The organism is Floricoccus tropicus, assembly GCF_001832905.1.
Lineage (GTDB): Bacteria > Bacillota > Bacilli > Lactobacillales > Streptococcaceae > Floricoccus > Floricoccus tropicus.
The window spans coordinates 1-115,148 of the sequence record NZ_MKIR01000023.1 but is presented as its reverse complement, the minus strand read 5'-3'; the positions used below and the strand labels follow the sequence as shown (position 1 = coordinate 115,148).

Below are 115,148 nucleotides of genomic sequence, written 5' to 3'. Positions count from 1 at the left end.
ATAGGTAGATAGAAAACAGCTTGTATAATTATTTTTATCAGTGATGGACCAGCGTCAGCAAATACAAGAACAAGTGAAACAACAGCGCCAACAAGTTCAAGTACAAGTGAACCAACAGCGCCAACAAGTTCAAGTACAAGTGAACCAACAGCGCCAACAAGTTCAAGTACAAGTGAACCAACAACGCCAACAAGTTCAAGTACAAAACCAAGTACAAAACCAAGTACAAAACCAAGTACAAAACCAAATACAAAACCAAGTACAAAACCAAGTACAAAATCAAGTACAAAACCAAATACATCTACAAAAGCAAGTAGTAAAAAAATTGTAACTAACAGTAAAAAATCTAATAATAAAAAGTTATTACCAAAAACAGGTGAGTCAACTAACTTATTACTTATTACTTTTGGTCTATTATTGACTGCGATGAGTATATTCTCATTCGGTTTAATCAAGAAAAATAAATAGTTGTTAAAAACTGCAAATATTCCTTGCAGTTTTTTTATGTAAATCATGTTAAAAAATATAACATCAATTTTAGTTTTTAATTGGTATTTACCGATTTTTAGTGTATAATTAAAAAAATACAAATTTTCTGTAAATTCTAAAGGAGCTCTTATGAAAGATATTGATGTAATTAAAACTAATTCAGCTTTTGCAGGTAAGGAAGTAACAAGAATTCCAGTAATTGTAGGGGATGGAATCGGTCCTGAAATTTGGGTAGGTTCAAGACCTATTTTAGACAAAGCAATAAAAAAAACTTATGCACATCGTCGTATTGATTGGATAGAAGTTTTGGCTGGGAAAAATGCATATGAAAAAACTGGAAAGTGGTTACCAAAAGAAACATTGGACGCAATTCGAGAAGACAAAGTTGCAATTAAAGGGCCGCTTGAAACGCCAATTGGTATTGGTCGTCGTTCCCTAACAGTTACAATGCGACAAAAATTTGACTTATATGCTTGCGTTCGACCTGTAAGGTATTTTGAAGGAGTTCCATCTCCTTTGAAAGAACCAGAAAAAACAAATATGACAATTTTCCGTGAAAACACTGAAGATGTATATGCTGGTATTGAGTTTGCTCAAGGTGAAGAAGATACAAAAAAACTCATTGATTACCTTCAATCGTTCTATGACGATGATAAATTTAGGTTCCGTAATACAACGGCTATTGGTATTAAACCAATTTCAAAAGAAGGTAGCTTGAGATTAATTACTGCTGCGATTGATTATGCAATTGAAAATAATAAGGAATCCGTGACTTTAGTTCATAAAGGAAACATTATGAAGTTTACTGAAGGTGGGTTTGAAAAGTGGGGATATGAACTTGCTGAAAGAAAATATGGCGATAAGATCTTCTCAATGAGAACTTATAGAAGGTTACTTAAAGATGGCGGAAGAGATGTAGCTGATCAAGCATTAAAAACTGCTAAAAAAGAAGGATTAGTAATTATTAAAGATATTATTGCTGATAATTTCCTCCAACAAATACTTTTGCATCCTGAAAAATTTGATGTAATTGCAACGACAAATCTTAACGGAGATTATATGTCAGATGCACTTGCTGCACAAGTTGGTGGTATTGGAATTTCACCAGGAGCAAATATTAATTATGATACTGGATATGCAATATTTGAGGCAACTCATGGTACAGCTCCAGATATAGCAGGACTCGGCAAAGCTAACCCATGTTCATTCATCCTATCTGCATGTATGCTCTTAGATTATATTGGGATGCCAGAAGCATCAGATTTAATAACAACTGCAATAGAAGAGGCGTTTAAGGAGAAGAAAGTTACCTCAGATTTTGCATCTCTCATGGATGATGCTCAGGAAGTTTCAACAAGCGAATTTTGTAATATCATTTTGGAAAAAATTTAAATTAAAATTATTCAGTAGTGGGCAGGGTGTATTTAAACTCTGTCTTTTTAAAAACCAAAAAAGTAAACCTGTATTGTTTACAAATTTACTTTTTCTTATATATTATTTTTTATTCTTTTTATTTTGTTTCTTTGCTTCTTTTATGTCATTTAATCTTTTTCCTAGAGCAGCTTCATATCTACCTTGATCTTCAGAATGAAAGTAATCTGCATTTTTAATTTTTTCAGGAAGATATTCTTGATCAACCCAGTGATTTGGAAAATTATGAGGATATTTATATCCTTCAGCACGACCTAGTTTCTTTGCACCTGAATAATGACCATCTTGAAGATGTGAAGGTATAGGTAGGTTTCCATGACTATGTAAATCGTTAAGAGCTTCTGAAATTGATGCATAGGCAGAGTTTGATTTTGGTGACAGAGCTAGATCAACTACAATATTTGCAAGAGGAATTCTTGCTTCTGGGAAACCTAATCTTTCTGCGGCAGTGACAGCAGTAACAGTATGGACAGCAGCATCTGGATTTGCAAGTCCAATATCTTCATAGGCAATTACAGTCAACCTACGAGCTAGACTCTGTAAATCTCCACCTTCAATTAATCTTGCAGTATAATGAAGAGCAGCGTTAACATCACTTCCGCGAATTGATTTTTGGAGAGCGCTTAACAAATCATAGTGAGCATCACCATCCTTATCAAATGTGAAAGCTTTTCTTTGTAAACTGTTCTCCATGTCAGTCAAAGTAACATGGTGATTGTCAGAAGATAATACTGCAAGTTCAAGAGAATTATATGCTGAACGAACATCTCCATTTGTAGATGATGCTAAAAAGTTTAAAGCATCATCATCTAATTGTACTTCAAAATCAAAACCATTCTCTTTGTCATTAAGAGCACGCTTGATTGCTTTTTTCATATCATCAGTAGTTAATGGTTTTAATTCGAATATTTGTACCCGACTTCTAACGGCTGGTACTACTGAAAAATAAGGATTTTCGGTTGTTGCACCAATAAGAATTATTTCTCCATTTTCAAGAAGTGGAAGTAGGAAATCTTGTTTAGGTTTATCTAATCGATGTATTTCATCTAATAGAAGAACAAGTTGACCTGAGAATTTTGCTTCCTCAGCGATTTCTTGTAGTCTTTTTTTGCTATCAGTAGTAGCATTAAATGTTCTAAATGCCATATTAGCAGTACCTGCAATTGCACTGGCAATACTAGTTTTTCCAATTCCTGGTGGTCCATATAAAATCATTGATGATAATAGTCCGGTTTCGACCATACGGCGTATTATTTTACCATCACCGACCAAATGCTCCTGACCGATAATTTCATCTATATTTCGAGGACGCATCCTCCTAGCTAAATTTTGCATATATATATTCCTCGTAAAAAACTTTGTATTTGTTAACTTAATGGTAACATTTTAAGGAGGTCTTTTCTACTTCTGAGACTATGAAATAAATAGTTAGAAAAATACTAGATGTACACAAACAATACATGAACTTTTCCTCTTTTTTTGATACAATTATATTGTAAAATTGTAAGCGCTTAAAACTTAACTGAATTAATTGCTAAGCTTAAAACGACTAAAATCTTATAAAGAAAAGAAGAAAAAATTATTTATTTAAAAATGGAGGAATGGATAATGGATCTTATTGTTCAAGAAGCAAAAGACTTTGCGTATAAAGCTCATAACGGGCAAGTAAGAAAGGGTGGAGATAGACCTTTTACTGATCATCTTGAGTCTGTATATTCTATATTGAGTTCAGAAATTCAACATCCCAATATTTTAGCATCAGCTTGGTTACATGACACTGTTGAAGATACTGATACTGAAATAGAAGATATCTATAAGAATTTCGGAAATAGAGTAGGTTTTTATGTTAAGTTAGAAACGGAAAATAAAGCCCTTCCTTGGAGAGAGCGTAAAGAAGAACAAATCAAACATTTTAGAATGCTTGATTCAATATACAATAACTTTAGATGGCTTCCTATGGCTGACAAACTTGCTAATCTGCGTGAAATTAAAAAAGAATATGATGTAATTGGCGATGAAGTATGGGATATATTTAATAATAATAACAAAGAAGATCAATATTGGTATTATTCTTCTTTTAGAGACCTAGTTTGTAAAAATGTTTTTATTGCTAAAAGCAAATCAATAGAAGAGTATAATGAAATTTTAGATTATATTTGGGATAAACATTAAAAAACTAAAGAATCATCAGATTATATATTTGATGATTTTTATGTTTAAGTACTTGATATGTTGAAAAATATAAAATTAATTATCAAATTGTTAAATATCAGTTGTTTCAGTATATGAAATAGCTAGTCGCATTTACCAATTAAATTTTAGAAAAATCAAAAGTCACAAATTGAGAAACTAGCAAGTAAAGTATAAAATTCTTCTTTGAAAATATTTTATATTTTTGTGTTTTTTTACTGATTTTTCAAAGACTTTTAGTCATAAGTGTTATATAATTAACTTACAAATGTAAGCCTTTACTTTTTAAAGAGAGATGGAGAAGAAAATATGTCTACAGTTGAAACTTTCAAGAGAGATCAAGTTAACAGTGAAAATAAATTATTATCAAGTTTTAAGGCAATAATTGAGACTGCTTTTTATGGTAATAATGTTGAAAAAGTTGAAAACTTATCTCAAGCCTATGAAATTGCAAAAAATGTTCCGGGAACTATTGTTACAGACATGCCAATTAGTCATAACGAGGACTTGGGGTTACCTGAAGATGCAAGCATCTTAGTATTCAATGACGGAAAAGTTGTTGGACGTACTGCAGCAGCACGTGTAATAATTGGTCAACCTGGTGTTGATGAAGACTACTATCAAGGAATCTTACGTGAAGCAATCTTTACTGGAAATGATCAAGAATTTTTAGAAGGAAATGTAGTTGTTGGATTGGATCGTGATTTCATGGCGCATGCGCATTTGATGGTTCCTAAACAATATGCAAACAATTTGTATTCATATTTAGTTAATTTCCAAATCGTAACTGAAAAAGAAGAAGAACTATATAAAACTTCACGTGATTATGATGAAGATGATATATATGTTTATGCAAATCCTGAATGGTCACATCCAGATTTTCCATATGGACTAGCTTTATTTGATCCTGCTCACAATGTAGCAGCAATTCTTGGGCTTCGTTATTTTGGAGAACTTAAAAAAGCAACTTTAACTCTTGCTTGGGCAACTGCACACCGCAACGGATTTGTAGCTTGTCACGGTGGTATGAAACAATATCAACTACCTGATAAGAAATATACAATGGCAGCATTTGGATTATCAGGATCAGGTAAGTCTACAATTACTTTATCAAAACCAAAAGGTGATGGGAAAGTGGTAGTTCTACATGATGATGCTTTTGTTATCAATCATGATAATGGCTCAACTACAGCATTAGAACCTGCATATTTTGATAAAGTTCAAGATTATGATTTGACCAAAGATGCAGTAGATTACTTTTTAACTTGTCAAAATGTAGGTATTACACTTGATGATGAAGGCAAAAAAGTGATTATCATGCAAGACGTTCGTAATGGTAATGGACGTACTGTTAAGTCACGTTATGTGACTCCAAATAGAGTTGATCATCTGGATGAAAGTATTGATGCTGTGTATTGGATTATGAAAGATGATAGTCTTCCACCAGTTGTAAAAATTGATGATCCAGTACTTGCTGCAGTATTTGGTCTTACACTTGCTACAAAACGTTCAACTGCAGAAAATGTAGTAGGAAATGTTAACAGAGATGATCTTGTAATAGAACCTTATGCTAACCCATTCCGTTCTTATGCCCTAGGGGAAGACTATAAAGATTTCCGCAATTTGCTTGCAAAAGATGGAGTAGATTGTTATATCTTAAATACAGGATTCTATGGCGATAAGAAAGTGACACCACAAGTTACTCTTGGATCTATTGAAAATATCATTAACGGAACAACTAATTTCATTGATTATGGACCATTGGAAGGTGTATCTTATCTTGAAGTAGATGGATATGATGTTGACTTTTCAGATCCAGCATATAGAGATAAAGTTCGTGGTCGCATGCAAACTCGTCTTGACTTTATCAATAAGCAAGAAGATATCTTAGAAGGATACCATGCATTACCGGTTGAGGCGCGTGAAACAATGGAGAAAGTAGTTAACGTACTTTAATATTCGATTATTTAAGACTCATCAATCATATATTGATGGGTCTTTTGAATTATTATTTGCTATAATAAAAATATCAAAACAAAAGGAAGAAAAAATGAATTTAGAGAAATTACAAAATGGTTCAGATATTCGTGGAATTGCCATTTCTACAGAAGAATATAAAGCAAATTTGACAACTAAAGAAGTTAAAGAAATTGCTAAAGGTGCAGTTTCTTGGTTTCGTTCAAAAAACGAAAATAATAATTCTAAATACTTAGCAGGTGATTTATTAGTTGGAATAGGTCGTGATAGTAGAATCACGGGTCCAGAATTAAAAGATGCCTTAGTTGAAAGTTTCATTCAACAAGGAGTTAACGTAATAGATTTCGGTCTTGCTACAACGCCAGCCATGTTTATGGCGACTCAATTTGAAGAGTTCGACTGTGATTTCACCATTATGCTTACAGCCAGCCATCTTCCATATTATTTCAATGGACTCAAATTCTTCGACAAAACTGGAGGTGCAGAAAAATCAGATATTAAAGAAATTCTTTCAAGCTCTTATGCTGAAAATTCAAATGGGAAAACAGGCGTAGTTGAAGAAGCGGACCTTCTAACTCCATATGCAAAAGATATGGTTGCAAAAATAATTGCAGGAGCTGGAGGAAATGAAAAACCTCTTGCTAGACTTAAAGTAATAGTGGATGCAGGTAATGGTGCGGGTGGATTCTTTGCTGAAAAAGTTGTCAAGGAACTTGGTGGAGATATTACTGGTTCTCAATTCTTAGAGCCGGACGGAACTTTCCCAAATCATATTCCAAATCCTGATAACAAGGAAGCTATGGAAGCTATTAAGTCTGCTGTTCTTAATAATAAGGCTGACCTAGGAATTATATTTGATACTGATGTTGACCGTTCAGCTTTGGTTACCGCAACAGGTGACTTATTAAACAGAAATAACCTAATTGCTGTTCTTAGCCATATTGTGCTTGACGAATATCCCCATACAAGTATCGTTACAAATTCTCCAACATCGAGTCATCTTAAGACATTTATTGAAAGTCTTGGAGGTAAACAAGTTCGTTACATTTCAGGATATAGAAATGTAATTAATAAGGCAATTGACCTTAACAATGAAGGTGTTGAGACACATCTAGCTATAGAAACTAGTGGTCACGCTGCTTTCAAAGAAAATTATTTCCTAGATGATGGAGCTTATGTTGTCGCTAAAATATTTATGCTTTTACCTAAACTTACAGAAGAAGGTCGTAGTCTATCTGATTTGATTGAAAATCTTAATCAACCATCAGAAGTTCAAGAAGTACGTTTTAAGCTTGAAGACGATGATTATCGTAAACTTGGAGAAAGAGTTATTTTAGATATTGATAATGCTGATGTAGCTGGATTTAAAATTGATACAGCAAATCATGAGGGTGTTAGATTTAATACTAGTGGTAAATATGGTTCAGGTTGGTTTTTACTTCGCATGAGTTTGCACGAACCACTTTTAGTTTTACAGGTAGAAATTGATGAACCTGGGAAAGTAAAACTGGTTTTAGAAGATTTAAAACCTTTCTTTGATAATTACCCGAATGTTAATAAAGAAAAATTAAATGAGGTTTTATTGGAATTAAATGGAAATTAGGGAATATTGTGTCGAAGATGAGAAGGATTGGGTTGAATGTAGGCTACTTTCCTTCTTAGATTCTACCTACTATAAGGATGTTAAAAAAGAAAAAGAAAAGTATCCAAATCATTCATTAGAATATCTAGCAATTGAAGATGGAAAAGTTGTTGGTTTCATTGATGTCGAATTAAATTCAGATGATTTGACACAAAATAAAGAAAACGGAGCCATTATCTGGAATCTTGGCGTACTCCCATCTTATCGTGGTAAGGGTATTGCAAATTCCTTGTGGGAAAAAGTTAAGGAAGAACTTAAAAGAAAATCTTTTTCCTATTGTGAACTTTGGACACAGGATGATAAGCCAGCAAATGATTTTTACAGAAAAGTTGGTTTTGTACAAAAAAGTGAATTTACTTATCTTAGATGTAGACCGAAAGAAGTTAGACAGACAATAAGACTTTCTGATGCTGACGTAAATGCTTATTTTGCTGAAGATATGCTTTTTCAGGCATCGTATTCGGAAAAAGAAAAACTAGAAAAGATTTGTAAAGATGTAGTTGAAGTAAGACTTTATGCTATATATTTATAAAAAAAGCGAAACCATAAGGCTTCGCATTGATAATTGGACTTTCATAGTCCTTTTATTTTTTGTTTTTTACTTGGTTCATTCCGTTAAAGAAAATTGCAAGTACACAGATTGTAAGTGATATTAGGAATGTGACGTGCATTGCACTTACAAAGTATGAACTATTTTCTGTAATGCTTTGCATGTGGTGACCTGCAAACTTATCAACTGAGAAATTTAGAACGAGAGTTGATATTGCAACACCAAGGACCATTCCAAGGTTTCGAGATAAAGCGTTTAAAGCACCTGCTATTCCAAGGTCTTTTGGTTCAACTGAACTCATAATAATTGTGTTGTTTGGAGCTTGGAAGAGTGTATTCCCAAATGCTGAAACGGCAATACCCATGATTACCACAATAATTGATGTATCAATGCCCCAGAAGCTATATAAAAGTTGACCAATGGCTAGTAACACAAGACCGAAAAATGTAAGTCTTTGTTTGTTGTATTTATCTGCTAATGCACCCGCAATAGGAGAAAAGACGATTTGTATTAGTGGAAAGACCATCATGATAAGTCCAGCCTTACTTGGATTATAACCACGAACTTCTTGAAGATAGAAAGGCATAATCATTGTATAGAAGAATGCTGAAATGAATACTAGAAATGCACTTATTAAACTACCTGTAAATAGTTTATTTTTAAATAAACTTAAGTTAATCAAAGGATAATCAATACTATTTTCGACCTTAATGAAAAGATAGAAAGTAAGAATACAAATAACTAAACATGCAAGTGTTAGGATATTTGTAATCCCCTTATCTTGAATAAGGGTAATAAATCCATAGAAAGATAGAATAACTGCTGAAAGTGTAATTGCTCCATTGTAATCAAGTTGAGTATTTTTAGCAGGATGATTTTTAGGAAGTACAAGGAAGCTTGCGATGATTGCAATGATTCCGATTGGGATGTTTATTAAAAATATATAGTGCCATGTGAAGCTATTTAGAATCAAACCTCCGAGACCGGGCCCTGCAATAGCACCGATTGATACGAAAGCACCAACAGTCCCCAGAGCTTTACCACGCTGATTTGCTGGGAATGCTTCAGTGATTATTCCGTTGTTAGTACTCATAGTCATCCCTGAACCGATAGCTTGTACAACCCTAGCACCTATAAGCATTGGAAGACTAGTACTGATACCACATAATAGTGAACCTAGAACGAAAATGATTCCTCCAATTTTAAAAACCTTTGATTTTCCATATAAATCTCCTAGTTTTCCGAAGGGAAGTAGACTACAGCAGATTACCAAAAGGTAACTAGATACAATCAGACTACCTTGACTCTGTGTAATATTCAGTTCCTTACAGATTGTTGGAAGAGCGATATTTACGATACTTGAGTCTAAAGTTGACATAAGTACGAATATGCAGACTGTAATTAGAATAATAATTTCTTTCGATGTTGAATTTTTTTGCACAATAACTCCTTTTCTTTTAATTAATTGATTTTGTAACCATAAATAAATAAGTGATAAAAAGGATTTTAACACTTATTACTTTTAATTACAACTTTTTAGTTGACAACTATCTGAATAAAATATATTCTTTAAACATAAATACTTGTAGTTACAAGTGTTTATAAAAAAACAGTGATTTAAAAGTAATGTATAGAATTCATGTAGATAGATAACTAAAAACAGCACAAAATTCCATTAAATATTATAACATATATGCTAATGGCTAAGTCAAACTTTGTTTGTTAATAGAAGAATTGTTAATATTTATTACATATGAGCTTTTGAACTTTAAAGCTTTTAAATAATCTTTGCTCATTATTCAAAAAATTTATTGCTTAAATGTTCTTTGTTTTATCTAACTTTAGGTCACGATTAATAAATAATAATAATCAAGGAGATTAACTATGGCAAATCTATTAGCAGTAAAAAGTCACCCGTTGAATGGTGAAAATTCAAAATCAATGAAAATTTTTGAAGAATTTTTAAAAGCGTATCAAGAAAGTCATCCAAATGATAGCATTGAGATTGTTGATTTATATAGGTAAGACTTTCCAGAAATTGACTTAGATATCATGACAGCATGGAATCATTTACAATCTGGTAAGGAAGTCAATGATTTATCGAATTCACAAAAAATAAAAGTTTCTCGATTTAATCAATCAACTGAACAGTTTTTAAATGCAGATAAAGTGGTAGTAGCAAATGGATTGTGGAATCTGAATATTCCTACTCGACTAAAAGCATGGTTTGATTCAATAAATGTTGCAGGGAAAACTTTTAAGTATACAGCTCAAGGTCCAGTTGGACTAGTAGAAGGAAAAAAGGTTCTTCATATACAAGCAAATGGTGGAGTATATAATGGTCAAGATTTATCATCTCAATATGTTAAAAACAATCTTTAGTTTTATTGGGGTTAGTGATCTTGAGCAAGTGTTTATTGAAGGCGCAGATTATGATCCAAGTAAGTCAGAAAATATTGTAAATAGTGCGATTAAAAAAGCAGTTTTGATTGCTGAAAAATTCTAGTTGAAGAAAATTTAAAGAAGGAGAAGTTATAATGTCAAATATTTTTTTCTCACCCCAAGTAATTATTCTTATGATGATTATTGTTCTCACTATCTTAATGTTAGTATTTACAAAAAATAATCTTCAAAAAAATTATTGGGTATTATTTTTAAACCCTTTAGCAATAATTGGGCAATTTGTAGGACCAAAAACAAATAAAGCAGTAGTAATCATTCTTGTAGGATTATATATATTTAATCTATATGTCATCTATAAAAATAGATTAAAAGTGAAGAGTCTATAAAAACTTGTAATAATAAAAGTCAGGACTAAATTTTAGTTTTGCCTTTTATTTTTATATAGAAATAAACATTTTATATGATATAATTTTAGGCAAAAGCTTTAAATGAGCATTAAAATAAATGGTATTAAAGTAGTTATCGAATTATAATAAAATTGAGGTAAAGATGGAAAAAAACAATCTAAGTATTTCTGAAAAAATATATCATATAAGCAATTTGCAGCAAGAGTATATCAGTGAGAGGTTTAAAAAACTACATTTAAACAGTCAACAATCTAGATGTATTAATTTTATCCATGAACATCCTGGAGCTATTCAAAAAGATATTGCAAAGTATATAGGTAAATCAGATGCTACCGTAACTAATATACTCAAACCACTTGAAAAAAAAGAATTGATTATTAGAGAGACTAAGAAAGATAATGAAAGACAAAAAAATTTATATCTTACTGAATCTGGAAATAAATTAGCCGTAGAAATTGGAGAAATTTTTGAAGGAATGATTACGTTAATTGAAAAAGATTTCAGTAAAAATGAATTAAAAGCACTATCTTCTTTTTTAGATAGAATTGAAAAGTCTTTTTAATTTAATTTGATATGTATTTTACTGTTTTTCGTATATTTTTATATAGCTCTTTCTTGAAAGAGTTATGAAAATTAGCTATAATTAGGTAAGTTATACAATCTAGGGAGGATAGTATTAATTGGAAAATAAAAAAATTAGAAAGTCACTGTCAAGTGCAAGTTTGATGCTGTTACTTTTTTCGCAATCATCACCAATTTTAGCAGCAGCAACAACTGTTGATGAAACACAATCAACAGTTGCTAATTCGACAACTGAAAATAAAGATAATATAGATCAAATAGTAACACAAGAAAATACTACTTCTGAGCAACCAATCAGTTCACCAGTTGAAGTAAATTCTGAAGATATAGTAACAACACCTTCTGTACAAACTACAACTGAAGAACCTGTAAAACCATCAGAAGGTATTTCCGATTCAGAAGATAATAATATTACTGAGCCATCTTCTGAAACAACAACAACTGTTGAGACTACAGAAACTTCACCAAGTTCACAACAGACATCGGAATCAAATTCTGCAAGTTCTACTAGTTCATCTAGTTCCGTAACTTCAGGTTCTAGTAATAATAGTTCAAAACCGAGTACATCAAATTCAAGTAGTGCGACTTCAAGTTCAAAAACTTCTGCTACTTCAAGTACAACTTCACCATCAGACAATAAAAAACCGAATTCAAATAATGGTCAGCCATCTACTGGATCTGACAAGAATCAACAAAAACCAAATGAAAGCACTCAACAATATTCTCAGACTCAAAATGTAAATCCATATATTACAGGTACAATTACTGCTGATAACGTCTCTAAAGATTTACTTGTTGATAGCATTACTAAGTCAAACTTAAATGGTTTTGTATTGCCATTACTTTCGTCACTTGATGATAAAGCTCAGGCTGCAATTATTGTAGAGGCTTTAAAACAACTTGGAAAACCTTACAATGCAGATGCAGATAAAGTTCAAGATGGAAATGAAAAAGATAAATCATTCAATAATCAGTATTTTCCAAATTATGTCTATAATAAAGTTTTTGGAGTTGCGCTAGGTAATAATCTTGATGAAATTAATAAATCTGGTGAAAATGTAGATATTAAAAAAGCAAAAATTGGTGATATATTAGTATGGAAAGACTCAAATAAAGTTGGTATCTATTTAGGTAATAATAAGGTTATTTTATCTGATGATTTCCCTGAAGAACCAAAGAAGGCGGAATCTTCAATTGAAAAAAATCAAAATAAATCTGATGAAAAATTAGAAGAAAGACCTATTGAAAAATCGGGAGTTAAGATTCTTACTATCAGCACAAAAAAAGCTTCAAAAGAGAAAGATTCTAAATTAAAATATGATCGTATAGTTGCACCTGACTATGCAGTAAAGACCTCTGAAGATAAAAAATTGAATTCTTATGGAGAAAGCTTAGTCAAAAATTATGCAGCTTCTGCAGATTTTAAACCAACACAGCTTACTAGAGATTTTGTAGAAAGTATTGGTGATAGTGCAAGAGAATTAGGCCAAAAATATGATGTTTTTGCATCTGTTATGATTGCTCAGGCCATACTTGAAAGTGGGTCTGGAACTAGTGGTTTATCTCGAGCACCATATAATAATTTATTTGGTGTGAAAGGCGGTGGGGGTCAAGCTTCAGCTGTATTTACTACCCAAGAAGATAATGGAAATGGTCAGTTATATTCTATTCAAGCTCCGTTTAGAGTGTACAGTAGTGCGTCTCAATCATTAGAAGATTATGTCTCTCTTATCAGAGAAGGAATCAGCGGTAATTCTTCAATTTATAAAGGGGCTTGGCGTTCTGAAGCGAAAAATTATTTACAGGCTACGGAGCATTTGACTGGTAAATATGCTACAGATACTCAATATAGTAATAAGTTGAATTCAATTATTGCGGCTTATAATTTAACTCGATTTGATGATCCCAAAGGAGAATCAGGTGTCTCTATCCAAAGTCTTGATGGAATCCCAGAGCAATATAAAGATGCTATTGATTTCCCTGAATACAATGGTTTTAACTATAATCTAAGTGGTTCATACCCTGTTGGGCAATGTACATGGTATGTATATAATCGAATTAAACAACTTGGAGGAAGTGTTGGAGAAACAATGGGTAACGGAGGTGATTGGGGTGTTACCGGACTCGCTAGAGGGTATGAAGTATCATCAACACCAGAAGCTGGTTATGCAATTAGTTTCAAACCAGGTGTTGCTGGTGCTGATGGCTTTTACGGTCACGTAGCATTTGTTGAGGCTGTTACAGCTGATGGGATATTGATATCAGAAAGTAATGTATTAGGCCTAGGAAAAGTTTCTTATAGAATCATTCCTAACGATATTGCTCTTTCAAGTGGTGTAACTTACATTGCTCCAAAATAAATAATTACGCATATTAAGAATGATGAGCTTATTGCTCATCATTTTTTTATAAAAATTTATATGAATCAATTGACATATGTTTTTATCTGGTGTATTATTTGTATATAAAGTTTACAAATGTAAACGTAAATTAATAATATTCTTAATAATGGAGGTGAAGTTCTTGAAAGAAGTTTTTAATATAGAAGGTATGTCTTGTGCATCATGTGCTCAGACTATTGAAAAGGCAGTAGCTAAACTTGAAGGAATTGAAAATGTTAATGTGAATTTAGCAACAGAAAAGATGACTGTCGAATATAATCCAGAAAAAACAAATATATTAGAAATTGAAAGTGAAGTTGATAAAGCTGGATATAAGGCTATAAGTAAAATTAAAACTCATACATTTGATATTGATGGAATGTCTTGTGCATCATGTGCCCAGACTATTGAAAAAGCAGTTGGTAAGATTGAAGGTGTTTCAGATGTTAATGTGAATCTTGCTACTGAAAAAATGCAGGTTTCATATAATCCATATCAAACTTCTATATCAAATATTATTCAGACCGTAAAAAATTCAGGGTATGATGCTATCGATGCAGATGCAAGAGATAGTAACATTGATAGTATTTATTCGCAAGAAAAAACTAAACCTGAAGCTGAAAATAAAATTGATAAGAAGCAAGCTCATATTGATGATATGTGGCATAGATTTATTTGGTCAGCAATCTTTACTGTTCCTTTATTATATATTTCAATGGGACATATGATTGGATTACCTTTACCAAAATTTTTAGATCCAATGATGAATCCAATTAATTTTGCACTTGCCCAATTAATTTTAACAATACCTGTTCTCATAATTGGTCGTTCATTCTTTAAAGTTGGTTTTAAGTCTTTATTCAGAGGTCATCCAAATATGGATTCACTCGTTTCTTTAGGAACCAGTGCAGCATTTCTTTATAGTCTTTACGGAACATTTGAAGTAATCAAAGGAAATCATGAATTTACGATGAACCTTTATTATGAATCTGCTGCCGTAATTTTGACCTTAATAACACTTGGAAAGTATTTTGAAGCTGTATCTAAAGGAAAGACATCCGACGCTATTAAAAAACTTATGGGATTAGCTCCTAAAACTGCTAAGATTGTCAAAAACGGGCAAGAAATTGAAATCCCAATTGAGCAGGTCCAGGTTGGTGATATCATAATCGTTAGACCAGGTGAAAAAATCCCTGTTGATGGTCAAATAATATCAGGTCAATCTTATGTTGATGAGTCAATGATAACTGGAGAAAGTATTCCTGTTGAGAAAAAACTTAATGATAATGTAATTGGGGCAAGTATCAATAAAAATGGTAGCTTCCAGTTCAAAGCAACAAAAATCGGTAAAGATACAACTCTTGCTCAAATTATTAAGTTAGTGGAAGACGCACAGGGTTCAAAAGCGCCGATTGCGAGGCTTGCTGATAAGGTTTCAGCTGTATTTGTCCCCATAGTAATCGTTCTTGCTATTATCTCAGGTCTAGCTTGGTATTTCTTAGGTCATGAGTCTTGGATTTTCGCCTTAACAATTACAATTTCAGTTCTTGTAATTGCTTGTCCTTGTGCTCTAGGACTTGCAACTCCGACAGCAATAATGGTTGGAACTGGTAAAGGTGCTGAGAATGGTGTAATCATCAAGAGCGGTAATGCACTTGAAAAAACTCAAAAAGTGACAGCAATAATTTTTGATAAGACAGGAACTATTACCGAAGGTAAGCCAAAAGTGACTGATATAATCCCACTTTCAGATTATTCGAATTCAGAAGTATTAAGACTTGCTGCTTTAGCCGAAAAAAACTCAGAGCATCCTCTTGGACAGGCGATTGTTGAAGAAGCTACTGGGCAAAATATTAACTTAAATGAAGTTGAAAACTTTGAGTCAATAACTGGTCAAGGACTAAAAGTAACAGTAGATGGGAATGTTCTTTTAATCGGAAATAAAAAGTTAATGGAATCAAACAATATCAATGTGTCTGGTCAGTCAGAAAGTGTTTCTTCAGAGCTTGCAAATCAAGCAAAAACTCCAATGTTCGTGGCATATGATGGTATAATGATTGGTGTAGTAGCTGTTGCAGATGCTATAAAGGAAAGTAGTAAAAATGCTATCAAACAACTGCATGAAATGGGAATTTATGTGGCTATGGTAACTGGTGACAATGAAAAAACTGCTGTATCAATTGCCAATCAGGTTGGAATTGACCGAGTAGTTAGTGATGTTATGCCAGAAGATAAGGTGGCAGAAGTTAAGAAACTTCAGTTTGAGGGTTATACCGTAGGTATGGTTGGTGATGGGATAAATGATGCACCAGCACTTGCTCAAGCTGATATTGGTATGGCGATTGGCGCAGGAACGGATATTGCTATCGAATCCGCAGATATTATTCTTATGAAGAGTGATCTTATGGACGTTCCAACTGCAATTGAGCTAAGTAAAGCAACTATAAAAAATATTAAGGAAAACCTATTCTGGGCATTTGCCTATAATATTTTAGGTATCCCAGTAGCAATGGGAGTGCTTCATATATTTGGAGGACCACTTCTTAACCCAATGATTGCAGGAGCAGCAATGAGCTTTAGCTCAGTATCTGTACTATTAAATGCGCTAAGATTAAAAAGATTTAAGCCATCTTCAGTCAAAGACTAGCATTTAATAATCGACATCGTAATGACACAAAAGATAATTAAAAATAAAAATGAAATTGGAGAAAGAAAATGATTAATACATATAATGTTGAAGGAATGAAGTGCGACTTATTCTAATTGCTTTAGCAATTTAAGTATAATCGACATCGACTTATCTCCAAATTATAAAAAATGAAAGAAGGAAATTAAAATGGAAAAAACTTACAAAGTAGAAGGAATGAAGTGCGACTAAAACTGTCAAACTTCGTTTGACATAGTTTTATCGATATCGTAATGACACACAAAAGATAATTAAAAATAAAAATGAAATTGGAGAAAGAAAATGATTAATACATATAAAGTTGAAGGAATGAAGTGCGACTAAAACTGTCAAACTTCGTTTGACATAGTTTTATCGATATCGTAATGACACACAAAAGATAATTAAAAATAAAAATGAAATTGGAGAAAGAAAATGATTAATACATATAAAGTTGAAGGAATGAAGTGCCAAGGATGTGCTGATAACATTGAGAAAGCATTCAAAACAATTTCAGCTGTTGAAAAAATTGAATTTAACCTTGATGATAAGACAGTCACAGTTACTGGTGATGTAACTATTGAAAATTTACAAGATTCATTGAGTGACACAAAATATAAGTTGAGTGTGTAATACCATGATTGAGCAAATTTCAACAACTGATTTAGAAAATTTAATTAATAAAGATAAAGATGACTCTTTAATCATAGTTGATGTAAGGGAACCATATGAGTATGAAGAAGGGCATATTGCTGATTCGGTGAATATTCCCCTAAATCAATTGCCATTAGCGCTTGAATCATTTGAGGAAGACCAAAATTATTATATAATTTGCCATCTTGGGCAAAGATCTATGCATGCTTGTAATTATCTAGCAGCCAATGATATTAAAACTACTAATGTCATAGGTGGTATGGAAGCATGGACAGGTGATATTGAGATAGGAAATGAATACTAATTATTGTAAGTCGAGAAATTGATATAGAGCTTGTATTTTATAATCCTACTGAAAATAATAATTGTAAAAAAATGAATGTCGATAATATGTTTGAGTTATTAAATTTGAAGCTGCCTTAACTATTGATAGCCCTAAAACTATGGCATATTCAAATGAACAAATTAAAAATCACATCAAATGTAAGGGTGTTCTTTAATGTTCTAATTTCATAAAATATGATTTTTTTGAAAAAAAGTTATTGACAAAAAGGTAATTGGTCTATACAATTAATTATGTTAACAAATTATCTCATGTGACTAGGTTGGACTAGGCATGGAAGAAGGTTGATGCTGAGCAAGCATACTACTTTTTTCTATGCCTTTTTGTTTTTTTACCTTTAAAAAGAAGAACAAACATTATATAATCATTTTATTGGCCTTAAGATGATTAGCCGAATCACGAGGTATCCTGAACTGCAGAAAAGGAAATGTTATGAAAATCAAAAAAATCTTGAATCAAAATGCTGTTTTGGTTGATGACCAGGGGGAAGAAAAAGTTGCTATAGGCAAGGGGATTGGCTATGACAAAAAAAGGAATGACTTATTATTCTCAAGGGAAATCGAGAGGTTATTTATTCTTGAACCTGAAGGTCAATTGAAACTTCAAAATTTACTTAATCAAATTGATGAAAAATATCTATTTTTAGCTGAAAAGATTATAGATCGTGCTGAAACTGTTTTAATGGAAAAGTTAAATGAGCACCTCCTTATCGCCTTAACCGACCATATAGCATTCGCAAGTGAAAATATTTCAAATGGAATTTTAGTGAGAAATAAGCTTTTAAAAGAAATCGAAGTACTTTACAGTGAAGAATTTGCTGTTGCACAGTGGGCAATCGATTATCTAACAAAAGAGCTTGACATTCCATTCTCCTACGACGAGGCTGGATATATCGCAATTCATATCCATAGTGCAAGAAGTGGACAAAGTAATAATCATCGAAGCATTAGAGAAGTAACAATTATTTCAGATATTATTTCAGTTATTGAAGATAATATTTCTGTTAATTTAAGAAGTGAAGATATGGCTCTTCATTATTCAAGACTGGCAAACCATTTAAGACTTTTGCTTCAAAGGTATCACAATCAAAATTATGCAGCACTTGATGATGAGATTGTAGAGATCGTTAAGAGAAAATACTCTGAAAGCTATGAAATAGCAAAAATGGTACGAGTTCTCTTAATGAAACAATATCAACTATCAATTACAAGTGAAGAGTTAGGCTACTTAGCAATTCACATAGAAAGACTACGAGTAGCAACAAATAAGAAGTGATTGAATGACTGATAATATTTTGAACAGTATTGAGTCGTACAGTATATTTACTCCAATCATAAGATTGGAGCTGTACTACGAATACTGAGAAAAATATAGGAGTGAGAACACGACAAAAAGAAGTGACGAGCCGACTGTTTAAAATTCGAGCTTAAGAAATATTGTAGTTCATTTATTTTTAACGAAGTTAAAAGCCACAATGAGACTTAAGTTGAGAATTTTAGGAGGTAAGTCATGACAAATAAGAAGTGACGAGCCGACTATTTAGAAGGTTAGTTTAAAAAATAATTAGGAATAATTTAGGAGAATTTTTAATAATGAAAGAATATATGCAACGTATGGGCCGTTCGCTCATGCTACCAGTTGCTACTTTACCAGTAGCTGGATTACTAATGGGTATTGGTTACATGATTGACCCTAATGGTTGGGGTGGTGATAATTTAATCGCTGCTTACTTACTTAAAGCTGGTGGAACAATTCTAGATAACTTAGGTATCTTATTCGCAGTGGGTCTTGCGATCGGTATGCCTAAGAAAAAAGATGGTGCTTCTGCATTAGCAGGTCTAGTAGCATTTTTAACACCACTATCTTTAATAAGTTCTGGATCAGTAGCAATGTTTACAAAAGTTGCGCCAGAAAAAGTTGATGTGGCTTTTAGCTATATTAACAACAAAAATGTATTTATTGGTATTTTAGCTGGATTAGTAGCTGCTGCATTATATGATAAATTTTGTGAAGTTAAGCTCCCAATGGCACTATCATTCTTCAGTGGTAAACGTCTAGTACCAATTGTAACTGTAATTACAATGTCAATAATCTCTTTAGGATTATTATTCGTATGGCCAACTATCTATAATGCTCTTACTGCATTTGGTAAATCAGTACTATCATTAGGAGCTGTTGGTGCTGGTATCTTTGGTTTCGCAAACCGTATGTTAATTCCAACAGGACTTCACCACGCGCTTAACAATGTATTCTGGTTTGACCTTGCAGGTATCAATGATATTGGTAACTTCTGGTCAAGCACTGGTACAAAAGGACAAACTGGTATGTACATGGCTGGTTTCTTCCCAATCATGATGTTTGGACTTCCAGCTGGAGCATACGCAATTTATAAAAATTCTCGTCCTGAGAAAAAAGCTGCTACTGGATCACTTATGATGGCAGCAGCAGTTGCATCATTCTTTACAGGTGTTACTGAGCCTCTTGAGTTTTCATTTATGTTCGTTGCATGGCCATTATATGTTGTTCATGCTGTATTAACAGGTATTTCAATGTTTATTTCTGCATTCTTCCATTGGACAGCAGGATTCAACTTCTCAGCTGGACTTGTTGACTTTGTTCTTAGTCTACGTGTTCCAATTGCAAACCAACCATTCATGTTAATCCTTCAAGGATTAGTATTCGCAGTAATTTACTATGTTGTATTTACATTTATGATTAAGAAATTTAATCTTTTAACTCCAGGTCGTGAAGAAGGAATTGGAGAAGAAACTCCAGATGTTGATGATCCAGCAGAAGATAAATTTGTTGCTATGGCAAGAAAAATTTATGCAGCTCTTGGTGGAAAAGAAAATGTTGATACAATTGATAATTGTACAACTCGTCTACGTTTACAAGTTAAAGATACAAATAAAGTTGATCAAGCAAAAATTAAAGCAACAGGAGTACCTGGTCTTAAAGTAATCGATGGTACAAATATTCAAGTAATCGTTGGTACTGAAGTACAATTCGTTGCTGATGCTATGAACCGTATTCATGCAGGAGCACCTGCAGTTGTTGTTGCACCTGTTGAAAAAATTGAAGAAGTTGTAGTTACTGGACCAGTTGAAAGAGATATCTATGCAGTAGCAGATGGAAAATTAGTTCCAATCACTGAAGTATCTGATGATGTATTCTCACAAAAAATGATGGGTGATGGATATGCAGTTTTACCTACAAAGGGAGAAATTTTCACACCAATCTCAGGAACAATTACTAATATCTTCCCAACTAAACATGCTATGGGTATTCTAACTGATACTGGAATCGAAGTTTTACTTCATATGGGACTTGATACTGTTAGCCTTAAAGGTGAACCATTTGAATTATTTGTTGAAGAAGGGCAAAAAGTTTCTCGTGGACAATTAATTGCTAAGGTTGATTTAGAAGCAATTAAAAAAGCAGGTCGTAAGACTGACATGATTGTTGTCTTCACAAATGCTGACAAAGTTGAGAAATTAACAGTTAAAACAGGTAACGTACAAGCAAATGATATTGCTGGTAATGTTTTAAATAAATAATAATAGGAAAGTGAGCTTCGGTTCACTTTTTTTGTACGTTTAAATTCTAATAAATATTCTGTTATACAGGGAATTTCCTTGTTGCTTTATAGACATTAGCTATAAAATATAAAAGATTATTATTATGAAAAACTGCTTATGTAGCATAGTATAGCAAGTCTTATTTTGATATAATTTAGTATAAGAATTTTAAGAGGAATATTAATGGATAAAAGAAAATATTTCTTTTTTATTTTCAGGCTGGCAGAAGTGTCTCTTGAGAATGGAGCAGAAATTAAAAGAGTAGAAAGTACTGTAAATTATCTTTCGAAAAAATATGAATTGGAAGGTTTCGACGCCTTTATTATGATTAATGGATTGATGATGTCACTTCAAAATGGTGATGAAAGTCTTCAAGCAAAAGTAAAGGAAATACCTATTTCACCGATAAATCTCGGTAGGATTGAAGCGATTAATGTTCTATCACGTGATATTGTAGAAGATAAAATAGATTTTGAAGGTGCAAAGAAAAGACTTGATGAAATCAAGGATAGTAATTATGCATCCAATAGATCGAAATTAGCAGCATATGCCTTAGGTAGTTCAACTTTCGGTTATTTATTTGCATCAAGTTTATGGGATGCTGCAGGAGCCTTTTTTTTAGGAGCAATATTAGGTTTTTACATATTGTATATTCTTCCTAAAACCAATTTAACAGACTTTCTAACAAATCTTTCTGGTAGTATTTTGGTAAGTGTTCTAGCTTGCATAATGGTTTATATCTCACCAACGTTTAATCTATCAAGTTTGATAGCCGGTGGTATCATATCTCTATTACCAGGAGTTGCCATGGTTAATTCTATACGCTACCTCTTTGATGAAGACTATTTATCAGGAGCTGGTATGCTTATGGATGCTGTAATGACGTCAGCTGCAATTTCAGTTGGTGTCGGTATTGTTCTAAGAGTTGCAGAATGGATATAGGTGGATAAAGTGAATTTATTATTACAATTTATAGCAGCCTTTTTTGGAACAATATCCTTTGCAGTCATTTTTGAAGTTCCTAAAAAATATTATATATATAGTGGAGCAATTGGGGCAGCGGGATGGATGATCTATTTGTTCGTTCTCAATACCTTTAATACACCAATTATCGCAATATTTGTTTCGTCACTAATTCTCCTTTATCTTTCAAGAGAAATATCATACAAACTTAAAGCACCTGTTACAATATTTCTTCTATGTGGAATCTTTTGCTTGGCACCTGGTCTTGGACTCTACAAATTTACATATGCCTTCTTTACCAATAATGAAGGAGGTGTAAGCGCATCCAGCCTAGCAGTAACAGTACTTAAATCTGCCATAGCAATATCATTTGGAATCGCTATTGGATATGAATTACCACCACAATTTTTCTATTTTTACCGAAAAATGAACAAAAAAAATAAGCGTTTATCATAAATAGATAAAGCTTATAAAGAAAAGATAATGGTTGGCATATTAATTTAAAAATTTAATTAATTAATCTTTTCTTTTAATTATTTTCTTCAGTAAACCATGCTTCTGGCTGAATATGATTTAGCAGTTCTTGATATTTTTTGAAGGTATCTTCACTACCAGTTGTTAAGATATGAAATGATAAATCATATATTTTCATCAAATGTTTTGAATCTTTGAAACCATTTCTCAAATAGAAATTGTAGCGTCTAAGTCGTTGTTCTTCATTATCTGAATCAGCAAGACCAAGTTCTTCACTTTCAAGTATAATACCATTAGGAAATCTTTCCTTGAGCATGCTTAGGATTTTAGTACCATACCCGCCATTACGGAATTTATTATCAATTGCAAAGAAGAAGACGTAAGCCTCTGTATCAGAGAGTTCACCATGGAAGAGGATTCCAACATTCTCTTCATCTTTCTTTATAATTGATAGATGAATATGGTCATTGTCATTGGTCATCTTGACTAATTGTTCAAATGGAAGTCTTTCTTCAGGTGGAAAAGCTTCAATATATGTTTTTTCCCAGTAATCTTTCGTTGAATTATCAATTGAAACGATTTTCATTTTATAAAACCTCACTTTTTATATCTAAGATTGTCTTAGATAGTATATCAGAAATTAAAATAGCTTTCTAGGAAGCTGTTTAATCTAAATTATTTGAAGATTTTTGAAATTATTAAATTCGATTAGTTAAAGAATTTCTTACAAAATAAAAATACAAAACCAAGGATAAAATATAATATGCTTAAGTTAAATAAAAAAGAAATATTAAGGTATTTGGGTTATAAAAGAAGTCATGAATTATCTGATGATATTGATGAATTAATAGAGCAAGAGATTATCGAGGTTCAAGAAGCATCAAATCCGAGATATATGTATCAAATCTTCTTTTGTCACCCTGACGAAGAAAATAAAACGATTATTGTTGATGGAACAAATCTTGTACTAACTGGTAATTCTATTTATAAACATTTACGAAATGCTAAAAAGGTTGCTTTGCTTGCGAATACTCTTGGGATTGAAATTGAGCAGGTCATTCGTCGTTATGAGATTATTGATTTAACCCGTTCTTTGGTTTTAGACGCTTCATGTACGGAATTTATTGAAAAGCTTTGTGACCTTGCGGAGTGTGATATTGAAGCCAGCGTGCGTGATGAGGGTTTGACTTTGAATAGAAGGTTTAGTCCTGGATATGGTGATTTGCCACTTGCAATTCAACCAACGTTTTTGAAGACTATAAAGGCTGACACTAAGCTTGGAATTAGCCTGACTGATACAATGCTTATGATTCCAAGAAAGTCTGTTACAGCTATTATAGGGCTTTTTGAGGATAAGGAGTTGGCTTTGCCTAAAAGAAAGCAAAATAAGTGTTTATCATGTGAGATGGAAGACTGTAATTTTCGTATAGGAGGGTAGAAGATGGGTTTAAGAGAAGATTTAAAGGACAACTTTTTATTATTTGATGGTGCCATGGGGACTATGCTCCAAAAAGAGGGACTACCAGTAGGTGGGCAACCTGAATTTTTTAATTTAGAGCATCCAGAAGTTATTAAAAGCATCCACAAAAGATATATAGATGCAGGTGCTGATATTATTACAACAAATAGCTTTCAAGCAAATAGACATAAAATAGAACAAGAACATTTGCCTAAAATAATTGAAGCCTCTGTTCATTTAGCGCGTGATGCTGGAGCAAAGTACGTTGCCTATGATATCGGACCAATTGGACAGTTAATGTCTCCATATGGGACCCTAAGCTTTGATAATGCCTATGATATGTTTAAAGAGCAAGCAGTTTTTGCTGAGAATTCTGGCGCAGATTTGATAATATTAGAGACAATGTCTGATTTGTTAGAAACGAAAGCAGCAATTCTTGCAATAAAAGAAAATACTAATCTTCCCATCTTTGTTACTATGACCTTCCAAGAAGATGGTCGAACTTTTGTCGGTACAGACCCTGTAACGGCTACCTTAACCCTTCAGGCGCTTGGAGTAACAGCTCTTGGACTCAATTGTTCTTTAGGACCAAAGGAACTTCTTCCAATTGTTGAACAAATTATAGAATATGCAAAAGTACCCGTAATTGTCCAAGCTAATGCTGGACTTCCTCAAATGGAAGATGGTCAAACTGTTTATCGAATTGATGTATCAGAATATGTTGAGTATGTTGGCAAAATGGCAGATTTAGGAGTTCGTGTTTTTGGTGGGTGTTGTGGAACTACACCTAATTTTATTAAAGGAATTAAAGAACTTCTTAAAGATAAAACACCTGTAAATACTAGTCCAAAAACGGTTACTGCAGTAACATCCGCTGCTGAAACGGTAATCTTAGATAAGAAATTGACTATTATTGGAGAGAGACTGAATCCTACTGGGAAGAAACGTTTACAGGAGGCTATAAGACAGGAAGATTTTTCATATATTCTTAAGGAAGCAATTGATCAAGTAGATGCTGGTGCTGATATTCTTGATGTTAATGTAGGGCTACCAGAAATTGATGAAGCTCAAATGTTGATAAAAGCTGTCCGAGAACTTCAAGGTATTGTCACAACTCCTTTGCAAATTGATAGTTCTTCAATAAAGGCAATAGAAGCAGGAGTTAGGCAATATAATGGGCGACCTCTTATTAATTCAGTAAATGGTAAAGAATCAGTAATGGAAGAAATTTTTCCAATTGCTAAAAAATATGGAGCTTTAGTATTGGGCTTGGCACTAGATGAAAATGGAATTCCAGATACTGCAGAGAAAAGAGTTGCTATTGCTAAAAAAATTATTAAGAAGGCATCTGAATATGGTATAGAAAAAGAAGATATATTAATTGATCCACTTGTTCTTACTGCATCTGCCCAGCAGGAGCAAGTACAAGTAACAATTGATACTTTGAAATTTCTTAAGGATGAATTAGAAGTCCATTCGGTTGCAGGAATTTCAAATGTATCCTTTGGTTTACCAAATCGTGGATTATTAAATAGTACATTTCTAGCTGCTGCTGTTGGCGCAGGCCTCTCGGCCCCAATTATGAATCCAATGTCAGATATTATGATGTCGACAGTTTCAAGTTTAAGAGTTATAAATAATCAGGATAAAGATTCAACATTTTATATTGAAAATAATCAAAATGTTTCTATTGTTAGCCAAAAATCAAGTAAAGATTTAAACGGATTGAAGAAGGAAATTTCATCTTCGGAGGATAGACTTAAGCAAATGATTTTACAAGGCAGAAAAGATGAAACACCTACAAAAACAAAAGAGCTATTAAAAAGTCTTACACCACTTGAGATTGTTAATCAAGAATTTGTACCTGCTCTAGATGAGGTAGGAGCTAAATTTGAAAAAGGGACTTTATTTTTACCACAGTTAATGCAATCAGCTGATGCAGTCAAACAAGCTCAGGAAGTACTCAAAGACTTTATGGCTCGTAATGAACAAACTGATGAAAAACAAGGGAAAGTCTTACTTGCAACTGTTGAAGGTGATATTCATGATATTGGTAAAAACATTGTAAAAATGATTTTAGAAAATTATGGGTTTGATGTTGTTGATTTAGGAAAAGATGTACCCATTAGCAAAGTTGTTTCTACAATAAAAGAACAAGATATCAAACTAGCTGGTTTAAGCGCATTGATGACTACAACAATGCAAAATATGAAGGAAACAATTACACAAGTAAAACTTGCCGGTTTAGACTGTAAATTTATGGTTGGAGGAGCAGTTTTAAATGAAGAATATCGTGAATTTGTTGGAGCCGATTACTATGCTAAAGATGCAATGGAATCCGTTAAGATAGCACAAGAATTTTTCAAAGATAAGTAATAAAATTATGTAAAGTGAAATATATTTGTATATAAATTATGTAAAAAATAAGTATCTTATTCGCTTGAATTATGTAAAAATAAAAAATGGTCAGTTTATAACCAACCATTTTTTATTTATCTATTTTTTCTAGTGCTTTTTCTGGAACTTCATCCTTACTTATTTCTTCGTATGTTTCAACATGAGCACCTTTTGTTGTTAATTTTAAATATCTATCAACTTTTAATTCATTGATACCATTGAAAGTTATTTTTCTAGTTTTTCCATCTTCATATGCTGCTGTTTGAGTGTATGAAGCAGTACCATATCCATTCACTGAATCAGGTTTTTGTGTTTTTACATATACACTAGATTCCTTAACTAACGGATTTAATTGATCGGCAATTGCACGAAATTCCCCTGAGGAGTCTCCTAAAAGATATATTCCTCCAAATGCAAGTAGCGCCAAAGCAAAAAGTGGTATAAAAATTTTTTTGAACATTATTATTTGAACCTTTCTTAAATTAATATATATTTATTTTAACTTGAGAAATCCTTTATATAATCAGCCTCTAGCATGAGTTTATCCTTACAGAATTGTAAGATGAAGAGAACAAACTGTATGATTATTTGACAAAAAATGTGAATAAAGTAAGATAAAGTTAAAAGTAGGAGAGGATAATGACATGAATTCAAACTTAATTACTAATTTTAGAGATATCGGTGGATATAGGGCAAATGACGGAGAAATCGAAAAAGGTTTTTTCTTTAGAAGTGGTCAGTTAAATAATCTTGATGATGAACAAGTTAGCTTTCTTAAAGATGAATGCAAGTTAAAAACTATTTATGACTTTAGGAGTCAATCTGAAGTTGATAAGGATGAAGACACTCCAATTTCAGGAGTAGAGTATCAACACTTGGACATATTGGCTTCATTGCAAGATGGTGGAGCTGCATCTCTTGAAGGAATGTTTTCTGATCTTAATAACATAGATTCAGCAATGTACAAGACTTATGAGGAAATGGTTATAAGTGAATCAGCACAAAATGGATACCATAAATTCATGCAAGATTTAATTGAAGTTAAGAAACCAGTAATTTTCCATTGTTTTGCTGGAAAAGATAGAACTGGTTGGGCTGCATATTTAATTCTTAAAGTCGCGGGTGTGTCTGATGAAGATATTTTTAAAGATTATTTGAAAACAAATGAGTTAAGAAAAGCGGCCAACGAGCAAATTATTAGCCAAGCTAAAGACAAATTAAATGATCAACAGCTTGCTGGCTTGGAATCAGCACTGACTGTTAAGGCTGAATATTTGAATTATGCAATTAAGACTATGAATGACAAATTTGGGTCTTTTGAAAATTATCTGGTTGAAGGACTTAACTTAGCAGAAGACTATAAGGATAAATTCATAGAATTGTATATTGAAAAGTAAAAGGGAAAATAAAAGATAAAGAATCTATCATTAGGTGGATTTTTTTTGTATATATACAAAAGAGCTGTTGGGATAATGATATAATATGTTTAGATAATTCGAATCATTTGAAAGGGATTTATATGAAATTTTTACATACAGCTGACTGGCATATTGGAAGAACAATTAATGGTTTTTCCTTACTTGAAGAACAAAAGTATGCTTTTGAGCAAATTAAAGAAATAGCAAAAAATGAGAATGTTGATGCTTTAATTATTGCAGGTGATTTATATGATCGTTCAATTCCGTCAGTTGAAGCAGTCACTACTTTTAATGAGATGCTTACAGACTTAGTTATAAATGAAAAAATTCCAGTTTATGCTATTTCAGGAAATCATGATGGAGCAAAGCGCTTGAATTTTGGTCGAGATTTTTTTGCTGACTCTAATTTTTATCTTTCAACAAACATAGAAGAAGCTATGAAGCCTATTGAAACTGAAGATACACAGTATTTCCTTTTACCCTTCATTGACCCATCTGATGCTCGTGTTTATTACAAGAACGTTGTCGGTGAGGATGATGAACTTGTAAAATCATATACTAAAATATCAGATGCAGTAATGAGAATAGTATCTGATATCAGAGATAACTTTGTTGAAGGAAAGAAACATGTTTTAGTGACTCACTTTGCTGTTAGTAAAAAAGGAGAAGAATCAGACGATGAGTTAAAACAATTAATGCTTTCGGAGACATCTTCAACAGTTGGAGGTCTTGCAACTTTGACTCATGATATTTTCAAAGACTTCGATTATGTTGCACTAGGGCATATTCACACTCATGAGGCTAGTCCATCTGAAAGTGTAGTTTATAGTGGAAGTCCTGTTATTTTCAACAGTAAGGAAGCCAAACTCTCAACACAAAAAGGAATTTATATTGTAGATGATACTGATGGAAAAATTAATAAGAAGTTCATTAATTTGAAAGTTGAAAAGCCTTTTTATGTTCTTAATGAAGATTTTGAGACTTTAACTTCAAAAGATTTTTATAAGAAATATTCTGGACAAAATGCATGGTACAGTATTCAATTGAAGGATTATGATAGAAAAGCCATGGAAGGTATAAATATCAGAGCAAGACTGGAAGATATTTATGGAACAGATATCGTAGAATTAAGTTTTGAAGAAAGATATCAAGATATTAAGAATCAAAGTCAAAATAAGCCTACCAGTGTAGGACAAACTGCACCAGAAGTTACTATCAATAATTTTTATGAGGAAATGACTGGACAGAAACCATCTGACTTTCAGGAGAAGGTGATTGAAGATATCCTCATTGATATTAGAAAGGAGCGTTAAATAGTGAAGCCAGTACAATTAGAATTAACCAATTTTGGCCCTTACCGTAAGGAAGTAATAAACTTTGAAGACCTAGACCAAGCTCCCGTATTTCTTATCAGTGGAGATACTGGTGCAGGAAAGAGTACTATTTTTGATGCTATGACTATGGCGCTTTTTAATGTAACAACAGGGGAACGTAAACCTGAAGAAACAAGGTCAACATTTGCAACACTCGAAGATGAATTGACAAAAATTGTCTTTTATTTCAGGCATGGAAGTCAACTTTATAGGATAGAGCGAGTACCCGTTCAAGAGCGTAAGGCTGCGCGTGGTAAAAAGTCAACTTTACAAAAAGCCGAAGCTCATTTTGCTATTGTTGATGAAATCGGTGGGGTTGAACTCGAGGTTTTAGCTTCTAAGCCAGTTGATGTTGCAACTGAAGTAAATTCACTTTTACAGTTGAATGCTGAACAATTTAAACAGATAATTCTTTTACCTCAAAATGAATTTAGGAAATTTTTGATTTCTAACACAGCTGATAAATTACCGATTTTGAAAAATATTTTTGGAACTCGTCTGTTTGAAGATTTTGCAAACAGAGTTGAAGATAAATATAGACAATCAAGAGTAGAAAATGAAAAATTTTCCAATCAACTATCTGGTCATTATGATAGCCAAATATGGTCAGAAGAAGAAAGACTAGAGTTTCGACAGACAGATGAGAGCTATAAAATAGAGCTTGCAGAAAAATTTGTATCAAACTATAAAGAGAAAGCTGATAGTAGTGATAAGTTAAGGGGACAAGCCAAGGATGATTTGAAATCAACACAAATAGAGTTAGATAAAGCTAAACAATTATCTGAGAACTTTCAAGAGTTGAATACTGTAAATATAAATTTTGAAAATGAAATTACTAATCAAAAAGATAAATATAAATACTATATAGATAAAAAGAATCAGCAGGACTTTGTAGCTGACATTAGAGAGACAATTAGGGATTTAGACCATAGTCAAAATGAAATTGATAAATATGGAAAATTACTTGAATCTAATAAAGACAAGTTGGGCGAAACAGAGAAAAATGCTCATCTTTTAGAGGATGAACTTAAAGAACATTTATCACATGAATCAGAGATTAAGCTTTTTGAAGAAAATCTTGATAAATGGAAAGAACTTAGAAACACTGCAAACCAAGTTATAGCTTATGAGAGTGAGATTACATCTTATTCAAATGAATTAAAAGATTATGAAGTTCAAAAGAATTCTAAATCAGAGCTGTTAGAAGCAAAGAAAAAAGATAAGAATGAACTTGAAACAGAAGCCATTTCACAAGAAGAAGTTACAAAAAATGTGGCTGCTTATGATAAGGCTAAATTTATAATTGATAAAAATATAGCTCCGCTTTTAAAAGAAGTTTCTACCTTAGAAAAAAGAATTATATCTTTAAATGATGAACAAGCTGAATCTAAAAAGAAACTTGAATCAGATAGGCAAAGATATAAGGATTATTTAAGTGAGCTTGAAAGTGTTAAAGAAAATCGTCGTGAGTTGATGGTGGCGCAACTTAGGGAAGAGTTAGTTGACGGACAAGAATGTCTTGTCTGTGGCTCGCTTGAACATCCTTTTGCTCATAAGCATGATGACGTTCAGGCAAATGAATTAGAACTTAAAAATTCAATGGAAAAAGTTGAAGCCTTGCAACAGCAAGTTGGAAGTTTGGAACAAGATTTGAAAAATCAGGAAGAATCTCTATATCAAAATGATACAAGAAAAAATGAAATTCAATTTGAAATTGATAATAAAAAAACTGATATTAATAATAATTATGATGAAATAAAAAATCTTTTTGATGAGTTTCCAAGTATCTATGATGAAAGTCTGGTTAATCAAGCTTTAATAGAATTTAAAAATTCAGTAGATGAGTTAAAATCGTTTTTTGAAAAACAAATTCTAGCTTTGACTGAGTTAACTAATGAAATAACGAACGCAGAGCATGTTCTTTTAAATTTGCAAAATGAGATAGATACAAAAGTGGCATTGAAAGATTCAGCAGTAGGAAAGCTATCTATCATCAATGCCAAATATCCAGAATTAAAGGATATATCTTACTATACGGATAAAATTGAGATCACAAGCAAGAAAATTAGGGATTATTCAAGTAAGAAGGAAGAGTTGCAAGGGAGATTTGCTAATTTACAGAGTGAGGTTAGATCTTTAAAAGTTATTGTTGAATCTAATGAATTGCATCTAAAGGAAAATCAAGATATAAATGATTTGGCTTATGCAAAGGTTAAGGAAAAATTATATGCTCCTAGTGCTCTAACAAGTGATGAAAATATTTTGAGAGAATGGATTTCTGAGACAGAGGTTTATGGACAATCTATTGCCTTTATAAACACCTATAAGGAGCGTGAACGTACCTTAACTGAGAGAAGAGAAAAGCTTTTAGAATTTCTGTCTGATAAGGAAATTCCTGATTTAGATTACTTTGTTGAAAAATACGAGCAGAGTCAAGCTAAGTACGATAATGCTAGTCAAGAATTCACTAAGGCTGAAACTAAGTACAATCAATCTAAGGCAACACTTGAAGAAATTAAGAAAATTACTGAAAAGCAAGGTGTACATCTAAAAACTTTCCAAGAGTTGAGTGACTTAAATAGTGTAGTCAAAGGTAAGACTGGTGATAAACTCAAGCTTGAGACATATGTAGTTCAGGAATATTTAAATCAGGTTTTAGACCAAGCCAACAAGCGTTATATTGGAAAGCTGACTAATGGTCGCTATCAGTTTGTACTTAGCAATGCTCAACGTGACGGTAAGCGCTCAGATTCAGGACTTGATATCGATGTTTTTGATTTTACAACTGGGACTACTCGTTCAACTAAAACTTTATCTGGTGGGGAAACCTTTATTGCGGCTCTTTCAATTGCATTGTCGCTATCAGAAATAGTTCAAAACACAACCAATGGGATTGTTATTGATGCCTTGTTTGTTGACGAAGGATTTGGTTCGCTTGATAAGGAGACGCTCGAAAAGGCTATGACGGCTCTCGAACAAATTGGTGAAAATCGTATGGTTGGAGTAATCAGTCACGTTGAAGATATGAAAGAACGGATAGCACAACAACTTATCATTTCAAAAAGTGGAGATGGCAGTAGTACAATTTCGATGATTGATAGGAATTAGTTATTAAAATTTGGAGATAGTATGAATGAATTGATTAAATCTGAGATATTCGAAAGACTGATAAAAGATATTCAAGAATTAAGAGAAGTACTTTCTAACTTATATTTTGAAGTTGATAACTTGCAATTTATTGAGTGTAGAAATATTGAAACTGCTTATTTATTGGAGTTTGGGAATCTTCTTTACAAAGTACAATCTAAAGATATTGAAAGTAGAAGGTTAAAAAGAAAATTAGATTTAGTTCAGAAGTATGTTAATCGTCAAGAAAAAATAAATTTAGCAAAGATTGAAGATATTTTAGATAAAGAATATGAAAGATATAAAAAAAGTCTTGAAAAACAATTAAAAAAATTGAGTGAAGCAATCGAGTACAGTTCACTTGAACGATTATCGGATGATGAAGTTAAATATATGAAATCCTTGTATAGAAAAATTGTAAAAAATTGCATCCAGATTTGAATCCCGATATTACTGCAAGTCAGCTCAATCTATATGAAGCAGCCGTAAGTGCTTATCGGGACGGTGATTTAAAACGATTAGAAATTATTTTTCAGACAACAGATTTATTTAATAACATAAATTATTCTAAATCAAGCTTGGAAGAGTTAGAGGACGAAAGATTTGCCTTAAATATGATGATTGCTGATGAAAAAGATAAGATTTCACATATAAAATCTATGTACCCTTATAATCTTAATGATCTAATGCTAGATGAAGATAAGATGGATGCTTATCATGAGAAATTAAATGATTTATTGGCATATTATCAAGGACTTTGTAATTATTATAAGAAAAAAAGTTGAAGAACTATTAAGGTCAGAAAATGATGAATGAATTAAGTAAAATAAATAATGGTGAATTGGTTTCTTTGGTTCATCCTGATTTCGAAATTGATTTACCACAACCGTATGAAAGGGATATTTTTCTTTTTGAGTCTCACATTGCAGGAACTAGTTACATTGAAGAAATACTAGACTTGAATGACAAGATTAATTTTGAAACAGAATTAAATTTTTTTAGAGAAATTGACAACCCATATGATAACAAGGCGATTATGATTAAGTTAAAAACAGGAGAAAAAATTGGTTATGTTCCTAAGGCTGATAATGTAGTTTTCTCTCGTTTGATGGATGCAGGAAAAAAATTATTTGGGAAAGTTGAAGATAAGGAACTAGTAGGAAATTGGCTTAAAATTTATATTAAAATCTACTTAAAAGAATAGAACTAGGAGCGATTATGACAAAATTTGTTCTTGCACCAGATTCTTTCAAAGAGTCAATGACAGCACGCGTTGCTTGTCAAAGTATGGCTGAAGGAATCCGAAAAATTTATCCTGGAGCTGAAATTATTCAAATTCCGATGGCAGATGGTGGGGAAGGAACTCTTGATTGCCTCATGAATTCCCAGGATGACCAGAAAATTCACGAGCAAGTTATGGGTCCATTGCCAAACACTTTAGTAAGTAGTCACTATGGACTAATTGAACAAGGTAAAACGGCAATAATTGAGATGGCACTGGTAAATGGTCTTGAGTTACTTCCTATCGAAAAAAGGAATCCACTTGTAACAAGTACATATGGAACTGGTCAGTTGATTAAGTATGCACTTGATAAGGGAGTAGAAAAAATCATTATTTGTATAGGAGGAAGTGCTACAAACGATGGTGGTGCAGGTATGGCACAAGCTCTTGGATACAGATTATTAGATAAACATGGAAATGAAATTCCTTTTGGTGGTGGGAATCTTAATCTACTAAAAAGTATTGATTGTGAGAATTCACATCCAAGATTAAGAGAAGTTGAAATTGTTGTTGCATCTGATGTGACAAATCCACTAACTGGTTTAAATGGTGCGAGTAATGTTTTTGGTCGACAAAAAGGTGCGACTGAAGAAATGGTGGTTGAACTAGATTCTAATCTTCATCATTTTGCAAAAGTCATTGCGCGTGATTTAAAGATTAATATTGAATATATGCAAGGTTCAGGAGCAGCAGGTGGACTTGGCGCAGGTTTATTAGCATTTACAAATGCAAAAATTATTTCTGGCTTTCAGATAGTTAGTGAACAAAATGAACTTGAAGAACATATTTCACAAGCAGACTATATTTTTACAGGTGAAGGAGGTATTGATTCTCAAACAGCATTTGGCAAAGTTCCTTCAGGTGTGGCAAAGATTGCAAAAAAATATAATAAACCGGTCATTGCTTTTGCAGGTTATGTTGGAGAAGATTTAGAAGTTCTTTATCAAGAAGGAATAACTGCAATCTTTGGAATTTTGACCAAAGCTGAATCACTTGAAAATGCTCTTTTAAAGGGAAAAGAAAATTTGAGAATAGCCAGTGGGAACGTAAGTAGATTAATAAAGATAAATGAAAAATACTGAGCATAAACAAAATTACTAGGTTAATTCTTAGTAATTTTTTAAATTACATATTGTAATTCGCATTAATCCGTACTATAATGATTTTAGCTTTGAAAGCGTTTTTTTATAAAATTAATATGGGAGATTTTATGATCACAGTAAGTCATTTAGAGAAGGATTTTAAGAAAGTAAAAAAGGGAGGTGGTCTTTCAGGTTCATTTAAAGCATTATTCAAACCTGAATATGAAACTTTTGAAGCTGTTAAGGATCTATCTTTTGAGATTCCTGAAGGGGAGATTTTTGGTTTTATTGGAGCAAATGGAGCTGGTAAGTCAACTACTATAAAAATGTTGACCGGAATACTAACACCGACATCGGGCTTTATTGAAATTAATGGTAAAAATCCACAAAAAGATAGGCAGTCCTATGTAAAGGATATTGGTGTTGTATTTGGTCAAAGAACTCAACTATGGTGGGACTTACCTCTTGAGGATACCTATAAAGTTTTGAAGGAAATTTATGAGGTTCCCCAAGAAGATTTTGTTAAGAGAATGAATTTTTTGAATGATGTTCTGGACTTAAATGAATTTATTAAGGATCCTGTGCGTACACTGTCCCTTGGTCAAAGGATGAGAGCAGATATTGCAGCCAGTCTTCTACATAATCCTAAAGTTTTATTTCTTGATGAACCAACTATTGGTTTGGACGTGGATGTAAAAGATAGGATTCGTAATGCTATCAAAAAAATTAATCAAGAAGAGAAGACAACCATAATTTTAACTACCCACGATTTAAATGATATCGAGCAATTATGTAGCAGAATATTTATGATTGATAAAGGGAAAGAAATTTTTGATGGAAGTGCTGAAGAGTTAAAAGAAAAATTTGGGAATATCCATGAAATTACCTTCAAGCTTAATCAATTAGAAGATTTAGAAAAGCTTCACTATGAGGAAGATTTTTTTGATGTTTTGCTTGAACAAGAGGATAAAAATATAAAAGTTCGCTTCGATGCTTCAAAGAATTCAGCTTCTGAAATTTTGCAATATACATTAAATAATGTTTCAGTATCAGATGTATCAATCAAAGAGGCAGATATTGAAGATATAATCCGTCGTTTTTATAGGAAGGAGCTGAAAGATGCCTAATATTCTAGAAAATTTTTCTAAATATTGTCTTTTTATAAATGCTGGTATCCAAAGAAGTGTTGCTTACCGGATGAATTTTCTTATCTATAGGATGGCTGATATCTGTGGGGCCTTAGTATCTTATTACTTGTGGCAAGCGATATATCGTTCTTCTACTGAAACAAAATTAGGTAATTTCACTGTTCAAGAGATGAGTCTCTATGTCTTCTTAAGTGCATTTGCAAGTGTATTTATCAGCACATATGTTAGCGGTAATATTGGTGAAGAAATAAAAGAAGGGTCAATTGCTGTTAGACTCCTCAAGCCTATTTCATTTATTGGTACTTACTTATTTGATGAAATAGGTTCTAAACTTATTCAAGTTTCAGTTTCAGCCCTTCCAATTCTAGGAGGACTTTGTATTTTTCAAATTATAAATCCAAATACTTTACCTTTTAATATCATGAATTTAATTCTCTTTCTAGTGAGTTTGGTTTTATCATACTTGTTGAATTTTTTCTTCAATGTATGTTTTGGATACACAGCTTTTGTACTTCAAAGTTTATGGGGTGCAAATTTGTTAAAGTCTTCAATAATTAGTTTCATGTCAGGGGTCTTAATACCTTTATCATTTTTTCCAACAGCTATTAAAAATTTATTTACAATACTTCCTTTTTCATCATTAATCTATACTCCAGTAATGATTTATCTTGGTAAATATAATACAGAACAATTAATTAAAGCACTTTTGATTCAGATAGTTTGGATTATTTTCTTTTATATTTTGTCTAAAATCATATGGAAATTTGTTATCAACCGTTTGGTTGTACAAGGGGGATAGGATGAAGAGAATATTAAGATTAGAAAAAATATTTATTAAGCAATATCTCAAACAATTGATGGAATATCGTGTTGATTTTATAGTAGGTGTTCTAGGAGTAGTTTTGACTCAAGCTTTAAATATTTTATTTTTAAACGTTATTTTCAGCAAGATTCCAACTCTTGAGGGCTGGACTTTACAACAAATTGTTTTCATTTATGGATTTTCACTAATACCCAAAGGCCTTGACCATTTATTTTCTGATAATTTATGGGCAGTAGGTCAAAGATTAGTATGGAAAGGTGAGTTTGATAAATATATGACGAGACCAATCAATCCACTCATCCATGTAATCATCGAGACCTTTCAAGTAGATGCCTTGGGCGAATTGATAGTCGGTATAGGTCTCCTCGCAAGCACAGTCGGTACTATAACATGGACACCAACAAAAGTTATTCTCTTTATTATAGCCATTCCATTTGCAACAATGATTTATACCAGCCTAAAAATAATTGCTTCAAGTATGGCATTTTGGAGCAAACAGGCAGGCAGCATCATGTATTTCTTTTATCTTTTCAATGATTTTGCAAAATACCCTGTTAATATTTATAACACCCTTATTCGCACGATAATTAGCTTTATAATACCTTTTGCATTCACTGCCTTTTATCCGGCAAGTTTCTTTCTCACAGGGCAAAATGTCATGTTTAATATTGAAGGTTTGATTATTGTTTCCATAATTTTATTTATCATTTCACTTTTAATCTGGAATAAGGGACTTTCAGTTTATGAAAGTGCAGGTTCATAAAATTACTAGGTTAATTCTTAGTAATTTTTTACTAGTTTTTTATGGGAAATAAGATTATAATATCAATATAGTAAACGCTTTCAAAAAAGGGGGGGAGAAATGAAAAAAAGTATTATATTACTTTCGCACAGTAGAAAAATTACTGATGGGCTAAAAGAGATGATAGATGACATGCAACAAAATGAAGACGTTGAAGTTGTATCTCTTGGAGGAACATCAGATGGCGGACTAGGTTCCGAACCATTATTGGTTGTCGATCATATTAATCAGTCAGCTGAAGATGTCGAATTCTTTATTTTTTCTGATATAGGAAGTGCAGTATTAAGCGCAGATATGGCTATGGATTTTTTAGATGAAAGTCAACAATTAAGATATCATAATATTGATGCACCATTGGTAGAGGGAGCTTTTGTAGGAGCAATTACTGCTGGAGTAACTGATGATATTAATCAAATTATTGATGAAGCAAGAAAGGCGAAATAGAGAGAATGAAAAAGATAATTAATGACCCATCAAATGTTGTTGAAGAAATGCTTTCAGGGATTGTCAGGAGTTATGGAAATCTTGTTGAAAGAGTTGATGATTCTAGAGTTATAAAAGAAAATAAACTGTTTAATCAAGTATCATTAGTTTCAGGGGGAGGCAGTGGTCATGAGCCAGCACATGCTGGATTTGTCGGTGACGGTATGCTTTCGGCAGCAGTTTTAGGTGATGTCTTTACATCTCCGACTCCGGATCAAATTTTAACGGCGATTCAAAGTACAAATAATGGCCAAGGAGTATTATTAATAGTCAAAAATTACACTGGAGATATTTTAAATTTTGAGATGGCTAAAGATATGGCAGAGATGGAAGATATAAGAGCTGAAATTTTGGTTGTTGATGATGATATTGCTGTTGAAAATAGTTTGTATACAGCAGGTAAACGTGGTGTTGCTGGTACGATTTTAGTTCATAAGATTTTAGGTAATTATGCTCGACAAGGAAAAAATCTTGACCAATTATTAGAAATCGGAAATGATGTGGTATCATCACTAAGAAGTATAGGTATTGCATTAAAAGGAGCTACAGTTCCTGAAGTTGGTAAAGAAGGATTTGATCTTGCTGATGATGAGATTGAATATGGTGTAGGTATCCATGGAGAACCTGGCTATCGTAAAGAAAAACTTCAACCATCGAAAGTTCTTGCCTCAGAGTTAGTTGATAAAATTCTTGCTAGTTATGGATCAGAAACAAAAGAAGTTGGAGTTCTTGTAAATGGAATGGGTGGAACACCATTAATGGAACAGTTTATCTTCATGAACGACGTTTTAGATTTACTTGATCAAAAGGGAATTAAGGTTATTTTTACAAAAGTAGGGAATTTTATGACTTCTATAGAAATGCAAGGCTTAAGTCTTACAACTATTGATTTAACAGATAAATCTGAATGGCTTGGAAACCTAGAGAGTCAAGTTACAACTATTTCTTGGTAGATTGGAGAAAAATGAATATTACTGTAGTAGAAGTCCAGGCTTGGCTTGATGACTTTGCAAAAAAAATCGAAGATAATAAAGATTACTTAAGTCTTCTTGATACCCCGATTGGTGATGGTGATCATGGAAATAATATGTCTCGTGGAATGACAGAGTACAAAAAATCTATAGAAGATAAGCAACCTAATACAATTAGTGATACTTTTAAAATTTTGGCTATGGCTTTAATTTCAAAAGTAGGTGGAGCAAGTGGTCCTTTATATGGAACAGCGTTTATGAATATGACTAAAGCGACTGTTGGAATTGATGTTATTTCAAGCTATGAAGAATTATCAAAAGTTATTGAACAAGGACAGATAGGTATATCTACTAGAGGGAAAGCAGACTTTGGTGATAAGACAATGCTAGACGTATGGATTCCAGTTGTATCATCAATTAAAGATGAAAATTTTAATGATGAAATTATTGAAAATGCAAAAAATGCTACTAAAGATTTAGTTGCAAAAAAAGGACGTGCATCATATGTTGGTGAAAGAGCAATTGGACATATTGATCCAGGAGCAACCTCAAGTTCTTACTTATTTGAAACTTTGTTAAATTACATCTAGTTTAAACATATAACAATTCACAATCTAAACCATTAGGATAAATATCTTAATGGTTTTTTTAATTATTATTTTATATATATAAAGGCTCATACTCAGACTTTATACATAAAAGTAAAAAATGTTTTACATTTATATTGTCAAATACTTTTTACAATGTTATACTAAATTTGTCTTCAAGTGATAAAAAAATTCACAAGCTTTTAAATATGTTACTTAATAGCTTATGAATGTTTTATTTATGAAGGAATATTTCTTGGCTTCAAGAATATATGGAAGACAAATCAACGATTTTAAAAGGAGTCGAAGTGAGAAAATATCTACCACTTATGACCTTGCTATTAGTGAGTCTACTGTCACTCTTTATCGGAGTACATAATATTACAATTGATGGAATTTTGCATGGAGATTCACAACAATTAATGATGTTAAATAAGGTTAGACTTCCTAGAACTATTAGTTTAATTTTAGCTGGTGGTATGGTGAGTATATCAGGAAAAGTCATGCAGCATATGATGCAAAACAAGTTTGTATCAGCAGGTACTATCGGAATGATGGATAGTGCAAGGCTTGGAATACTTGTTGCCATGTTATTTTTTCCTGCTTCAACAATTCTTTTGAAATCGACATTTGCATTTATCTTTGCTTTCATTTCTTCACTAACTTTTCTGGCTTTAAGTCGACTATTGCCCAAAGGAGATGAAATGATTCTACCCTTAGCCGGTATAATGTATGGAAATATTATCGGTTCTGTGGCGATCTTTTTTGCCTATCAGTTTCAAATAATCCAAAACCTTTCTTCTTGGCTTCAAGGAAATTTCTCTACAATCATGAAAGGACAATATGAGCTAATCTACTTAACAGTTCCTGTTTTTATAGCACTTTACTTAATGGCCTATAAGATAACAGTGCTTGGATTAGGAGATGAAGTAGCAGCGAGTCTTGGTATGAACTACAAATTAATCCAATTAATTGTTTTAGTTCTTGTTTCCCTTGGCAGTAGCTCTGTATTGATAATGGTTGGAAGTATTCCGTTTCTTGGAATAATCATTCCAAATCTTGTATCAATATTGTATGGAGATCACTTGAAAAACACTCTTAATCTAACTTGGATATTTGGTAGTATCTTCTTAGTTGTTTGTGATATTTTATCAAGAACTCTCATAGCTCCTTATGAGATTCCAGTTAGTGTTATTGTTGGAAGTTTAGGTGGAGCAATGTTTATCTTCTTCCTATTAAGGAGAATGAGAAGATGATTAAGGACAAAAAAATATGGATTAAGGCAAGCTCATTATTTTTTGTAGCAGTATTGATGGTTATTGTTTATCTCACCTACAATACCTATGGAAACTTAGATTTTGCCCTATCTCTTAGAGGTAAAAAAGTTATTGGTTTTGTTCTTGTTGCGATTGCAAGCTCAGTCTCAACAATTTCTTTTCAGACCTTGACCAATAATAGATTATTAAGTCCTGGTATTCTTGGCTTAGATAATTTGTATGTACTGATTCAAACATCACTTTTCTTCTTTATAGGAGGAGTAAAGATGTTATCACAAGAATCAATTTATTTGTTTCTTGGAACAATATTGATAATGACAATTTTATCTACTCTCATAATTGTCATGTTTGTAAGGAAAGAAAAAAATGACCTCTATGAAGTCCTAATGATAGGGATAGTATCGGGAACCTTTTTCTCAAGTATAAGTACTTTCTTACAAGTGATAATGAATCCAAACGAGTATGACATGCTTCAAGGTAAACTATTTGCATCATTTAATAACGTAAATACTAACCATATGATTGCAGCAATAATTATCATCTTGGTTGCCTGCATTTACTTTTTATTTATATCAAGTCAGTTGGACGTATTAACCTTGGGGCGAGATGCGGCAGTTAATCTAGGAATAAATGTGCATCGAATTCAAATTTTGAGTCTTGTATTTATTTCTATGCTGACGGCGACATCAACAGCTCTTGTTGGACCGACAGTCTTTCTAGGTTTCATTATTTCAATTATTAGCTATATTTTCTTTGGTTCATTTAACCATCGAAATTTATTTATCTGTAGCTCTTTGTTGGGCGTAATTCTACTTGTGGGCGGACAATTTCTTGTTGAGCAAGTCTTCGGTTTTTCAACAACGATAAGCGTAATAATCCAGTTTCTTGGTGGAGTAATCTTCATAGGAAAAATATTAAGGGAGAGAAAAGTATGATTAACATTAATAATCTAGCAAAATCAATTGGAAAAAAAGAGATTCTATCAAATATTGATTTAGAAATCCCTGCTGGAAAATTTATTGCCTTTATTGGACCTAATGGTGCCGGTAAATCAACTTTACTTTCATTGATAAGTAGATTACAAACATTCAATGTTGGAGAAATATACATTGATGAAAATGAGCTTAAGTCATGGTCGTCAAAGGAGCTTGCTAAGAAACTTTCAATTCTTAAACAAACAAATGCTTATAACTTAAAAATAAGTGTTAGAGATTTAGTATCTTTTGGTCGTTATCCATATAGTAAGGGAAGACTGACTAGTGAAGATAATGCGATAATAGATAAGGTTTTGAGTCAAATGAATCTAAATCATTTGTCACAAAATAACATTAATGAATTATCTGGTGGGCAGCTACAACGGGTATATATTGCCATGATTTTAGCTCAAGACAGTGATTATATCTTATTGGATGAACCCCTTAACAATTTAGATATGAACCACGCACAACAGATAATGACACTTCTGAAAGAATTAGTAGCAGAAGAAAAGAAAACAATTTTTATCGTCCTACATGATATAAACTTTGCTTCAGCATATTCTGATTACATTGTTGCCATGAAAAATGGTCAAATTTTTCAAGTAGGTAAAACAGAAAAAATAATTCAAGAAAGTGTTCTAAGTGATTTGTATGATATGCAAATCAAAGTTCACCAGATTGAGGGTAATGCATTTTGTCAATATTTTAATTAATTATCTTATGGAGGATAACGTATAATGAAAAAATTTTTATCAACATTCTTGCTTGCTGTCAGTGTGATTACACTAGCTGCTTGTGGGAACTCAAAGGAATCATCAAGTAAAGAAAGTTCATCTTCAACAACTCAAGTATCAAGTTCAAATGAAACTAGTAAAACAGATGATATAAAAGTTGTAGAAATCAAGGATAAAAATGGAAAGAAAACTGTTCCTTACAATCCAAAGAAAGTTGTAGTATTTAATTATAGTTCTCTTGATACTCTAGATTCACTGGGATTAAAGGATAGAGTTGTTGGACTTCCAAAAGATGTTCTTCCTACATATTTAAAGCAATATGATGATGTTGAATCTGTTGGTGGTGTTAAGGAGCCAGACTTAGAGAAGGTTAATAACATTAAACCTGATTTGATTATAATTTCTGGACGTCAAAAAGATTATCAAGAACAATTTGAAAAGATTGCTCCTACTGTATTTTTCTCAGTAGAAGAATCAGCACCTTGGAAATCAACTCAAGAAGGAATTCAAGAATTAGCTAAGATTTTTGGAAAAGAAGAAGAAGCTGATAAAAAACTTGCTTCAATTCAATCTTCAATGGATAAATTAAAAGAAGAAAATTCTAAATCAGATAAGAAGTCTTTGATTATTATGGCAAGTGAAGGAAGCCTATCAACATTTGGTAAAGATTCTCGTTTTGGTATTATCTATGATGCTTATGGTTTCAAACCAGCAGATGATAATATCAAATCTGAAGGTCATGGACAAAGCGTTTCTTATGAATACATTGCAGAAAAAAATCCTGATATTATCTTTACAATTGACCGTACAAAAGCAATTGGTGGAGATGATTCAAAAAACAATTTAGCTGACAATGATTTGGTCAAGGGAACAAATGCAGGGAAAAATGGTAAAGTAATTTCATTAGATCCTCAAGTTTGGTATCTAGCAGGATCAGGAATTGAATCTTTAGAAGTAATGACAAGTGATTTACAAAAAGCAGAATAGCAAAAAAGGTATTGAAATTTAATATTTCAATACCTTTTATTAATTACATTCTGAACCAACCATTCCCAGCTTTTTTAACTGGCGGAAGCCTATCACCACGATCAATAGAAATGATGTGTTCTTTTTCAAGTTTTTCACCATTTGGTCCAACTTCAATATATTTACCAGCAGGTAAATTATCTGTTCCAGATTTGTGCGGAGTCATATGAAGCCACCCATCACCAGCTTTCTTTGTTGGTGGAAGTCTGTCACCCTCATCAATAGTTACAATGCGTTCATTTGGAATTCTACCACCGCGAGGCCCAACTTCTCTGTACTTGCCAGGAGGCACATTATCAGTCCCTGGTTTAAAAGGTTTTACCATAAAATTCTCCTTTATATGATATATAATTTTTAATACTCAATAAAATGAAAACGTTTTCTATGGTTATTATACTCAAGTAAATATAAAAAAGCAAGATAAAAGTTTGATAATTCTTGACAATTTATTTTTAAATTATCTAGACCAATCAATGAAATTATATACAATATTGTGTATCCTTGATTGACAAATCAATAAATGTTACTCTTGATATAGAAAATACATACGAGGTACATGATGAAAGAAAAAATAGACATATTAGTTACAATAGATGAAAACTATCTCAATCCACTTCAAGTTATGTTAACATCTATATATCTTAATAATCAAGATGATATATTTAAAATTTGGCTAATACATCAAAGTATTCCGCAGGAAAAATTAGATTTATTAAATAAACAAGCTATTAGATTTAATTGGGAATTTGAAGCAGTAGTGGTTGATGAAAGTTTATTTGATAAAGCGAAAACTGTCGATAGATATCCAAAAGAAATGTATTTTAGATTACTTGCAGGTCAAATATTGCCTAAAGAGCTTAAAAAAGTACTTTACTTGGATCCAGATATTCTTATTATCAATCCATTGAGACCTTTATGGGAAATGGACTTAAAGGGAAATATGTTAACTGCTTCAACACATGCAGGTGTAACAAATATTATCAATGGTGTAAATAATATCCGTTTGGGGACAGATCATGACTACTATAATTCAGGAGTAATGATAATGGATCTTGATATGCTTAGATCAGTCGTGAAAATAGAAGACATTAATGAAGTAATTGAAAATTATAATGCCGTTTTGATTTTACCTGATCAGGATATTCTTAATTTTTTATATGGTAATTATATACTTGGAGTTCCTGAAGAAATATGGAATTATGATGCCAGAAAGTATTCTAGTTACTTAACAAGAAGCCTTGGGAAAGAAGACATTCATTGGGTTGCAGAAAACACAGCTGTTTTACATTTTTGTGGTCAACCAAAACCATGGGATGAAAAAAATGATACGAGATTTACGGTACTTTATGAAAATTATCGTATGCTAACAAAAAATTACATTTAAAAATAAGCGAATTTGCGCTTATTTTTTATTTGGAAAGAATTTCCGTACATTAAAAATATTTTTAATAAATAAAAGTACTTTAAAGTAAAAGAATTCTGACATTTGTGGTAAAATAATAGGTGGTTAAGCGTTATCTTTTTATTTTTTAGCTATAAATGTTGGCACATTTTTGGCACAAAATACTTTGGGCAGAAGTATTTTAAATGAAGAATTAAGCTATAGGTACGTTTGCCACGTCTTCAGGGCGGGGTTTGTTTCCCCACTGGTGAATGTCACAAGGTATTTTTCACTAGGTTTCAAGTGGCAAAACCCATTGCCTAAAGCATTTCTAAAAATCATGAAAGTTTCATTTTGTATCAAAATTTAAAAATTTGGCACAAAATTTGGCACAAATGTAAAAAAGAAAAGGAGCAGTTTTAGGCGACGTCGTCTAAAATTGTTCCTATTTTTTCATTTTCTATTTTTTCAAGTTCTTTCAAAATATGTGTATAAGTATTCATTGTTATATCTACTGATTTATGACCTAAAGTTTTTGAAACTGCTAATATATTTATACCTTTCATTATTAAAACAGAAGCATAAGTATGCCTTAATCCATGAATGCTGATTGATTGTTTAATTTTCAATTTTTTTTGGTATCTTATCAATGCTTTGTTTATCGTAGCATTTGCAACAATTTTTCCGCTTGGATTCATAAAGATTAATTTTTCATTATTAATTACATTATTCTTCTTGAAATAATCAGCTTGTCTTGTTTTATAATTTTTCAATAAGTCCATAGTAGCTTGAGATACAATAACTTTTCTTACTGACTGCTCATTTTTTGTGGGTCCAAAAGTTTTAGTGGAAGTTATATAAGCTCTCTCAATACTTATCATATTGTTCTTAAAATCAATATGCTTCCAGGATAAACCTGCCAATTCTCCATAACGCATACCAGTCATACCAGCTAAATAGATTAGTAAGCTAGTTGCTGATTCAGGATGTATCTTTTCCTTGGTAAACTGCATCAACTCTTTGTAATTATCATAATCTAGGTACTTTTCACTTTCTTTTCTTGTCTCAGCTTGTCCAACGACCACAGCTCCTTTGGTAAAGTCAAAAGGTATTAGTCCTTCGTCAATCGCTGCAATTATACTTGTTCTAATATGCGAATTTAATCTTCGGACACTCGAAGTAGCATGTATTTCAGCATACTCGTTAAGATATTGTTGATAGTTTAACCTTTTAATACTTTTGATAGCTATTCTACCAAAATATTTGTCAATATTTTTAAGTGAATTTGCATATTTGTTATAAGTTTGATCAGATACTTTACCTTTTTTATAGGTATCTATCCAACTCTTGAAGTAATGATATAGCGATACATTTTTTTCCTCAAATTTCATGCCTTTTGAGACTTCTATTTCAATTTGATTAGCAGCAACAATAGCATCTTGTTTTTTCTTAAATCCACTTTTACGGATTTTTTTGAAATTACCGTCAATATCTTTGTAAGAAATTTCATATTGCCATACGTTACCACGTTTAATATATCTAGCCATGATTGAATAATTCTCCCTTTTCGTGTAGAATAGGGTATAAGAAAACTACCCTATTGAAGTGGTTTTTGTCGATATAAACGTCATTCAAACTTTGGTCGGGGAGAATGACGTTTTTTTTATTTATCCTTTTAATAAATCTTGAAGTTTGATTTTTAATCTTTCTATATCTTCACATGATAGTTTATCAAGATCTTTTATTATAGTATTAAAATCCATAATTATTTTTTTAAATTAATTTCAAACGATTCAGTAGCAGAAGTATTTCCGTCTTTTGATAGTGTAATTTTTACAGTATTATTTTTGTTCTTTAGTTTAAAAGATGGTCTAATTGTAGACTTATTTGTTTCATATGTTTCGGTGTACATATTAGCATCTTTAATATCACTAGCTAGATTTTCTCCATCTTGTTCTGCAAAGAATAAAATTCCGCTTTGAATAAATTTTTGTTTTTTCATACTATCATCATTGTTCCCGAAAGACCAGTCTAAAGTAACTATTAGATTATCATCTTTTATTTCAGCTTCTTTGGGTTGAATTTTAAAGTCGTTTATTCTTATTTCTTTTTCTGAAGAAAGATTTATTATATTCTTATTTCCACATCCAGAAATAATTAGCAGTGATAATAGTAGCGTTAATCCTAAAGTAATATACTTTTTCATTTTTTCTCCTTATACTAAATTGTTAATGTAGTCAAAAAACTCACTTTGTACCATTTCTGCATTTGTAGTCGTAGGTAGATCGTAGTATTGCACAAATCTAGTCCAATTAAACTCCTCAGGTTCAAGATCAAGTTCTGTCATATATTGTTCTATCAGTTTTCTAATCATAAATCTATCAGCCTCATTCTCGCAAAGAATGGGGTTATTTTTGTATTGAGCAGGATAATGATCTCTATGTTTTATTTCATGATAAATAGTCTTATCATGAACTGTTGAAGTTAGGTTATTTCTTAAAAATATAGTATTCAAATCCTTTGCGAAAAATCCATTTTTAGTAACTACTGAACTTGGAGGGAACTTTTCTATATTTATTCCTAATTCCCTAGCAAATTGTTGTGCGCTCATAAATATACCTTTAACTATTTTCTGGTATTTAGATATCCCTCTATTATACCTTTGATAGCTTCTTTCTCTTCATCACTCACCGGTTCACCACCGAAAAACATCAATTCATCAACTATGTTTTCAACATCAATTTCTTGTTTAATAGGAGTATTCTTTTCTTTTCTGCCCAACAAAAAATCTATATCTACATTTAAATAATTAGCAACTTTTTCAACTTTATCAATTCCTGGGGAAGAACTTGCCCATCTTCTAATCACTCCGTTACCAAATCCCACAGCTTCTTCAAGTTGCCTTATAGACAAACCTTTAGATTTTGCTAATTCTTGTATTCTTTCATATAAATTCATTGCGAACCTTCCTAGTTGAGAAATTTATACGAAAAAGCTACACTAACTATTGACATTGTAGAAAATATGTATATAATGTACTTGTAAGCTAATTTAATAAGCGTAGCACATAATTTAAATAAACATAAATTTTATATTCGCTCAGTCGCCAAACTATTGAATAGATTAATGTTTTAGATATGTATGCTTTTTCTATACCCTAATTGTAGAATATTTGTATAAATATGTCAATAAATAATGTGAAAATAAGCGAAAAAAATTAGCTTATATATTTTAAAAGAAAAAAGGAGGTAGTATGGGAAACAATTTAGCTGTACAAGTAAGAGTAGAACTTGTTCAAAAAAATATGACTCAAGCAGACCTAGCAAAAGCCCTTGGTATTTCTCAATCATATTTGTCAGATATTTTAAAAGGGAAACGCTCATCAGAGAAACAGATTGAGCTAATAAAAAAAGTACTCAATATTGATTAAATTATGAAAGGAAAATATGGAAAGTATTAAAGTAATTTCTTATCAAAGCAAAAGAGTTTTAACAACGCAACAACTTGCTGAAGGATATGGAGCAAAAAGTAAATTAATTAGCAAAAATTTTAATAACAATAAGGAAAGATATGAAGAAGGAAAACATTACATTGTACTTGAAGGGGAAGATTTAAAAAAATTTTCAAGCGAATCCCCAAATTTACGACTCGCGAAAAATATTAATAAACTCTACCTTTGGACCGAAAATGGTGCTTTTTTACATGCTAAATCTTTGAATACTGATCAAGCATGGAATATGTATGAAAAATTAATAGATACATACTTTAAAGTACAGGACTTAAAAGAAGTTCCATCTAGTCCACGCGAATTAGCAAAATTAGCTCTTGCAGCAAACGAAGAAGTAAACGAACGAGTAGATATGATTGATACTCGACTTACTGAAATTGAAGAAAATAAATCCATTACCACAGAAGATTACGGAACAATTGGAAGAAATGTTTCAAAGAAAGTTCATAAAATAATTTCTGAACGACACTTAGGACTTGAAGCAAGACGATTACTATTCACTGACTTAAATTCAAGTATAAAACAAGTCTTCAATGCTCCAAATCGTGGTCGTATAAAAGACAAAGACTTTGAAAGTGTTCTTGATTTCATAAGAAGCTGGGAGCCTTCATCTGTAACAAATGCAAAACTAAAAGAATTGGGAGACTAAATGAAGTATGAAAAGTTTTCAACAATTAATTAAAGCTGAAGTTTCAATAAGCATTCCTGATGACATGATTCTAATTAATAAAGTAGAACTAGAAGAACTTATTGATAAAGCAGACCAAGCAGAAAGCAATGGCTACGCTAAAATGGATGAATTTGAAAAGCTATGCGCAAGGGAAAAGACATGGATAAAGAATAATTTATTTAAAGACCCCAATTTTTTAGAACAATTTGACATGTCAAATAATAATGAAAAAGGTTTTGTTAGATTTCCTCGTTATCAAAATGATGGATATAGATTTAAGAGAAAACAAATGATTGATTTTGTAAATAATGATTTGCAAAACTGGATGTAAAGGAGAAAAGAATGAGTGAATTTTTAGGAACATTATTAGTGTTAACAGTCTTCTTCTTATTTGCAATGTTCTTTTCATACTTGCAAGTAAGTAGACGAGAAGATAACGAAAGAAAAAAGCGCATAAAAAAAGTCGCTAGGCTACAACCATAAGCGACATTGAAAAAGATTTATAAGGATAGTATAACATGCAGAAGAAAAAAATAGAAGTATGTATCAAAGAAACAGATGAAATTGTTCAAATTAAGAAAAAGTTAAATGGAATTTTTTTCACTATTGATAACGCATATCTACAACATGAAATTGTGGAGGGTTGGAAATGACAGCTACAAAAGATAAAGCACTAGCAAAGATGCTTGAAGAAATAACTGATAAAACTACCCCACAAATACATAGAATTCATAATTGGATTTGTTATCAAGAAGATGAAGAACTATTTAATGGAATTCTGAAAAAGGGAAAGACATTAAATGAAGCATATGAATTTATAACTTCTAAGGCTAGGGAACTAGCCGTAAATGGAAGCATATTTATTGAAGATGATGACGTATTTTCATGGGTAAAAGAGTACTACGCATCAGATAAAATTGTAGTCGACATGCCGGTTAAAAAGATACCAACTCCGAAAAAATCAGAACCATTGCCAGATGAAATTTTGAAAGTAGTTAATCATAAGCCTAAACCTACTAAAAAGAAATCCAAAGAAGAATCTGGTCAAATGACAATATTTGATTTCTTAGATTAGGGGGTGTTTACATGAAAACTGCACAAGATTATATAGATACGTGTTTAAAACCACCGAAAAAATTCTTTGAATGGTGTTACTCATGCTTTCCAACTTATATTTGGTCCAATAAAAATGAAACTATAGTTGGATCAGAAAGAAAGCATGAACATGTAGTCAAAAAGAGATTAACCAAAAATTCAAAATTATCGTTTTATGACAGATCTGAATTCTTCATTATTATTTTAAGTACCTCAAAACGTATAGAAATTCAGACCTACAGAATTTTTTCAAGATTTGAAGATGGAAAACAAAAATTCGATAAGGAACTTCTCAATCTGGAGTATCTCTCAAATGGTGAATTTATAAAGGTCGGTCTACACAATAATTACTATGGAAATATTATTGGAGGGAAAATCTATAATTTCAATAAAGCTTCATTATCAAATGGTTTTACAGTAGCGTGGCCATATGTATACGAGAATGATTGGATTGAAAGAATATTTAGAATATCAGAATTAAAATATCTACAAATTGAACATTCGGACTATGAAAATCTACACAACTTATATAAATATCGCAAAGAGATTGAATACGCTCAAAAAATTGGTGCTGAAATAATTGCTAGAGATATTATTGAGCATAACTGTGATATGAGAAGTATTACTATGAACTTTTTGAAAAGAAATAAACAGTTTTTAAAGAATTCCAAGCGAAATTATAATGATTGTCTTTTAAAAGCTGAGATTGAAAAACGTGGAATTAAGTTTGTTCCTGGTGTTGAAAAACATTTAAGTAAAGATGATTTAAACAGTATTCCGAAAGAAGTAGGTCTACTAAAATTTCAAAATTATTTAGTTAAGCAAAACTGTAATTTTAACTACTATGACGATTACAGGAATTTACTAAAAAAATTAGATATAGAAGCAAATTCAAAAAGTCTAATATTACCTAAAAATCTAAAAGTAGATCATGACAAAGCAGTAAAGATTTTTAATGCTAAGGTCCAGGAAGAACGAAGGATGTTATTTTCACAGCAAATTCAAGATAGAAAGTTCTATGAAATGGAATTGGATGGTTACATATTTAGGCTACCTGGTAATTCTCAAGAGTTGATAAATGAAGGTAAGACATTAAAGCATTGTGTAGGAACTTATATTGAACGTCATGCAGAGGGAGAGACAACAATAGTCTTTATAAGAGAAAAATCTAAACCTAATGTACCCTTCTACACATTGGAATATAAAAGAGGAAAATTAATTCAAATAAGAGGTGAATATAATAAAGCACCTAGTCAAAAATTAAAAGAAGTTGTAGATGAATGGGTTGAACTAATTCAACAGAAATCTAAAAAGGTTAAGCACAAGGAGGTAGCTTAATGGATAATACAGTGGTCAATTTACTAGCTCTAGTGCTTACTTTATTGATATTGATATATTTATATGCCTTTAAGGTTAAAGGCGTGAGAGGTGGCTTTAAATGGGCAATTTTAATTACCGCAATTGGTCTGTTTATAGTATTTGTCACTATGGTGATAACTTTATTCTTCTTGCACAAGCTGGAGGGGTAAATGGAATTAACAGAAGAACAATTAGTAGCAAATTACAATGTAGCTTATGCGGCAATTGAACAGGATATTTCTAACTTAAGTATAGATGATTGGGAAGAAACATTATCTATCTACAGTACGTTATTTGAAACCAATGTAGACAATATAAACTATGAAAACAACGGATTCTATAAGTTTTACAAACGTGTTTGTAAAATGCTTGAAGAAAAGTATGGAGATTTAACATTTTAGGAGAAGAGACAATGGAAGAAAAGAAATATAGCAATCTATATGAAGCTTTATCAAGCGTGCAGAAAACAATAAAGCAACCTAAAAAGTCTGGTAAAAATCCAGTCTTTAGTAGTAATTATGTAACCTTGGATGATGTTATAGCAAGTATCAATGAGGCTATAAGTGAAGCACAAGCCAAAATATACTGGTATAACTACCCAAAAGAAAATGTAATGATGACTGTAATGAATGGGTATGATCAAACACTTGAAATCGAGGGTAGTTTAATTGCTGATGGTTTAGAAAACAAGAGGACTAACAAAGCTCAAGCCTTAGGAAGTGCATTGACTTATGCAAGGCGTTATAGCTTGTCAATGGCCTTTGGTATAGCTAGTGAAATTGATGATGACGGAGAGCAAGCAAACGGAAATAGCATTGATAAATCACTACAACAAAGCGAACAAACTTTGTATGGTCTTTCGGAATACGATACGGCTAGAATCAAGAGCCTAGTCAAGAAATTGCAAGATAGAGGCTTTGCAACTGATTTTATTAAAAACAAGCTAGATGATGCGCCAAAAGATTACAATTCACTTGAAAAAGTTCTTATTGAACTATCTCAAACTGGTCAAGAACCTGTAGAATCTAACAACTCAAAAAAAATAGATGAACAAGTTTCTGAAGAAGAGAACCAGGAAGAGGAAATAAGTGAAGAAGAGCAAGCAAAAAGACGAGCTGAGGCACAAGAAATAAGCAAGCTAAGAGCTGAAGTCATTGCTGTTACTGGATTATCAAAAGAAGAAGTTAATAGCTTTTTGAAAAAGACGGATCAAACATATAAAGGGTTTAAAGCAGAATTAGAAGTACTTATCAATGCTTATGGTAGAAAACAAGAAGATAAACCTCAACAAGAAAACAAAAGAAAGTTCTAAAAGGAGAATATAAAAATGGTTAAAGATGTGACAAATAGTGCAGTTCCAAGTATAGATGTATCAGATGTAAATATTGATTATACTCCCTCAATTCTGACAATAGCACAAGCAGAAGCTATTGCAGGCAAAATGGAAGAGATGAAAGAACATTATGATGGTTATGAAGTTACTTTAGAAACTCTCAAAGAGGATAGAGATGAGAAAGCTAAAATCAATAAAGTTCTAATTGCATTTGACGATGAAAGAAAAAAAGTGAAAAAGGAATTTAACAAGCCATTAGATAAGTTTGAAAAAGATTTAAAAACATTACTTGAACCACTCGACAATATTCATGAAGATATGAAAAAGCAGATACAAGAAGTTGATGAAAATATTAAAAATCAAAGACAAGATGTGATTAATATCCTTGTAACTGCAAGTGCAAATGAAAAAGAAGTTGATCCAAATTTAATTGAAATGAATCCTAAATGGCTTAATGCAGCATATTTCAAAAACAACTTTGAAGAAACGTCAAAACTTAAAAAAGAAATTACTGAAGCAGTTCAAAATAAAGCTGATGAACTTAGACGTAGAAAAAATATAGAGGATGCAATTAGTACACAAGCGATAGCTATTGGTACAAGCCCAACTCCTTATCTCTACATGATAGACCAAGATAAGGAAATATCTGAAATATTGCAAATTATGACCAAAGACGTTGAAGAAACTAAGGCGAGAGAAGAACAAAGACTGGCAGAGCTTAAACAACAAGCCCAGGATTATGAAGACAGAAAGTTAGCTGAAGATTTTGGAATGAATGAAACTGATTTAGTTGTTCCAGTGCCATATGAAGCAGAAAGTACTGATGAATTTCCAGCAATTCTTAACCTCAAAATAACGCTTGAAAATAGCCAACAACAATCGATGCTGAAAAGTTTCTTGGAAGCATATGATATTGAACATGAGGCTTTATTCTTTGGAACTGTGAAAGAATGGAATGAGGCAAACAATGATAAATAATGTAGTAATAGTTGGCCGACTAACAAAAGATATTGAGATTAAACAAACTGCCAGTGGTCAATCAAATACAAGTTTTACATTGGCAATAACTCGTAATTTTAAAAACCAAAATGGTGAATATGATGCTGATTTTGTTCAAGTAGTAGCTTGGAGACAAACGGCAGAGTTCTTAGCTCGTTTCGGTGCTAAGAGAGGTAATCTTCTTGGAGTTACAGGACGTATTCAGACTCGTAATTATGAAAATCAACAAGGACAACGTGTTTATATAACTGAAGTAGTAGCTGACAATGTTACCTTCATGGAAAGTCGCTCGACAAGAGAAGGGACTCAAAGTCAGCGAACTACGCAACAATCAAGTGAAAACGATCCATTCGGTGGTGGCAGTCCCGTCAATATTGATGATTATGATTTACCGTTTTAACAGGAGAGAGTAATGGCAGAAATTAGTTGGATAAAATTAGCAACTAACCTACCGGATAATAAGAAAATCAAACGAATTAGAAAATTACCTGACGGCGATAAAGTTATTTTGTTTTGGGTTTTCTTATTAGCTAGAGCAGGTGAAAGCAATAAAAGTGGAGGTCTTTTTATGACTGACACTTTACCTTATGAAGTAGAAGATTTAGCAGCAGACTTTGATTTTACAGTTGAATTTGTAAAGTTCGCGATTATCACACTTGAAAAATATTCAATGATAAAAACTTATGATGACATAATTTTCGTTAAAAATTGGGAAAAATACCAAGCTGTCGAAGGAATGGATAAAGTTAGAGAACAAAACAGAATTAGACAAGCAAAATTCAAAGAAAGACAAAAACAACTAACGTTAGGTAACGTTACTAGTAACGTTACTGGTAACGGTGAAGTAACGCAAGGTAACGCAACAGATATAGATATAGATATAGATAAAGAAATAGATAAAGAAATAGATAAAGATATAGAAATAGAGTTAGAAGAAGAAAAAGAAAATCCTGACAACTTCCAAAAACTCATTCAATTCTATACTCAAAACTTTGGAAACATTCAACCTGTGGTAATGGAGACTCTAAGATTCGACTTTACAGACTATGGTCATGAATTAATTATTGAAGCGATGACAAGGGCTGTGCTGAAAGGTGCTCGTTACTCATATGCCCAAGCTATTTTAAAGAGTTGGGCTAATAGTAATATTACTACTCTTGATCAAGTAAGGATTCAAGATGAAGAATTCCAAAGAAGAATGAGTCCTAAGACTCAAGATAATACTAAATCAAGTGCTAAAGTTCCAGATTGGCATAATGATAAGCCAAAAGAAGAACGTGAACCTACAGAAGAAGAGATGGCCGAGCTTGCTAAAATGCAGCGATACCAACAACTATCTGTGAAAATGAAGAACGAAGGACTAACTTCTGAGGAGCAATTAGAATATGAGAGCATATCTTTCTAGAAAGTTGAGGTAGATGAATGAATGAAGTTGCAGAAATAATTAACGACTTAGGTAATGAATACAACTACTACAAAGATAAGAGAAATCAAGGAAAGTTAACAAAAAATGCAATAGCAGCGATGATCGAAAACTTGAAATGTTACAGAAGTAAAGCGATAGAGCTATCAATGCTTTCAGATGATTTTGTTAATTTATTGGAGAATATTAAATGAATATCGATTTAAAACAAGGAGTACGTCGTAGCGAAGTAAAACTAAATGACGTATATAATGCAAGAACTGAGAAACTACAATATCAATTTACTGGTAAGGTAGTTGGGCTATATAACAAAACAGTAGTCCTTGAAGTGACTAAACATCATAAAAAAGACCTTATCGAAGTCTTGAAAGCAGGCAAGAGGGTACTCGTTAGATATTCAGAACTGGAGAAGTTAAATGACCAGAGAAGAAATAATCAGCAAAAGAAATGAGCTTCAAGAAAAGCTTTGGGAATATTACGGCTTAGTTGATGAAACATTATTTGAACTAAAAGAAATGGATGGGAAGATTGCACGTTTGGAGGCAGAAGATGAGAGAGATTAAATTTAGAGCATATAGCAAAGAAAAATGTGAGATGTTCAAATCAGAAGATGTGGTATCAATTGATTTCACAGACAAAATGATAGAACTCTATAGGAGCGATGATGGGCTATACGAAAATCCTGATTCTAGATGGGAAACACTTTATCTTGATGAATTAGAGCTTATGCAGTACACAGGATTAAAGGACAAAGATGGTGCTGAAATCTACGAGGGCGATATCGTCTCATATAACTTTTTTGAATTTTCCTTTATCGGAGTAGTGAAAAATGATTGCTATTGTTTTTACATTGAAGATGTATTTGACGATACTCACGATTTTGATGATTTTGTTGACACTACTAATGGGACACCTAAATGTGATGATCTTATAGTCATTGGAAATATTTACGAGAATCCAGAACTTTTGGAGCAAGAATGAAAATAACTCTAGACATTAAACCAAAACCTCAATCAAGACCGAGGTTTACAAGACAAGGTAGAGCCTATGAAGAAACAGACATGACGAAGTGGAAAGAATATGTAGCTTATCTTCTAAGAAGTGAGAGACTAGAAAAAATAGAGAGTGGTCCGGTGTACATTGGAATTTCATTCTTTATCTGGCCACCTCTTGCAATATCAAAGTTGAAGACTAAGAACCCAGTACCAAATGAAATTTTAGAAACCTACTACGTTGATAAAAGACCTGATCTTGATAACTATGTAAAAGCAATACAAGATGCCTGTAATGAAATTTTGTTCAAAGATGATGGACAGATTGCAGCATCTAGTTCAGAGAAGTTATACTCACTCAATCCAAGAATTGAGATAGAGTTGTATAAACTACCAAAATTTAAACAGAAACAAGCCAAATTGAGCAATTAAATGATAAATAAGGTATTTATACCTAAATAATTTTACTCGCTTAAAACGGCTTATATGAGCATACGAAGGAGAATGAAATGAGTGAATTTGTAAAAGTCCCTGACGGAGAGTATATCAACTTGGACTTAGTCAAAACTATTTTGAAATACCCAATTGGAGATAGAGAGGCATATAGAATTTGTTATTTAGGGACCGAATCATTATGTCCTCTAAGTAAAGAAGACTACGACTATCTAACAGCATATATTGACGTTAAGCTTACAAGACAAGCTGAAATTGACGAACAAACAGACCAAAATATAAGAAGAAATTGGATAGGAGAATGAAATGGATAGAAAACTGGAAAAATGTCAAGTATGTAAAGGTGATAAGCTTTTGGGAACAGACAACGAAGAACTTAGACTTCAAATCAAAGATAGCAAATTAAGAATTGAGGACTTTTGGGGAGAAGGAGATATAAATGACGATATTAAAATAAATTATTGTCCAATATGTGGGAGGAAACTTAATGAAAGCATATAGAATTTGGGATAAATATGACTCAGAAAAGGGTCAGAAAATTGTATTTGGAAATACAGTTAGAGAAGTAAAAAGAGATAATTTTTGTTGTGATATGTTTGAAGATGTAGAATGGACAGCTTTTATGGTTAAAAGAGAACCAGCTTTTGACGATATGGAGAATTTACCACCTGCTGAATTTGCTTATGAAAGAGCTTTGGAAGGGTGGAGGTATTTTGATTATTATGTAAGTGAACCTTGCACTGATGAATGCACGAAAGAAGAATATATCGAATGGTACAAGAAAACTTTCGAGGAGGAAGTATGATGGGAGATATTTTTATAAGTTTGAAAGAGTTTGTAAAACAGAATTTTTGCAAACATGATTATTGCTATCACACAATAGGTATTCCAGACCATTATGGATATTGGAAATGCAAGAAATGCGGGAGGGTAAAAGAATGAAAAAACTAATTAAAGCCTTGCTACTGACATTTTTCGTGGCGTCAGGAATAATGCTAGTCGGTTGCAGTAAGCAAGAACGAAAAGTTGAAGAAAAGAAACAAGTACGACTAGAACTAGTTACCCTGGTTCCAATTGGTGATAGCGACTATCCGGCACAGCTAGTAAAGGATAGCGAGACAGGCATAGAATATTTTATCTATAAAGATTCTATGACACCTAGATTGTACAATAATCACCTATACTACAAAGGGGAATGAATGAAGTTAGTTAAAGAGTTATTTCCATTTGTTATAGGAACTGCAATTGGTCAATCAGGTTCTTCATTTCTAACTTGGTCTTTTAGAAATCCTAAAATTATATGGTGGCAAAAAATATTGTTAATACCAATAACTTTGCTATTGATGGGACTAGCACTATGGGTGACATTTTTAATAATATGAAAGTAACAGGGATTAAATGGCAAAAACATTAGAAACAAAAAAGTGTGAGAAAGCACTATGGGGCTACTCGCAGAATATGGGAACATTTGGGTGCTTTGAGGTCAAGATAGGTTTTGATATTAAAAACATTGAAATAGTTGACTACATAACGATAAATACAAAAAGTGAAATAAGAGCATATGAAATAAAAGTAAGTGAGAATGACTTTAACTCAAGTGCTAAATTATCGTTTGTAGGTGATTATAATTACATGGTTATGCCTAAAGAACTTTTTGAAAAACTAAGAGATAAGAAAAATGAAAAGTTATCAAGATTAATGTTTAGTGGCGTAGGTTTCTTGACAGTTGATGAACGTGGTGCAATAGGATTGGTTAGAAAACCTAATAAAAAAATGATTTACATTGAAGACAAAATAAAAATACAGAGTAGTATTTTAAGGTCATTATCAAGAGAAGTAAAAAAAGCATATAAGCAAAATCCTTATTGGGAGGAGATAAAGAATGATTGAAATATCAAACTGATACATACTCAGCTAGAGTCAGAAACGTTGACGGAAATAAACTAGCTGTGGAGATAAATGAACAGATTAACCTTGAACGCCTTAAAACTATATATGATGGCTATGTTGGTCCACGAGAGGTAGAGATAAGATTTACTGACCCTAGAAAGTTCACTAAACAACAGAGATACTTCTTCTTTGCTCTAGTGAATGATATTAATACGTTTACTGGACAGCCAAGAGATGACTTAAAAGAGATGTTCTACTTTCAGTATGAACAGGAAACTGGAAGAGAAATAAGCTTGAAAGATACATCTAATGCAAGTGTCTCTGATGTTGTAGTGTTAACTGATTTAGTAATTGACTTTATATTCGAGAATGACATACCGTTTAAAGATGGATATGAGATATTACCAGGACATATTGATTATTATTTCTACAAATGTGTGATGAATCGAGTATGTTGCATCTGTGGTAAGCATAATGCAGACATAGACCATTTCAGTAAGACAGTTGGAATGGGTAATAATCGAGATAAAGTAGATGGAGAAAAATACGACTACGCTGCACTATGTAGAGAACATCATACAATTAAACATTCAATGCCACTTTGGGAGTTCAAAGATAGATATAAAGTAAAAGGCGTTAGATTAACGCAAGAAGAAATCGAGAAGATAAGAAAGGTAAGTTATGAGTAAATTTAAAGTTGGAGATATTGTTAAATTCAAAAAAAACTGGATTGGTGGAAAAGTAGGAAAAGGATCTATCGGAATTATTACAAAATTAAACTTAGTTCTTGCCGAGAATGTCATAGTCTATCATTCTTCTGAAATATCATCTTTAGATGTTTATGAAGGAGATTTAGAATTAGTAAAGAAAAATAATCCGGTTAAACCAAAAATCGTTGTGCCAAAATGGTTTGACCAGTGGTATAAAAATATACGACAACAAGGTCAAAATGTTATTTTCCAAATATCAAATTTTGAATCATATTTCACAGGTATATTTTTAGAAGATGAAGATAAATGGAATTGGATTTATAAGAACGCAGAAAGCATTATCCGTATAATTCTTGGAGACCTTGAGTATGAGGTGGAGAAAGAGATTAGGTGGACTGTGGAAGCAACTGATGAAGAAGAAGTTGTTTGGAGAACGAAAAAATTAGGTGCTTTTGACCGTATAGGATTCAAGCCGTGGGTGACAGAAGAAAATTGCTATAAATGGAACACGGAAGAAGAAGCTAACGAATACATACGTGTAAACAAAATTGAGGGTGCTGAAGCTGTGCTCGTGGAGGTGTGATGTTTAAAATAATTATTGGAATAGTATTAGTCGCTGTCGTGATTTATTACGGTAGTAAGTAGGAAAGGAGGGGTGATGGAGGAATTAGAATTTGACGATAAAGCAGCAGCAAAAGAAGCTAAAAGAATTCTATTGAGCTATCCTAAAATAAAAAGGAGATACAAAAATCTAGCTCCTTCAATACAGTCTCCATCCTGGTCAGATGAAAAAACCAGTGGTGGATTCAAAAATAATGTCAATTATGAAAAATGGATTGAAATGGGAATAGAGGTTGAAGAGATAGAGTACGGTGTAGATAAAGTATTGGGTTTCAGTATTGATTGGTACGATATACTCCATTACAGATATATAAAAACCGGCAATCAATTCAGTCAAGCTCACTATGCAAAAAAAGCACAGTATGAAAAGACTCAATACTATGAAAATCTAAATATGGCATTTATGGCATTTGCTGAAGTATATAAAAAAGGTAAGATTTATAAAGATTTGTAAAAACCGGAAAAATAGCGGAATTTTAACGGAAAAAGAACGGAAAAATATCAAGAATTTGATGATATTATAGTATTATAGAAAATCGAAGTTAAGAAAACGACAACCTACAACTTCAAAGAAGAGCTTATGCTTCGGTTTATATTAGAAAGTCTAGTTAAAGCTAGGCTTTTTGTGTTGAAAGGAATTAATAATGGATATTCAGAAAATGAAATTAGCAGATTTGAAACCTGCAAAATATAATCCTCGTATTGAATTAGTTCCTGGTATGGAAGAATATGAGAAATTAAAAAAATCTATTGAGGAATTTGGTTTTGTAGACCCTCCCATTTATAATAAGCAAACCGGAAACCTAGTTGGTGGACATCAAAGGGTATCTGTGGCTAAAAGCTTGGGGTTGTATGACGAGATAGAAGTATCCATAGTAGATTTACCCCTGGAAAAAGAAAAAGCCCTTAACGTGGCCTTAAATAAGATATCTGGTGATTGGGAAAATGATAAGTTGAAAGAGTTACTTGATTCATTAAGTGATGATGATTTTGAACTTACAGGATTTTCAGAAGAAGAATTTGAAGAGTTATTAAGTAATTTAGATGAAGTGGAAACATTAGCTGATAAAGTTAAGAACAATCCAATTGATTCAAATTTATTTGATACTTTTTTATTTCCTCCGTTCTCATATTTAGATACTAAGACCAAGCGCTGGATTGATAGAAAAAGAATGTGGAAGTCTCTAGGCATTAAAAGTGAGGTAGGTCGTGAAGATAACCTAGTATTTAGTGAGAACCTAAAGGCGACTGGTTTAGAAGGAACATCAATATTTGACCCAGTGTTATGTGAACTAGGATATCTTTGGTTTACTCCAGGGGAAGGTAGTAAAATATTTGACCCATTTGCTGGTGGCTCAGTACGTGGAGTAGTAGCAAGCAAACTTGGCCATGAATATACAGGAATTGACCTAAGGTCAGAACAAGTAGATGCGAATTATAACAATGCTAAAGAAATGGGCATTGATAATATCAACTGGTACTGTGATGATAGTAAAAATATGAATAAATACATTGAAGATGGGACGCAGGACTTAGTGTTTACGTGTCCACCTTACTTTGATTTAGAAGTTTATTCAGACAATGAAGCTGATATCAGTAATATGGAATATGATCAATTTGTAGAAATTTATACAGATATTCTAATTAAAGCAGCAAAGAAGTTGAAAAATAATAGATTTGCAGTGGTAACAATATCAGATGTAAGAGATAGTAAAGGTTTTTATCGTGATTTAACAGGAGTTACAAAAAGAGCCTTCGCTAAAGAAGGACTGTATTTCTACAATGATATGATTTTACTCAACACTGCAGGTTCGGCTGCATTAAGAGCTAGAAGGTCAATGAACAATCGAAAAGTAGTTAGGATACATCAGAATGTATTAGTATTTTACAAAGGTGATCCAAAAGAAATAAGTAATCAATTTGGAGTGTTAGAAACATCAGAAGATGAACTGGAAAATCTGCTGTTATCGCTGGAGCATTCGGAATAGATAGGTTATGCTTGCTGTGAGGTGAAGATAATGAATAATAAAGAATTAAAAATTAAAGCAGAACAAGCAAGAAGTTTATACAGAAGTAACTTAATAACACGCGCAGAAGCAATTAATATGATTGAACCATTTGTGGTAGCATTTAATGTAAAATCTAAAGAGATTGCGAAGAAGTATAATCAACGTCCTAAAGCTATTAGCGTAGCATCATTTTTAAGATAAAGAAAAAGCCGAGTGCGACTAACACTCGACCTGTTCAACGAAGGGTATAACCCAACGAAGACGTAGAAGCTGGCATGCATGCTCAAAACGAAGTTCTACGTCTTTTAGCATTATAAACTAATGCGAGGTTATATACAATATGGATATCGAAGATTATGAATTAGAACGTGCGATAGAAAAGAAAAATCTCATTGATGAGAACAACAAGATTATCCGTACAGCTAAAGCTCAATGGCTATCTAATTTCAAAGATGGCAAGATAAAATTAACAACAGTTAAAGATTTGAAAGATTTAATTGAAATAGAAATGCACTTAAAGAATATGAAGTGAAAATAAGAAAACAAACACAGATTAGGAGGTGGTGTTTAGTGAATGGCTAGAAGTAGAAATCCAAAACGAGATGAAGCTTATAAAATATGGATTGAATCTAATAAAAGTAAGCTTTTAAAAGACATTGCTATTGAATTAAATGTATCACCTTCTACTATCAGAAAGTGGAAATCTGAGGATAAATGGGACGAAGAAACGAAACGGAGCGCTCCGAATGAAAAAGAGCGTTACGAAACGTTAAAGGGTAACGCAAATGCTCAAGGTAATAAAGGTGGTGCCCCTCCGGTAAGAAACAAAAACGCTCTTAAAACTGGAGAGTTTGAAACTATTTACTTCGATATGTTAGAAGATGATGAGAAAGAGATTGTTGCTTCAATTAGCAATGATCCTTTTTCTATTCTAAATGAGACTCTCACGCTCGAAAGAGTTAGACAACGTAGGATGCTTAAACGTATTAAGAACTTAGAAAGAAATCTTAGCGTTGAAGAGGTGACGATACTATCTCAATTGAGGAAGAAGAAAGAACCGGTAGAAGTTAATGGAGAAATAGTCAGAAAAGAAGTTGAAAAGCTTGTTGATGTTCAGGTTGAAAGAAAGCAATTTAGCAACGTAGACAAGATACTTGAGCATGAAGATGCGCTTACTCGTATTAATACCCAAATAACTAAGACTATTAAACAAATGAATGACTTAGTTATGAATGAACAGAAATCACAACTAGTAGATGCACAGATAGAAAAAATTAAACTATCAAATAATTCAACTGACAACAATAGTGGCAAGGTAGTATTTTTAGATTCAGAAGATGAAATGCTGAAATATATGGAGGAACATCCGGAAGATTATGAAAACATTAATCAATAATCCTGTTAGGACAATTAATCCTGTATTTTATCCAGTTTGGACGAGTAAGAAAACTAATAACATTTTAAAAGGTGGGCGTTCCTCTACTAAATCATCTGTAATTAGTACCAAACTAGTTGCAAAGAAAATGAAGTATCCGGAGTCTAATGCTATTGCATTTAGACAGGTTGCTAATACACTTAATAAATCCGTTTATTCTCAGATAACTTGGGCACTTCACGAAGCAGGAGTAGCAGATCAATTTATATTTAAAAAGAATCCCCTTGAAATCATTCATAAAAAATGGGGGACTGGTTTCTATTTCAGTGGTGCTGATGACCCTGAAAAATTAAAATCTTTGAAGATACCAATTGGGTTTGTTTCTGACTTATGGTTTGAAGAAATGGATAGTTTTTCTGGTGAAGAGGCGATAGATAAGATTCAAGATACATTTATTCGTAATGATTTACCTTATGGACTTAATGTCACTACGTGGGGAAGTTATAACCCACCTAGAAACCCATATTTGTGGATTAATGACTACATAGAAAAGCATAGAAATGATGATGATTTTTTAATACATCATTCAACGTACTTAGACGACAAACTTGGATATAATTCAGAACAAATTCTTAGGAAAATAGAGAAGTACAAAGAAAATGATTTTGATTATTACAGGTGGATGTATTTAGGTGAAGTAATTGGAATGGGAACGAATGTATACAATGCAGAACTATTTCAAGAACTTGATGAGTTACCTTCAGGAGAATATGTAGTCGGCTTATATTATGGCATTGATAGTGGACATCAAGTATCTGCAACCTCATGTGTCTGTGTTGGATATACGAATAAAAGAAATGTAGTTCTACTAGATATGTACTATTATTCGCCAGCTGGAAAATCGATTAAAAAAGCTCCTAGTGAATTATCCAAAGAACTTAATGACTTTATCAAACGTACATCTATGGAATGGAAAGCACCTATTGTTTTTCGTGTGATTGATAGTGCTGAAGGAGCTTTAAGAAATCAGTATTACTTGGACTTTAAGATTAGATTAGAGCCTGTTAATAAATTAAAGAACGTAACTATGATTGACTTTGTGCAAGACTTACTTGCTCAAGGTCGTTTTTATTACTTGAAAAAGAAATCAACTGAGATATTTGTTGATGAACATAGGAAATACATGTGGGATGAAAAAACTTTAAATAGCGATGATCCTAAAGTGTTGAAAGTAGATGATCACTCAGTTGATGCTTTTAAATATCTAGTGATAACTGCAGCGAAGAAATGGAATTTGAAAGTTTAAGGAGGTGATTTGTTGGGACTTATTCAGTCTATTAAAAATTTCTTCAAGAAAGGAGGATATATGTTAGAAGGCAATAGCTCATTGAATAGTATTTTTGATCACCCTAAAGTTAACGTCGATTCTAGAGACTACGAGCGTATAAGGGAGTCTTTAAAGTATTATGAAGGTAATTATCCAAAAGTAATTTACAAGAACAGTAATGGCCGTGAAATTAGTCGTGTGTACTCAACTATCAACATGATGAAAAAAGTTGCCAATCAATACTCAACAGTAGTATTTAACGAGCAGTGTGAAATAAGTGTTGATGGTCCAGCATCTGATTTTATAAAGAAAGTCATTGAACATAATGATTTAAAGAAAAACTTTAGCAAGTACTTAGAGCCAATGTTTGCTCTTGGTGGTTTAGCTTGTAGACCATATTATGACTCTACATCTGAACAGATTGAGTTTTCGTGGGCGTTAGCGAATGCATTTTATCCGTTAAGAAGTAATACAAATAACATAAGCGAGTGTGTAATACCTTTTAAAACTACTACATCAAATGGTAGTGAAACTATATACTACACCTTACTTGAATTTCATGAGTGGAAGAGAGATTCAAATGGCAAATCTATTTATATTATTTCTAATGAATTATATAAGTCTAAGGATTCAAGCATTATCGGAAGTCGAACACCTTTAAATGAGCTATATGATGACCTGCAAGAGACAGTTGCATTTAATGGTTTATCAAGACCCTTATTTACTTATTTAAAACCTAGTGGGTTTAATAATATTAATCCTTATAGTCCTTTAGGTATTGGTGTTTGTGATAACTGCAAAGACACATTAGATAGGATTAACAAATCTTATGATGAATTTGATCAAGAAATCAGAACAGGTAAGCGCAGAATAGCAGTTAGTGAAATGCTATTAAATTCAGCTGATGAAAATGGTCAAGTAAAACTATTCTTTGATAATGATGAGGATCTTTTTCAACTTATTCCTGGTTCAAATATGGATGATTATACAATTAAAGATTTAACTTCTGATATTCGTACTGAGAGCTATATCTCTTCAATAAATCATCACTTAAAAACATTAGAAATGGAGACTAGTCTATCTAGTGGAACATTCACGTTTGATATGAACGGTGTTAGAAGTACAAAGACAGCTACTGAGGTTGTTAGTGAAAACTCTCAAACTTATCAAACGAGGTCAATGCAAATAACTGAAGTAGAAAAGTTCTTGAAAGAATTAATTATCAGTGTTTGTGAATTAGGTAAAGCATTAGATATTTACGACGGTGATATACCTGAAAACGAAGATATTGGAATTGACTTTCAAGATGGTGCTTTCCAAGATAAACCGGCTCAGCTTGAATATTATTTAAGATTATTTAGTTCTGGCTTGATTCCAGGTGAAATGATACTAGAGAATGTTTTAGAGCTACCTGAAGAAGAAGCTAAGATGGTATATTCAGAGGCGTTAAGACAGGTGGCTACAAGAGCAACAGGTATATTTAACTCTCAAGGACTTGATGAGGAAATGGAGTGATGAATTATGGCAATCACTCAAAGACAATTAGATATTAGGTCTTCATATATTCAAGACTCTTATATGGCTTTAGAAGACGAGCTTATGAAACAATTGATAGAGAGGCTAACATCTAAAACCTATGTTGAATTAACTCAAGATACTGTTTTACAGTGGCAAATTGAGAAACTTCAACAACTCGGAATGCTAAATCTTGAAACAATATCTGATATAGCTAAGAAAAATATTAATCTATCTGAAGAGCAACTGAAAAAACTAATTGTTGATGATGGATATGAAATAAACAGTCAAGCCAATCAAGAAATGGCTAATTTAATGAATGCAACACCAGTCCCATGGACAGAACTTGATCAAGTTTTAAATCAATATTTTGAAAGTCAATGGTTAGGTTTAGATAATCATATTAATCAGACGCTATTAACTACTAATTATCAAAATTCTTGGATGGTTAAAAAGTATCAACAAGTATTAAATGATGTAGTAGCAAAATCTTTAACAGGTTTCATAACGCCACAGCAAGCTCTAAAACAATCAATATATGAATTAGTTAGTAAAGGTATTGAAACTGATTTAATCGACCGTGGTGGTAATCCATGGAGTCTGGAACGATACGTAAGAACAGTATTACAAGCAACAACCAATCGAGTCTATAATGATTTGAGATTGGAACGTGGTAAAGAATACGGTATAGTTACTGCTTTAATGAGTACTCATATGGCAGCTCGTGAACAGTGCTCTCATATACAAGGCGGTTGGGTGTTGTTAGTTCCAACATATGAAGCTCCGGAAGAATTTCAATATATTAAATCTATCTATGATTATGGGTTTGGCGAGCCGTCTGGCACACGAGGAATAAACTGTAAACATAGATTTTATTTAGCAGTCCCTGGTGTTAATACTAACAATATGCCTAAACCTCCTAGTCCTGAAGAAGCACAAAAGAATGCTGAAATTGTTGCTAAGCAACGCAGGTTAGAAGTATCAATTAGAGATGCTAAGAAGAAACTAAAAGCTGCAGAATTAATGGATGATAAGGTTAACATTGATAGATTTTCTAATTTAATAAGAAAACGTCAATCTGCATTAAGAATTCATATTAAAGACAATGATAAATTACTTCATAGAGATTATATTCGTGAAAAAATTTATAGTGGTAGTGATAGGGCTTCTAAAGACATCAAATTAGAAAAATTTAAGGATAAACAAAAGTATCAAGATATTCGCTCAATACTTGGTGATAGAGCTCCTAAAACTTTTGATGATTATCGAAAGTTAAGGTATAATGACGATAAAGAAGCATGGAATAAACTGAAAGATAACGTTTATGTAACAGAGCGTTTAAATAATGGAACTTATGGAAATATAATTAATCCAGAAAAACAAACACCCCATATGAAATCGACTGTTATGCCAGGTAAAAGTTATTTTAATGATGATGTTGATGTACAAGCTATTTTTAATAAGTATGCAGGTACTGGAATTGTTGAAAGATCATGGGATGGTAGACGTTTAAACACAGAAATAATAACAGCAAACGATTATATTGGAATTGCAGTAAACGAACATGGTAGTAAACAAACTAATGTGTTCAAAATTCATCATTCTAAGAAAAGAACTCACATTGTTCCAATTAGTAAGGGAGGTTTGTAGTGGATTTAGTAAACTATTTAGGAAAGAGAATTCAAATTACTTTGGTTAACGGTCATAAATTAATAGGAGTATGTAATACATTTTCAGGCAAAGCAGATACAGAAAATGGTTTATATGATGAAATTACTATTAAAACTAATGAGTATCCTTATGTTGGCGTGAATGAAAGCGAAATAAGAAAAATAGATATAGTAGATTAATAATTGAGGATATTATATGGAACAGTTATTTAGTTGTAGCCTTTGTGGTGGTTTAACTCTCTTGATAAGGAAAACAGATAAACTTGACAAAGGTGTTTGGCATGAATACGCTGAATGTCAGTTATGTAAAGGAAAGGTTACTTTCTTCTATAGTGACAGAGAAATAAGACGGTTGCTAAAATTACAAGAAAGTAATCCAAGTTTACACCGTGCTAAGGAAATACAACAAAAAATGGAAGTATTAAAAATTAATATTGCTAAGCACTAGTCAATCGGCTAAGTGCTTTTCTTATGCTCTGAAAGGAGGAAATGTTGAAAATAAAGATAGCTGGCTACACTATCGAGGTAGTAGAAGATGAAAATATACTAGCTAACGAATCGAGGATTGGAGAATATTCCTCTTATGAACAAAAAATAAAGTTACATCCTGGATTAACAGAACAACAAAAAAACGAGACCTTAATTCATGAAGTTCTCGAAGCAATTAATGATATTTATGAATTAGGTCTCGAACATGACGAACAACTATGCAAATTATCTGTAGCTATTCATCAAATAATTGTTGATAACAACAACATTATCTAGTGTTTAGCACTTTTATGGTTATTCAAAGTCTTACCGGCACTAGATTTTTTCGAAGCAGACTTGCTAGTTGACAATGTTTTTCCGGCTTTGCTAACAGTTTTGCTAGGCTTGCATGTTCTAGATTTTGCTATATAACTCACCTCCTTTCTAAGGAGATTATAACACAGTGAAGGGCACAAGTATGACAACTTTAAAGAAACGAAAGGTAGGTGATCAAACATCTCGTCCAGCATGACGTAAAAAGGCATTAATCATTGTAACCGTCGTGGTCGTAGCCACGTTAATAAACGAAAGGAAGACAAATGAAGAGAGAAGAACTAAAAGAATTAGGATTGACTGATGAACAGATTGAGAAAACTATGAGTCTTCATGGTAAAACTGTAAATGACTTGAATCAACAATTGCAATCTGCAGTAAGCGAACGTGATTCAGCGAATGAACAGTTGAAAACAAATCAAACTGAATTCAATGCTTTGAGAGAAAAAGCTAAAGGTAATGAAGAGTTATCAACTCAATTAGCTGAACTTCAAACAAAGTACGATCAATCAAAAACTGATTCTGAAACTAAACTAGCTGAACAAAGCAAAGATTATGCTATCAAATTAGCGCTAAAAGAAGCCAATGCACTTGATGAAAACATCATTCTTGGTCTATTAGACAAGGATACGATTAAAGTCGATGATGGCGGACTAAAAGGCTTTACAGAGCAATTGAATAGCTTGAAAGAAAGTAAATCATTCTTGTTTCAGCAAGAGCAACATGACGCAAAAAAACCTAATATTACGGTTGGAGGGAATCCTCAAGCAGGCGGTTCTCAAGATAGTTATGATTTATCAAGAATGTCTTATGAAGAAGTAGCTAGATTGAAAGCCGAACAACCAGAAACATTTAGAAATCTTACACAGTAAAGAAAGAAGGAAAATTTATGGCAAATGAATTAACAAAACTAGCAAACTTAGTTGATCCAGAAGTATTAGCTCCAATGATTTCTGCACAACTTCCAAAAGCAATCAAATTTACTGCTATTGCACCTATTGATACTACTCTTGAGGGTCAACCAGGCTCAACTATCACAGTACCAAAATATGAGTACATTGGAGATGCAACTGACGTAGCAGAAGGCGAAGCTATTGATTACTCAAAACTAACTACTAAACTTGAAAATTACACAATTAAAAAAGCTGGTAAAGGTGTGGAAATCACTGATGAATCAGTATTATCAGGTTACGGAAACCCAGTTAACGAAGCTCAAAAACAAATTCGAATGGCTATTGCTTCTAAAATTGATAATGATATTCTTGACGCAGCGAAAAAAGCTACACTCTCAGTGAGTGCTCCGATAAATATTGATATCATTGATGTTCTCGAAAATACTTTTGTTGATGCGCCAGATAACTTTGAAGATATTGATACTACGGGTGTCTTGTTTTTATCTTACAAAGATGCAGCCAAACTACGTAAAGAAGCAGCTGAAAATTGGACTCGTGCATCACAATTAGGAGATAATATCTTAATGAAAGGTGCGTTCGGTGAAGTACTGGGTTGGGAAATAGTTCGTTCACAAAAAATTGATGATGGTACAGGAATTGCTGTTAAGAGTGGTGCGTTAAAAACTTTCCTAAAACGTGGGTTACTTGCTGAAACAGGTCGAGATATGGACCATAAATTTACTAAATTTAATGCAGATCAACACTATTCAGTGGCAATCGTAGACGAGTCACGTATCGTTAAAATCGGTTCATCAGTTCCTAAAGGATAAGAGGTAAGTAAATGCCAAAATATAAAGTAAGGAAAAAATTTCAAGATATTCATACGAATGAAATTTACGAAGTAGGTCAAGAAATTGATATTTTAGTAAAAAGAGCCGAAGAAGTTGAAAACAACTTAGATGGCTCTTTTTTAGAGAGAATTATTGATAAAAAAGAAGAAGCTGACGAAAGTTAGCTTCTTTAGGAGGTGCAATGAGCTATTTAACTCACGAAGAATATAAAGAATTTGGATATTCAGACATTGACGATTCTGAATTCTCAAAGTTAATAACAAAGGCTTCAGATTTTTTAGATATACAAACTCGAAATTACTATATTAATCATAGTCTTAAAGATGATATAGAATTTCGTAAGCTTAAATTTAAGAAAGCTATTGCTTTGCAAATTGAATACATGTATCAGAGTGGTGCCAGTAGTTCATATGATATCAACACACCTCAATCTTGGACTATTGGGAGAACAAGCGTTTCCGAGTCCTCTAGGTACTCTAGTAATGGCAAGAATGAAACTCCTAGTATTGTATCTGAAGATGCTATAAGTATGCTGTCAGGTACAGGACTATTGTACAGAGGATTGAGGTAGTTGAATGAGAATTAAATTACCACCTAAACAAGCTTTTCCACACAGTATTACAATAAAGCAACTTGATGATACTGATATATGGGATAAAGATAGCTACAAAGAAGAAATAATTTTGAATACTGTTAGATTTGATGAAGGATACAATTTTAGACGACAAGGGGTGAACTCCACTGAAGAAATGCCAAATTCATTGATAACAATGTTTAAAAAGTACAATTCCAACATGCCAACATTTAGCACTAAAGACATTGTGAATTGGAGAAATAGAGAGTACGCAATCGTGACTGTGATTCCTTACTACCTAGATTCAAGTGAAATAATTGGTTATGAGCTGGAGGTTAAATAATTAAATAATGGGTATTAATATTGACATGAAAGGAGTATATGATAAACTTTCTCAATCAAATCTGACAGCCGGCAGAGTAGCATTATCTAATCAAGCTTATTCAGATATGAATGAGAATTTTGTACCTTTTAAAGATGGCGGACTACGTGGCATGAGTGGAATTTCTAAAAATGGTGAACAACTTTTTTGGAATTCTGTTTATGCTAGAAAACATTTCTATAATGATTTTAGTCCAAATTATTCTACTCCAGGAACTGGACCACATTGGGATGATAAAGCATCAAATGTTTTCATGAGCGACTGGATAAAAGCATATGTGAAAGGAGCTGATTTAGAATAGATTTCATACATCAGTTAGTTACAAATATTAATGAAAACGCAGAATTACCTTTGAAATCAATTATTGGATATCTAAAACCTCAAGAATCTCTTGTGTGTTATCCCCTTGTAGGTAGCAAAGTAATTAAAGCGTACTATGATGATTCTAAAGATCGTGAAATTAACTTAGAATTCGCTATGAAGTCTGATGACCAGAAAAGAATTCATGAGACCTTATGGAAACTACAAAACTATTTAGAAGAATTAGAAGAATTAATCAGTGATGATAGTTCTTTTTCTTTTGATGGTATCAATATTACTAATACGCCTTTCGTCAATCAAATTGATGACAAAGGTAATTACATATTTATGTTAGATATTAAAGCTAAAATAACAACTTATAAAAAGGAGAAAAATTAATGAGACAAAAAAATGCGATTCGCAAGCACTTTATTGCACCGATTCCTAAGGATGGTTCAAAACCTAAGGAAGCTGATTATATGAGGCTTGCTAAATGGATTTCTACAGTTTCAGATGATACAGATGAACAAACAGATGATACTGGATACTATGACGGTGACGGAACGGCAGAAACAACAGTTACTGGTGTTTCTGGTGCTTATGGCTTCGAAGGTAGTCATGATCCAGAAGATAAGGCACAAGCCTATATTGCTGGGCTAAAATGGAAAATTGGAGAAGAAAGAAAAGTTTATCATAAAATTGTTTCGTCTGATGGAAAAAAACAATGGATTGGTAAAGCTACAGTTTCAGCAATTATAGCAGGTGCTGGGGATGCAACTGAATATGAAGATTTCAGCTGTACAATTACGTTTAATGAAATCCCTCAAGAAAGTGCAGTAACCCCAGTTGGTTAATTAACTCAAGGAGCTAATATAGCTCCTTTATTTTTTGGAGAAAGAATATGACTAAAGAATTAATTTTAAACGTACAACGCTCAGGACTACCAATAAAAATTTCAGGAATGGAATTCTTCTTTGAATCTTCAGTTGAGTCAATTGAAAGATATCAAGAAACTCATGATGAAATAATGGCAAGCCTAGATAATATCGAACCTGCTTCCTCAAAGAATGCTGATGGTATCGAAGCAATAAAAGAAGCATTGACAGTTGCATTTGATTCATTCTTAGGGAAAGGAGCTTTTGAAACACTTTACAAAAAGTTCCCAGACGTGCTAGCTCTTGTTGATGTATTTCTAGCAGTTGTAGAAGGAATTGACGAGTATGTAAAAGAATTTGCAGCAAAACAATTTGATGGTTCAAAAGCAATTATGAAAGAGTATGAGGAGAAGAAAAAGCAAATCAAGATGAGGAAATAGCACATGAAATTAAATGATTTATTAGTTAATTCTATCGTTTTTGATGGTATTTTATACGACTTGGACCTTAGCTTTAATAATGTTCTTGATGTTCTAGAAATACTAAATAATAAATCTCTTTTAAAAGAATTAAAACTAAGTATGATAGTTAAACTCTTGATAGGCTCTAATGAACTTGAATATGGAGATAAACTATTGCTTTGGAAAGAGATATTTGAAAAGTATATTAATAAATCTTCTAAAGAACCTGTTGAACTTGATTTGGATGGTAATCCAATGCCTATAAAAGATAGTGAGCAACTTAAAAGTGAGAAACCTATTGATTTAACTGAAGATGCAAGTTATATATATGCTTCATTCAGACAGATTGGTATAAATCTATTTGATGAACAAGGGAAGATGCATTGGGAAGAGTTTCAAGCTATCCTAGAAGCTTTGCCAGATGATACTATCATTCAAAAAATTATCAAAATAAGGCTATGGAAACCTCGTAAAGGTGAGACCTCAGAATATAAAGCTCAAATGAGGGAGTTGCAAAAAAAATATAGGCTTACAAGCTAGAAAGGAGATATATGGCTGATGGAAGAATAACAATTGATATTGAGATTGATGGCAAACCAGTTAAAGTTGTAGTGAACGAACTAAAAAGTTTAGAAACTACCGCTAAGACAAGCTCTAGTGGAATTGAAACTGTTGGAAAATCATTAAACGATATTGATAGTAAATCTGTAAAAAAAGTTGGCAGTGATTTAAAGGAATTAGATAGCTCTAGTAAAAATAGTGCTAGTGAACTTAAAGTATTAGCTTCAAACATTACTGATATTAACGGCAAATCTTTAGTTTCAACTTCTAACTCAATGGAAGAACTATCAACTAACAGTAAGCAATCTACAAATAGCATTAGGCTTTTTTCAGATTCTCTTGCTGATATCAATGGAAAGTCAATTGATTTAGTTTCTTCTGACTTATCAGATTTAAGCTCCACAGCGCAAAAAAGCTCAGATTCTTTGAAAGGTATTCAAGATAGTGCAGAAGGTATAAACCCTAAGCCTCTTTCTGATACAAATGAAGAAACAAGGAAAATACCTGATAGTGCTAATAAAGCTTCTAGTAGTATTAAAGATATTGCAATGGCCATGGGTCTTGTAAAGGTTGCTTCTATAGCTATAAGCGCTTTGAATCAATCAATGGATGCTGCAATTAGTAGGTTTGATACTTTTCAAAGATTTCCTAAAGTTATGGACTCCTTTGGATACAGCACATCTCAAGCAAAAGAAGCTCAGGATAAACTATCTTCAGGAATTGATGGATTACCTACCAGACTAGATGAAGTGGTAAATACGTCAATGAAATTGACTACTATGACTGGTAATCTTGATAGGTCTACGAATGCTACTCTTGCACTAAATAATGCTTTTCTAGCAAGTGGTTCATCAACTGCCGATGCTGCACGTGGAACTGATCAATATGTTCAAATGCTTTCTAAAGGTGAAGTTGATTTGCAAAGTTGGAAAACCTTACAGGAAACAATGCCGGTGGGACTGCAAAAGACGGCTGAAGCCATGGGTTTCACAGGGACGGCTGCTCAGAGAGATTTATACTCTGCCCTTAAAGAAGGGGATGTTACTTTTCGAGAATTTGAAGATAACCTTATTAAGTTAGGTATTGGAACTGGTGATTTAGCTAATCTTGCAAAAATTAACAGTGAAGGTATGGCAACTTCGTTTGGAAATTTAAGAAATGCAGTATCAAAAGGTGTGGCAAATCTTTTAACTGACATTAATAATCTTTCAAAAGCAGTAACAGGAAAAAGTATTGCTCAAAACCTAGACGGATTGAAAGTAATAATAAATTCAACTTTTAAAGTAGTCGGCGTAGGTATAAGAGCTACTGAACCTCTTTTAAAAGTATTTATAGGAACTGTTAATACTTTAATAACTACTGGAAAAACTTTATCACCTGTACTTATTGGGCTTGGTACTGCATTTCTAGCTTTAAAAGTTATTAACTCTACAACCTCAATGCTTAATAATGCAACACAAGCAATTAATGTAGCTAAAGCATCTAGTTCTGCATTTGGAATAGTAATCAAAGGACAAACTGCTGCAACTATTGCAGATACAGTAGCTACTAAAGGGAGTACAAGCGCAAGATTAGCTGAAGTAGGAGTAGTTAAGCTAAGCACTGCCTTACTTGGTGTACTTACAGGTTCTTTATCAGTTTCAACCGTTGCAACCACTGTAATGACTACAGCCACTACAGCTCTAGGCGTGGCAGTAAAAACTATGACTGGTGGAGTCAGAATAGCAATTGCAGCAATCGGAGTTTTAGTTACTGCTGGAGTTTCTCTTTACAAATGGTTTAATCGAACTACTGAAGAAGGTAAAAAGTTAAATGGTGAAGTTAGTGAATTATCTTCAAGTACGGATAAACTTACTGATTCAGTTAAAAATAACTCAGCTTCAAGAAAAGATGAAATTAAACATAATGAATCGGTAGTTGAAACTTACAAGAAGATGACTGATGAAATTGGTAATCTTGCTAGTAAAGAGAACAAATCAGCTGCAGAAAAAAAACTTCTTAAAGATAATGTAGAAGCTCTTAACAAACAGTACGAAGGACTAAATCTTGTTTATGATGACGAAAGCAGAAAACTTTCAATGAGTACTGCACAGATTAAAGAAAAGATTGATGCATATTCAGGTATTGATAAAGCAACTCAACTCCAAGAACAATTAATTCAAGCTCAAACTGAAGAAATTGAAGTAGGAAAAAAACTTGAAGAGAATAAAAACCTACGTGCTGAGTGGAATACTAAACTAGAAGAAGGCACAATAACAACTCGAGAGCATAAAAAGGCAATTGAAGAACTTGACGAAAAGGAAACGTCTCTAAAAGAAACTGCTTCAAATCTAAAAGTAGAAACTGGTGAACTTGCTGAGGCTCAAAAAGTTGCAGCAGAACAAGCAACTCAAGCAGTTGAAGAAGGAGCTACGAAGCAAGTAATTACTTATGAAGGTTTGAATGAAGCTCAAAAAGCAGCAGTTGATGGTATGAAAGAGACTTGGAGTTCATACGCTGATAGCGCAACTAATATGTTTGATACCTTATCTGATAAACAAGAGATGTCTGTTTCTCAAATGCAAGCGAATTTAGAAGAAAATCAGCGTGTTGTAGGCGAATGGGGAAATAATATTGCAGAACTTGCTAAACGTGGAGTCGATCAAGGGTTGCTGAATACTCTCAGAGAAGCAGGTCCACAATCGGCAGGTTATGTTGCAGCTATTGTTAATTCTTCTGATGAAGAGCTTCAACAATTGAGTTCAACGTTTGCAAATGGAGGTAAAACTGCAACCGATGCACTGGGGAAAGCTATGGGAATAGAACAGAGTAATATTCCAGCTGAAATTCAGAACATGATTGGTGGTACAAAACTAAGTTTAAAAAATAAAATTAGTGAAGCAAACTTTGGAGAACTTGGGAAAAATGTTGGTGACGGCCTTGCTCAAGGTATAACTCAAAATTCAGAGACTGCTAGTAAAGCAAGTAAAGATATGGCAGATAAAGTATCTAATAGTGCTAAAGATGCTCTTCAAGTTCATTCACCATCAAGAGTTTTTGATGAAATTGGAGGATTTGTTGTTGCCGGTTTAGTTCAAGGTATAGAGAATAAAAAAGAAGCCTTGACAGCTGTTATGGATTCTTTAAAAACTACTTTAACTGAGCCATTCAAAGATATATCAGTAAATTCTGCTACTTCAATGGAACCGTTTATTAATGGTATTAAAACCGGAATGGATATAGCAAGAAACTCTGTAAGTTCTAACCTTGAACTAATCAAACAAGATTTTAACAATTTTAATCTTTCATTAACTGGATTGTCGTTGACAGCCATGACAGGGTTCAATTCTACACTTCAAACTGGAATGACAACTTCAAGTTCAATAATTCAAAGCGGCATTACATTTTTACAATCTTCATTTAATTTATTGCCAAATATTGCAAATCAATCAATGCTTGCGTTTGTAGCTAGTATTTCTTTAGGAATGGCAACCGGTGCTTCAACTATTAATGCCGGTGCTTCAACTATTAACTCTTCTTTTGTTAACTTGCAAACTACAATTAAAACTTCGAGTTCGGTATCAATGACAGGCTTTGTAAGTAATTTACAGTCTGGAATGAATAGTGGTAATAATATTGTTTCTACAAATACTCAAGCGATAACTAAACAAGTTGATAATTTAGGTAAAAACATTGAAAATTCTTCTAAAAATTCAATGAATAATATGGTTCAAACTATTAATGCGGGAAGTGTCCACGTATTAAGTACAGTTACTTCAATGGTTAACAATTCAACAGACTCTGTAAATACACTGCAAGATAAATTTTATCAGTCTGGTCAATATGCATCACAAGGTCTAGCAAACGGGATTGATGCTGGAGCTAGCTATGCAATAGCATCAGCACGATCGTTAGCTGATGCAGTATCTGAAACATTAAAAGATGCTATGGATATACATTCACCTTCGCGGAGAATGCGTGATGAAATAGGTAGGTATATCCCCAGAGGGATTGCTGCTGGTATTGATGAAGATGCATATACCGTTGAAAACTCCCTCAAATCAATATCAAATGATTTGCTGAAACCATTTAATCCAAACTTTAAATTTGGAGTTTCTGGAACAAGTTCATCAAGTCAAAATGATAATTCGCCAAATAGTTCATCAAATAATGCAGAGGTAGTTGCGCTTCTAAATAGACAAAATGAACTACTTAGTAGAATTCTAGCTAAAGATTCTTCGTTAATTGTTGACGGTGAAGTACTTGCAAATATTGTCAATGAGAATAATGCTATTAATGATTCAATTAAGAAATTTTAGAAAGGATATTGAATGGTACTGATAAAAAAATTAAATGGTAAAACTTATGATCTTGACGATGCAGATATCAGAACAGTTGACTTAGTTATTTCTTCTCCTAATATGAGACATAACTATGAGCACATTGATGGTTCACTCGGAATGATTGATTTTGGAAGTGATATTGAATCAAGAAATATTAATGCTACTTTTAGAGCTAGAGCAAGTCAGATACCTGTATTTTCTTTATTAAGAGATGAGATATTTGAAATATTTAGTTCTGAAGAGCCTTTTTATTTAATTGAGAAACGTCTTCCAGGTAAACAATGGCTAGTTAAAGTAGATAGTGAGTTTTCACTTCAGCAAAAGTTAATATACAGCACGTTTGAAATTGAGTTTATAGCAATTAGAGGTATATCTGAATCAGTATTAACAACTCAACAGTTACAGCTAAAAAAAATATCAGCATTCGATAATTCTTGGGCGTGGGGAATGGGACTTGAGACTGTAGATGATACTGAATTGATATATACGCACAATGCAGAATCAACTGCTACATTCAAAGTATTCAATGCAGGAAATGTAGATGTGCATCCATTTGAGGCAATGTTGAACATCGCTATAAAAAATGTAGTAGGTTCTACAGCAAGATTTAAACTGAAAAATATTACTACGGATAGCAAGATTACAATCAATAAACCTGTTACAAATACAGACGTTTGGCGATACGAAGGCGCTAATGTAACAAGAAATAAACTAGCAGCTTTGAAAGACACAGCTAAAGATTTTATTTTCTTAAAGCCAGGCTGGAACACGTTTCAGATTTACGACTGTAAAAGCGCAACGATTGAATTTGATTTCAAATTCATATATAGATAACAGAAAGGGGAAATATGGAAATGCAAATTATAGGTCCGCAATGGGACCGAAAAAATCTAGATCGAATTAATGAAAATTTCAAATTATTTAACGGAATTCCAGATGATGTGAAAAAAATGTCTGCTTCTGTTGAGAATAGCATCAAAGAAATTAAAGATTCAGTAAATAGTCGTTTTATAGGATTGAATAATGTAGACCTTGATGAATATAAAACTGGAGGTCTCTTTTTTGTCGCTGGCGGAACAAATTATCCAACTACGAAAACGAGCGGAATGTTGCAAGTAGTATCTAGTAACTCGGGTATTTATGTACATCAAGAATTCTTAGATCTTAACAATCCGGCTCAGAAATATGTGAGAGCCTTCAAAGTTGATAAATGGTCTGACTGGATCGAATTGACTGTAACTGCAGAAGAACTTGAGAAAATCAAAGAAACAATCAAAAACAATACTGAAGATTTCGCAATTAATCTTTTTTCAAATGGTTGGTTTAATAATAATTTAGCTTTTTGGTCAAATAATGCAGGGACTGTAACGATTACAAAAGATTCTGATGGATTTAATAATTTAACTATGGATAGTCAGACATCTGCACAAGTGAATCAAAAGGTTAAATTAAAAGCTAGTCATGCATATTTTGTTACATTTGATGTAGCGGTAAGCAGATACGTAAAGGGTCTGTGTGGAGTCCAATTTAACGGGAACTTTAAAAGCGGTAATCAGAATTTAGGATTAACAAGAGTGTCAGATAAGAATGATTTTGAGAATATCTCAGAAATTCTTGTTACTTCTGATACTTTTGTAGGAGATTCAATTGTATACGTAGGAAGTATATCTTCTGCTAACTTAGCAGGAAAAATAAGAAAGCTATCGATATATGACTTGACAGATATCTATGGAAAAGGAAACGAGCCAAAAACTGTTAAAGAAGTTGATTTCAAGAACCTAGAAGCATCAGAAAAAGGTATTGAATTAACTCTTGCGAAGACATATGCAGCTCTAAGTAGCCAGATTTCTAAGATGTCAAAAGAATCTAGTACACCTCCGATTATTCTACCTGACGATTCAGGACAAAAAATTCAAGCTAGTGATGATGAATGTTCTGCAGTTTTCGTTTCAGAAATGAATAAAAAAGCTTCATATTTAGGAATGTCTAAAACTACTTTTAAAAATTCAACTGGTTTAGCAATCTCTGGACAAGTATCTTGTTCAAGGGATTTTTTATTGCTCACAATGCATGCATTAGCTTATCAAGACTTGTTGAAATATTGGGGAAGAAAGCAGTATACAGTAAATGTCAAAGGTCCTAAAGCACGAAGTGTAGCTATAGATGCGACTGTGCATCATGATGGACTTGAAGCAGAATATGACATTTTAGGTGGAAAATCGGGGACGCTAGGATCATTATTCAATGCTACTACGCTGATTCAAGCTAAAGATACTAAAGATATCTTTGCTTGTGTCGTCATGGGTACGGATGTTGATGCAGGTAGTTCGGAACGATATGAAGCAGTGAGACAAGTAGCAAACATTGCTAAAGAGAAATTGAAGAATTCAAGTTATACACCATCAAATGTTCCAAAAGTTTCAGCTTCAAGCATTATGAAAGTTCCTCTTCACAATCCAACTTACTTCACAAATATTCAATCTGAAAGCTTATACTCAATCAACGAGAACGATTCAATCATGCCAGCATCTATGACTAAAGTCATGACAGCTATTTTGATGCTTGAGAATGTATCAAATCTTAATGAGAGCATTGTGCTGAAAGCTTCAGATATCAAATCTGGCAGTGGTCCTGTGATGTACGAAGGTGATGTAATCAACTATCTAGATGCTATTCACCTTATGATGTTACCGAGCTCGAATACTGCAGCACATACAATGTCACGTGTCGTTGGTCAGAAAATAATTAATGCTCGAGGATATATTTAATGTATGTAAGAGACTTACAATTAAACGAGTATCCTGTAATGGGAACTTACACGATTTCTGATGAAATTAACGGTGATATGAATTTATCAATAGAGATTTTACCTAATAAAGTAAATTCTCTTTTTTTAGACAAGATTGCTGAATTTTGGGAACTTGTTGACGATAACGAAGAAGTTTACAAGATTGTTCTTTGCAAGAGTCAAGGTGTTGGGAAGTTTCAGAAGAAGACAATTAAAGCATTACCGAAATTGTATGATGATTTAGACTCAACTCGTGTTTATGAACGGTACGACGGCTCATTTCCTATTGAAGAACTATTCAATATTTGTTTCAAACCAACATCTTATACTCATAAGCTAATAGGTGCCTGGAACAATATAAAAATCGAAGGTTACGGTGATGGAGATACATGCCTTAAGATGTTTCAACATGTATTAAATAGGGTAGGTGCTGAATTCACTTTCACAGGAAATGTAGTGACAATACGTGATCGAATAGGTACTGATAGTAATGTTATGTATCGACATAGGCTTAACGCATCAAATATCATAAAGGAAGTTGACGGACAGTCTTATTGGACTTACGGCAGAGGTTTTGGTAACTATGAAGATTCTGATGAAGGTGCTAAAAATGCAAAGTTAAAGCGTGAATACACTAGTCCCTTAGCAAAGTTATTAGGCAAACGTGAAGCACCACCTCTAAAAGATGGACGTATGAAAGATTCTGCCACTATGGATAAATCTCTCAAGAAGTTAGTTGATGAATCAATTAAGATTTCAGTAACTGCCGACCTAGTAGACTTGAGGGAAAAAGGTTATCCATATGCACAGTCAAATTTAGGCGATACCGTCCTACTCATCGATGAAAGAATTGGGCTTAATGAAGAAGTTAGAGTAGTTTCTCGTCAGATTACACGAAACTGGTTAGGTAAGATACTAGACCTCAAGTTTACATTTGGCACTGAGGGTCTTGTAAAACGATATCAAGGAAAGATGTCGAATGCAGTTAATAATATTACTGACATCCTCGAAGGACGTAAGAAGCTTCCATTTCAGGCTATGAGTGACGAGATTCAGATAGTCACTAAGTTACTTAAGTCGGTACAGACTCAATTCGTTTTCGGTGATGATGGAAGCATGATCGCCATTGACAAGAAGAATCCAAATTTAATAGTAATACTAAACGCTGCAGGGGTTGGGATTTCTGATGATGGTGGCCAAACGTTCAAGAATGCAATAACTGGCCGTGGAATTCTTGCTGATGCAATTATGGCAAATAGTATCACAGCTGACAAGCTTGATGTAAATGCTATTACTGTTGGCTTTAATAATAGCTCTACAAATATTAAATTGTACTCAGATCGTATCCAATTTTTTAAGAACTCAAAAATGAACTTAAATATTGATCAATATGGAATGCAGTTTTTTAAAGATGGAGTAAAAACTGCAGTATTGAATGACGACGGCATGGAGTTCTGGTATGGCACTCGCAAAATTGGACGTCTAGGAACAAGTTCAAAATCAAGCGATGCCAATATAAGGGGTGTTACTCTAAGGCTTGAAGACACAGGAGACTATCTTGGTTTCTTATATAAGAAAGCGACAGGAGACACGACATATACATCAGCGCTGACCATTGATCCAAAAGGAAAGTTCTACAGCGGTTTTAGTGGTATGACTGTAGATGTGCCTATGCGTATGATTAACAGTAAAAATGAATTATGGACGATGGATGATGTATTAGCAATCATAAGCCAATTTAAAGGTCTTGGAAGTGTAGCAATAGCTACAAGCTTTGATAGCAATGGAGCTGCGACGAAGTGGCATAACTTGAATTTATAGAAAAGGAGAAAAATGGATTTACTATTTAACAAAACGATGGTAGTGCTAGTTACAATTTTCGCTATCATATTAGCAACAGATTATATATTAGGAACTATTGTTTCAAAAAAAAATAACCTTTATTCATCTGATAAAGGTAATGAGGGGCTGATGAAGAAATTCATAGCTTTTATTTTATTTACAGTCGTTGTATTAGTTATAGACTTTGCAGATATGTTTGATGTACCTACTATTGAGCAGTATTTAAATATTGCAAAACTGGCAATGCCTCCAGTAATAATAGCTTATGCTCGTAAAGAGTTAGCAAGTATTGTAGCGAATCTTAGCTTGATTTATGAGTTTGATGTGGGAGAATTTCTCAGCAAGACTCTATCTGCAGACCAAGAGTTACAATCTAAAATAAGAAAATTAGACAATTCTAAGGCTAAGATTATAGTTCTTGATAATACATTGAAACAAATTGAAAAAGGCGACGAGGAGAAAGGAGCATAAATGTCAGGATTAACTATAAATGAAGCTAAAGAGCTTATGAAGAAATATCTATCAGCAAAACTTCCAACTTATCCAGGGACTTATTACGGAACCTACGGAGGCTTTCCAAATGCGCATTCAAACTGTACCTTATTTAGCCAATGGTTCTTGAAGAATTATACAAATGATGATATTAATCTTTCCCAACCAAGTGGTAATGGCTGTGAAATGGTACAATATTTCATAAATGCAAATAAAGGAAAACTGTCAGCAAGCAATACTCCTACAGCTTTTTCTTTATTCTCAATTACTGCAAATAATGGATATTATTATACAGGCGAGGCGGGTCACACAGGGATTGTACTTGGTATCCAAGGGAACACAGTAATAACTGGTGAGGCAAATTATGGCGTACCCTTTACTAATCTAGATGCCAATTATCCATACAATGGAATTGTCGTAAGAACTTACTCGACAAACGTATTTAACAGCACAACAGGAATTACATTTGTTGACTTAAATAAATATATAGCTGATGTTTTAAAAAATAAAAAAGGAGATAGTAAACAAATGGTAAATGTAATCAATCATATTGTTGTACCAGGTAATCCAGCGCAAGATAATGGTTATTCAGTAGCACCATGGACAGGAGTCCATTTGCATAGCACAGGCAATCCTAACTCGACTATGCAGAATGAACGTGATTTTCTTTCAAGAAACTACATGAATGCAAACTATACTCATTTAGTTGGTTTCAATCATGAAACAGGACAAGCTGAAGCATGGCAAGTCATGGCCAAAGGTGGTGCTTATGATGTAGGTGGTTCCGCCAACTGGGATGGTTGGGCATCAATCGAGTTTGTAGAAGGTTCAATTAAGACACAAGCTCAATTTGACGCAGCTTACCGAGTTTATCTTGAATTATCTAGACAGTTACTGGATGAATTAGGTGGCGATTATAATGTAGATGACGGCTCATACACAGGAATTGAAACTCATGACTACATAAGTAAAACTGGTCGTGGCTCAGACCATACAGATCCATTGGGATTCTTATCGAAATGGGGTATCTCGTATGCTCAGCTTAAAAAGGACATGGTGTCAAAGTCTTGGAATGCTAGTCAACCTAGCAAACCAGTTCAACAAGGATATAAAAACAAATTAGTAGTTGGAAAACAGGCATGCAAGTGGTCACCTTCATCTAAAGCTAAATCTATTCCTAAATTTGTCATTGGGCAAACTTATGATATTTTAAAAGAGCGTCCTATTAACTACTCTAGAAGTAAGAAAGAATTTCTTATTGGAAAAGGAAATACACCGACAGGTTGGCTTCTCGAACAAGATGTTGAGAGGTTTGTATAGTTAATGCAGCAAGTAAAAATCTACACTAAAGAAAATTGTCCACCTTGCATGATGACAAAAAAACACTTAACGTCTAAAGGAATTGAATTCCAAGAGTTAAGTATTTTAGATCATATAGATGAATTGAAAGAAAAAGGATTTTCTTCTGCTCCAGTAATTAAAGTGGGGAAAGAAATGTTTTCTGGATTCAATATTAATAAAATTAAAGAGTTAATTTTGGCCTAGCATTTGCTAGGTCTTTTTTTCATGGTTTAAAAGTGATATTATCTTTTTAGATAGGAGTTGTGATTAATTATATGAAAGTAAAATATTTATCTTTTATTTTAAGTTTTTTAGCATTTGTATTGTTATGTATGATATTAATGTTTACAAATAAGGAACTGTGGAATTTTTTTGATTCAACGCTTTTTGGCTCTGTACTTGCGATAGTTGGTGTAGGAATTTCTCTTCGGTACGATAGGAAAAAAAGAAATGATGAAGAAATACAAAAAGCAGTTGATAAGAGAAATGATCGTATAAAAGAAATTACACCTAATTTTTATTGGAAATATATTGATGCAAGAGAAGAAGAATACCCAAACTTTGATGTCAAAATACCTGAAATTAACAATTATCCAAATCCATTTATACTTGATAGTTATGAATTGTTACCAATATTTAATGAGTTTTCAAAATCAGAAACTTTTTTAAAAAATAAAGATGAAATAATTGAATCAACTCTCGGTAAGATATTTCATTCGTTTGATATGACAGTTTATTGTCCATATCCAATAAGTAATATAAAAATATCCAACATAAGTGATTCGAAAAGAAAAGAGTCAATAAAAATTGTAGATAATTCAGATTTTTATACTCACTTTCCATATTTTGGCTACAACAGCTATACATATATAAAGCCAAATCAAGATTATAAATTTGAATTAGTAATAGAGAATCACGTTTATAGATTTGATAAATTTATTCATTATTTTAGAATCTTTTGTAAAGAGAAATATGGGTATACACGTACTGAAACAGATGAATTGATGGAAAGCACATTTCTTTCTAGAGAAATTAGTATGGATTTTTCTTATCAAAATGTTGAAAAAGAAAAAGGAGAATTGACAAATGGTATCAATGTAATTTTTTATTTAAAGATATTAAGAAATGTTCAAGGATCAATATTAATTACATTTTCAATAGGAAATGCAGTATCAACAGCAAATGCTTTGTTTAACACTCAATTAACTCAAATTTTAAAAAATGACGGCAAGACTTTTGAAGATAAAGAGCCAAAATAAGAAAAGTGAATATTTTGTTAAGTGTATAGTAAGTATTGATTTGAAAAATTTTAATAGAAACCAAAAATTTAATTTGCTCTAATTTACATATTAGAGCTTTTTGTTATAACAATTTTTTTAGAATATCGTTGCAATGGTTTCTCTCTAATTTGCTCATTAAATTTCAAAATTTCATTTATTGTATTTTCATATTTTTCATTCAATTTCAATTCCAAGTTTATGATGTTGGGCTCTAATAACAGAATGTATATTATAATAAATATAATTATGGTAATACAAATTATTCCAAAGAAAATTCCTAATGATTCATTAGTTTTTAGTTCGATTTTAGGAGTAGTGGAATTGATAAGTTGATTGATTGAGGCTAACACTACAGAAATTAATAGAGAAGTTATAGAAATGAATATGGGAAGATTATTAGAAGGCTTTGAGTTTAATTTTTTTAAATATTCTTGTAAAGATTGCAATTCTTCTAAATCCATGCAGTTAAGAGTATCATATAACATACTTTCATTAAATTTATATATATCGATTTTTTCAGCATCTATTTTTTTTGTGGTTATCTTCTTTTTGTTTTGCTTAAAAGCTGATATCGCCGACAATATGGCAAAAAAAACAGATAGTAAGAGTAGTATAATTAAACTACTGAAAGTAAAAACATTTTTTATTTTTAAAAGAGAATAAGACATATTAGAAGAAATGGCAATTAAAAAACACACGACTGCATAAAATAAATAGGTACTATTTAAATTATCATAATAGGTTTGTGGATCATATTTTTTGAAATTTTCTTTATAAATGAAAGCAAATTTACTTAAATTATATTCATCTAAAGTTGTCATCATCATTCCTCCTTTAAACTAACTCATGAATAGGTTAGTTTTTACTTCAATATTTTTAGAATTATCGTATTAGAATACAAGTGAAAGACCTTTTCATATTTAATTTATATTAAAACATTTTAACATATTTTTCGTATATATTAGTGGAGGAAGAAAATGAATAATATCATGGTTGGGATTTTTAAAGGAGACACTCTAATTAAATCGTTTGAGTCACTATACGATGCATTAGATTATGCTGATGAATATATTGGACCTGCTGAAGCATTTTCCAAGGAATACCACTTTTTATATGTGGAAGAAAGTAAGAATGGATTGTTTACTTGGAAATTATAAATGTATAAATATTTATTTTAAGTATCTTAAAATTACCCAAAAAATTAAAGTATGATATAATCTATTTTGTAATCCTTAGTGACTCTGTTTTTTATTTCAAGTTGTTTCAAAAAAATGTTTTGGCACATTTTTGGCACATAAATAACTTGAAAAAATATGAAAACAAGCAGTTGTTGAGGTTTGCACGTCTTCAGGGCGGGGTTTGTTTCCCCACTGGTGGTATAGTCCATGAACCGTTAATTCGGCCGAACTGGTGAAATTCCAGTACCAACTGTCAAAGTCAGGATGAAGAGAAGACAGAGATTTTTAAATTTTTTAATAATTTCAAGTCTTCTAAATAAAAATTTAGGAGGTGCCCCATGAAAGATACTAAACGAATGGCACATATTGCCATATTAAGTGCTATTTCATTTGTTTTAATGCTCTTTCCGCAATTTCCACTTATTCCGGGTGCGGATTTCTTAAAGGTTGAGTTCTCAATTCTTCCTATTCTTGTAGGTTATTTAATGTTTGACTTAAAGGCCGCCTACATGATTCTGTTTATCAGGTCTTTATTGAAATTCTTTCTAAATAATGAAGGTGTGAATACATGGATTGGACTACCGATGAATATCTTAGCAATCGGTATGTTTGTGACAATATTTGCTCTCATAAGTAAAAGAGATTTCACTAGGCAGAGGTATATTGTAGCAAGTATTTGCGCAACAATTGCCATGACCTTAACAATGCTTGCAATGAATTATTTCTATGCAATTCCATTGTATGCTAAGTTTGCTGGTTTTGATATTAAACAATTCATTGGAGTTGGAAAATATTTGCTAGCGATGGTAACTCCATTTAACTTACTACAAGGAGTATTATACTCTATTAGTTTCTATATACTTGTAACAGCAAGTAAACATCTGCCTATGTTAGAAAAAAATCATAAATAATAACTATATAGCTCAATTTCTCATATGGAGAAGTTGAGTTTTTTTGTCGTTTTTAAATTGAACATTCGGAAATTCGTTAATTGGGTAACAATATTAGGCATTAAAAAGTAAAAAAATTCACTTTTTAAGCATTTTTTTTTGAAAAATTATACAGAATTACAAAAGTTAGTGCTATAATTAATAGTGAAATAATTATTAAATTTTTTTAAAGTAGATAGAAAAGCGGAGGAAATTCCATGCTAGAAGTTATCGATATCAATAAGACGTTCGATAATGGATTTGAAGCCTTGAAAGCAATTGATTTTACGATTGAAAAGGGTGATTTGGTTTGTTTACTTGGTCCAAGTGGATGTGGTAAGTCAACAATTTTAAATATCATTGCTGGATTGTTAAGTCCAACAAAGGGTGATATCAAATTTGATGGTCGCTCAGTAGTTGAGGTAGAACCAAAGGATAGAAATATTGGTTTTGTATTCCAGAACTATGCACTATATCCTCATATGACTGTTCTGGAAAATATCATGTTCCCATTAACAGTTGGTCCTAAGAAAAAAGATAAGGCAGAAGCTCAAAAAATTGCTGAGGAATACATGAAACTCACAAATATTGAGGAACTGGCAGACAAGAAACCTGGAACATTATCAGGAGGTCAGCAACAACGTGTTGCAATTACACGTGCCTTGGTACAAAATCCAGAAGTTCTTTTATTGGACGAACCACTAAGTAACCTTGATGCTCGACTTCGACTAAAAATTCGTGAAGAAATTCGTCGCTTAGTTAAAGAAGTTGGAATCACAACAGTCTTTGTAACCCATGACCAAGAAGAAGCACTATCAATTTCTGATAAAATTATTCTTCTTAATGAAGGGGTTGTTCAACAAGATGATGATCCACAAAATCTTTATTTAGAACCTAATAATCTTTTTGTAGCAAAATTTATTGGTAACCCAATAATCAACACTTTTGAAGCAGAAGTTAAGGGTGATAAATTATACTTTGATGATTACTCTATACCTTTATCAAACTTTAAAGAAGATAGATTTAAAGAAAAATTGGTTGATGGAAAATATATCCTAGGTATCAGACCAGAAGATGTTCATCCTTCAGCTAGTGGTATCTTCAAAGCAGTAATCAGTCAGGTTGAATTGATTGGTCGTGAACGTATCCTTAATTTCTATTTGAACGAAGATAGATTTAAGTCAATCGTAAGCGTTGAAGAACAAATCGATGCTGGCATGGAACTTGCTTTTGATTTTGCATATAAAAAAGCCTTTATCTTTAAAGAAAGCGGAGAGAGGGTTTACTAATGTTTAAAAAATATAACCCAGAAAATCAGCCAAAGGCTTGGTTATTTCTATTACCCTCTCTGGCTGTTATCTTAGTATTTAACATTTATTCACTTTTCCGTTCATTTAATTTAAGTTTCCAAAAAGGTACTTTGTTAAATCATAGTTTTGCTGGTACTGAAAATTATACTAGAGTTCTAAAAGATCCAGTATTTCATAAAGCGCTTAAGAATACAGCAATTTATGCCTTTTCTACAGTGCCAATTGGTTTGATTTTGTCACTTGTTATTGCATGGATAATATTTGAAAAAGTAAAATTTAAAAACTTTTTTGAAACGATTTTCTTTATGCCTTATGTGACATCAACAATTGCCATTGGTATCGTATTTAGATATTTTTTCAATGAAAACTACGGTATTATTAACTATTTTCTAAGTTTCTTTGGAATGAAACCTATTAACTGGCTTAACAGCGTTGATATGAGTATTCCAACACTGATAATTTTTGGTATTTGGTCAAGTCTTGCTTTCAATATAATTATCCTTCTTGCCGGTCTTCGCAATATTGATGAAGAACATTACAAGATTGCAAAACTTTTTGGGGCAGATGATTGGGAAATTTTTACAAGAATTACTTTCCCTCAACTTATTCCAACCCTTACTTTCTTACTGACTGTAAATCTGATAAGTGCCTTCAAAGTATACACACAGGTATTTGCCTTGTTTAATGGTCAAGCAGGAGTAGCAAACAGTGCAACAACTGCTGTTTACTATATTTATGATAAATTCCATATTGCTAATCGTCCTGGTATTGCAATGGCTGCAACTGTGATTCTCTTTGGAATTATCTTAATTGTTACCTTCCTTCAAAATAAATTATTAGAAAAGGTGAATGATTAAAATGAAAAAAGTTTCTACAGTATTGTCATATATCTTCATTATAGTCTTAGCGATTATTACAGTCTTCCCATTCATCTATATGATTCTTGCAGGGCTAATGACTTATAGTGAAGCAACTAGTATGCCACCAACATTTTTGCCGAAGAGTTTCCAATTTAACAACTATGTACAAGTTTTCCAAAAAGCACCATTCGTTCGTTATTTCTTTAATACAGTATTTGTTTCACTTGCGGTGACGATTGCTACATTGATTACATCAGTTTTAGCATCATTTGCACTAACAAGTCTACAATTCAAAGGTAAAAAAATTGTACTCTTTGTAATGGTTGCTCTTTTGATGGTTCCTTATGAATCAATCATTTTCACAAATTACAACACAATTGCCAGAATGGGACTTCTAAACACTTATACTGCATTGATTATCCCCTTCATTACAAGTATATTCTACATTTACTACCTAAATGGATACTTAAAGGGAATTCCAGCAACCTTTTATAAGGCAGCGAAAATCGATGGAGCTAGCGACCTTGAATACATCAGACGAATTCTTATTCCTCTGACAAAACCAGCCTTAGTAACAGTCGGAATTTTGACCTTTATCTCAAGCTGGAACTCATTCTTGTGGCCATTACTTGTAACCAACGACAAAAAATATCGCCTCTTGAACAACGGTCTATCGGCCTTCACAACAGAAAGCGGTAACGACGTTCACCTACAAATGGCAGCCGCAACACTTACGGTTATACCAATTTTAATAATTTACTTCATCTTTAGAAAACAAATCATCAGAGGGGTTGCTAAAAATGGAATCAAAGGATAGAAATAAAACAATTGTAACTTTCCATAGTGGAATCATGACTATTGGGGGAACAGTGATTGAAGTTGCCTACAATGACTCACATATCTTCTTTGATTTCGGTACAGAATTCCGTCCGGAGTTGAACTTGAAAGATGAGAGCTTGGAAACACTTCTAAATAACAGATTAATACCTGCGATACCAGCGGTCTATGATAAAAGTTTTTCAACTGGTTTGGAGCTTCCGACCATCGGAGAATTTAAGCATACTGCCGTATTTCTGTCACATGTACATTTAGATCATTCTAAAATGGTTAATTATTTAGATGAAGATATCCCATTATATGCTTTTGAAAAGACAGAACAATTATTAAAATCCCTAAATAGGGCAGGGACTTTCTTGATTCCTTCACCTGGTAAAGAGCTATCATATGTTCGTCCTATTACAAAGGTTGAACAGGGTGAAATAGTTACCGTTGGTGAGATTACAGTTGAGATGATGCCAGTTGACCACGATGCATATGGAGCTACTGGATTTCTAATCAGGACACCAGATAAGTTTCTAGTTTATACTGGGGATCTTAGATTACATGGTTATGATGCACAAGATACAATTGATTTTTGTGATAAGGCTCAAGATTGCGATATGCTTATGATGGAGGGTGTTAGTGTCAGTTTCTCTGATAATCCAAGAGAACTTGATATTGAAACCTTTACTGAAGAAGATTTAGTTGAAAGTCTTGTTGAATTAGAGCTTGAAAATCCAGATCGTCAGATAACATTTAATGGTTATCCAGCAAATCTTAAACGATTCGCTAAAATAATTGAACGTTCTCCAAGAACAGTTGTGTTAGAAGCTCAAATGGCAGCATTGTTTGCTGAGATATTTAATATAGAAGTTGCTTACTATTATTCATCTAAGAATCCTGAAAAAGTGGAATTTCTTGATGAGAGTTTAGAAATACCTTATGAAAATTTACTTACTGACAAAGGAGAATATCTTTGGCAAGTAGTTGATAATTTTGAAAATCTACAAGATGGTTCACTTTATATTCATAGTGATGCTGAGCCATTAGGAGATTTTGATCCAGCTTATGCTAAATTTCTTAAAATGCTTGCACGTAAGAATATTGAATTTACTCGTTTATCATGCTCTGGTCATGCAAGACCAAGAGATTTAGATAGAATTATTGCAATGATCCACCCTAAATTATTGGTTCCAATCCATACTTTGAAGCCAGAAAATCTGGAAAATCCGTATGGCGAAAGAATATTGCCTCGAAGAGGACAAAAAATTATTTTACAAGGAGAGTAGAATGAAACTCAAAAAATTGGCAACAATCGCAATGACTGTTGTAAGTGTAGCTGCACTTGCTGCTTGTGGTAGTAAAAGTGATTCTAAGAAAGAGGATACAAAAAAAGAAGCAAATATTGTAACCGAAATCAAAGATGATACTACAATCACATTCTGGCATGCAATGAATGGTGCGCAAGAAAAAGCTTTAACTAAGATTACTGAGGATTTCCAAAAAGCTAATCCAAAGATTAAAGTTACATTGCAAAACCAACAAGATTACGGTTCATTACAAGCTAAAGTTAATTCAACTTTACAATCACCAAAAGATTTGCCAACGATTTCTCAAGCTTACCCAGGTTGGTTATATGATGCTTCTGAAAACAAACAACTTGTTGACTTAACTCCATATATGGAAGACAAAACAATCGGTTGGGGAGACCAAGAAAAGATTAAAGAATCATTATTAGATGGTGCTAAAATTAATGATGTTCAATATGGTATTCCATTTAATAAATCAACAGAGGCTTTATTCTACAACGAGACTATTCTTAAGCAATATGGAGTGAAAGTTCCAACTACAATGGAAGAACTTAAAGAAGCTTCAAAAACAATTTATGAAAAATCAGAAGGAAAAGTTGTTGGTGCTGGTTTTGATGCCCTATCTAACTACTACCTACTTGGTATGAAAAATGAAGGTGTTGATGTAACTAAAGACACTAAATTTGATAGCAAAGAGTCAAAAGATGTAGTTAACTACTATGCTGATGGAGTTAAAGATGGTTACTTCCGTACACCAGGTTCAGATAAATATATGTCAGTTCCATTTGCGAGTCAAAAAGTTGCAATGTTTGTCGGATCAATCGCTGGTGAAACATATGTAGCTAAAGACGCTAAAAGTGCTGGATTTGAATATGGAGTAGCAGTTCGTCCTGCCAAATATAACATTCAACAAGGTACTGATGTTTACATGTTCTCAAGTGCAACTGATGAGCAAAAAACAGCAGCATTCCTATTCATGAAATATCTATCAACTCCAGATGTTCAATTATACTGGGCTCAAAATACAGGATATATGCCAATTCTTGATTCTGTAATCAAAGGTAAAGAGTATCAAGCTTCTCCAAACACTAAGATTCCTTCAATCTTAGAAAAAGATACAGAAAACTTGATTTCATTCCCAGTAACACAAAACTCTAATGCAGCTCTTAACAACACTGTACGTACAATCATGGAAAACATCTTATCTAACTCAGATAAAGGTGACAGAGATAAAATGTTTACAGACGGAGCTAAACAATTAGAAGACGCATGGAATCAATAAAACCATTGAAGTTGCGACTAAAACTCGCAACTTTTTTTGTTGGGTTAGTTTTATCGACATCGAAGCGCAAGCGGAGTAGCAAGGAATAATTCGTAAGAATTATGAACGCTTGCCACTGAAACTCAGAACTTTAGTTCTGTAAGTTTTCATGGACAACGTAATGAAATGAAGTACGAAAAAAGGTTCTTCGACGCCTTGCCACTAGAACTAACGACTTTAGGCGTTTAAGTTCTATGGACAACGTAACCCAGTGGAGTAGGTGATTTTACGACTGATTAAGGAGTAAAGAGCCAAAGAAAGTCGAACCCATTGAAGTTGCGATTAAAACTCGCAACTTTTTTTGTTGCGTTAGTTTTATCGAGATCCAAGCCTAAGTGAAGTAGCAAGGAATAATTCGTAAGAATTATGAACGCTTGCCAGTGAAACTCAGAACTTTAGTTCTGTAAGTTTTCATGGACAATGGAATGAAATGAAGCACGAAAAAAGGTTCTTCGACGCCCTGCCACTAGAACTAACGACTTTAGTCGGTTAAGTTCTATGAACAACGTAACCCAGTGGAGTAGGTGATTTTATGACTGATTAAGGAGTAAAGAGCCAAAGCAAGTCGAATACATTGTCTTGCGATTAAAACTCACAGCTTTAGATTTAAAGAATTGAAGAAAAATTTACAAGCAAGAGATTAAATTCTCTTGTTTTTTCTTACATATAATATTTTGGTCTCTAATATGTACCGTTGACATACTGGATTTCCAATTAAAATCAGCATAAAAAGAAGCTCGCATATGAACTTCTTTTTACAACCAATTTTTAATTATTGCCTCAAATACATCTTTTTGCTCAATTTGAAGATTATGGCCTGCTTTGTTCAATAGAATGAAAGAAGCTTGTGGAAAGAGTGGTACTAATCCCTCATATAAGTCAACATATCCGACAGCAGTATCTTGCTTACCTGCAAATATCAGAACGGGTTTATCAAATTTCAACGCTACTAGTCTTGCATACAAATCAAAGGAAAAGCAATAATTTTTTCTAAGCATATAAATAAAATTTTTATCAAAACACTTAATTCCTGGAATGATATCACTAGCATATCTGTCGTATGTATCTTTATTTGCAATAACAGCAAAATTCGAAAAGTATTTTCTATTCTGCTCTGAAAGAGTAGCCATAAATTCCTCATCAAAATCTGTAAAGTTTTTTGATGCTTTTCGACGTTCATCATGATTTTCTACAACCATTGGACATATTTCAATTGCCTTAATCACGCGCTCTGGCATGATAGAGATAATCCCATTAACCAGATATCCACCATACGATTCTCCAGCAAGAATAAAGTTACCTTTAATATTATCTTCAATAAAAGCAAGAAGTGCTTCAAGAATTTTATCGCAAGAGGCAAAGCTTAAAGGAGCATTTGATAATCCCATACCAGGTAGATCGATGTATATCCGTTGAAATCCATCGATATCCTTAAAAATTGGTTTCATGCAGCCCACCATCAGACGCATATCACACGATAATCCATGAATCATCAGAATCGGTGTACCGTGACCATATATTTTGTAGTGCATTTCAAGTTCTTGATATCTGTAAAACATAATATTCTCCTAACATCTTTCAATTATAGTTGATTAAAATAGAAGTAAGACGAGGCGACGAATTGATGATAGAACTGGAGTTCATCGAGATAAGTCAACGAAGTATTAGTCTATTTTTAAGTGACTATATTATAACATATCATGGTATAATCAATTAAACACAGGAGGTATATATGGCGCGGGCAGAAAAAGCAATTTTGACAAATATGTGTATGATTGAAGATGGTGATTTTATCTTGGTTCAGGACAGGATGAATTCAGATTGGCCAGGACTAACATTTCCAGGAGGACATATCGAGCATGAAGAATCTTTCCATGATGCAGTAATAAGGGAAGTGTGGGAAGAAACAGGACTCACTATTCAAAATCCATACCTATGTGGATACAAGCAATTTCAGACTAATGATGATGAAAGATATGTGGTGTTTTTCTATAAAACTGATAAGTTTTCTGGTGAATTGAAATCATCAGATGAAGGAAAAGTATTTTGGATTAGAAAAGAAGAACTTGCAAATTATGAATTGGCAAATGATTTTCTTGAAATGTATAAAATATTTGTAGACGATAAACTCAGTGAATTTTATTATCGTCAAGACGGTGATGATTGGCAGATAGAGATATATTAATGACAAAGGAGTTATGATTTATGAGAAGAAATAGAAAAACATTTTTATATTTTCTTTTACTTTGTCTTGTCTCTGTAAATTTGTCAGCCTGCAAGAAAAATAATAAGGAAGAAAGTGTTAATAATTCTATGGAAATAACAGATAGCTCTTCAAAAAATAAAGATTTTAAAGTTAACAACGATGAAGAAAAAAATATTTCAAGTAGTGTTAAGGCTATCCTAGACTGTATTTATGGTGGAAATGAGAATGATGTAAATAGATATTTTACTCAATCATATTTGAAGATGAAAAATGATTTTTTAAGTTCGATTGTCAATAAAGAAAAACGCATGATTAGTATGCAGGGAGACTTTCAAACATTAAAATTAGTTTCAGGTCGTGATACATATAGTGCAGAGGATATAGTGAATGAGTACGCTAAAACATATTTAGAAAATGTATCTAAAATTCATGACTACAGTATCGATAATTTAGACCAAGATGGAGAATATGCTCTTGTTTCTATAAAAATGAGACCAATAGCAGGTGCATCTGAAATTAAGGATAGTCAAGGTGCTAGAATACAAGTTTTTGGTGATGAAGGGGATTATACCATAATTAGAGAATCAGACAATACAAGTCCTCAAGAAACAAAATCATTAATTGAATTGAAGCTGTTTTCTACTTACTATGGCCAAATGAATCAAGTTCCACCTTTTTCAGATCAAGAAAAAACAATCAATTTTAAACTTAAAAAAAATAATGATAATTATCAATTAGATCCATCTGAATATCAAAAATTGATTAAGCAAGCTAGAGATGAGACATATTCTAAAGACAAAAAGGAAAGTAGAAACTCTAATCCAGAATCAAAAGACTATGAAATTGCTAGTAAAGAACCTGATGATAAAAGTGAAAAATAATAATTTTTTAATCCTGTTTTTAATTTTTCCCATATGATTAGTACAGATGAAAAATCTCGAATTATTATAATATTTATAACCTATGATATAATTTTTTTAAGAGTTATTTTATTAAGGAATGAGATTTTTATTTATGGAAAAAAACAGAATTGAAGAAATACAGAACCTAAGTCTCGCTTTTCAGCCAATTGTCGACCTTAATTCTGAAACAAAATACTTGGAATTTGAAATATTGCTTAGAAATAAGAAAGATAATTCATTTCCAGCAGAATTATTTAATGATTTATTGATGGACGATCATGTATATAGCGAATTTTTAAAGTGGTTTAAACAGGAATTGATAATACAAATCAATAATCATCCTGATTATAGATTTTCAATTAATTTTTTCCCTGTACAGCTGAATTTTGAAAGCACATGGTCTTTCTTTGAAGATATGAGTCAATATTCTAGTAATATTATAATAGAGATTACTGAACATCCAGAGCCTTTTAGAGACCATTTTGATATAGAAGATAACCAAGCTGAATTTGTATCAAATATTGAAAAAATTGCAGCCTTTGGCTATGATATTTCACTTGATGATATCTCATGTGGTCAATATAGTTTAGAATTTGTTCTAAGAAATATCGAAAATATCAGAAATTTAAAATTTACCTTACTACCATTTAAAAATCATGAATTTGATGATATTGATATTTTCATTGCTGCTTGGTATGATCTTGCTCAGAGACATAATAAGAGGTTTATTATTGAAGGAATTGAAGATAAGGAATTAAGTCAAAGCATGTTGGAGAGAGGTCTAACCTATCAACAAGGCTATAATTGGCCAATGTTTAAAGACTTAGAACAGGTAGAATTATGTGGCAACTCTCAGTAATATTTTGCTTAATGCCAACTGTCATAACTAGTTTACTTATATCTTATGATGCGATCATTAAGAATTTTAGATTATCAAATGTGAGAATGTATCATAGATACTTTATATTGTTGGTCATTTATGCAATATATTTATACTTTACTCTTTCATTCACCACGGTATCATTAGGTTTCTATTGTTATGAGTACACACTTGCTATATTTATAAGTCATTATATTTCCAAGCAAAAAGGTAAATTACTTTTTATTGCTACACCTACACTAGTATTTGCATATTTTTTAATCAATAATGATGTAGTAATAAAGCTTGATATAAAACTGTATATAATAGGAGTTGTATTATTATTTGCTTCAACTTTCATAGAAAATTCAAAAATTCCAAACAGAGATGTAAAAATACTTCTAATCCTTACTGTCGAGACGATTATTACGATCATATGTGATTTCTTTGTTTATAATTTAGAGGATTTTAAAACTGCATTTACTGTTGAAATTCTTGTATTTCTTGGTTCTATAATAATTATTTATTTTTTTGAAAGGTTTTTCAGATTACAAGAGAGACAGATGGATGAAATCAATACAGCATTAAAGAACGGTCAAATTGATAAATTAACTGGAACATATAATTTTACTGCTTTTGAAGAATACAGTGAGTTTGTATCTAAAGATTACGCTGACTATACCGTTTCTATTCTTGATTTAGATAACTTTAAAAAGTTTAACGATCGTTATGGACACTTAGAGGGAAATAGGGTACTAGCAACTTTTTCACAAATAATGCAAGATACAATGAAAATGTTTCTCCAGGAATCCGAGTATAGAATATTTAGATTTGGTGGTGAAGAATTTGTAATTGTCTTTTTAAATAAAAGATCTCAAGAAGTTAAAAACTTTCTCATATCATTGGAGGTTGATTTAAAGACATATTACGAGGAAGAAGAGACACCAGATTATAAGGTAACTTTTTCTGCGGGAATAAAGAGAATAAGAGAAAAAACATTTAACGGTGTTAACTTAGCAGTTGAACTTGCCGATAAGACACTTTATAAAGCAAAAGAAGATGGACGAGATAGAATATACATATATGAGGAAGTATTCGAATCACTTAATAAATTTGAATTTTTAAATAAGATAAAATCTTAAGTTAATTCTTGAGATTTTTTTTCTGAAAAAATGATATACTTTTAATAAAAATATAATATAAAAATATAAAGTAAACTTATTGCTCAAATGATATTTGATTGAATAATTTCTACTATGAAGTTTCATTCATATTTATCATAAATAATAGGAGAATTTATGAATCACATTTTAGAAAAACAGTTTTTAACTGACTTTGGTATTGATATAATTGATAACAATCATATTTTTGTATGTAAAGAAAAATAACTAGGTGGAAGGTTTTTTACTCAAGATGTTGGTAATATTGTTGTTTATTCTGGGAAATTAATTTGTAGAGTTGATAATCAAAATTTAGTAAAAGATTTAAAGTTGAAGTATGAGAAGTGTCAAGCTAAGTGGTTTGGTGAAGTATCGAATTTAAAAGAGTTAGAAAAAATACTCAATAAATATGATTGTAAGATTTCAAATTATGCTTCTTTTTACACACCTAAAATCATACTTTCCAATAGAAGATGATGTTAAGTTTCTATCTAAAGATGATATTTTAAACTTTAAAGGCAATAATGACTTCAAAGAATGTTTTTGCTTTGCTGAAGAATATCCTGATTTATTAGGAGCAGCGATTCTATCAAACAATAAAGTAGTAGCCATGGCAGGTATAAATCAAAGTGGAAAATATACTCTTGAAATTGGAATAAGTGTCTTACTAGAGTATCAAGGAAAAGGATATGCAACTAAATTAGTGAAATCAATTACAGCTAAAGCACATCTTGAGTTTCCTGAAATGTTGCAATAAGATGTGGATTTGAAGAAGCTTGGGCTGAAATATTTTTTAGTAAAAATAAATAATATTTGATTTAAGAATATGAATTTATAGTTAAATATTTATCAACCATAATTATAAAGGAGTAAATAAATACATGGAAATTAGAAGTTATTCAGATACAGATGAAAAAGAATGGGTCTACACAAAGGCGTTGAGCTATCTCTTTTCTCCGTTTTTTGATGATATGGAAACTAGTAAAACAAGGTTTAATCCTGAAATATACAAAGATAGTATTGAGCTTGTAGCAGTCATTGATGGACAAATTGTGGGTATTCTAGATATTGGAATTTATAATGAGGATGCAAGTAGAAATTACATGTATTATCAAGGAGACTCCGTGGCATATTTTACCAATTTAGCAGTACATCCAGATTTTCAAAAAAAGGGCATTGCTAAAAAATTATTTGAAGTCGCCCGAAATAAATTGATTGAAAAAAATGTCGAAGCATTATCAATTTTTACAAGAAAATCTGACGCAACTCTTGAATTATATAAAAAATGGGGTGCCAAGTTGATTTGCAAGGATTATTTAGTTGTTGGAAGACCAAAAAATCAATCATCTGTGAGATTTCAATTTGATAAAGAAAATAAGAAATTAAATTTATTTAATATTCAAGGCGAGCAAAAAGCATCACTTTTAAATGAGGGACATTATCTTATCACTGATGAAGAAGAACTTGAAAATTATGATATAGATGAACTAATTGAAGAATATACTTATTTATTAATTATTTAGACTGATTAATAAATAAATAAAATTTTTTAATATTAAGGTAATTTCTCATATATTTTGATATATAATTAATCTTAGAGTATTATATAATTGAATTAAAATTTAAGGAGAAAAAACATGGGTAAGTATCAAAATTTAGTCGATGAACAACGGAAATTCTTTCTTTCTAACCAAACCAAATCTTATGACTATAGGATTGAACAACTTAATAAACTAGAAGAGGCAATAAAAAGATATAGTTCATCTATTGATGAAGCATTAATGAAGGACTTAAATAAACCTCAAGCTGAGGTTGAAATTTTTGAAACTGGATTTGCCTTAAACTATTTATCTTATGTTCGTGAAAATCTGAAAGATTGGATGACTTTAAACGTTATGGATAGTAGTAATATTTTTCCAAATTCAACTAGTACCATATATTCTGAACCATACGGTGTGATGCTTATAATTGCACCTTATAACTATCCAATAATGCTAACCATGCTTCCTTTAATTGATGCAATAATGACTGGAAACACTGCAATTGTAAAACCTTCAGAGTTAGCTCCAGAGACTTCTAAAGTTATTGATAATTTGATTTCTGAAACCTTCGAAAAAAAATATATTGCTCTTGTTGAAGGTGGACAAGAGGAAACTACTGAATTATTAAGTGAAAAATTAGATTATATTTTCTTTACGGGCAGTCCTAGAGTAGCAAAAATTATCATGAGTGAAGCAAGTAAAAATTTAACACCAATCACTTTAGAACTAGGTGGTAAAAGTCCTGCAATAGTAATTAAAGATACAAATATAAATGAAGCAGCAAAAAAAATATTATGGTCAAAACTTATTAATTCAGGACAGACATGTGTTGCGACTGACTATATTTTGATTGACGCTGAAATAAAAAAAGAGTTTATCAAAGAATTGGAAAAAGAAATAATTAATTTCTATGGAAATGATCCGATAAGTTCAAGTGATTATTGTAAGATAGTCAATAAAAAGTCTTTTGATAGACTTAAAGATCTATTAGATAATTCTAACGGCAATATTGTTTTCGGTGGTGAATTTAATGAAAAAGAATTAAAAATATCTCCAACAATAGTTGAAAATGTTGATTGGAGCGATTCGCTAATGTCACAAGAATTATTTGGTCCCATAATTCCTATTATTGACTTTAACGGCAATATGCTTGAAGAGCATGTAATTAAACCTTTGAATGTTAATGAAAAGCCATTAGCTTTATATTTATATACTAAGGATAAAGAAGTTCAAAAAAAAGTAATATCTCAAGTATCTTTTGGTGGAGGAGTAATCAATGGAGCGATTGCACACGCCTTAAATTTAGAGATGCCATTTGCAGGTGTTGGAAATTCTGGATTAGGTCAATATCATGGTAAGTTTAGTTTTGACGAGTTTACTCATAAGAAATCAGTCTTGAATTTACCAACTGATACATCTTTTGAACCTTTTTATCCTCCTTATAAATAAAAATAATCATATAAAAAGCCTTACAAAATTTGAAGTTTTGTAAGGCTTTATTAATTATTTTCTATTACCTTGTGCTTTGTGTTCGCGTTCTTCTTTTGAATTTAGATCAAATTTAGATTGTTTTTCTAAGCGTTCTTCTTTACGTTTTTTTGTTTCAACTTCGCGTGCGTCAACTGCTTCAAATTCATGTTTCTTTTCCATGATAATCACCTCATTTATTCTTTATATCTGTAATTCTATGCTTATATATTATCTTAGTCAAATATTAAAGATGTAATTTTTTAATAATCTTTATTGGGAAGAATAGAAATTTATTTTATATTTTTTTATTCTTACTCTTAAGTGTTTATAAAAGTATTAGATATTTGACAAAAACAGTGAATGAGAATAGTATATTTAAGTGAGTTTTTTACAATGAACAAATATTAACTGTTATTTTATTTTGAAAAGGAGTATCCAAAATGACTTTTGCTCTTGAGATAAGAGATTTAAAAAAGACCTATTCAACAGGTAAAGTTGCTTTAAAAGGGCTTGATTTGACTGTTGATGAGGGTGATTTTTATGCTTTATTAGGGCCAAATGGCGCTGGTAAATCAACAACTATTGGTATAGTAACATCATTAGTGAATAAGACGTCTGGAACTGTTAAGGTTTTTGGCTATGATATTGACAAGGACTTGGTTAAGGCTAAGCAACAGATTGGACTTGTTCCACAGGAATTTAACTTCAATCCGTTTGAAACTGTTCAACAGATTGTGGTCAACCAAGCTGGCTACTACGGTGTTCCTCGTAAGGAAGCAATTAAGCGTAGCGAGAAGTATTTGAAACAGTCAAACCTTTGGGATAAAAGAAATGAAAAGGCTGGTATGCTTTCTGGTGGTATGAAGAGAAGATTGATGATTGCGCGTGCTTTGATGCATGAGCCACGTTTGTTGATTCTTGATGAACCAACAGCAGGAGTTGATATCGAGCTTAGACGTGAGATGTGGGACTTCTTAAGAGAGCTGAATGCTAATGGTACAACAATCATTCTTACTACCCACTATCTGGAAGAAGCAGAGATGCTTTGTCGTAATATTGGTATAATCCAAAATGGACAACTAATTGAAAATACAAGTATGAAATCACTGCTTTCAAAACTCCAATTTGAAACATTTATTTTAGACCTAGCTATCGGTTCACCTAAGGCTGAAATTAAAGGTTATAATATATCTTTTGAAGATGACTTAACACTTGAGGTAGAGGTTGAGCGAAATCAAGGTCTAAATAATGTATTTGAGCAACTAAATCAACAAGGAGTTGAAGTAGTGTCAATGCGTAACAAATCAAATCGTTTAGAAGAACTCTTCCTTAAAATTACTGAAGAAAATGAAGAAGTGGAGGAAGAAAATGTTTAATTTATATTTTACGGCCTTAAAAAGTTTAGCAATTAAAGAAACAAATCGTTACATGCGTATTTGGGTACAAACACTCGTACCATCTGTAATCACAACATCTCTTTACTTCATCATTTTCGGTAAGATGATTGGCGGACGTATCGGCGACATGGGTGGATTCTCATATATGGAATTCATTGTGCCTGGCCTTATCATGATGTCAGCAATCACCAGCTCATATGCTAATGTATCGTCATCATTCTTCTCGCAAAAATTCCAAAAAAATATCGAAGAGTTGCTAGTTGCTCCAGTGCCAACAAATGTAATAATTTTAGGATTCATTGCAGGTGGAGTAGGACGTGGAATCATTGTTGGAACACTTGTTACAATTGTTTCACTTTTATTCGTTCCCCTACACGTCCATTCATGGTTTATCGTTGTTATCACAATCCTAATGACAACAGTTCTCTTCTCACTTGCAGGGCTATTAAACGGAGTATTCGCCAAATCATACGACGATGTTTCAATCGTGCCGACATTTGTTTTGCAACCTCTTACATACCTTGGAGGAGTCTTCTACGCCATCTCAATGCTTCCACCGTTCTGGCAAGGAGTATCAAAAATAAATCCAATCGTCTATATGATTTCAGGCTTTAGATATGGTTTCTTAGGAAAAACAGATGTTCCAGTACTTATGTCAATGTCGATATTAGTAGTGTTTATTATCGTCCTATATTCAATTGTCTGGTATTTAATCAACAAAGGTAAAGGGTTGAGAAGTTAAGAAAAATTCGGCAATATTATCTTATAATTAACAATTTAAGAAAAAAATAGTAGAATAGTGCTATTAAGCAAAGGAGTACAGACATATGGGACAAACTGGAAAATTAGTAAGAGATAATTTACAAGAAAAAATTAAATCAAGCAATCCGGAAGCTGAGTTTGATAAGTTACAAGGAGAAGATTTACAATTTGCTCTTAGAGAAAAAGTAATTGAAGAATTTTCAGAATTTATGAGTGCTGAAACACCATCTGCTAAGACAGAAGAAGCAGCTGATTTAATTGAAGTACTAGAAAGTCTATTGAAAACATATAATGTTTCAACAGAAGAACTATATGATGTAAAAGATGCAAAAAGAATACTAAAAGGTTCATTTGAAGATGGAATATATTGGAAAACTGAAAAAAATATTATTAAAAAAGTTGAAAATATCGTAGGTCAATTAAAAGAAAAAAACATTTTTGAAAGTATTGAAACATATACAAGTCGTGATGAACTTGTTGATGCATTAGGGAAAATTGACCCTGAAAATACTACAAGTTTATTTGAGAGAAACAAGGGCATTTATGTCCTGGCAGTAGTAAATGCTAAAGAATCTCGTTCACTTGTAATGACTGAGGATGATATTTATTCATTGTTGGGATATTTATCAGGTGAAATAAAAGTAGAAGAATAAATAAATTTTCAATTTAGCTCTAACATATTATGTGTTGGAGCTTTTTTGCTATTTTAAATGATTTATTAATTTGTTAGAATATACATAGTTCATTTTAAAAGGAGTAAAAATGCTATCATTAATAATTGCATCTAAAAAAGTTATCGATTCCTTTATTGTTATTTGGAAAAAGGAAGAAACAAGAGCGTTGCTCTTTATGATTTCAATAACCTTACTTAGTGGAACAATTTTTTATTCAACAGTTGAGAAATTCTCAGTAATTGATTCATTGTATTTTTCATTCATGACACTGACTACAATAGGCTATGGTAATTATGCACCAGCAACAACACTTGGTAAAATATTTACAATGGTTTATGTAATAGTAGGATTAGGGCTTATGTCAATGTTCATTACAACAGTCGCAAAATCATATATATATAATAAAAAGCATCATGGTCATCATCACCACAAAAAACATGATGAGAAAGAAAATAATTTGGGTAACGTAGAAGCAGATGATAAAATAAAATAAATGTAACTCAATAACTTATTTTTTTACAAACAACTAAGTTTAATTATGTTCTACATATCTATAAATATTAGCAATAACACATATACTATGCTAGAATTAAACAATATTTAATATTGTAGGAGGTAGAAATATGTCAACAATTATTACAGGTATTTTATCTTTCGTTGCTACAAATTTGGACGATTTATTTCTAGTTATGCTCTTGTTTTCAGTCGGAAGTTCTTTGAAGAAAAAAGACATAGTTATTGGTCAGTATATTGGATTAATAGCATTACTTTTAGTTAGTATTTTGATTGTAAATGGTTTAAAATCTTTTCCTCAAAAATATATAGGTATCTTAGGGTTAATTCCTATATTTTTAGGCGTGAGGACCATATGGGATAGCTATAAAGAGGATAAAGAGAAGAAAGAAAATAAAGGGAATAGTAAAAGCCAGAAAAGTAAAAATTCTCTTTCTAAGATGGGGAAGTTTCCCATTATATCAATTGCTTTGATTACTATTGCGAGTGGAGCAGATAATATTGGAGTATATGTTCCTATATTTAGCCAAGAGTCATCAAGTCAGATTAGTTTAAACGTAATAGTATTTATTCTTATGATAGGCATCTGGTGCTTCTTGGGTGACAAATTTGCTAATATTCCAGCCGTTAAAAATGTCTTAAACAAATATGGACATATCTTTATACCATTAACATTAATCGGACTTGGAATTTATATTATTGTAAGTAGTGGATTATTATAGAAATTCAAAAAGTCGTTCAACTTAGAATGGCTTTTTTTGATATAATACAATTATAATAAAAAATAATGGTGATAATATGAAAAAGTTAATTTTTATAGGTGGACCAATGGGCATAGGCAAGACCACAGTTTCCACAGAATTAATGAAAAAGTTAGACAAATCCGTCTTTCTAGATGGTGATTGGTGTTGGATGATGAATCCAGCAAACTATAACAAAGCTAATAAGAAAATGGTTGTAAAAAATATCCAATTTCTATTGAATTCATTCCTCGAAAATCCTGATTTTGAATATGTAATCTTTTGTTGGGTCATGGATAGGCAGGAAATTATAAACGAGGTATTATCTGAACTTAACATCTCAAAAACTCAATTCTATTCATTTTCCTTAATATCTAATGAAAATAAATTAAGAGAAAATATTCTAAAAGATGTATCCCTTGGCTTAAGAAATGAGAATTCAATTGAAGAATCAATAGCCCGTATAAAAAACTATAACCAAGTTTCATCAGAAAAAATTGATGTAACAAATAATTCAGTAAATCAAGTAGTGGAAAAATTATTAACCAAGATTATCTAATTTAAAATAAAGTAAGGAGAACTAACATGGTAAGACCCCAAAAGAAAATACGCAAGAAGATGAAGCAATTCAAGAAGGGTATAATTGGATATGCTGATGGACCAATAAATATGTATGTTATAGTACCTCCAAAGAAAATTGGGAAAAAAGAGAAAAGAAGAATGAAGTTCAAGAAATTAAGAGAATCTAGATTGAGTGAAAATCATGCTGAAAGAAATGATACAAGCATTGAATAGAAAGGTATAAGATAATTTAATGAAATTTCTTTTATTAGATATTGACGACACCATTTCACCATGGCTATATAAGAGAAATGATGCCATTTTTATTGATAGTATGGGCATAGAATTAGGAATACCCAATCACATTGCTGACTGGCTTAGAAATTCTTCAAAGAACGATATAAAGATTATCTGGTGTACAAGTCGACCACCTGTCGTTTGTAGCCTAATTGAGAGAGTAATAGGGTTTAAAACTGAAGGAAGACTATCTTTTATAAATCCAAAAGCTTATGAATGGAATAAGCTCTATGCAATAATTAAATTTTGCAATGAAAATGTTGACGATATCGTAATACTTGCTGATAATGATATCAAAGAAGGTACAAAAGGAATAAATAAATTACCTATTAATTTAAAATTGATAGATCCTTCTGATAGTATACGTGGTTGCTTATCAATAGAGGACTTAAGTATTATAGATAGTCTTTAGATAGTTATATTAGACAAACAAAAGGTTCAAAGACTGATTTAAAAAATTATCTTTTTGAAAACAAAAGGAATAAAGCAAATAAAATACAAAAAATTATTAACAAAATAGCTAAATTCATTGTATACCTCCATGGATTTTTGTAATTTATAATATATTGTTATTATAAATTATTATAAACTGATTATCAAATGATATATATAAATAGTATCTAAAGATAAATAATAGAATTAGGAAAATCATGCTTACTTTAAACGAAATTACAGAAGAAAATTTTAAAGATGTTATAAAATTAGAAGTTGAAGATAGTCAGAAACTATTCGTTGCTCCCAACGTACGTAGTTTGGCTGAGTGTTACTTATATCGAAATGATGGTGATGTATTTCCATATGCAATTTGTTTTGACGCAAAACCAGTTGGCTTCTTACTAGTTTATACAGAAGACGAAGAAAAATCAATGACCATCTGGAGAATTATGATTGACAAAAATCAACAAAAGAAAGGTTATGGAAAGCAAGCAATGATGCTAGCAGAAGACTTGGTCCGAAGTTATGGAAAATATGAAAAACTCTATACAAGTTATTGCCTAGACAATATAAATGCCAAAAGATTATATCTTAATTTAGGGTATATTGAAGACCGTATAAATGAAAACTGTGATAATGAAATGATTGTTGTTAAAGAGTTAGATGATTAGAGTCATAGTAAACTTAAATTATCTAAAGAATCTATAATCGGAGTGAAATAAAAATTAATATATTAAATAAGTTTTATTATTTATATAAAGTAAGGGACAGGTATGAAGAAAGAAATATTAATAGAATTTATAAAAGATTTGCTATCATATTATGATAAAGGATATTTAGGTGGATTTATTATGCCTGAGGATAATAATCCAAAATTACAAAAGAATGATACAAATAATACATTGTATTTTACATTGCCTATGGCTTTAAATTATCAAAGAAATTCTTTTAAACTTTGGGAGGCTGCTAACAAAACATATCACGACCCTGAAACAAATGATGTATTTTTACCAGAAAAAGTAATATCAATGTCTCTTGATGACTTAAGATATAAGCTAACTAAGTATAAGGTAGCGTTACAGTCTAATAAACAGATAGATATTTGGAAAAGACTATGTGAAACTATACAAGAAGAATTTGATGGTAAAATAGAAAATATGTTTAGTGATAATGAGTATAATATCTTACTTATAAAGGAACATATTAATCAAAATAAAAAAAAGTACCCATATTTATCAGGTCCAAAGATAATGAATTACTGGCTCTTTGTTTTATCTAAATATACAGATTTAAAATTTAAAAAATTGGAAAATATTTCTATTATACCTGATACACATATAATACAATCTAGTATAAAATTAGGAATTATTGAAGACTCTGAGATAAATAAAAATAATATTAGACAGATAGTAGCTGAAAGGTGGGAAGAATTATTGTATGATACACCGTATATTCCATCTGATCTTCATACACCACTATGGTTATGGAGTAGAGCAAATTTTATTGATATAAAAAATAAGGAAGGAATTACATACGAATTTTGATTAGACAAAATTTTGACATTTAAAAATACCTGAAGCTAAAAGTTCAGGTGTTTCTAAGTATTATTTTTTCTTTTATTGCTACTCTATTCATTAAAGCTAAAAAGTAAGCGAGTATTGGCATAAATTCGTATCATTTTTTTTGGTTACTCCTAGAGTTCATTAGCAACTATATCTGACTTGCAACTTAGTTCAAGATTTTGTTTCTTGTGTTTGCTTGAGACGGGTAGTTGAGAATTTGCTAACAAAAGCTCAGTTATATTGAGCTTTACTTAATTTTTTAGTCTTCTAAATCATGTTGATAACGTTCTTTTTGAATTGTTTTTTCTTTTAGATTAAGTGTTACGATGTAAGGTTCTTTGTCTATATAATCCCATCTTTGAATTTTTAAAGGTTCAAGCTCAATTACACGATTTGATTTCATATGTGAGTAGTTATCAAAAGAACTTTTATGTTTGTTCTTGAATAAATCTATAAAAATTTTCTCTTTCAAGGGGTGATCTTTTATGGTTGCAATACATTGAATTGAAATATTATCCACTGAAAGTGCGACATGAGGATTCTTTTTTATTTGTTGGTACTTTAAAAGTTTGGTACTTGTTTGAAATGCAATCTTTCCATCGTACAATACAACACTAACGGGACGAATGCTAATATCATCCTTGTATGAAGTAGCAATAACAGCTATTCCTTTTTTGGAAATCCTAAAAAAAGTCTTTTCAAGTTCCTCAGAATAATTCATAAATATAATCTCCCCTTTTTTTATAATCATACAAGAACGTATGGTCTTTTTCAAGAAGATTATTAAGAAAACATTTAAATGGAAATAAAAAAAGCAGTAGTACCTGAAATAAGTAAACTACTGTTTTTTATATATAAAATTTTATTCCCACTCAACTGTTGCTGGTGGTTTACTTGTAATATCGTAGACTATGCGGTTAACGTGGTCAACTTCATTTACGATACGTACTGAGATTTTTTGTAGTACATCCCAAGGAATTTGTGCAAAGTCTGCAGTCATTCCATCGATAGAAGTGATAGCACGGATTGCTACTGTATAATCGTATGTACGGCCATCTCCCATAACACCAACTGATTTAACACCTGTGTTAACTGTGAAATATTGCCAGATATCACGATCAAGACCTGCTTTTACGATTTCTTCACGTAAGATAGCATCTGATTCGCGTACGATTTCAAGTTTATCTTCAGTGATTGCTCCCATAACACGGATAGCAAGACCTGGTCCTGGGAATGGTTGGCGCCAAACGATTTCTTCTGGCATACCAAGTTGGATTCCTAGTTCGCGCACTTCATCTTTAAATAAAGTATTAAGTGGTTCGATTAATTGGAATTGCATATCTTCAGGAAGTCCACCTACGTTATGGTGACTCTTGATTGTTTGTGCAGTTTCAGTTCCTGATTCGATAACGTCAGTGTAAAGAGTACCTTGTGCAAGGAAGTCAACACCTTTAAGCTTAGTAGCTTCATCATCAAATACATAAACAAATTCATTACCAATGATTTTACGTTTTTTCTCTGGATCATCAACACCGTCAAGTTTGCTCATGAAACGTTCTTTAGCATCAACTTTAATAATGTTAAGTCCGAATTTGCCACCAAGTGTTTCCATAACTTGCTCAGCTTCACCTTTACGAAGTAAACCGTGGTCTACAAAGATTGAAGTAAGTTGGTCACCGATAGCACGTTGAAGAAGTACACCAACAACTGATGAATCAACACCACCTGAAAGTCCAAGTAATACTTTTTTATCTCCAACTTGTTCACGAATTTTAGCAACTTCCATATCAATGAAGTTATCCATTGACCAGTCACCACGCGCGTGACATACTTCTAATGCGAAATGCTTAAGAAGGTCGTTACCGTAAATTGAGTTAGTAACTTCTGGGTGGAATTGAACTCCGTAGAAGTTAGTATCAAGATTTTGGATAGCAGCGATAGGGCAATCATCACTAGTTCCCACAACTTCAAAACCTTCAGGAGCTTGTGTAACCAAGTCACCATGGCTCATCCATACTTGTTGTTCAGTAGGAGTTCCAGCGAAAAGAACGGCATCATCAGTGTGAGTAAGAATAGCCTTACCATATTCACTGTTATCTGCAGATTCAACTTTACCACCAAGAAGGTGAGTAATTAGTTGCATACCATAACAAATTCCAAGAACTGGAATTCCAAGTTTAAATATTTCTTCATCAATTCCGAAAGCACCATCATCGTATACAGAGTTTGGTCCACCAGAAAGAATGATTCCGATTGGATTAATTTCACGAATTTCATCAGCTGATACTTTATGACTCATTAGTTCAGAGAAAACTCCAAATTCACGAATACGTCTAGTAATCAATTGATTGTACTGGCTACCGTAGTCTAGTACGATAATCTTTTGCATGCTTTGAGCGTCGTCAAAGGTTGTAGTCAAGGTTATTCCTCCTAAATATCTATTAACTCTTTCTATATTAACATAAATGCCCAAAATTTTCAGTAGCAATAAACGGAAATATTGGTACATTTTTGCTATTATAGAGTTAATAAAATATGATAAATTTCACAAAGAATATAATAAGGAAAAAAATTTAATGAAGAAGTTCTTAATTACTATATTAATAGTGCTTTTAGCCGTTGGATCAGCTTTTATTTTTTATAACCGAAAAGGTAACCCAAATCATTATGAAAAGGATACAACCCCTACTTTTTACTTTCATGGATGGAGTGGTACAGCTAGTTCAACTAACAATATGATTGTCTACGCTGAGAAGCATTCGGGTGCCAAGAAAGTTTTCAAGGCAACTGTAGACCCAAGTGGAAATGTTAAACTTGATGGTTCTTGGGATGAAGATATTGACAAACCAATCATACAAGTTGTACTTGAAGATAATAAAAATGGAGATTTCGAGACTTTAGGAGCATGGTACGCAAATGTAATACAAGAAGTAAATAAAGTACATCATTTCGAAGAATACAACACAGTCAGTCACTCAATGTCCAATTCGATCCTTCAATATATGCTTTTAGATAATACAGGGGAATCTAATTTTCCTAAAATGAAAAAAGAAGTATTTATTGCTGCCCCTATAAATGGGGTTATAGGTATGAATGACGAACCAAATCAGAATAAATTAGATGAAAATGGTAAACCTGAAATAATTACTCCTAATTATCAATATTTCATGGATAATGTCAATAGATTCCCTAAGAACCAAATTGAAATTTTAAACATCTATGGAAATCTTGAAGATGGAAGCAACTCTGATGGAAGTGTAACTGCTGAGGCGGCAAAATCCCTTAAATACTTAGCAGATCAATATGCTCTTTCATATAAGGAAGAGGAGTTTAAAGGTGGTATGGCGCAGCATAGCTTACTTCATCATAATTCAAAGGTAGATAAAGCTATAAATAGCTTTTTGTGGCAAAATAGTGAGAACGGAGCACAATAATGAGAAAATTTTTTACAAGTATAATTAGCTTAATCGCTATCTTTCTTTTGGTAGCTTGTACAGGCAAAAAGGAAACTTCAACTAAGATTAACGAGGAAGATGTGATACCTACTTTTTATTTTCACGGCTGGAGTGGTACTGCAAATTCAACAAACAGTATGATTGATTACGCCGAAAAAAATTCCGGCGCAAAGAAGGTGATTACTGCTAAAGTTGATCCTGATGGTAAGGTAAAACTATCAGGAAAATGGAAAGATGGAGTAGAAAAGCCAATAATTCAAGTAGTAATAGAGGATAATCGCAATGCTGATTTTTCATTGGTGGCAAAATGGTATAGCTCTGTTATTGAAGCAGTAAGAAAAGAACATGATTTTGCTAAATTTAATTCAGTGGCACATTCAATGGGAAATAATGTACTTTCTTATTATTTGATTGAAGATGCGAATGAATCAAGTCCTACTTTAGTAAAAGAAGTTGGAATCGCGGCACCATTAAATGGAAGCAAGGGATATGACTATGATAATGAAGGTAGAGGAGTGACAGCTGATGGAAAGCCTGCCTTCAAAGAAAATGAATCATATCAATATATGTTTGAAAACAGAGAAAAAATGGTCAATCCTGAACTTCAAATTTTGAATATATATGGTGATTTAGATGATGGAAGTAAGTCAGATGGTAGTGTTGATATAGATTCTTCCCAGTCCTTTAAATACCTTGTAAGCGGAAATGTTAAATCTTATCAAGAAAAAGAATTTAAGGGCGAGAATGCTCAACATAGTAAGTTACATGAAAACAAAGATGTAGATAAAATTGTCACAGAATTTTTATGGTAAAAAAATAAGCCTCTAGAAAATCTAGAAGCTTTTTATTTTCCGATTAATAGCACATTGGGGTAACTTATATCAAAATCTTTAAAGGAATATGATTTCTCTTTCATATCTTTACCACTTATTTCAAGAATTGAGTTCGACATCAAGAAGTAGTAAAGCCCATCTTTTTGAGTAAAGAAAGGTGCTGAAAGTTCTTCGTCGGCTAATCTATATTTACCAAGTTCAATTTGTTGTTGACTACCATCTTTTAATGAATATACAGTCCATACATCTTCGTGAACATAAAGTTCATAATGTTGGATTATCAAATTATCATTTACCTCATCAACATATATTTGCATAGGATATGGATAATGTAGCTCAATCGTATTTTCTTCCTTAGTTTCTATATCATAAACTATAATTTTATTTGATCCCTCATATTGTCCATTAGAAGAATTTTTTTCCTTAAGATTTTCTGATATATATAATTTGCCTTTTGAATAGGCCATATTTGTATATGATGCAGCTTTATCAAAAGAAGAAGGATGTATTTCTTCAATAAAGTCTAGATTGTTTGAATACTTAAATATTCTACGGTCATCAAGGATATATAAACAATCGTTTGAAGCAACCAATTGATATGAATAAAGATTATTTTTATAATCACTACTTTTAATTTCCTTTAGATTATCATCAAGTTTTACAATTTTGTTATGAGTAGTATAGTAAAAATATTTATTATCACTTGTGTATGTATTAATACTGAAATCTTTTGGCTTAGTAATATTTACTGCAAGTGAATTTTCAATTTTTGCAAGTTCAGTTCCTTCCTTTGCTCTATCAGAAGTTTTTGTGTAATAAGAGTCTTTTATTTTAAGGAATGGATTTTTTTGTAAGGTATAATTTTTACTAAAAGGTTTAGTTTCTTTAACTTTTTCTAATTTATCACCAGAAATTTTGAATGAAATGCGCTTATCATAAGCAATAATTCCAAAGTCATATTCAGTATTTTTCAGTCCCTTATCCCTGCTCTTTGGTAATATTAATATAAGAATACTGAGAAAAATAATTATGATCAGAAAAGGTGGGAAATATTTTTTTATAATTTTCATAGTTGGTTCTCCTGTTTTGTTTATTAAAATTTATTAGTTTTCAAGCAGAAGAGCGTAGGGTGATTTTATGTCAAAATCTTTAAATGAATAAGAATGTTCTTTCATGTCTTTACCATCCACTTCAACAATTGAATCCGTCATTAAGAAGTAGTAGAGCCCATCTTTTTGAGTAAAGAAAGGTTCTGAAAGTTCTTCTTTAGGTAATCTATATTTGACAAGCTTAATTTGATGCTCTTTACCATCTTTCAATGAGTATACAGTCCATATGTCTTCGGGAACATAGTATTCTAAATTTTGAATGATCAGATTTTCATTAATTTCATCAATATAGATTTGATTAGGATACGGATACTTTAATTCAATTGATGACTGCTCAGCTGTCTTTAAGTTATAAACCAAAATTTTATTTCCGGGATTTGGTTTTCCTGAAGAATCTCTTTCATTATAGGTTTCTGTAATATATATATTGTCTTTATAGAAAACCATATCCATGTAAGTTGAGTTTTCATCTAATTTTTCAAGTTTAATTTCATCTATTTTCTTAAGACTCTCATCGAAAACGATTAACTCATAATATATTAATTCATTTTTCTCAAAAAAAGGTGCCAGTCCATACAATTTTCCATCAATAATTTTCATTGAATTTAAATTTGACGAGTTTTTAACCTTATTTATTATTTTAAAGTTTTCATCATACTGATAGATGTAATCTTTTATCGCTAGATAAAAATATTTATCACTTGTTGTCATTGATGAAACATCAAAGTTTTCTGGTTTTTCAAGCTTTACAGATAGGTCTTGACCTATCTTTGCTAAGTATGTATCAGTTCTCAAGCCATCAAATGTTCTTGTAAATGAGAAATTATCTAACTTTGAGAACGATTCATTCAAAAAATGATACTTTTTATCGGAAGGCTTGATTTCTTCAACCTTTTCAAGTTTTCCATTTTCTAGATTAAAAGAAATTCTTTTATTTTCAGCAAAAATAGCAAAATTATACTTTGAATCTTTAAATCCTGATACTTCCATTTTAGGCTTACTATTAGTAAAATAAGAAAAAGTTTTAAAATAAACCGGTAGTATTAGTATTGTAAAAAAAGACGACAATAGTAGTAGATAAAAAATTAATTTTTTTCTGCTTGTCATAGTTGCTTCTCCTGTTTTTGTTAATTATATTATATGTTAAAAATTAGGTTA

General features: G+C 32.1%; 133 protein-coding genes, 2 pseudogenes and 1 riboswitch. Of the genes and pseudogenes, 118 read left to right on the top strand and 17 right to left on the bottom strand.

From position 1 onward, the window contains the following. Positions 1–24 precede the first annotated feature (24 nt). The gene (locus tag BG261_RS11750; protein ID WP_193790149.1) at positions 25–468 is read left to right on the top strand and encodes an LPXTG cell wall anchor domain-containing protein; all 444 of its coding nucleotides are present in this window, start codon (positions 25–27) and stop codon (positions 466–468) included. 150 nt (positions 469–618) lie between these two features. Beyond that, entirely contained in the window at positions 619–1,881 is a 1,263-nt protein-coding gene (icd, locus tag BG261_RS07990) for an NADP-dependent isocitrate dehydrogenase (protein ID WP_070792823.1), read from the top strand. A 102-nt stretch (positions 1,882–1,983) separates the two neighbouring features. On the opposite strand, the gene BG261_RS07985 is transcribed toward icd, so the two are convergent. Next, positions 1,984–3,255: a replication-associated recombination protein A gene (locus BG261_RS07985; protein WP_070792822.1), complete on the bottom strand. Its 1,272-nt coding sequence runs from the start codon at positions 3,253–3,255 to the stop codon at positions 1,984–1,986. Positions 3,256–3,528: 273 nt separating this feature from the next. Here BG261_RS07985 and BG261_RS07980 point away from each other — a divergent pair, with 273 nt between their 5' ends. From BG261_RS07980 to BG261_RS07965, 4 genes are all read left to right on the top strand, one after another. After that, complete coding sequence (locus tag BG261_RS07980; protein WP_070792821.1) at positions 3,529–4,092, top strand: HD domain-containing protein; 564 nt, start codon at positions 3,529–3,531, stop codon at positions 4,090–4,092. A gap of 327 nt (positions 4,093–4,419) precedes the next feature. Continuing rightward, on the top strand, positions 4,420–6,066 hold the full coding sequence (locus BG261_RS07975; RefSeq protein WP_070792820.1) for a phosphoenolpyruvate carboxykinase (ATP): 1,647 nt from the start codon (positions 4,420–4,422) through the stop codon (positions 6,064–6,066). 94 nt (positions 6,067–6,160) lie between these two features. After that, entirely contained in the window at positions 6,161–7,690 is a 1,530-nt protein-coding gene (locus BG261_RS07970; RefSeq protein WP_070792819.1) for a phosphohexomutase domain-containing protein, read from the top strand. Next, the gene (locus tag BG261_RS07965) at positions 7,680–8,261 is read left to right on the top strand and encodes a GNAT family N-acetyltransferase (protein WP_070792818.1); all 582 of its coding nucleotides are present in this window, start codon (positions 7,680–7,682) and stop codon (positions 8,259–8,261) included. Before BG261_RS07970 ends, BG261_RS07965 begins: the two co-directional genes overlap by 11 nt. A gap of 52 nt (positions 8,262–8,313) precedes the next feature. Here BG261_RS07965 and BG261_RS07960 read toward each other — a convergent pair whose 3' ends face one another. Then, entirely contained in the window at positions 8,314–9,720 is a 1,407-nt protein-coding gene (locus tag BG261_RS07960) for an MFS transporter (RefSeq protein ID WP_233278916.1), read from the bottom strand. Between the two features lie 443 nt (positions 9,721–10,163). Between BG261_RS07960 and BG261_RS07955 the strand changes: the two are divergent. From BG261_RS07955 to BG261_RS07905, 11 genes and pseudogenes are all read left to right on the top strand, one after another. Further along, positions 10,164–10,785 (top strand): annotated as a pseudogene (locus tag BG261_RS07955) (NAD(P)H-dependent oxidoreductase). A 31-nt stretch (positions 10,786–10,816) separates the two neighbouring features. Continuing rightward, positions 10,817–11,068, top strand: a complete 252-nt coding sequence (locus tag BG261_RS07950; RefSeq protein WP_070792817.1) for a hypothetical protein — start codon at positions 10,817–10,819, stop codon at positions 11,066–11,068. A gap of 163 nt (positions 11,069–11,231) precedes the next feature. Continuing rightward, entirely contained in the window at positions 11,232–11,651 is a 420-nt protein-coding gene (locus BG261_RS07945; RefSeq protein ID WP_070792816.1) for a MarR family winged helix-turn-helix transcriptional regulator, read from the top strand. Between the two features lie 118 nt (positions 11,652–11,769). Beyond that, the gene (locus tag BG261_RS07940; RefSeq protein ID WP_083318305.1) at positions 11,770–14,031 is read left to right on the top strand and encodes a glucosaminidase domain-containing protein; all 2,262 of its coding nucleotides are present in this window, start codon (positions 11,770–11,772) and stop codon (positions 14,029–14,031) included. 148 nt (positions 14,032–14,179) lie between these two features. Next, entirely contained in the window at positions 14,180–16,699 is a 2,520-nt protein-coding gene (locus BG261_RS07935; RefSeq protein ID WP_070792831.1) for a heavy metal translocating P-type ATPase, read from the top strand. A gap of 453 nt (positions 16,700–17,152) precedes the next feature. Next, positions 17,153–17,350: a heavy-metal-associated domain-containing protein gene (locus BG261_RS07930; protein WP_070792815.1), complete on the top strand. Its 198-nt coding sequence runs from the start codon at positions 17,153–17,155 to the stop codon at positions 17,348–17,350. 4 nt (positions 17,351–17,354) lie between these two features. Next, positions 17,355–17,675 carry a rhodanese-like domain-containing protein gene (locus BG261_RS07925; RefSeq protein WP_070792814.1) on the top strand — a complete coding sequence of 107 codons (321 nt, stop codon included), beginning with the start codon at positions 17,355–17,357 and terminating at the stop codon, positions 17,673–17,675. A gap of 471 nt (positions 17,676–18,146) precedes the next feature. Beyond that, positions 18,147–18,989: a PRD domain-containing protein gene (locus tag BG261_RS07920; protein WP_070788570.1), complete on the top strand. Its 843-nt coding sequence runs from the start codon at positions 18,147–18,149 to the stop codon at positions 18,987–18,989. Positions 18,990–19,306: 317 nt separating this feature from the next. Then, on the top strand, positions 19,307–21,271 hold the full coding sequence (nagE, locus tag BG261_RS07915; RefSeq protein WP_070792813.1) for an N-acetylglucosamine-specific PTS transporter subunit IIBC: 1,965 nt from the start codon (positions 19,307–19,309) through the stop codon (positions 21,269–21,271). A 204-nt stretch (positions 21,272–21,475) separates the two neighbouring features. After that, on the top strand, positions 21,476–22,234 hold the full coding sequence (locus BG261_RS07910) for a threonine/serine exporter family protein (protein ID WP_070792812.1): 759 nt from the start codon (positions 21,476–21,478) through the stop codon (positions 22,232–22,234). Positions 22,235–22,243: 9 nt separating this feature from the next. After that, a complete protein-coding gene (locus tag BG261_RS07905) occupies positions 22,244–22,711 on the top strand; it encodes a threonine/serine exporter family protein (RefSeq protein WP_070792811.1) in 468 nt (155 codons plus the stop codon). Between the two features lie 73 nt (positions 22,712–22,784). Here the strand turns inward: BG261_RS07905 and BG261_RS07900 are convergent, their stop codons facing one another. Then, a complete protein-coding gene (locus BG261_RS07900) occupies positions 22,785–23,315 on the bottom strand; it encodes a GNAT family N-acetyltransferase (RefSeq protein ID WP_070792810.1) in 531 nt (176 codons plus the stop codon). 177 nt (positions 23,316–23,492) lie between these two features. On the opposite strand from BG261_RS07900, the gene BG261_RS07895 reads away from it, so the two are divergent. Then, positions 23,493–24,167, top strand: a complete 675-nt coding sequence (locus BG261_RS07895; protein WP_070792809.1) for a vitamin B12 dependent-methionine synthase activation domain-containing protein — start codon at positions 23,493–23,495, stop codon at positions 24,165–24,167. A gap of 3 nt (positions 24,168–24,170) precedes the next feature. After that, positions 24,171–26,564 (top strand): homocysteine S-methyltransferase family protein, encoded by a 2,394-nt coding sequence (locus BG261_RS07890; RefSeq protein WP_070792808.1) that lies wholly within the window; start codon positions 24,171–24,173, stop codon positions 26,562–26,564. Positions 26,565–26,676: 112 nt separating this feature from the next. On the opposite strand, the gene BG261_RS07885 is transcribed toward BG261_RS07890, so the two are convergent. Further along, complete coding sequence (locus BG261_RS07885) at positions 26,677–27,045, bottom strand: YxeA family protein (RefSeq protein ID WP_070792807.1); 369 nt, start codon at positions 27,043–27,045, stop codon at positions 26,677–26,679. Positions 27,046–27,229: 184 nt separating this feature from the next. Here BG261_RS07885 and BG261_RS07880 point away from each other — a divergent pair, with 184 nt between their 5' ends. From BG261_RS07880 to BG261_RS07800, 17 genes are all read left to right on the top strand, one after another. Beyond that, positions 27,230–27,982 (top strand): tyrosine-protein phosphatase, encoded by a 753-nt coding sequence (locus BG261_RS07880; protein WP_070792806.1) that lies wholly within the window; start codon positions 27,230–27,232, stop codon positions 27,980–27,982. A 122-nt stretch (positions 27,983–28,104) separates the two neighbouring features. Continuing rightward, positions 28,105–29,316 carry a metallophosphoesterase family protein gene (locus tag BG261_RS07875; protein ID WP_070792805.1) on the top strand — a complete coding sequence of 404 codons (1,212 nt, stop codon included), beginning with the start codon at positions 28,105–28,107 and terminating at the stop codon, positions 29,314–29,316. Positions 29,317–29,319: 3 nt separating this feature from the next. Continuing rightward, the gene (locus BG261_RS07870) at positions 29,320–32,484 is read left to right on the top strand and encodes an AAA family ATPase (protein WP_070792804.1); all 3,165 of its coding nucleotides are present in this window, start codon (positions 29,320–29,322) and stop codon (positions 32,482–32,484) included. 21 nt (positions 32,485–32,505) lie between these two features. After that, positions 32,506–32,943, top strand: a complete 438-nt coding sequence (locus BG261_RS07865; RefSeq protein ID WP_070792803.1) for a hypothetical protein — start codon at positions 32,506–32,508, stop codon at positions 32,941–32,943. After that, positions 32,928–33,287, top strand: a complete 360-nt coding sequence (locus tag BG261_RS07860) for a hypothetical protein (RefSeq protein WP_070792802.1) — start codon at positions 32,928–32,930, stop codon at positions 33,285–33,287. Before BG261_RS07865 ends, BG261_RS07860 begins: the two co-directional genes overlap by 16 nt. A 20-nt stretch (positions 33,288–33,307) precedes the next feature. Further along, positions 33,308–33,706, top strand: a complete 399-nt coding sequence (locus tag BG261_RS07855; protein ID WP_233278915.1) for an HIRAN domain-containing protein — start codon at positions 33,308–33,310, stop codon at positions 33,704–33,706. Between the two features lie 11 nt (positions 33,707–33,717). Continuing rightward, positions 33,718–34,866, top strand: a complete 1,149-nt coding sequence (locus tag BG261_RS07850; RefSeq protein WP_099098649.1) for a glycerate kinase — start codon at positions 33,718–33,720, stop codon at positions 34,864–34,866. A 128-nt stretch (positions 34,867–34,994) separates the two neighbouring features. After that, positions 34,995–35,993, top strand: coding sequence for an ABC transporter ATP-binding protein (locus tag BG261_RS07845; protein ID WP_070792800.1), 999 nt, complete (start codon positions 34,995–34,997; stop codon positions 35,991–35,993). Next, positions 35,986–36,813 carry an ABC transporter permease gene (locus BG261_RS07840; RefSeq protein ID WP_233278914.1) on the top strand — a complete coding sequence of 276 codons (828 nt, stop codon included), beginning with the start codon at positions 35,986–35,988 and terminating at the stop codon, positions 36,811–36,813. Before BG261_RS07845 ends, BG261_RS07840 begins: the two co-directional genes overlap by 8 nt. A gap of 1 nt (position 36,814) precedes the next feature. Beyond that, on the top strand, positions 36,815–37,600 hold the full coding sequence (locus BG261_RS07835; RefSeq protein ID WP_070792799.1) for an ABC transporter permease: 786 nt from the start codon (positions 36,815–36,817) through the stop codon (positions 37,598–37,600). 99 nt (positions 37,601–37,699) lie between these two features. After that, complete coding sequence (gene dhaM / locus BG261_RS07830) at positions 37,700–38,083, top strand: dihydroxyacetone kinase phosphoryl donor subunit DhaM (RefSeq protein ID WP_070792798.1); 384 nt, start codon at positions 37,700–37,702, stop codon at positions 38,081–38,083. A 5-nt stretch (positions 38,084–38,088) separates the two neighbouring features. Beyond that, positions 38,089–39,075, top strand: coding sequence for a dihydroxyacetone kinase subunit DhaK (gene dhaK, locus BG261_RS07825; RefSeq protein ID WP_070792797.1), 987 nt, complete (start codon positions 38,089–38,091; stop codon positions 39,073–39,075). 11 nt (positions 39,076–39,086) lie between these two features. Beyond that, positions 39,087–39,683, top strand: coding sequence for a dihydroxyacetone kinase subunit DhaL (gene dhaL / locus BG261_RS07820; RefSeq protein WP_070792796.1), 597 nt, complete (start codon positions 39,087–39,089; stop codon positions 39,681–39,683). 305 nt (positions 39,684–39,988) lie between these two features. After that, positions 39,989–40,936, top strand: coding sequence for an ABC transporter permease (locus tag BG261_RS07815; RefSeq protein ID WP_070792795.1), 948 nt, complete (start codon positions 39,989–39,991; stop codon positions 40,934–40,936). Beyond that, complete coding sequence (locus BG261_RS07810; protein WP_070792794.1) at positions 40,933–41,892, top strand: iron chelate uptake ABC transporter family permease subunit; 960 nt, start codon at positions 40,933–40,935, stop codon at positions 41,890–41,892. The genes BG261_RS07815 and BG261_RS07810 overlap by 4 nt, the downstream gene beginning before the upstream one ends. After that, complete coding sequence (locus BG261_RS07805) at positions 41,889–42,647, top strand: iron ABC transporter ATP-binding protein (RefSeq protein WP_070792793.1); 759 nt, start codon at positions 41,889–41,891, stop codon at positions 42,645–42,647. Before BG261_RS07810 ends, BG261_RS07805 begins: the two co-directional genes overlap by 4 nt. A 24-nt stretch (positions 42,648–42,671) precedes the next feature. Continuing rightward, entirely contained in the window at positions 42,672–43,655 is a 984-nt protein-coding gene (locus BG261_RS07800; RefSeq protein WP_070792792.1) for a siderophore ABC transporter substrate-binding protein, read from the top strand. Positions 43,656–43,698: 43 nt separating this feature from the next. Here the strand turns inward: BG261_RS07800 and BG261_RS11580 are convergent, their stop codons facing one another. Next, the gene (locus BG261_RS11580) at positions 43,699–43,860 is read right to left on the bottom strand and encodes a YjzC family protein (RefSeq protein ID WP_070792828.1); all 162 of its coding nucleotides are present in this window, start codon (positions 43,858–43,860) and stop codon (positions 43,699–43,701) included. 6 nt (positions 43,861–43,866) lie between these two features. Continuing rightward, positions 43,867–44,019: pseudogene (locus BG261_RS11575) on the bottom strand (YjzC family protein); the annotation flags it as partial. Between the two features lie 234 nt (positions 44,020–44,253). On the opposite strand from BG261_RS11575, the gene BG261_RS07790 reads away from it, so the two are divergent. Next, positions 44,254–45,078 carry a glycosyltransferase family 8 protein gene (locus BG261_RS07790; RefSeq protein ID WP_070792791.1) on the top strand — a complete coding sequence of 275 codons (825 nt, stop codon included), beginning with the start codon at positions 44,254–44,256 and terminating at the stop codon, positions 45,076–45,078. Positions 45,079–45,494: 416 nt separating this feature from the next. Here BG261_RS07790 and BG261_RS07785 read toward each other — a convergent pair whose 3' ends face one another. The 4 genes from BG261_RS07785 to BG261_RS07770 form a co-directional block, all read right to left on the bottom strand. Beyond that, positions 45,495–46,622: a site-specific integrase gene (locus BG261_RS07785; protein ID WP_070792790.1), complete on the bottom strand. Its 1,128-nt coding sequence runs from the start codon at positions 46,620–46,622 to the stop codon at positions 45,495–45,497. Between the two features lie 218 nt (positions 46,623–46,840). Further along, on the bottom strand, positions 46,841–47,281 hold the full coding sequence (locus tag BG261_RS07780; protein ID WP_070792789.1) for a hypothetical protein: 441 nt from the start codon (positions 47,279–47,281) through the stop codon (positions 46,841–46,843). Between the two features lie 9 nt (positions 47,282–47,290). Further along, positions 47,291–47,686, bottom strand: coding sequence for a hypothetical protein (locus BG261_RS07775; protein ID WP_083318304.1), 396 nt, complete (start codon positions 47,684–47,686; stop codon positions 47,291–47,293). Between the two features lie 14 nt (positions 47,687–47,700). Then, positions 47,701–48,033 carry a helix-turn-helix domain-containing protein gene (locus tag BG261_RS07770; RefSeq protein WP_070792788.1) on the bottom strand — a complete coding sequence of 111 codons (333 nt, stop codon included), beginning with the start codon at positions 48,031–48,033 and terminating at the stop codon, positions 47,701–47,703. Positions 48,034–48,328: 295 nt separating this feature from the next. Here BG261_RS07770 and BG261_RS11160 point away from each other — a divergent pair, with 295 nt between their 5' ends. From BG261_RS11160 to BG261_RS07520, 55 genes are all read left to right on the top strand, one after another. Next, positions 48,329–48,505, top strand: coding sequence for a helix-turn-helix transcriptional regulator (locus tag BG261_RS11160; RefSeq protein ID WP_075201856.1), 177 nt, complete (start codon positions 48,329–48,331; stop codon positions 48,503–48,505). Between the two features lie 16 nt (positions 48,506–48,521). After that, positions 48,522–49,232: an ORF6N domain-containing protein gene (locus BG261_RS07765; RefSeq protein ID WP_070792787.1), complete on the top strand. Its 711-nt coding sequence runs from the start codon at positions 48,522–48,524 to the stop codon at positions 49,230–49,232. A 7-nt stretch (positions 49,233–49,239) separates the two neighbouring features. Continuing rightward, positions 49,240–49,584 (top strand): DUF771 domain-containing protein, encoded by a 345-nt coding sequence (locus BG261_RS07760; protein ID WP_070792786.1) that lies wholly within the window; start codon positions 49,240–49,242, stop codon positions 49,582–49,584. 11 nt (positions 49,585–49,595) lie between these two features. Continuing rightward, positions 49,596–49,736: a hypothetical protein gene (locus tag BG261_RS11515; protein ID WP_158007193.1), complete on the top strand. Its 141-nt coding sequence runs from the start codon at positions 49,596–49,598 to the stop codon at positions 49,734–49,736. Between the two features lie 35 nt (positions 49,737–49,771). Next, positions 49,772–49,906: a hypothetical protein gene (locus BG261_RS11695; protein ID WP_267887307.1), complete on the top strand. Its 135-nt coding sequence runs from the start codon at positions 49,772–49,774 to the stop codon at positions 49,904–49,906. Then, positions 49,903–50,328: a Cas9 inhibitor AcrIIA9 family protein gene (locus BG261_RS07755; protein WP_070792785.1), complete on the top strand. Its 426-nt coding sequence runs from the start codon at positions 49,903–49,905 to the stop codon at positions 50,326–50,328. Before BG261_RS11695 ends, BG261_RS07755 begins: the two co-directional genes overlap by 4 nt. A gap of 11 nt (positions 50,329–50,339) precedes the next feature. Next, a complete protein-coding gene (locus tag BG261_RS07750; protein ID WP_070792784.1) occupies positions 50,340–51,686 on the top strand; it encodes a PcfJ domain-containing protein in 1,347 nt (448 codons plus the stop codon). Then, positions 51,686–51,877, top strand: coding sequence for a hypothetical protein (locus BG261_RS07745; RefSeq protein WP_070792783.1), 192 nt, complete (start codon positions 51,686–51,688; stop codon positions 51,875–51,877). Before BG261_RS07750 ends, BG261_RS07745 begins: the two co-directional genes overlap by 1 nt. Continuing rightward, positions 51,878–52,108 (top strand): hypothetical protein, encoded by a 231-nt coding sequence (locus tag BG261_RS07740; protein ID WP_070792782.1) that lies wholly within the window; start codon positions 51,878–51,880, stop codon positions 52,106–52,108. Between the two features lie 11 nt (positions 52,109–52,119). Next, complete coding sequence (locus BG261_RS07735; protein ID WP_070792781.1) at positions 52,120–53,019, top strand: ERF family protein; 900 nt, start codon at positions 52,120–52,122, stop codon at positions 53,017–53,019. A 15-nt stretch (positions 53,020–53,034) separates the two neighbouring features. Continuing rightward, positions 53,035–54,018, top strand: a complete 984-nt coding sequence (locus BG261_RS07730) for a DUF1351 domain-containing protein (protein WP_070792780.1) — start codon at positions 53,035–53,037, stop codon at positions 54,016–54,018. After that, positions 54,008–54,439: a single-stranded DNA-binding protein gene (gene ssb, locus BG261_RS07725; protein WP_070792779.1), complete on the top strand. Its 432-nt coding sequence runs from the start codon at positions 54,008–54,010 to the stop codon at positions 54,437–54,439. Before BG261_RS07730 ends, ssb begins: the two co-directional genes overlap by 11 nt. A gap of 12 nt (positions 54,440–54,451) precedes the next feature. After that, a complete protein-coding gene (locus BG261_RS11155; protein WP_075201855.1) occupies positions 54,452–55,444 on the top strand; it encodes a phage replisome organizer N-terminal domain-containing protein in 993 nt (330 codons plus the stop codon). A 17-nt stretch (positions 55,445–55,461) separates the two neighbouring features. Further along, entirely contained in the window at positions 55,462–55,656 is a 195-nt protein-coding gene (locus BG261_RS07715; RefSeq protein WP_070792778.1) for a hypothetical protein, read from the top strand. Further along, complete coding sequence (locus BG261_RS07710) at positions 55,653–55,913, top strand: hypothetical protein (RefSeq protein WP_070792777.1); 261 nt, start codon at positions 55,653–55,655, stop codon at positions 55,911–55,913. The genes BG261_RS07715 and BG261_RS07710 overlap by 4 nt, the downstream gene beginning before the upstream one ends. Further along, positions 55,879–56,025 carry a hypothetical protein gene (locus BG261_RS11510; RefSeq protein WP_158007192.1) on the top strand — a complete coding sequence of 49 codons (147 nt, stop codon included), beginning with the start codon at positions 55,879–55,881 and terminating at the stop codon, positions 56,023–56,025. Before BG261_RS07710 ends, BG261_RS11510 begins: the two co-directional genes overlap by 35 nt. After that, positions 56,012–56,443, top strand: coding sequence for a YopX family protein (locus BG261_RS07705; protein WP_070792776.1), 432 nt, complete (start codon positions 56,012–56,014; stop codon positions 56,441–56,443). Before BG261_RS11510 ends, BG261_RS07705 begins: the two co-directional genes overlap by 14 nt. Further along, positions 56,440–56,886, top strand: a complete 447-nt coding sequence (locus BG261_RS07700) for a RusA family crossover junction endodeoxyribonuclease (RefSeq protein WP_070792775.1) — start codon at positions 56,440–56,442, stop codon at positions 56,884–56,886. The genes BG261_RS07705 and BG261_RS07700 overlap by 4 nt, the downstream gene beginning before the upstream one ends. Positions 56,887–56,963: 77 nt before the next feature. Beyond that, positions 56,964–57,212 carry a hypothetical protein gene (locus tag BG261_RS07695; RefSeq protein WP_070792774.1) on the top strand — a complete coding sequence of 83 codons (249 nt, stop codon included), beginning with the start codon at positions 56,964–56,966 and terminating at the stop codon, positions 57,210–57,212. A gap of 1 nt (position 57,213) precedes the next feature. After that, the gene (locus tag BG261_RS07690; RefSeq protein WP_070792773.1) at positions 57,214–57,408 is read left to right on the top strand and encodes a hypothetical protein; all 195 of its coding nucleotides are present in this window, start codon (positions 57,214–57,216) and stop codon (positions 57,406–57,408) included. Then, the gene (locus BG261_RS07685) at positions 57,395–57,712 is read left to right on the top strand and encodes a hypothetical protein (RefSeq protein ID WP_070792772.1); all 318 of its coding nucleotides are present in this window, start codon (positions 57,395–57,397) and stop codon (positions 57,710–57,712) included. Before BG261_RS07690 ends, BG261_RS07685 begins: the two co-directional genes overlap by 14 nt. A 133-nt stretch (positions 57,713–57,845) precedes the next feature. After that, positions 57,846–58,106 (top strand): hypothetical protein, encoded by a 261-nt coding sequence (locus BG261_RS07680; RefSeq protein WP_070792771.1) that lies wholly within the window; start codon positions 57,846–57,848, stop codon positions 58,104–58,106. Further along, positions 58,107–58,289 carry a hypothetical protein gene (locus BG261_RS07675; RefSeq protein ID WP_070792770.1) on the top strand — a complete coding sequence of 61 codons (183 nt, stop codon included), beginning with the start codon at positions 58,107–58,109 and terminating at the stop codon, positions 58,287–58,289. 16 nt (positions 58,290–58,305) lie between these two features. Further along, positions 58,306–58,797: a hypothetical protein gene (locus BG261_RS07670; protein WP_070792769.1), complete on the top strand. Its 492-nt coding sequence runs from the start codon at positions 58,306–58,308 to the stop codon at positions 58,795–58,797. Continuing rightward, positions 58,794–59,486, top strand: coding sequence for a putative HNHc nuclease (locus tag BG261_RS07665; protein WP_070792768.1), 693 nt, complete (start codon positions 58,794–58,796; stop codon positions 59,484–59,486). Before BG261_RS07670 ends, BG261_RS07665 begins: the two co-directional genes overlap by 4 nt. Next, entirely contained in the window at positions 59,479–60,090 is a 612-nt protein-coding gene (locus tag BG261_RS07660; RefSeq protein ID WP_070792767.1) for a hypothetical protein, read from the top strand. Before BG261_RS07665 ends, BG261_RS07660 begins: the two co-directional genes overlap by 8 nt. Positions 60,091–60,165: 75 nt before the next feature. Continuing rightward, positions 60,166–60,582: an ArpU family phage packaging/lysis transcriptional regulator gene (locus tag BG261_RS07655; protein WP_070792766.1), complete on the top strand. Its 417-nt coding sequence runs from the start codon at positions 60,166–60,168 to the stop codon at positions 60,580–60,582. Between the two features lie 190 nt (positions 60,583–60,772). Further along, positions 60,773–62,116 carry a ParB N-terminal domain-containing protein gene (locus tag BG261_RS07650; protein WP_070792765.1) on the top strand — a complete coding sequence of 448 codons (1,344 nt, stop codon included), beginning with the start codon at positions 60,773–60,775 and terminating at the stop codon, positions 62,114–62,116. 30 nt (positions 62,117–62,146) lie between these two features. Then, positions 62,147–62,338: a hypothetical protein gene (locus tag BG261_RS07645; RefSeq protein WP_070792764.1), complete on the top strand. Its 192-nt coding sequence runs from the start codon at positions 62,147–62,149 to the stop codon at positions 62,336–62,338. 139 nt (positions 62,339–62,477) lie between these two features. Continuing rightward, positions 62,478–62,669, top strand: a complete 192-nt coding sequence (locus BG261_RS07640; RefSeq protein ID WP_070792763.1) for a hypothetical protein — start codon at positions 62,478–62,480, stop codon at positions 62,667–62,669. Between the two features lie 42 nt (positions 62,670–62,711). Continuing rightward, positions 62,712–63,533, top strand: coding sequence for a phage terminase small subunit (gene terS / locus BG261_RS07635; RefSeq protein WP_070792762.1), 822 nt, complete (start codon positions 62,712–62,714; stop codon positions 63,531–63,533). Beyond that, on the top strand, positions 63,514–64,818 hold the full coding sequence (locus tag BG261_RS07630) for a PBSX family phage terminase large subunit (protein ID WP_070792761.1): 1,305 nt from the start codon (positions 63,514–63,516) through the stop codon (positions 64,816–64,818). Before terS ends, BG261_RS07630 begins: the two co-directional genes overlap by 20 nt. 60 nt (positions 64,819–64,878) lie before the next feature. Further along, entirely contained in the window at positions 64,879–66,354 is a 1,476-nt protein-coding gene (locus BG261_RS07625) for a phage portal protein (protein WP_070792826.1), read from the top strand. A 6-nt stretch (positions 66,355–66,360) separates the two neighbouring features. After that, positions 66,361–68,004, top strand: a complete 1,644-nt coding sequence (locus tag BG261_RS07620) for a phage minor capsid protein (RefSeq protein WP_070792760.1) — start codon at positions 66,361–66,363, stop codon at positions 68,002–68,004. Then, positions 68,004–68,204: a hypothetical protein gene (locus BG261_RS07615; protein WP_070792759.1), complete on the top strand. Its 201-nt coding sequence runs from the start codon at positions 68,004–68,006 to the stop codon at positions 68,202–68,204. The genes BG261_RS07620 and BG261_RS07615 overlap by 1 nt, the downstream gene beginning before the upstream one ends. A 16-nt stretch (positions 68,205–68,220) precedes the next feature. Then, positions 68,221–68,472, top strand: a complete 252-nt coding sequence (locus BG261_RS07610; protein WP_070792758.1) for a hypothetical protein — start codon at positions 68,221–68,223, stop codon at positions 68,470–68,472. Positions 68,473–68,516: 44 nt separating this feature from the next. Continuing rightward, a complete protein-coding gene (locus BG261_RS07605; protein ID WP_206598619.1) occupies positions 68,517–68,789 on the top strand; it encodes a hypothetical protein in 273 nt (90 codons plus the stop codon). 302 nt (positions 68,790–69,091) lie between these two features. Beyond that, positions 69,092–69,697, top strand: coding sequence for a phage scaffolding protein (locus BG261_RS07600; RefSeq protein ID WP_070792756.1), 606 nt, complete (start codon positions 69,092–69,094; stop codon positions 69,695–69,697). A gap of 17 nt (positions 69,698–69,714) precedes the next feature. Next, complete coding sequence (locus BG261_RS07595) at positions 69,715–70,548, top strand: N4-gp56 family major capsid protein (protein ID WP_070792755.1); 834 nt, start codon at positions 69,715–69,717, stop codon at positions 70,546–70,548. A gap of 11 nt (positions 70,549–70,559) precedes the next feature. Further along, positions 70,560–70,733, top strand: a complete 174-nt coding sequence (locus tag BG261_RS11545; RefSeq protein ID WP_164496961.1) for a hypothetical protein — start codon at positions 70,560–70,562, stop codon at positions 70,731–70,733. 17 nt (positions 70,734–70,750) lie between these two features. Then, entirely contained in the window at positions 70,751–71,140 is a 390-nt protein-coding gene (locus BG261_RS07590; RefSeq protein WP_070792754.1) for a head-tail connector protein, read from the top strand. 4 nt (positions 71,141–71,144) lie between these two features. Continuing rightward, positions 71,145–71,486, top strand: a complete 342-nt coding sequence (locus BG261_RS07585) for a putative minor capsid protein (RefSeq protein ID WP_070792753.1) — start codon at positions 71,145–71,147, stop codon at positions 71,484–71,486. A gap of 7 nt (positions 71,487–71,493) precedes the next feature. Then, the gene (locus tag BG261_RS07580; RefSeq protein WP_070792752.1) at positions 71,494–71,826 is read left to right on the top strand and encodes a minor capsid protein; all 333 of its coding nucleotides are present in this window, start codon (positions 71,494–71,496) and stop codon (positions 71,824–71,826) included. Positions 71,827–71,876: 50 nt separating this feature from the next. Further along, positions 71,877–72,224, top strand: coding sequence for a phage tail terminator protein (locus BG261_RS07575; RefSeq protein WP_267887306.1), 348 nt, complete (start codon positions 71,877–71,879; stop codon positions 72,222–72,224). Further along, on the top strand, positions 72,224–72,679 hold the full coding sequence (locus BG261_RS07570; RefSeq protein ID WP_070792750.1) for a phage tail tube protein: 456 nt from the start codon (positions 72,224–72,226) through the stop codon (positions 72,677–72,679). Before BG261_RS07575 ends, BG261_RS07570 begins: the two co-directional genes overlap by 1 nt. Before the next feature lie 47 nt (positions 72,680–72,726). Beyond that, positions 72,727–73,140: a DUF6673 family protein gene (locus BG261_RS07565; protein WP_070792749.1), complete on the top strand. Its 414-nt coding sequence runs from the start codon at positions 72,727–72,729 to the stop codon at positions 73,138–73,140. A 3-nt stretch (positions 73,141–73,143) separates the two neighbouring features. Then, positions 73,144–73,701, top strand: coding sequence for a Gp15 family bacteriophage protein (locus tag BG261_RS07560; RefSeq protein WP_070792748.1), 558 nt, complete (start codon positions 73,144–73,146; stop codon positions 73,699–73,701). 11 nt (positions 73,702–73,712) lie between these two features. Then, positions 73,713–78,020, top strand: a complete 4,308-nt coding sequence (locus BG261_RS07555) for a tape measure protein (protein WP_070792747.1) — start codon at positions 73,713–73,715, stop codon at positions 78,018–78,020. Positions 78,021–78,032: 12 nt separating this feature from the next. Next, positions 78,033–78,878, top strand: a complete 846-nt coding sequence (locus tag BG261_RS07550) for a phage tail domain-containing protein (RefSeq protein ID WP_070792746.1) — start codon at positions 78,033–78,035, stop codon at positions 78,876–78,878. Positions 78,879–78,898: 20 nt separating this feature from the next. Next, positions 78,899–80,812, top strand: coding sequence for a serine hydrolase (locus tag BG261_RS07545; RefSeq protein ID WP_158007191.1), 1,914 nt, complete (start codon positions 78,899–78,901; stop codon positions 80,810–80,812). Continuing rightward, positions 80,812–82,653, top strand: coding sequence for a phage tail protein (locus BG261_RS07540; protein WP_070792744.1), 1,842 nt, complete (start codon positions 80,812–80,814; stop codon positions 82,651–82,653). Before BG261_RS07545 ends, BG261_RS07540 begins: the two co-directional genes overlap by 1 nt. 12 nt (positions 82,654–82,665) lie before the next feature. After that, positions 82,666–83,145, top strand: a complete 480-nt coding sequence (locus BG261_RS07535; protein WP_070792743.1) for a phage holin family protein — start codon at positions 82,666–82,668, stop codon at positions 83,143–83,145. Continuing rightward, positions 83,146–84,486: a peptidoglycan recognition protein family protein gene (locus tag BG261_RS07530; RefSeq protein ID WP_070792742.1), complete on the top strand. Its 1,341-nt coding sequence runs from the start codon at positions 83,146–83,148 to the stop codon at positions 84,484–84,486. It begins immediately after the preceding gene. 3 nt (positions 84,487–84,489) lie between these two features. Continuing rightward, positions 84,490–84,711: a glutaredoxin family protein gene (locus tag BG261_RS07525; RefSeq protein ID WP_070792741.1), complete on the top strand. Its 222-nt coding sequence runs from the start codon at positions 84,490–84,492 to the stop codon at positions 84,709–84,711. Positions 84,712–84,782: 71 nt separating this feature from the next. Further along, complete coding sequence (locus BG261_RS07520; RefSeq protein ID WP_070792740.1) at positions 84,783–85,766, top strand: hypothetical protein; 984 nt, start codon at positions 84,783–84,785, stop codon at positions 85,764–85,766. 83 nt (positions 85,767–85,849) lie between these two features. Here BG261_RS07520 and BG261_RS07515 read toward each other — a convergent pair whose 3' ends face one another. Continuing rightward, positions 85,850–86,608 carry a hypothetical protein gene (locus tag BG261_RS07515; RefSeq protein ID WP_143603380.1) on the bottom strand — a complete coding sequence of 253 codons (759 nt, stop codon included), beginning with the start codon at positions 86,606–86,608 and terminating at the stop codon, positions 85,850–85,852. 156 nt (positions 86,609–86,764) lie between these two features. On the opposite strand from BG261_RS07515, the gene BG261_RS07510 reads away from it, so the two are divergent. The 7 genes from BG261_RS07510 to BG261_RS07480 all read left to right on the top strand — a co-directional run bounded on the left by BG261_RS07510 (position 86,765) and on the right by BG261_RS07480 (position 93,475). Continuing rightward, positions 86,765–86,944 carry a hypothetical protein gene (locus BG261_RS07510; protein ID WP_070792738.1) on the top strand — a complete coding sequence of 60 codons (180 nt, stop codon included), beginning with the start codon at positions 86,765–86,767 and terminating at the stop codon, positions 86,942–86,944. A 182-nt stretch (positions 86,945–87,126) separates the two neighbouring features. Beyond that, positions 87,127–87,246: riboswitch (FMN riboswitch) on the top strand. A 57-nt stretch (positions 87,247–87,303) separates the two neighbouring features. Continuing rightward, positions 87,304–87,876 (top strand): ECF transporter S component, encoded by a 573-nt coding sequence (locus BG261_RS07505; protein WP_070792737.1) that lies wholly within the window; start codon positions 87,304–87,306, stop codon positions 87,874–87,876. 236 nt (positions 87,877–88,112) lie between these two features. Then, entirely contained in the window at positions 88,113–89,183 is a 1,071-nt protein-coding gene (locus BG261_RS07500) for an ABC transporter ATP-binding protein (RefSeq protein ID WP_070792736.1), read from the top strand. Further along, positions 89,183–90,061 (top strand): carbohydrate ABC transporter permease, encoded by an 879-nt coding sequence (locus tag BG261_RS07495; protein ID WP_070792735.1) that lies wholly within the window; start codon positions 89,183–89,185, stop codon positions 90,059–90,061. The genes BG261_RS07500 and BG261_RS07495 overlap by 1 nt, the downstream gene beginning before the upstream one ends. A 1-nt stretch (position 90,062) precedes the next feature. Beyond that, positions 90,063–90,881: a carbohydrate ABC transporter permease gene (locus BG261_RS07490; protein WP_070792734.1), complete on the top strand. Its 819-nt coding sequence runs from the start codon at positions 90,063–90,065 to the stop codon at positions 90,879–90,881. After that, the gene (locus BG261_RS07485) at positions 90,865–92,172 is read left to right on the top strand and encodes an MBL fold metallo-hydrolase (RefSeq protein WP_070792733.1); all 1,308 of its coding nucleotides are present in this window, start codon (positions 90,865–90,867) and stop codon (positions 92,170–92,172) included. Before BG261_RS07490 ends, BG261_RS07485 begins: the two co-directional genes overlap by 17 nt. Position 92,173: 1 nt before the next feature. Beyond that, entirely contained in the window at positions 92,174–93,475 is a 1,302-nt protein-coding gene (locus BG261_RS07480) for an extracellular solute-binding protein (protein ID WP_070792732.1), read from the top strand. Positions 93,476–94,269: 794 nt separating this feature from the next. Here the strand turns inward: BG261_RS07480 and BG261_RS07475 are convergent. Further along, entirely contained in the window at positions 94,270–95,073 is an 804-nt protein-coding gene (locus tag BG261_RS07475) for an alpha/beta fold hydrolase (protein WP_070792731.1), read from the bottom strand. A gap of 173 nt (positions 95,074–95,246) precedes the next feature. Here BG261_RS07475 and BG261_RS07470 point away from each other — a divergent pair, with 173 nt between their 5' ends. The 7 genes from BG261_RS07470 to BG261_RS07440 all read left to right on the top strand — a co-directional run bounded on the left by BG261_RS07470 (position 95,247) and on the right by BG261_RS07440 (position 101,631). Further along, complete coding sequence (locus BG261_RS07470) at positions 95,247–95,699, top strand: 8-oxo-dGTP diphosphatase (protein WP_070792730.1); 453 nt, start codon at positions 95,247–95,249, stop codon at positions 95,697–95,699. Between the two features lie 20 nt (positions 95,700–95,719). Then, positions 95,720–96,601, top strand: coding sequence for a hypothetical protein (locus tag BG261_RS07465; protein ID WP_070792729.1), 882 nt, complete (start codon positions 95,720–95,722; stop codon positions 96,599–96,601). A gap of 133 nt (positions 96,602–96,734) precedes the next feature. Further along, positions 96,735–97,481, top strand: a complete 747-nt coding sequence (locus BG261_RS07460) for an EAL domain-containing protein (RefSeq protein ID WP_070792728.1) — start codon at positions 96,735–96,737, stop codon at positions 97,479–97,481. A 563-nt stretch (positions 97,482–98,044) separates the two neighbouring features. After that, positions 98,045–98,623, top strand: coding sequence for a GGDEF domain-containing protein (locus BG261_RS11505; protein ID WP_158007190.1), 579 nt, complete (start codon positions 98,045–98,047; stop codon positions 98,621–98,623). Positions 98,624–99,050: 427 nt separating this feature from the next. Next, positions 99,051–99,398 (top strand): GNAT family N-acetyltransferase, encoded by a 348-nt coding sequence (locus tag BG261_RS07450; protein WP_070792726.1) that lies wholly within the window; start codon positions 99,051–99,053, stop codon positions 99,396–99,398. 124 nt (positions 99,399–99,522) lie between these two features. Beyond that, positions 99,523–100,164, top strand: coding sequence for a GNAT family N-acetyltransferase (locus BG261_RS07445; protein WP_070792725.1), 642 nt, complete (start codon positions 99,523–99,525; stop codon positions 100,162–100,164). 114 nt (positions 100,165–100,278) lie between these two features. Next, positions 100,279–101,631: an aldehyde dehydrogenase family protein gene (locus BG261_RS07440; RefSeq protein ID WP_070792724.1), complete on the top strand. Its 1,353-nt coding sequence runs from the start codon at positions 100,279–100,281 to the stop codon at positions 101,629–101,631. 54 nt (positions 101,632–101,685) lie between these two features. On the opposite strand, the gene BG261_RS11500 is transcribed toward BG261_RS07440, so the two are convergent. After that, positions 101,686–101,832: a hypothetical protein gene (locus BG261_RS11500; RefSeq protein ID WP_158007189.1), complete on the bottom strand. Its 147-nt coding sequence runs from the start codon at positions 101,830–101,832 to the stop codon at positions 101,686–101,688. Between the two features lie 260 nt (positions 101,833–102,092). On the opposite strand from BG261_RS11500, the gene BG261_RS07435 reads away from it, so the two are divergent. From BG261_RS07435 to BG261_RS07390, 10 genes are all read left to right on the top strand, one after another. Continuing rightward, positions 102,093–103,028, top strand: a complete 936-nt coding sequence (locus tag BG261_RS07435) for an ABC transporter ATP-binding protein (protein WP_070792723.1) — start codon at positions 102,093–102,095, stop codon at positions 103,026–103,028. Then, on the top strand, positions 103,021–103,791 hold the full coding sequence (locus tag BG261_RS07430) for an ABC transporter permease (RefSeq protein ID WP_070792722.1): 771 nt from the start codon (positions 103,021–103,023) through the stop codon (positions 103,789–103,791). Before BG261_RS07435 ends, BG261_RS07430 begins: the two co-directional genes overlap by 8 nt. Positions 103,792–103,876: 85 nt before the next feature. Continuing rightward, positions 103,877–104,464: a nucleoside triphosphate pyrophosphohydrolase gene (locus tag BG261_RS07425; RefSeq protein WP_070792721.1), complete on the top strand. Its 588-nt coding sequence runs from the start codon at positions 103,877–103,879 to the stop codon at positions 104,462–104,464. Positions 104,465–104,573: 109 nt separating this feature from the next. Further along, on the top strand, positions 104,574–104,978 hold the full coding sequence (locus BG261_RS07420; RefSeq protein WP_070792720.1) for a potassium channel family protein: 405 nt from the start codon (positions 104,574–104,576) through the stop codon (positions 104,976–104,978). Between the two features lie 130 nt (positions 104,979–105,108). Next, positions 105,109–105,720, top strand: coding sequence for a cadmium resistance transporter (locus BG261_RS07415; RefSeq protein ID WP_070792719.1), 612 nt, complete (start codon positions 105,109–105,111; stop codon positions 105,718–105,720). Between the two features lie 76 nt (positions 105,721–105,796). Further along, on the top strand, positions 105,797–106,297 hold the full coding sequence (locus BG261_RS07410; protein ID WP_070792718.1) for an AAA family ATPase: 501 nt from the start codon (positions 105,797–105,799) through the stop codon (positions 106,295–106,297). 26 nt (positions 106,298–106,323) lie between these two features. Continuing rightward, positions 106,324–106,533, top strand: a complete 210-nt coding sequence (locus tag BG261_RS07405; RefSeq protein ID WP_070792717.1) for a hypothetical protein — start codon at positions 106,324–106,326, stop codon at positions 106,531–106,533. A 19-nt stretch (positions 106,534–106,552) separates the two neighbouring features. Next, positions 106,553–107,008: a hypothetical protein gene (locus BG261_RS07400; RefSeq protein ID WP_070792716.1), complete on the top strand. Its 456-nt coding sequence runs from the start codon at positions 106,553–106,555 to the stop codon at positions 107,006–107,008. A 238-nt stretch (positions 107,009–107,246) separates the two neighbouring features. Then, entirely contained in the window at positions 107,247–107,702 is a 456-nt protein-coding gene (locus BG261_RS07395; RefSeq protein WP_070792715.1) for a GNAT family N-acetyltransferase, read from the top strand. Positions 107,703–107,804: 102 nt separating this feature from the next. Next, the gene (locus tag BG261_RS07390; protein WP_070792714.1) at positions 107,805–108,575 is read left to right on the top strand and encodes a hypothetical protein; all 771 of its coding nucleotides are present in this window, start codon (positions 107,805–107,807) and stop codon (positions 108,573–108,575) included. Between the two features lie 277 nt (positions 108,576–108,852). Here BG261_RS07390 and BG261_RS07385 read toward each other — a convergent pair whose 3' ends face one another. Both BG261_RS07385 and guaA read right to left on the bottom strand, forming a co-directional pair. Further along, a complete protein-coding gene (locus BG261_RS07385) occupies positions 108,853–109,314 on the bottom strand; it encodes a pyridoxamine 5'-phosphate oxidase family protein (RefSeq protein ID WP_070792713.1) in 462 nt (153 codons plus the stop codon). A gap of 141 nt (positions 109,315–109,455) precedes the next feature. Continuing rightward, positions 109,456–110,982: a glutamine-hydrolyzing GMP synthase gene (gene guaA / locus BG261_RS07380; RefSeq protein WP_070792825.1), complete on the bottom strand. Its 1,527-nt coding sequence runs from the start codon at positions 110,980–110,982 to the stop codon at positions 109,456–109,458. Between the two features lie 187 nt (positions 110,983–111,169). Here guaA and BG261_RS07375 point away from each other — a divergent pair, with 187 nt between their 5' ends. Continuing rightward, positions 111,170–112,027 carry an alpha/beta hydrolase gene (locus BG261_RS07375; RefSeq protein ID WP_070792712.1) on the top strand — a complete coding sequence of 286 codons (858 nt, stop codon included), beginning with the start codon at positions 111,170–111,172 and terminating at the stop codon, positions 112,025–112,027. Beyond that, positions 112,027–112,860, top strand: a complete 834-nt coding sequence (locus BG261_RS07370) for an alpha/beta hydrolase (protein ID WP_070792711.1) — start codon at positions 112,027–112,029, stop codon at positions 112,858–112,860. The genes BG261_RS07375 and BG261_RS07370 overlap by 1 nt, the downstream gene beginning before the upstream one ends. A gap of 32 nt (positions 112,861–112,892) precedes the next feature. Here BG261_RS07370 and BG261_RS07365 read toward each other — a convergent pair whose 3' ends face one another. After that, on the bottom strand, positions 112,893–113,951 hold the full coding sequence (locus BG261_RS07365; protein ID WP_070792710.1) for a hypothetical protein: 1,059 nt from the start codon (positions 113,949–113,951) through the stop codon (positions 112,893–112,895). 33 nt (positions 113,952–113,984) lie between these two features. Continuing rightward, the gene (locus BG261_RS07360) at positions 113,985–115,097 is read right to left on the bottom strand and encodes a hypothetical protein (RefSeq protein WP_070792709.1); all 1,113 of its coding nucleotides are present in this window, start codon (positions 115,095–115,097) and stop codon (positions 113,985–113,987) included. Positions 115,098–115,148: the final 51 nt, after the last annotated feature.

Bases quoted from the DNA above. Each gene is read 5' to 3' on its own strand.
- icd (WP_070792823.1), top strand. From the start codon at position 619: ATGAAAGATATTGATGTAATTAAAACTAATTCAGCTTTTGCAGGTAAG.
- BG261_RS07985 (WP_070792822.1), bottom strand. From the start codon at position 3,255: ATGCAAAATTTAGCTAGGAGGATGCGTCCTCGAAATATAGATGAAATT.
- BG261_RS07980 (WP_070792821.1), top strand. From the start codon at position 3,529: ATGGATCTTATTGTTCAAGAAGCAAAAGACTTTGCGTATAAAGCTCAT.
- BG261_RS07975 (WP_070792820.1), top strand. From the start codon at position 4,420: ATGTCTACAGTTGAAACTTTCAAGAGAGATCAAGTTAACAGTGAAAAT.
- BG261_RS07970 (WP_070792819.1), top strand. From the start codon at position 6,161: ATGAATTTAGAGAAATTACAAAATGGTTCAGATATTCGTGGAATTGCC.
- BG261_RS07965 (WP_070792818.1), top strand. From the start codon at position 7,680: ATGGAAATTAGGGAATATTGTGTCGAAGATGAGAAGGATTGGGTTGAA.
- BG261_RS07950 (WP_070792817.1), top strand. From the start codon at position 10,817: ATGTCAAATATTTTTTTCTCACCCCAAGTAATTATTCTTATGATGATT.
- BG261_RS07945 (WP_070792816.1), top strand. From the start codon at position 11,232: ATGGAAAAAAACAATCTAAGTATTTCTGAAAAAATATATCATATAAGC.
- BG261_RS07935 (WP_070792831.1), top strand. From the start codon at position 14,180: ATGGAGGTGAAGTTCTTGAAAGAAGTTTTTAATATAGAAGGTATGTCT.
- BG261_RS07930 (WP_070792815.1), top strand. From the start codon at position 17,153: ATGATTAATACATATAAAGTTGAAGGAATGAAGTGCCAAGGATGTGCT.
- BG261_RS07925 (WP_070792814.1), top strand. From the start codon at position 17,355: ATGATTGAGCAAATTTCAACAACTGATTTAGAAAATTTAATTAATAAA.
- BG261_RS07920 (WP_070788570.1), top strand. From the start codon at position 18,147: ATGAAAATCAAAAAAATCTTGAATCAAAATGCTGTTTTGGTTGATGAC.
- nagE (WP_070792813.1), top strand. From the start codon at position 19,307: ATGAAAGAATATATGCAACGTATGGGCCGTTCGCTCATGCTACCAGTT.
- BG261_RS07910 (WP_070792812.1), top strand. From the start codon at position 21,476: ATGGATAAAAGAAAATATTTCTTTTTTATTTTCAGGCTGGCAGAAGTG.
- BG261_RS07900 (WP_070792810.1), bottom strand. From the start codon at position 23,315: ATGAAAATCGTTTCAATTGATAATTCAACGAAAGATTACTGGGAAAAA.
- BG261_RS07895 (WP_070792809.1), top strand. From the start codon at position 23,493: ATGCTTAAGTTAAATAAAAAAGAAATATTAAGGTATTTGGGTTATAAA.
- BG261_RS07890 (WP_070792808.1), top strand. From the start codon at position 24,171: ATGGGTTTAAGAGAAGATTTAAAGGACAACTTTTTATTATTTGATGGT.
- BG261_RS07885 (WP_070792807.1), bottom strand. From the start codon at position 27,045: ATGTTCAAAAAAATTTTTATACCACTTTTTGCTTTGGCGCTACTTGCA.
- BG261_RS07880 (WP_070792806.1), top strand. From the start codon at position 27,230: ATGAATTCAAACTTAATTACTAATTTTAGAGATATCGGTGGATATAGG.
- BG261_RS07875 (WP_070792805.1), top strand. From the start codon at position 28,105: ATGAAATTTTTACATACAGCTGACTGGCATATTGGAAGAACAATTAAT.
- BG261_RS07865 (WP_070792803.1), top strand. From the start codon at position 32,506: ATGAATGAATTGATTAAATCTGAGATATTCGAAAGACTGATAAAAGAT.
- BG261_RS07855 (WP_233278915.1), top strand. From the start codon at position 33,308: ATGATGAATGAATTAAGTAAAATAAATAATGGTGAATTGGTTTCTTTG.
- BG261_RS07845 (WP_070792800.1), top strand. From the start codon at position 34,995: ATGATCACAGTAAGTCATTTAGAGAAGGATTTTAAGAAAGTAAAAAAG.
- BG261_RS07840 (WP_233278914.1), top strand. From the start codon at position 35,986: ATGCCTAATATTCTAGAAAATTTTTCTAAATATTGTCTTTTTATAAAT.
- BG261_RS07835 (WP_070792799.1), top strand. From the start codon at position 36,815: ATGAAGAGAATATTAAGATTAGAAAAAATATTTATTAAGCAATATCTC.
- dhaM (WP_070792798.1), top strand. From the start codon at position 37,700: ATGAAAAAAAGTATTATATTACTTTCGCACAGTAGAAAAATTACTGAT.
- dhaK (WP_070792797.1), top strand. From the start codon at position 38,089: ATGAAAAAGATAATTAATGACCCATCAAATGTTGTTGAAGAAATGCTT.
- dhaL (WP_070792796.1), top strand. From the start codon at position 39,087: ATGAATATTACTGTAGTAGAAGTCCAGGCTTGGCTTGATGACTTTGCA.
- BG261_RS07810 (WP_070792794.1), top strand. From the start codon at position 40,933: ATGATTAAGGACAAAAAAATATGGATTAAGGCAAGCTCATTATTTTTT.
- BG261_RS07805 (WP_070792793.1), top strand. From the start codon at position 41,889: ATGATTAACATTAATAATCTAGCAAAATCAATTGGAAAAAAAGAGATT.
- BG261_RS07800 (WP_070792792.1), top strand. From the start codon at position 42,672: ATGAAAAAATTTTTATCAACATTCTTGCTTGCTGTCAGTGTGATTACA.
- BG261_RS11580 (WP_070792828.1), bottom strand. From the start codon at position 43,860: ATGACTCCGCACAAATCTGGAACAGATAATTTACCTGCTGGTAAATAT.
- BG261_RS07790 (WP_070792791.1), top strand. From the start codon at position 44,254: ATGAAAGAAAAAATAGACATATTAGTTACAATAGATGAAAACTATCTC.
- BG261_RS07785 (WP_070792790.1), bottom strand. From the start codon at position 46,622: ATGGCTAGATATATTAAACGTGGTAACGTATGGCAATATGAAATTTCT.
- BG261_RS07780 (WP_070792789.1), bottom strand. From the start codon at position 47,281: ATGAAAAAGTATATTACTTTAGGATTAACGCTACTATTATCACTGCTA.
- BG261_RS07775 (WP_083318304.1), bottom strand. From the start codon at position 47,686: ATGAGCGCACAACAATTTGCTAGGGAATTAGGAATAAATATAGAAAAG.
- BG261_RS07770 (WP_070792788.1), bottom strand. From the start codon at position 48,033: ATGAATTTATATGAAAGAATACAAGAATTAGCAAAATCTAAAGGTTTG.
- BG261_RS11160 (WP_075201856.1), top strand. From the start codon at position 48,329: ATGGGAAACAATTTAGCTGTACAAGTAAGAGTAGAACTTGTTCAAAAA.
- BG261_RS07765 (WP_070792787.1), top strand. From the start codon at position 48,522: ATGGAAAGTATTAAAGTAATTTCTTATCAAAGCAAAAGAGTTTTAACA.
- BG261_RS07760 (WP_070792786.1), top strand. From the start codon at position 49,240: ATGAAAAGTTTTCAACAATTAATTAAAGCTGAAGTTTCAATAAGCATT.
- BG261_RS11515 (WP_158007193.1), top strand. From the start codon at position 49,596: ATGAGTGAATTTTTAGGAACATTATTAGTGTTAACAGTCTTCTTCTTA.
- BG261_RS11695 (WP_267887307.1), top strand. From the start codon at position 49,772: ATGCAGAAGAAAAAAATAGAAGTATGTATCAAAGAAACAGATGAAATT.
- BG261_RS07755 (WP_070792785.1), top strand. From the start codon at position 49,903: ATGACAGCTACAAAAGATAAAGCACTAGCAAAGATGCTTGAAGAAATA.
- BG261_RS07750 (WP_070792784.1), top strand. From the start codon at position 50,340: ATGAAAACTGCACAAGATTATATAGATACGTGTTTAAAACCACCGAAA.
- BG261_RS07745 (WP_070792783.1), top strand. From the start codon at position 51,686: ATGGATAATACAGTGGTCAATTTACTAGCTCTAGTGCTTACTTTATTG.
- BG261_RS07740 (WP_070792782.1), top strand. From the start codon at position 51,878: ATGGAATTAACAGAAGAACAATTAGTAGCAAATTACAATGTAGCTTAT.
- BG261_RS07735 (WP_070792781.1), top strand. From the start codon at position 52,120: ATGGAAGAAAAGAAATATAGCAATCTATATGAAGCTTTATCAAGCGTG.
- BG261_RS07730 (WP_070792780.1), top strand. From the start codon at position 53,035: ATGGTTAAAGATGTGACAAATAGTGCAGTTCCAAGTATAGATGTATCA.
- ssb (WP_070792779.1), top strand. From the start codon at position 54,008: ATGATAAATAATGTAGTAATAGTTGGCCGACTAACAAAAGATATTGAG.
- BG261_RS11155 (WP_075201855.1), top strand. From the start codon at position 54,452: ATGGCAGAAATTAGTTGGATAAAATTAGCAACTAACCTACCGGATAAT.
- BG261_RS07715 (WP_070792778.1), top strand. From the start codon at position 55,462: ATGAATGAAGTTGCAGAAATAATTAACGACTTAGGTAATGAATACAAC.
- BG261_RS07710 (WP_070792777.1), top strand. From the start codon at position 55,653: ATGAATATCGATTTAAAACAAGGAGTACGTCGTAGCGAAGTAAAACTA.
- BG261_RS11510 (WP_158007192.1), top strand. From the start codon at position 55,879: ATGACCAGAGAAGAAATAATCAGCAAAAGAAATGAGCTTCAAGAAAAG.
- BG261_RS07705 (WP_070792776.1), top strand. From the start codon at position 56,012: ATGAGAGAGATTAAATTTAGAGCATATAGCAAAGAAAAATGTGAGATG.
- BG261_RS07700 (WP_070792775.1), top strand. From the start codon at position 56,440: ATGAAAATAACTCTAGACATTAAACCAAAACCTCAATCAAGACCGAGG.
- BG261_RS07695 (WP_070792774.1), top strand. From the start codon at position 56,964: ATGAGTGAATTTGTAAAAGTCCCTGACGGAGAGTATATCAACTTGGAC.
- BG261_RS07690 (WP_070792773.1), top strand. From the start codon at position 57,214: ATGGATAGAAAACTGGAAAAATGTCAAGTATGTAAAGGTGATAAGCTT.
- BG261_RS07685 (WP_070792772.1), top strand. From the start codon at position 57,395: ATGAAAGCATATAGAATTTGGGATAAATATGACTCAGAAAAGGGTCAG.
- BG261_RS07680 (WP_070792771.1), top strand. From the start codon at position 57,846: ATGAAAAAACTAATTAAAGCCTTGCTACTGACATTTTTCGTGGCGTCA.
- BG261_RS07675 (WP_070792770.1), top strand. From the start codon at position 58,107: ATGAAGTTAGTTAAAGAGTTATTTCCATTTGTTATAGGAACTGCAATT.
- BG261_RS07670 (WP_070792769.1), top strand. From the start codon at position 58,306: ATGGCAAAAACATTAGAAACAAAAAAGTGTGAGAAAGCACTATGGGGC.
- BG261_RS07660 (WP_070792767.1), top strand. From the start codon at position 59,479: ATGAGTAAATTTAAAGTTGGAGATATTGTTAAATTCAAAAAAAACTGG.
- BG261_RS07655 (WP_070792766.1), top strand. From the start codon at position 60,166: ATGGAGGAATTAGAATTTGACGATAAAGCAGCAGCAAAAGAAGCTAAA.
- BG261_RS07650 (WP_070792765.1), top strand. From the start codon at position 60,773: ATGGATATTCAGAAAATGAAATTAGCAGATTTGAAACCTGCAAAATAT.
- BG261_RS07645 (WP_070792764.1), top strand. From the start codon at position 62,147: ATGAATAATAAAGAATTAAAAATTAAAGCAGAACAAGCAAGAAGTTTA.
- BG261_RS07640 (WP_070792763.1), top strand. From the start codon at position 62,478: ATGGATATCGAAGATTATGAATTAGAACGTGCGATAGAAAAGAAAAAT.
- terS (WP_070792762.1), top strand. From the start codon at position 62,712: ATGGCTAGAAGTAGAAATCCAAAACGAGATGAAGCTTATAAAATATGG.
- BG261_RS07630 (WP_070792761.1), top strand. From the start codon at position 63,514: ATGAAAACATTAATCAATAATCCTGTTAGGACAATTAATCCTGTATTT.
- BG261_RS07625 (WP_070792826.1), top strand. From the start codon at position 64,879: ATGTTAGAAGGCAATAGCTCATTGAATAGTATTTTTGATCACCCTAAA.
- BG261_RS07620 (WP_070792760.1), top strand. From the start codon at position 66,361: ATGGCAATCACTCAAAGACAATTAGATATTAGGTCTTCATATATTCAA.
- BG261_RS07610 (WP_070792758.1), top strand. From the start codon at position 68,221: ATGGAACAGTTATTTAGTTGTAGCCTTTGTGGTGGTTTAACTCTCTTG.
- BG261_RS07600 (WP_070792756.1), top strand. From the start codon at position 69,092: ATGAAGAGAGAAGAACTAAAAGAATTAGGATTGACTGATGAACAGATT.
- BG261_RS07595 (WP_070792755.1), top strand. From the start codon at position 69,715: ATGGCAAATGAATTAACAAAACTAGCAAACTTAGTTGATCCAGAAGTA.
- BG261_RS11545 (WP_164496961.1), top strand. From the start codon at position 70,560: ATGCCAAAATATAAAGTAAGGAAAAAATTTCAAGATATTCATACGAAT.
- BG261_RS07590 (WP_070792754.1), top strand. From the start codon at position 70,751: ATGAGCTATTTAACTCACGAAGAATATAAAGAATTTGGATATTCAGAC.
- BG261_RS07585 (WP_070792753.1), top strand. From the start codon at position 71,145: ATGAGAATTAAATTACCACCTAAACAAGCTTTTCCACACAGTATTACA.
- BG261_RS07580 (WP_070792752.1), top strand. From the start codon at position 71,494: ATGGGTATTAATATTGACATGAAAGGAGTATATGATAAACTTTCTCAA.
- BG261_RS07570 (WP_070792750.1), top strand. From the start codon at position 72,224: ATGAGACAAAAAAATGCGATTCGCAAGCACTTTATTGCACCGATTCCT.
- BG261_RS07565 (WP_070792749.1), top strand. From the start codon at position 72,727: ATGACTAAAGAATTAATTTTAAACGTACAACGCTCAGGACTACCAATA.
- BG261_RS07560 (WP_070792748.1), top strand. From the start codon at position 73,144: ATGAAATTAAATGATTTATTAGTTAATTCTATCGTTTTTGATGGTATT.
- BG261_RS07555 (WP_070792747.1), top strand. From the start codon at position 73,713: ATGGCTGATGGAAGAATAACAATTGATATTGAGATTGATGGCAAACCA.
- BG261_RS07550 (WP_070792746.1), top strand. From the start codon at position 78,033: ATGGTACTGATAAAAAAATTAAATGGTAAAACTTATGATCTTGACGAT.
- BG261_RS07545 (WP_158007191.1), top strand. From the start codon at position 78,899: ATGCAAATTATAGGTCCGCAATGGGACCGAAAAAATCTAGATCGAATT.
- BG261_RS07540 (WP_070792744.1), top strand. From the start codon at position 80,812: ATGTATGTAAGAGACTTACAATTAAACGAGTATCCTGTAATGGGAACT.
- BG261_RS07535 (WP_070792743.1), top strand. From the start codon at position 82,666: ATGGATTTACTATTTAACAAAACGATGGTAGTGCTAGTTACAATTTTC.
- BG261_RS07530 (WP_070792742.1), top strand. From the start codon at position 83,146: ATGTCAGGATTAACTATAAATGAAGCTAAAGAGCTTATGAAGAAATAT.
- BG261_RS07525 (WP_070792741.1), top strand. From the start codon at position 84,490: ATGCAGCAAGTAAAAATCTACACTAAAGAAAATTGTCCACCTTGCATG.
- BG261_RS07520 (WP_070792740.1), top strand. From the start codon at position 84,783: ATGAAAGTAAAATATTTATCTTTTATTTTAAGTTTTTTAGCATTTGTA.
- BG261_RS07515 (WP_143603380.1), bottom strand. From the start codon at position 86,608: ATGACAACTTTAGATGAATATAATTTAAGTAAATTTGCTTTCATTTAT.
- BG261_RS07510 (WP_070792738.1), top strand. From the start codon at position 86,765: ATGAATAATATCATGGTTGGGATTTTTAAAGGAGACACTCTAATTAAA.
- BG261_RS07505 (WP_070792737.1), top strand. From the start codon at position 87,304: ATGAAAGATACTAAACGAATGGCACATATTGCCATATTAAGTGCTATT.
- BG261_RS07500 (WP_070792736.1), top strand. From the start codon at position 88,113: ATGCTAGAAGTTATCGATATCAATAAGACGTTCGATAATGGATTTGAA.
- BG261_RS07495 (WP_070792735.1), top strand. From the start codon at position 89,183: ATGTTTAAAAAATATAACCCAGAAAATCAGCCAAAGGCTTGGTTATTT.
- BG261_RS07490 (WP_070792734.1), top strand. From the start codon at position 90,063: ATGAAAAAAGTTTCTACAGTATTGTCATATATCTTCATTATAGTCTTA.
- BG261_RS07485 (WP_070792733.1), top strand. From the start codon at position 90,865: ATGGAATCAAAGGATAGAAATAAAACAATTGTAACTTTCCATAGTGGA.
- BG261_RS07480 (WP_070792732.1), top strand. From the start codon at position 92,174: ATGAAACTCAAAAAATTGGCAACAATCGCAATGACTGTTGTAAGTGTA.
- BG261_RS07475 (WP_070792731.1), bottom strand. From the start codon at position 95,073: ATGTTTTACAGATATCAAGAACTTGAAATGCACTACAAAATATATGGT.
- BG261_RS07470 (WP_070792730.1), top strand. From the start codon at position 95,247: ATGGCGCGGGCAGAAAAAGCAATTTTGACAAATATGTGTATGATTGAA.
- BG261_RS07465 (WP_070792729.1), top strand. From the start codon at position 95,720: ATGAGAAGAAATAGAAAAACATTTTTATATTTTCTTTTACTTTGTCTT.
- BG261_RS07460 (WP_070792728.1), top strand. From the start codon at position 96,735: ATGGAAAAAAACAGAATTGAAGAAATACAGAACCTAAGTCTCGCTTTT.
- BG261_RS11505 (WP_158007190.1), top strand. From the start codon at position 98,045: ATGGATGAAATCAATACAGCATTAAAGAACGGTCAAATTGATAAATTA.
- BG261_RS07450 (WP_070792726.1), top strand. From the start codon at position 99,051: ATGATTGTAAGATTTCAAATTATGCTTCTTTTTACACACCTAAAATCA.
- BG261_RS07445 (WP_070792725.1), top strand. From the start codon at position 99,523: ATGGAAATTAGAAGTTATTCAGATACAGATGAAAAAGAATGGGTCTAC.
- BG261_RS07440 (WP_070792724.1), top strand. From the start codon at position 100,279: ATGGGTAAGTATCAAAATTTAGTCGATGAACAACGGAAATTCTTTCTT.
- BG261_RS11500 (WP_158007189.1), bottom strand. From the start codon at position 101,832: ATGGAAAAGAAACATGAATTTGAAGCAGTTGACGCACGCGAAGTTGAA.
- BG261_RS07435 (WP_070792723.1), top strand. From the start codon at position 102,093: ATGACTTTTGCTCTTGAGATAAGAGATTTAAAAAAGACCTATTCAACA.
- BG261_RS07430 (WP_070792722.1), top strand. From the start codon at position 103,021: ATGTTTAATTTATATTTTACGGCCTTAAAAAGTTTAGCAATTAAAGAA.
- BG261_RS07425 (WP_070792721.1), top strand. From the start codon at position 103,877: ATGGGACAAACTGGAAAATTAGTAAGAGATAATTTACAAGAAAAAATT.
- BG261_RS07420 (WP_070792720.1), top strand. From the start codon at position 104,574: ATGCTATCATTAATAATTGCATCTAAAAAAGTTATCGATTCCTTTATT.
- BG261_RS07415 (WP_070792719.1), top strand. From the start codon at position 105,109: ATGTCAACAATTATTACAGGTATTTTATCTTTCGTTGCTACAAATTTG.
- BG261_RS07410 (WP_070792718.1), top strand. From the start codon at position 105,797: ATGAAAAAGTTAATTTTTATAGGTGGACCAATGGGCATAGGCAAGACC.
- BG261_RS07405 (WP_070792717.1), top strand. From the start codon at position 106,324: ATGGTAAGACCCCAAAAGAAAATACGCAAGAAGATGAAGCAATTCAAG.
- BG261_RS07400 (WP_070792716.1), top strand. From the start codon at position 106,553: ATGAAATTTCTTTTATTAGATATTGACGACACCATTTCACCATGGCTA.
- BG261_RS07395 (WP_070792715.1), top strand. From the start codon at position 107,247: ATGCTTACTTTAAACGAAATTACAGAAGAAAATTTTAAAGATGTTATA.
- BG261_RS07390 (WP_070792714.1), top strand. From the start codon at position 107,805: ATGAAGAAAGAAATATTAATAGAATTTATAAAAGATTTGCTATCATAT.
- BG261_RS07385 (WP_070792713.1), bottom strand. From the start codon at position 109,314: ATGAATTATTCTGAGGAACTTGAAAAGACTTTTTTTAGGATTTCCAAA.
- guaA (WP_070792825.1), bottom strand. From the start codon at position 110,982: ATGCAAAAGATTATCGTACTAGACTACGGTAGCCAGTACAATCAATTG.
- BG261_RS07375 (WP_070792712.1), top strand. From the start codon at position 111,170: ATGAAGAAGTTCTTAATTACTATATTAATAGTGCTTTTAGCCGTTGGA.
- BG261_RS07370 (WP_070792711.1), top strand. From the start codon at position 112,027: ATGAGAAAATTTTTTACAAGTATAATTAGCTTAATCGCTATCTTTCTT.
- BG261_RS07365 (WP_070792710.1), bottom strand. From the start codon at position 113,951: ATGAAAATTATAAAAAAATATTTCCCACCTTTTCTGATCATAATTATT.
- BG261_RS07360 (WP_070792709.1), bottom strand. From the start codon at position 115,097: ATGACAAGCAGAAAAAAATTAATTTTTTATCTACTACTATTGTCGTCT.